Origin of the sequence: Alteromonas sp. MTD1, assembly GCF_042848195.1 — a bacterium.
In the GTDB taxonomy this organism is placed as follows: domain Bacteria; phylum Pseudomonadota; class Gammaproteobacteria; order Enterobacterales; family Alteromonadaceae; genus Alteromonas.
In genome coordinates, this window is sequence record NZ_BTGG01000008.1 from 1 (window position 1) to 115,343 (window position 115,343).

Genomic DNA, 115,343 nt, shown 5'->3' on the forward strand with positions numbered 1-115,343 from the left:
TAACGGCCCGCATAACGGGCAAAAATACGTAGGCTATAATACAGAGCGAAGCGAAGGGAGCCTACGTGTTTTTGTCCCAGCGAGCTTGCGAGCGAGTTTATGCGATTGTTAGGTGTGCTTTACCCTGCTGTAAAAAAGATAAGAGACAATAGGGAAAAACATAATTAGCAAATCTACAGCCAATTTAAAAATTGCGTGAAAATATACATTTCTTTTGTTTTGAAGCCAGTCGTGGTTGGTTGTTTGACTCACTGAGTCATATACAACCGTGTTATAAACAAACGGGCCAAATCGGTTACTCATTTTTAAGTAGCTGAGTTTATATTGTCCGTCTTTTAACTGCACCAAATCCCATAACCAAAAAAAGTGTTCGGGGCATGGTTTCCAATCACAAGCTAACAGTTTGTTAGAGGGTAATTCACCGAACTCTCTGATGTAATCATTGATTTCATTTGCTCTTATTTTCGTTCGCTGAACTTGTAATCTTGTCTCATTTGCAGTTGTCTTGGCCTCTAAAATTAAATTATTAAAGTCCAGCGATGCAAGTAGCAAACCGACAAATAGAAATGGTATTGAAACGACAATCAGCAGTACACGCTTCATTGCACACCTAACAATTTAATCGTCCCCAAAACGGGACGATTTCCCGAACCGGAACGGGGTTTTTGTCCGTTTAAGCTATGTTAAGACTAAACCATAAGTTACCGCAATTACTATTAAATTTCACGTTGGTGTTTTTTGCTCAAAGATTAAAAACACCAAATCGGTGTGCAGGTGAATTTGGGGTATTTCATGCGTTTTTATGCTTAAAAACTGGTGCTATGGTCAGTTATTTGAAAAATATTTTTTAAATAAACTGCTTCTACTTAGGAGCAGACCATGAAATCAACCTTTATCCAAACGCTTTATGATCACATGATGTTGAAGCGTTATGCTAAACGCACTATTCAAACCTACCTTAACTGGATTTCCGACTATATTCGCTTTCATGATTTTCAACATCCCAAAGACTTAGATTCTGTGCATGTTGAAGCGTATCTAACGCATTTATCTACAAAGCGAAAGAACGCACGTTCAACACAGGCTACTGCACTAAATGCTTTGGCATTTTTGTATAACAAGTACCTTGACCAACCGCTACCTGAAGATATGAATTTTGTTGGAAGTGGGCGAGAACGAAAACTGCCTGTAGTGCTTACTCAGCTTGAGATAAAAGCGCTGCTGGGTCGAATACCTACCCATCATTATTTAGCAGCAGCATTGCTATATGGCAGTGGACTTCGGTTAATGGAATGCACGCGTTTGCGAGTGGGCGATATCGACTTCGATTATAAATGCGTGCGTATCTGGTTTGGGAAAGGAGGTAAACATCGCGTGGTGACCTTATCGGAAGCGCTGCTCCCACTGCTAAAAAATCATATCAGTGAAAGTGAAAAACTCCTTGCTAGAGATTTATTGGTGCCGGAGTTTGCTGGTGCTTGGATACCCCATGCGTTAAGAAAGAAATACCAGCAACGCAATAAAACCATTGAATGGCAGTATTTATTTCCTGCAGCAAAGCTAAGTGTAGACCCTGAAAGTAAATTGCTGCGGAGGCATCATATCGACGAGAAGCAAATACAAAGGGCTGTTACGAGGGCTGCAAATGATGCGGGTATTATTAAGCATGTTACGCCACATACCCTAAGGCATTCTTTTGCAACCCATCTTTTACAGTCGGGAGCTGATATAAGAACTGTGCAAGACCAACTTGGTCATGCCGATGTGCGCACTACACAAATATATACGCATATTTTACAGCAAGGCGCGAATGGTGTGGTAAGCCCGCTGTCTAGCCTGGTTTTTTAACATAGGCAGACAACAAAAAAGGGCCCGAAGGCCCTTTTAAAAACTAAGCAGTTAAACGCTTATACACGTTCAAATACGGTAGCAATACCTTGGCCTAAACCAATACACATAGTCGCTAAGCCTAGGCTTACGTCTTGTGATTCCATTAGGTTGATAAGCGTACCCGAGATACGCGAACCAGAACAACCTAGTGGGTGACCAAGTGCAATTGCACCACCGTTAAGGTTGATCTTAGTATCTAGGTGGTCCATCCAACCTAGTTGCTTAATGCACGATAGTGCCTGAGCTGCGAACGCTTCGTTAAACTCAGCAAGCTCAATGTCGTCCATAGTAAGGCCAGCACGCTTAAGGGCTTTTTGTGTAGCTGGCACTGGGCCGTAACCCATAATTGCTGCATCACAACCTGCCACTGCCATCGAGCGAATTTTCGCACGTGGCGTTAGGCCAAGCTCTTTCGCACGGTCTGCTGACATAAGTAGCATAGCCGACGCACCGTCAGACAGCGCAGAAGACGTACCCGCAGTAACCGTACCGTTTACTGGGTCGAACACTGGGCGAAGCGCCGCCATGCTCTCAGCTGTGCTTTCTGGGCGAACTACTTCGTCGTAGTCAATAAGCTTTAATACGCCGTTTGCGTCGTGACCTTCAACAGGCACAATCTCGTTAGCCCAGCGGCCTTCAAGGTGTGCTTTGTGCGCTAGCTGGTGCGAACGTGCGCCAAATGCGTCTTGTTGCTCACGAGTAATACCGTTTTGACGGCCAAGTAGCTCGGCTGTCATACCCATCATGCCCGACGCTTTCGCCGTGTACTTAGCAAGACCAGGGTGGAAGTCGATGTTGTAATTCATCGGTACGTGGCCCATGTGCTCAACACCACCAATCATGTAAATGTCACCACGGCCGCTCATGATGCCGCTTGTTGCATCGTGAAGGGCTTGCATTGATGAACCACATAAACGGTTTACCGTTACCGCGCCAGTTGTGCGTGGAATTTGTGTTAATAGTTGCGCGTTACGTGCAACGTTGAAGCCTTGTTCTTTAGTTTGCTGAACACAGCCCCAAATGATGTCTTCAATTTCCGCTGGGTTTACGCCAGGGTTACGCTCTAGTAGCGCGGTCATTAGTGCTGCAGATAGGTCTTCTGCGCGCACATTTCTGAAAACACCGTTTTTTGAACGACCCATAGGGGTACGTACGCAATCGATTACGACCACTTCTTTCATTAGTTTTTCCTCCGGGTCTTATGCGAAATAGGATTTACCAGCAGCGGCCATTTCACGAACGCCGTCTGAGATCTGATAAATAGGACCAAGTTCAGCGTACTTGTCTGCCATCGCAACAAAGTTCGCCAAGCCAATGGTTTCAATCCAACGGAAAATACCACCGCGGAATGGAGGGAAACCTAAGCCGTAAAGTAGCGCCATATCTGCTTCAGCTGCGCTATCTACAATGCCTTCTTCTAGGCAGCGAATTGCTTCGTTCGCCATAGGGATCATAAGGCGTGCAATAATGTCGTCAGCTTCAAAGTCTGTCTTATCAGCTACGTGTGGTGCCATTAGTGCGTATGCTTCTTCAGCAGGTGTTTTAGACGGCTTACCGCGCTTATCAACACCGTAGTTGTAGAAACCTTTACCGTTCTTCTGACCTAAACGCTCTTCTTTGTAGAACAGTGTTACAGGGTCGTTGTCTAGGCGAGCCATACGCTCTGGAATACCCGCTGCCATCACGTCTGCTGCGTGATCGCCAGTGTCGATACCTACAACGTCCATTAGGTAAGCAGGGCCCATTGGCCAGCCGAAGATTTTTTCCATTACTTTGTCAACTGCAACGAAGTCTGCGCCGTCGATAAGAAGCTTACTGAAGCCCGCAAAGTATGGGAACAATACGCGGTTTACTAAGAACCCTGGGCAGTCGTTAACTACAATTGGGGTTTTGCCCATTTTAAGGGTAGCGGCTACTACTGCATTGATGGTTTCTTCTGACGTTTTTTCGCCACGAATAATTTCAACTAGCGGCATGCGGTGCACTGGGTTGAAGAAGTGCATACCACAGAAGCGCTCTGGCTTGTCTAGGCTTTCAGCTAGCTGGTTGATAGAGATAGTAGAAGTGTTTGAAGTGATGATAGCGTCGTCAGCTACATTGTCTTCTACTTCTTTAAGCACAATACCTTTTACTTTCGGGTTTTCTACAACCGCTTCAATAACCAGGTCTGCATCCTTAAGCGTGCTGTATTCAAGGGTAGGGGTGATAGCGTTAAGTGTTTGCGCCATTTTAGTCGCATCAACTTTACCGCGCTGCATGCCTTTACCAAGAATTTTGGCTGCTTCTGAAAGGCCAAGGTCTAGTGCTCCTTGGTTAATGTCTTTCATGACTACCGGTGTGCCTTTCACAGCGCTTTGGTATGCAATACCGCCACCCATGATGCCTGCACCTAGTACAGCGTTAAGTTTAGATTGCTTGGTTGCCGCTTTCGCTTGCTTCTTACCTTTGCTCTTAACTAGCTGGTCGGCAAGGAAAATACCAATTTGTGCTTTCGCAGCGTCGGTTTTCGCAAGCGCTACAAAGCCTTCGTTTTCAAGCTTAAGTGCGCCGTCACGGTCTAGACCAGCTGCTTTTTGTACTGTCTCAACCATTTTGTGCGGTGCTGGGTAATGTTTACCAGCTTGCGCAAATACCATGGCTTGAGCAGTGCTGAAGCTCATCATAGCTTCGTTTTTGTTTAGCTGTAGTGGGGCTTTCTTAACCGCACGACGAGCTTGCCAGTCAAACTTGCCTTCTGCAGCGTCTCTCACCATTGAAAGTGCGCCTTCAACAAGTGCTTCTGGTGCTACAACTGCGTCAACCGCGCCTTCAGCAAGGGCTTTCGCGCCTTTTCTGTCACGGCCAGTGGTCATCCACTCAAGCGCGTTATCTGCACCAATTAGACGAGGTAAACGAACCGTACCACCAAAACCAGGCATAAGGCCTAGCTTAACTTCTGGTAAACCAATTGAAGCGGTAGTGTCTGCAATACGCATGTCACACGCCAATGCCATTTCACAGCCGCCGCCTAGTGCGAAGCCGTTAACTGCAGCGATGGTAGGGAAAGGTAAGTCTTCGAAGCGGTCGAATACTTGTGAAGTATTGGCAACCCAGTTTAGTACTTCAGCGTCTTCCATGGCGAATAAGCCAGTGAATTCGGTGATATCAGCACCTACAATAAATGTAGATTTTGCGCTGCGTACTACTAAGCCTTTAACGTCGCCTTTGGCTACTAGGGCTTTTGTTGCTTCGTCAAGTTCGCTTACCGTTTGGCGGTCGAACTTGTTTACTGAACCTTGGGCGTCGAATACCAGCTCAGCAAAGCCGTCATCTAACAGGCTGACGGAAAGACTTTTGCCTGTGTATATCATTATCATCTCCTTCGGCATTGGCCAGGATGTTAGTGAATTAATCCAACTAATTTGTAGGGTCGTACTCAAAACACTAACGCGTTAGGGTGGCTAAATTCTTGATGAAGCCACACAGAATTTCAAAGAAAAAATTCAAACAGCTGTTTCAATTTGTCTTAAGGTAGTGGTCGGATGACTTAAATTCAAGAGCAAATAGTGAATATAAGCTTCATTTAGGTTTTGGTGATTGTATAATGAGCGTTATTGACGCAAAGCGCCAATCCAGCATAAAAATATTCAACAATCATCAAAGGCTATGTTTGTAAACCATAGCTAACGACAGCTGGCACAGCATCTTCTTTTGGCATGGAGCCAAGCCGTTAACGGGGCAAGTATTCTATTGCATTGTGCTAAACCGTTAATGAGCAAAGTGTTGCCTACGTGCATCACTAATTTAACAACTCTACTTATCATCGTAATGCCATTACGTGATGGGTTTGAGTTTTGTTCAGGGTAGGAGTTTCATTGTGTCTGGATTTATTTTTACAAAACAGCCTTGGCAGAAAATTAGGTCATGCGCTTACTCAACCACTAATGCGTTAAGAGTATTGCGTTGTGCTATAAGCACATGGCGTGGAGCGTTAAGCGCATGGCGTAGGGCGTTTGTATGCGTATCAGTTTGTCTATTTTCCTCTATTACCGCTTTTGCATCTTCGTCGTTTTCATCCCCAGCGCTTTCATTACCGGCCGACATATACAAAGAAGAGCGTGAGCGCTTTCTTGCCGTTGAGAAAAAGTTGCTTACCTACTCGAAGCGGCGTTTAGACCAGTTAGACAATGAAATTTACGCGTTGGCCGATTACCCCCTTTATCCTTATTTGCTGCGTTTGAAGCTAGATCGCACAATCTCTATTCGCAATAAGCGCGAAGTTGCTCAGTTCTTACAAGACTTCAATGGTCAACCAGTAAGTTACGGCCTGCGCTATAAATGGCTTAACTATTTGGCGTCCCGCGATTATCAAGGCACATTTCTAGACCATTACCGCGAAGGTATGGGGGCCAAGCTTACGTGTACTGCACTTAACTACCGCCTAGAACAAGGCGACAGTGAACAAGACGTGTTGGCCAGAGTAGACGGTCTTTGGCTTCACGGGGAATCACAACCCTACGAATGCGACCCGCTTTTCGCGAAATGGAAAAAAGCAGGAAAAATGACGTCTAACAATGTTATTGGTCGCATTGAAATTGCAGCTAAAGCGGGTAACAGGCGCATTATTCCGTATTTAAAACGCCAGCTACCTATCAATCAGCAATACATAGCCGATGCATGGCTTCAGGTTACAAAAGATACCAGTCGCGTTCGTCAAAGCCGTTTGTTTCCGCTTAAAAACAAGCCTTATGAAGTGAATATTCTGGTATGGTCCATTGAGAAGTTAGCATGGCGAAATCCAGATTTAGCCGCTGAAGTATTTGAAAAATACGATAGCAATGCCTTGTTTAGTAACGCCCAGCAGCACGTTATGCGCCGAGCTATTGCATTAAGCTACACCCTTGACCGACTGCCCCAAGCGCAAGAATGGCTGCAAAAAGCAGATGTTGACGGAGCTAGCGATGACATAAAACTGTGGCACGTGGCGCACTTGTTACGCGTAAAACAGTGGCAGCAAGTTGTAGATGTAATTAACAGTGCACCTTCGCACCTGCAGCAAGAAGAAAACTATCGGTATTGGAAGGCACGAGCGCTAGAAGCATTGGGCCAAACCATGCAGGCTACGGTGTTATACAGTGAACTTGCACAAGAGCGCCATTACTACGGCTTTATGGCCAGTGCACATATTGGGGCCACGCCTAATTTATCGCATGTGCCTGCCCCCAAAAACGCGCAAGCGATGCAAAGTGTTGCCAATACCCCAGCAACAAAGCGCGCTTTAGAGCTTTTCCGGCTACAGCGAAACACCGAAGCGCGCAGAGAATGGTTTTATTTATTGGCAAATTTGCCCGAGTCGAAGGTAACCGATGCAGGCATTTTGGCTTACGAGTGGGGCTTATACGATCAGGCTATTTCAAGTTTCGCCAGAAGTGGTTATTGGAATGACGTTGAGCGCCGTTTTCCACTGGCGTTTAACGATGTTTTTACTGAAAAGGCCGAGGCACACAACATTTCGATATCGCTGGCGATGGCCATTGCGCGTCGCGAGAGCTCTTTTAGAACCGATGCTATCTCATCGGTTGGTGCAACGGGCTTAATGCAGTTAATGCCGGGAACGGCCAAATATGTTGCCCAGCAAAAGGTTACGCGCAGCACGTTATTTAACGCTAACGATAACATTGAGTACGGCGTGCAGTACTTACGCTACTTAATGGATAAGCTAAATAACAACCCTGTATTGGTATCGGCGTCGTATAACGCAGGTTGGCGGAAAGTATTGGAATGGTTACCGCAAAACGAGGCGTTGCCCGTAGATATATGGATTGAAAATATTCCGTATAAGGAAACCAGAGCCTACGTAAAAGCGGTCATGGCTTATCAACATATTTACGACCAGCAGCTTGGCAGTAACGAGAATATATTTCCGCAGTTAACCCAAGACATGATCCCTTCGGCCGAGGCCGTGAGTACGCATCCGGTAACCGGCACGCTACAGCTAGCGCCTAAATAGGCAAAAGCGCTGCGTTAGCACAAAACCGAAAGTGTGGGTTATGGTAAGTGGGAGACATGAAGAGCGTGGTAAAAACGATAAGTTGACACTTTCCCACGTGCAGCTTGTGCTAGGGTGATATAACCCGTTTCATGAGCGTGTTACACTGACAAAAAAAAAACCATCTAACGACGAAAAGTTAATTAAAAAAGAAATAGAGGGGCTATGTCGCAACATCAAGCAACGTACCAACAGCACATCGATGAATTACAAGCGCGTACGCGTGAAGCTTTACAGCGCGAAGGTTTAGACGGGTTAGTAATTCACTCAGGGCAGGGGAAGCGATTATTTTTAGACGATAATCACTACCCATTTAAAGTTAACCCGCAGTTTAAAGCGTGGGTGCCTGTTATAGATAACCCGAATTGCTGGCTGGTGGTAAATGGCGTTGATAAGCCCACATTAATTTTCTATCGCCCTGAAGATTTCTGGCACAAAGTACCGCCAGAGCCAAACGACTTTTGGACCGACAGCTTCGATATAAAGCTGCTTCAGCAGGCTGATGCTGTTGAAAAACTATTGCCATACGACAAACAGCGTTTTGCCTATATTGGCGAATACATTGAGGTCGCTAAAGCGTTGGGTTTTGAAAATGTAAATCCAGACCGCGTATTGCATTACTTGCACTACCAGCGTGCGTACAAAACCGATTACGAATTAAACTGTATGCGTGAAGCAAACAAGCTTGCAGTAGCGGGTCATAAAGCCGCCGAACAAGCATTTCGCGAAGGTAAAAGTGAGTTCGATATTAACCTTGCTTACGCAACAGCATGCAGACAAGGTGATAACGACGTGCCATATACCAGCATTGTTGCACTAAACGAACATGCTGCAATTTTGCATTACATGCAGTGCGACACCGTAGCACCAAGTGAATCTCGCAGTTTCCTTATTGACGCTGGCGCGAACTACAACGGTTATGCCGCAGATATTACGCGCACATACAGTCAGAATTCAGCGCTTTTCAGCGATTTGATAACCGCAGTGGACAAGGTGACATTATCGTTAGTTGACGCGCTAAAGCCAGGTGTTGCTTACCCAGATATTCATAGACTTGCCCATGAAGGTATTGCGCAAATCCTTCACGATGCCGGTATTGTAAACCTAGCGCCTACCGACATTGTTGAAACGGGTATCACACGTACCTTCTTCCCGCATGGCATTGGCCACTTCTTAGGCTTGCAAGTACACGATGTAGGTGGCTTGGTAAATGACGACAGAGGCACACCTAAACCTGCACCAGAGGACCATCCGTTCCTGCGCTGCACACGTGTAGTTGAACCGCGCCAAGTGTTTACCATTGAGCCTGGTTTGTACTTTATTGATAGCTTACTGCGAGATTTAAAAGCAACGCCATCGTCGAAGTACATTAACTGGGATACCATTGATGCGTACAAACCATTTGGTGGTATACGTATTGAAGACAACATTATTGTGCATCGTGATAAGAACGAGAACATGACCCGTGAGTTAAAGCTTGACTAATTTTTAGGTAAGCGTGAATGATGTAAAAGAGCAGCTTAGGCTGCTCTTTTTGGTTACGCGCTTTTAAAAGGTACTGAAATTCACAATACCAATGATGCTGTGTGTAGTAGTCAATAGGAAGATGTAAAAGCAATGATTAGAAAGGAGTTGTTATGCCACAAGGTGACATTGTAGGTTTATTAATAATGGCAATGGTGGCTGGTCTTGCTATGCCCGCAGGCGCTATTTTAGCCACGTATCATGGCATTCAGCCTAAGTGGCTAGAAAAAGAGCTACGGCATGGCATCTTAGCGTTAGGAGCAGGAGCGCTAATCTCGGCGGTGGGACTTGTACTTGTACCTGAAGGCATAAAAGACGTATCGGTATTGGCGGCCATAATGTGCTTTGTTGGCGGTGCCCTAGCTTTTATGGCCCTTGATATTTATTTAGCGAAAAAGAAAACCGCGGGCAGCCAGTTAGCCGCCATGCTCAGTGATTTTGTGCCTGAGTCTATCGCCCTTGGGACTACGGCAGCATTAGGCGGTGGCACAATGTTGTTAGGCCTATTGATTGCGGTTCAAAATCTACCTGAAGGGTTTAATGCCTACAGAGAGATGTTGCCCAAAAACAAACAGCGTAGCAATAAACTCATTATTATCTTTGTTTTGATGGCGCTACTTGGCCCCTTATTCAGTTTGCTAGGCTTTTATTATCTAGCCCAATTCCCAGTAGTTATGAGCGGGATCATGTTGTTTGCAGCAGGTGGTATCCTTTATTCAGTGTTCCAGGATATTGCTCCGCAAATTCGCATGGAAAATCACTGGCTTCCTCCGCTTGGCGGTATTCTTGGCTTCTTATTAGGCCTGATCGGCTTTATGCTTGAAGGGTAGTTTTTAAAAAATGCGCTTAGCCTAAACGTTTGTTTTCATGATGAATCAGCGCAGAGAAAGTGCTCTATTGAAACGGCTTGTCAGAGCTTCTAAAACATTTTGTGTATCGACAAGTTTGAAGCCTACGTTTTAAGTGCTATGCAAGTTTTACCCACCAAAAAAGGCGTGTTGGTTGCAACACGCCTTTTCATACCATCAGTCGGTAATTAGCTCGTACGCTCAACTGAAATATGTGCCAGTGCAATAAGCGCGTCTTTGTATTCAGAGTCTTCTATAGCGTTAAGGCTATCAATGGCCATTTGCACTTCTTTTTGTGCACATTCACGTGTGTAGTCCAAAGCCCCGGTTTCTTCCATAATGCCTTGAATACGCGATAAGTGTGGGAGGCCATTACTTTGTTCAATGGCTTCTTGAATAAGCGCTTTGTCGTCGTCATTTTTTGCGTGCCACATAGCGTAAAGTAATGGCAGAGTAGGTTTACCTTCAGCTAAGTCGTCGCCAGCATTCTTGCCCATTTCTTCGCTGTCAGCCATGTAGTCAAGTATATCGTCGGCTAACTGAAAGGCCGTGCCTAAGTGCTTGCCGTATTCTTGCATAGCGCGTTCAATGTGTTCATTTTGGTCGGTCAAAACAGCGGCTAATTGTGTAGCAGCTTCAAATAAACGGGCGGTTTTACCGTAAATAACGTCAAAGTAGCGTGCCTCAGTGGTGCTAGCGTCATTACAGTTCATTAACTGTAGTACTTCACCTTCGGCAATTTGGTTAGTAGCCTCTGATAGGATTTCCATAACGCGCATGCGCTTAAGGCTTACCATCATCTGAAATGAGCGAGTGTATAGAAAATCGCCGACGAGCACTGACGCTTGATTACCGAATATAGCATTGGCCGTCTCGCGGCCTCTGCGCATGGTCGACTCGTCAACCACGTCGTCGTGAAGAAGCGTAGCGGTATGAATGAATTCTACAATGGCTGCCAAGGTATGATGATCGTTATTGTCTATGCCCATAGCACGCGCACTAAGCACGGTCAGCAATGGGCGCAAGCGCTTACCACCACTGTTTACTATGTAAAAACCAAGCTGATTAATAAGGACAACTTCAGAATCTACTTGCTGTTGAATCAGTTGGTTAACCGCCTGCATGTCATCGTTAGACAGGTCGCGGATTTGATCTATATCCATAGGCATGGCAATAAATACTTACTCGTTACGTCTTAGCAATATTGGGTGCGATTGTACCTTAATCATTCGTACTATCCACCAAATTGTCTTAAAAAATGATAGTCCAACCGCTTTACAGTATGCGGTGGCATCAACAATTATAACAACACGTACAAAAAGCAATGTTATAGCTGCTCTTTTACCATCATATTTTTATATATTCGCAAACATTATTGTAATTATAGGCACTGTTTAGTTTTTTTCTGTTTAAAGCGCCATTTGTCATAATTATTTAAAGTTACGATAGCCAACTTATTGTTAAGTATTGCTTTTGAGTACCAGAAAGCGGTAAACAAAACAAAAATAAGCTGGGTTGATAACAGCATCCGTATTGAGCGGCTTTTGTGTTTTTTATAAACCAACACGCACTCGTCAAATGGGATCTGAACGCGCCAGATCGCAGATCGCAGATGCGAAAGTGTTAGCCGATCGCAAAATTTCCCCAATTTTTTACGCTATTTATCGCTTTAAAAGCTGCATCAAATGGGCAATTCAGGCATAATTCGCCCCATGTTGGAAAAATAATCATTTTTTCTGCGAATCGGGCTTGTGATTTACGGATGTTTCACGTACAATTCGCGCCCTGTTTTTTGAATTGAAGCGTCAGTGGACGCAGAGCGGAGTTAACTATGTACGCGGTTTTCCAAAGTGGCGGTAAACAACACCGTGTGGCCGAAGGCCAAACCGTTCGTCTTGAAAAAATCGAAGTAGCCCCAGGCGAAACGGTTGAATTTGACAAAGTTTTAATGGTAAGCAACGGTGACGACGTAAAAATCGGCACACCAATCGTTGCTGGTGGTAAGGTGACTGCAGAGGTTGTTACACACGGTCGTGGCGATAAAGTAAAAATCGTTAAGTTCCGTCGTCGTAAGCATTCTCGTAAGCAAGCGGGTCACCGTCAGTGGTTCACAGAAGTGAAAATCACTGGTATCAACGCATAATAGGAGCACGAACACATGGCACACAAAAAAGCTGGTGGTAGTACCAAAAACGGTCGTGATTCAGAAAGTAAACGCCTAGGTGTTAAGCGCTTTGGTGGTGAATCTGTTCTTGCTGGTAACATCATTGTTCGTCAACGTGGTACTCGTTTCCACGCTGGTGACAACATGGGTATCGGTAAAGACCACACGTTGTTTGCACTAAAAGACGGTAAAGTTCAGTTCGACGTTAAAGGACCGAAGAACCGTAAGTTTGTAAGCATCGTAGCTGAGTAAGCGCGAAAGCTTCTCGCCGAACAGGCTTAGAAAAACCCCGCGCAAGCGGGGTTTTTTGTTTTATGAAACCTAGAAGGTGTTTTTTTAAGTCAGTCATTGTGCTTAACAAACACCGTAAAACGTTTCTTTCTTTTTGGAACTCGATGCGTGTAGTTACGCGTTTATACCCGATTTGGTGTAAACTTAGGGTTCACAGCAATAACCTAATAACCCACGGCATTTATGCCCGGAGTGATAAATGAAATTTGTAGATGAAGCTGAAATTCGCGTTGAAGCCGGTGACGGCGGCAACGGTACCATTGGCTTTAGAAGGGAAAAATACGTACCTAAAGGTGGCCCAGATGGTGGCGACGGCGGTGACGGCGGCAGTGTATTTTTACAAGCCGATGAAAACCTGAATACATTGATCGACTATCGCTTCGAACGTTTTCACCGAGCAGAGCGCGGCCAAAACGGCCAAGGCGGTAACTGTATCGGTAAAAAGGGTAAAGATCTTACTGTAATGGTGCCAGTGGGTACGCGCGCTACAGATTGCGATACCGGTGAAGTACTGGGCGACCTTACTCGTCACGGGCAAAAGCTAAAAGTGGCACAGGGTGGTTTCCACGGTCTTGGTAACGCACGTTTTAAAAGCAGTACTAACCGTGCACCACGTCAAAAAACCAATGGTACACCGGGCGAAATTCGCAACCTGAAATTAGAATTAATGCTGCTTGCTGATGTGGGTTTATTGGGTATGCCAAATGCGGGCAAATCTACCTTCATTCGCTCGGTTTCTGCGGCTAAGCCAAAAGTAGCCGACTATCCATTTACCACGCTTGTGCCAAACTTAGGCGTAGTGCGTCAAGACTCACAGCGTAGCTTTGTGGTAGCGGATATTCCAGGGCTTATTGAAGGTGCTGCCGACGGCGCTGGTTTAGGTATTCGCTTTTTGAAGCACCTTGAACGTTGTCGTATCTTGTTGCACGTTGTAGATATTTTCCCTATTGACGAAAGCGACCCAGCAGAAAATGCAAAAGCCATTGTTGAGGAACTAGAAAAGTACAGTCCTAAACTAGCGGAAAAACCACGCTGGTTAGTATTCAACAAGGTAGACCTTTTGTTAGAGGAAGAAGCAGAAGAGCGTTGCCAGCATATTATCGACGCCCTTGAATGGGACGGCCCGGTATATCAAATTTCAGCATTCCAAAAAATGAACCTAGATCCGCTTTGTAACGACATCATGGATTTCATTGAAACGTTACCTAACGATCTTGAAGCTGAAGAAGAGAAGAAAGAAGTGGAGTTCAAGTGGGATACATACCATAAGAATACCCTTGAAGCTCACGACGAGTTTGAAGACGACGATTTAGATGATGACGACTGGGACGAAGACGACTACGACGTGGAAGTTGAGTATCGTCGCTGAGAAACAGTCGTTGAGAAACAATCGCTGAGAGACAGTCGCTAAAAAATGAGTAGCGGCGAAAAAATCGAAGCAAAAATCAAACTTACAAAAAACACGACACACGTAAAACGCACTTAATGTACTCACTACGCAGTCGTGTTTTTTTATACGCGAAATGTAATACTTTTACTGTGTTTTACTGCGCTACTACTCGCATCAATTACCGTATGCGTTCTATCAACAATTGCGTTTCGGTGCTGAGGTAAACGCAAGTAATAATAGATCTCTTCCAGCATTGCACTTAAGCATTTTATTTTATGTGCCATCGCTGTATTTTCCCCACCATCTACTTCAAGCAAGATAACCGCTATATCGTAAGCGCATCCTAAATACGGAACAGCATTACTGTACTGACCGCTGTGTATCATTAAACTGCCCTGCATTTCATCTCTAGCCATAACATGCAAGGCATGTTCTGGATGGCTGTATACCCAGTCAGCGTGTTTCTCGCAAAGGAATTGAATCTGCATAATATGGTCCTCCCGTAATTACAGTAGGGGAATCTCGTTATATTTGCAAATAATAATGATTATTGTTTGTGTAAGGGTGTAGTTATACACTTCTAAAGTTGGAAGACATTTAAAAATAAAGCAGAATATTATTAGCTATCTAGGTTATACAATGGCGAGATGCGGTATGATGTATGTACAGTCTATAAGCGCGCTGGTATTCAGCACTGAGCGAAAGAAATGTTAGAAAAGGTGAGTAGTAAATGAAAGTAGCCATGATTGCCGCAATGGCGAATAACCGTATTATCGGCGCAGACAATGATATGCCTTGGCATTTACCTGCGGATTTAAAGCACTTTAAAGCTGTCACGCTCGGTAAACCTGTCATCATGGGGCGTAAAACCTATGAGTCTATTGGTAAGGCGCTACCAGGGCGTTTGAATATTGTGATAACAGGAAACAGTGAATATAGCCTTGCTGATGCTACGGTGGTGGACTCGCCTGAATCTGCATTAGAGGTGGCTAAGGCACTGGGTGAAACCGAGGAAATCATGGTAATTGGTGGTGGCACTATTTATCAATCGTTCCTTGATATGGCACACACGCTATACCTAACGTTTATCGACTTAGACGTTGAAGGCGATACGCAATTCCCTGATTACAATGCTGCCGCTAAATGGAACGAAATACAGCGCGAGGCATTTTCACCGGATGAGAAGAATAAACACGCTTATAGCTTTGTTACGCTAGGGCGAGCTTAATAAGTAGAAACGATAATAAAGGGGTTATGTGTAGTAACATCTAGTTTTCTAGCGCATGCTTTCAAGTACATAAAAAACGCCAGCAGACGCTGGCGTTTTGCATTTTTATAAGCGAAAACTACTTCATTTGTTCGAAGAGGTTTTCAAGCGAAAGGCCCTGATGACCTAACATATCACGTAATCGGCGTAGTGCTTCAACTTGAATTTGGCGAACTCGCTCTCGAGTTAAGCCAATTTCAGCACCCACGTCTTCAAGTGTTGATGGTTCGTAACCCATCAGCCCAAAGCGGCGTGCAAGCACTTCGCGTTGTTTTGGGTTCAACTCTTGAAGCCACGTTACGATATTGGATTTGATGTCAGAGTCTTGCAAGCTCTCTTCAGGGCTAAACTCTTTTTCATCAGCGATAATATCTAACAGTGCTTTATCGTTTTCACCACCAATTGGTGTGTCTACAGACGTAATGCGTTCGTTTAAGCGAAGCATTTTGGTTACATCTTCAACCGGCTTATCAAGCGCTGCAGCAATTTCTTCTGCAGTTGGTTCGTGATCAAGCTTTTGTGATAGTTCACGCGAAGCGCGTAAATACACATTCAGTTCTTTCACTACGTGAATAGGCAGGCGAATTGTGCGAGTTTGATTCATGATGGCACGTTCGATGGTTTGTCGAATCCACCATGTTGCGTAGGTTGAGAACCTGAAACCGCGTTCAGGGTCAAACTTTTCAACCGCACGAATTAAACCCAAATTTCCTTCTTCAATTAGGTCTAACAGTGCTAAACCACGATTGTTATACCGGCGTGCAATTTTCACCACTAGGCGAAGATTACTTACAATCATACGCTTTCGCGAGGCTTCACAGCCTTTCAGTGAGCGGCGTGCAAAGTACACTTCTTCTTCTGCGGTAAGCAGTGGCGAAAAGCCAATCTCACCAAGATAAAGCTGTGTTGCATCCAAATTTTTAGGTTGGTCGTCTTGACTGAAAATAGCGTCATCGCTTTCCAGTTCGGCGTCGTTTTCTAAGGTCTCGTCAGCTTTTAGTTCAGCTGGCATTTCGATGACGTCTAGTTCATCGTTTTTTGATTCCAAGGCTTTATTTGACTTACCCATGGTGAATCTCCTGCTACAAGGTTTACCTTATGACGTTTCTCCTTTATTTCTTTTATTATTATTATTTATTGTTATTGTTATTGTTTTATTTTTGGCAGATACGTCATAGGGTTTAACGACTTCCCTCTGTACCTTACTTCAAAATGAAGCTTAACCGAATCTGTTCCGCTGTTACCCATGGTCGCAATTTTCTGACCGGCCGACACCCATTCTCTTTCTTTTACTACAATGGTGTCGTTGTATGCATACGCACTTAGGAAGGTATCGGTGTGTTTTATTATGACTAAGTTACCGTAACCTCGAAGCGCATTACCTGAGTAAACCACTTTTCCGTCTGCCGCTGCTACTACATTACTGCCTCTAGCACCGGCGATATCAATTCCTTTGTTGCCCGATTCTGCCTTGCTAAACGTCCCAACTAATTTTCCGTTTGCAGGCCACACCCACTGTTTAACTTTGTCTGGGAAACTTGTCGGAGCAGTTTTTTTGACGCTAGGTGACAAGTTCTTGACAGTTGTAACTTTTTGTGGGCTAACAACTTTTTCATCTTCAACATACGCTTCTGTTTTTTTGCGGTCAACAACCTTTTTACTTTTATTTAACGTGGTCGGATCTGTTGACCGTTTGGTCTTCGACTTAGGTATAGTGCGGGTTGTAGCGGTGTTTTTAGGTGGTGTGACGCTAAGGATCTGTCCTGGAAAGATCGTATAAGGTGCTGATAATTTGTTATATTTTGCTAAATCTCGGTAGTCGTTTCCGGTATACCATGCTACCGCAAATAAGGTGTCGCCTTTTTGAACTTTGTAGGTGTCTTGTGTGAATTCTTCGCTACCATCGGTAACTTGGCTATTTAATAAGATAACGGGGGCAGGGGCTGTTCGCCCTGCACATCCGTGTAACAAGAAAAGAGAAAGAAAAACTGAGGTAATGCAAACCTTAGTCGAACACATGTTACCGCAATAGTAGATAGGCTATGAAAGCCAAAACCACGACAGACCAGCCAATGATTTCAACGTACTGCCGTAGTTTCTGCTCCATAGCAGCACCACCCCATCGCATAAGGCCTGCAACAAGAAAGAAACGTGCGCCGCGGCCAATGGCTGAAGCTAAAAGAAATGGAAGCAGGGCCATTTGTAAGAAGCCCGCACTTACGGTAAATATTTTGTATGGAATTGGAGAGAAACCGGCCAAAAACACCACCCATACGCCGTAGGTTTCAAACCACTCGATGGCTTTTGCAATTTTGTCACCATAGCCCCATTCGGCAATGATAGGAGCAAGCCATGCATCAAATGTAAAGTAACCCAAACAATACCCTGCAACACCCCCTAGTATAGAAGCCAGTGTAGTAATAAAGGCTAGTCGCCACGCCTTTTCGGGCTGAGACAGTGCCATTGGCGCAAGCATAACGTCAGGGGGTATAGGAAAGAATACAGACTCAGAAAAGCTTAGTCCGCTTAAATATTTTGTGGCGTGGCGGTGCTTCGCCCAACGAAGTGCCATGTCGTAGCATGACTCGAACAACCTCACATTATCTCTCCTGCAACAAGAGGCACAAACCTCACAGACTCAATGGTTGATGTTTTAAGTTCACCCTCTACTCTGTCTATACACAGTAAAGACTGCTGCTCGTTGCCTACGGGAATAATCAGTCGGCCGCCTTCTTTTAATTGATCGCACAAGTCTTGAGGCAGCGTGGCTGCCGCTGCAGTAACGATAATGGCGTCATACGGCCCTTTCGACTCCCAGCCTTTCCAACCATCGCCGTGTTTCATGGCAATATTGTGAAGATCTAACTGGTTCATTCGGCGCTTAGCCTGAAACTGCAGCGATTTTATGCGCTCTACGCTAAACACTTTTGAAAAGAGTTGCGCAAGAATAGCGGTTTGATAACCAGAACCCGTGCCTATCTCCAACACCTTTTCTGGTTTATTGGGGCTATCTAAAAGAAGCTCGGTCATTTTCGCCACAATATAAGGCTGCGAAATGGTTTGGCCCTGACCAATAGGCAATGCCGTATTTTGATAAGCTTTATGTTTTAACGTATCAGGTAAGAAGCCTTCTCTAGGCGTACCCGCAATGGCGTTTAAAACCGCTTGTGAACGTATTCCTTCGTCATAAAGCAGTTGTGCTAACGCGTCTCCTTTTCTAGAAGCTCTCATGATGTTGCGTACTTTCCTTTATTCTTATTTACAGCCACGCGAAAAATAAAATTGCGAGCCACGCTTTTACTAAAATTGAAGATGTATTGCCGCCGCGCATCATAGCTGCGGTCTGCAAGTATTCTGATTAATTATGATAATCAAATAATACGCAGCACTAGCTATAGCATGAAAGTGGGCGCCACAGCTAGCAACACGAAATAAAATGCCCTTATATGCCTTTCTGTATTACTTATGTAGAGCGGTTTACACTCTATTAATAGGCGATAAGGTTTCTACGCATTCACGCAATACTGACGTTGCAAAGCATCCTGTGGGCAACGCGAACGAGATAGTAAATGTATCACCCTTACTTTGCCATTCAAGCTCAGATGGCCAAATTTTTATTGCCCGACGCTCTTGCTCAAAGCCACACTGACTTAAAAAGTCGATAACTTCAGTACTGTTGGCAGCTACTTCTCGCTCTAGCGCTAAAGCGTCAGCCTGGGTAGCAAGCGTACCTTTACCCCATAGCGGTGCAGAAGGACAAACGTCTTTGTTGTCGTAGCGGTGCTGCACGTCATGCAAACTGGTACTGTCGTCATTGTTAGCTATAAAAAAGCTATTTGAGCCCGAGAGCACCATGGCGTCGCCAGACAGCACGGTATTAAACTGAGTTTTTTGCAAACGAGTAGACAACATTTCATTAAACAGCCAGCTTCGCAGCGCAGACATAGCCATAGAGCGTTTATTGCGATGTCTAATGGTTTCACCATTTACCATACGCTCGGCCATCATTAAGTTGCCGCCGCGCTGCACTTCACCCATTTCGTTAAGGCGCATTACACCGAAGCGCTGCTCACCGTAGTAGTTAGGTACACCGTGTTGCGCTATTTCTTCTAAGCGCTCTTCAATGGCTTCAGGGTGCATAACCTGACGCAGTGTAATGGTAAAGTGATTGCCTTTAAGCTGACCCGTGCGCAGTTTTTTATTGTGACGTACTTGCTTTAATACGCGTACGCCTTCTAATTCAAAGGTACTGAAATCGAAATCGGGTTTACCTGGGGCATGTATGCCAAACCACTGTTGCGTAACGGCGTACTTGTCTTTTCTACCCGCGTAGGTAACTTGTCTAAGTGGAAGTTTAACAAAACGCGCAATTTGCTCGGCAACAAATGCGGTATTGTTATTGGTTTTTTCCACAAAAATAAATTGATGCTCACCTTCACCACAAGGCTCGTAACCTAAGTCTTCCACCACTTGAAAATCGTCGGCTTGAAACTTAAAAATTCCGGTAGATACCGGCTTGGCGTAGTAATACTCCCAGTGATCAGTGTTTAATGGCTTCATAGCTTTTCCAGTAGTACAACAGCATGAGCGGCAATACCTTCTTTACGTCCGGTATAGCCCAGTTTTTCTGTGGTTGTGGCTTTTACGTTAATATCGTCCACCTCAACGTCACAGTCTTCGGCAATAATATCGCGCATGGCCTGAATATGTGCTGCCATTTTAGGGGCTTGCGCCACAATCGTCATATCAGCATTACTCAGCTTATAGCCTTTTTGCTTTACCACGTTAATAACATGGCGCAACAGTACGCGGCTATCTGCTCCCGCATAAGCATCGTCAGTGTCTGGGAAGTGCTTGCCTATATCGCCCAATGCCGCTGCACCTAATAGCGCGTCGCATAGTGCATGTAACAGAACATCGCCGTCGGAATGTGCAACCAAGCCTTGTTCGTAATCAATGCTTACGCCACCAATAACAATGGGGCCGTCGCCGCCAAACTTGTGTACGTCGAATCCATGTCCTATTCGCATTACGTGTGTGCCTTTTGTGTTTGTGCGTTTTCTAAATTGTCAGTGTTATGTGTAGTGTTTTTTGTAGCAGTAGCTAATCGTTGCTGTAAGTAAAATTCAGCAAGGGGTAGGTCGGCAGGGTGGGTTACTTTTATATTTGCCGGACTGCCGTTAATCATTGCTACGCAATGCCCTGCAAATTCCATGGCAGACGCTTCATCGGTAATGGGTAAACCCTGCTCAATACCTTGTTGTAAAGCTGCTTTAAGTAGTGTTGCTGGAAAAAGCTGTGGGGTTAGCGCGTGCCACAGGTTTTCTCTGTCTTCTGTGTGTGAAACAACGCTGTAGGCGCTGCTGCTATTCTCAATGCTATTTGCATGATTTTGGGCATGAGCACGCTTCATGGTGTCTCGAACAGGCGTGGCAAGAATACCGCCTGATACGCTGCTATCATGCATAACCTTCATCAAATTGGCAATGTCATCACTGTCTACGCAGGGTCTTGCCGCGTCATGCACTAATGCCCAATCGTCATCATTTAAGGCCATGATGCCACTTAAAACGCTATCTGCACGTTCTCTGCCGCCATTAACAACCGTTATAGGCTTTGCACGTAATCCAAGCGCGTCGAAGTAGGCGTCGCCCTCGCTTATCGCAACAATTACATCGTCAATGAGAGGGTGCTCAATGAGGGCATCAATGGTGTGTTCAAGAATGGTTTTGTTTGCAATGCTTAGATATTGCTTTGGGCGGTCTGCTTGCATGCGACTGCCCACTCCCGCTGCGGGTATTACCGCAACTACACGAGGCGTGGTCATGGTTATCACTTAGTTTCTGCAGGTAAAATACGGTAAAAAGTTTCACCCTGTTTAATTAGTCCAAGCTCGTTACGAGCTCGTTCTTCTATAGCTTCTAAACCAATTTTTAGGTCACTAATATCGGCTTGAAGTAATGCGTTACGCTGCGCGAGGTTAGCATTTTGAAGTGCTTGCGTTTGCACCTCTTGCTGACGGCTAAAATAATCAGGGATGCTATTTTTGCCGAACCATAGTCGGTACTGCAGTAGCCCTAACAGCACTAGCAATACGATGGGAAGCCATTTACCTTGCAACACAGATTCACCTGACCTTTGGTTAAGCATAAATAAAGAGGTGCAAAAACGTCATGGCCTCTGCACTTCTGTATTATGCCGCGAAGCAGCGCTGAGTCAAAGGAGCTTTACTCACCTTGACCCAATTTACTCTTTAATTTGTCGAACAGTTTGTTTTTCTGTTGTTCAACCACGTTGTTCAGTTGTGCTTCTAACAATTCTTGTAACGCTGTACTGTCACCTTGTGCAGCGCTAATCATACTGTTTACATCAACTAATTCACCAGATAGTAAAGATTGTTGATTGCCAATCATACTGTTTAATTTACTGTTCAGCTCGTCAAGCTTATCTTGTTGAGACGCAGTAAGCTGGCCTAAAGCCGCTTTTGCAAGCTTGTTGTCTAAATCCGATTTTAAATTAAAACCCGGGTTAGACAGCGTACCGTCAAGCAGCATAGTCATGTTTAAGCTGGTTAAGGTTTGTAGAGCGCTAGCGATAGCGCTGGTAATATCGCTTGTGCCGGTGGCTTCCATTACTAGCTGCTGCAAGTCTACTTCGCCTGTGCCAGACAGCATGTTGTCGGTAACCTTCATAGAACCGTTGGTTTTCATTAATGCGGTTTTAAGCACGGCGTTTAATGCTTCATTACCACTGAACGGAATGTTCTGCATGTTTACACCGGCTAACTGCCATACTTGGCTTGCGTCTACACCGTTACTGTCAATCCAAAACTCACCGCTTGAAGTAAATTCTTTAAGCATGTTACCGGCAGCTTCAATGGTGAAGGTGGTTGGATTACCAAATACCTCGTGTACATTGGTGATATTATTCCATTTGCTGGTAATCGATTCGTTCTGCCAAAGAACCGATACATTAGCCTCTTTTACCAAAATAGAAGGAATGTCTGCTGGCGCTTCACTCTTTTCCTCGCCCTGAATAAGTGGCATTACAATTTGCATCGCTGCCATAAGGTATTCGGTATATTCGGCTGCTTTATCGCCAAATACGAAATAGGTTACTTGTGATAGGGCAGCCTGGTCGCCCGCAATAACACCTTTTAATAGCGCATAATCTTCTTTAGGGGCGTTTTTAAGTGCTTGTACACTCTCGCTTAATGCTGTTTTAGCTGTCGACGCTTTTTCAGTAAAATCGTTAATCATGGCTTTGTCGGCCATCATTTCTTCTTTTAACTTGTCGAAGGCCGATTTAGCCTGAACAAGGGCTTGAGGATCTTTAAAATCGGTATTTTTTAACTGCTCAACCTGCGCTTTGTAATAGTCGATGCGAGACTTATCAGGCAGTGCTTCATAGTCTGCTTTTAAACCTTCACCGTAGGTTTCGTAAGTTGCTCGTGCTTGCTCTACGGCAGCTGTGGTTTTTAGCGGGTTACGCGCTAACAGCTCGTCTACCGAAGGTACTGCGTCTTTTGCTTTGGCCTTTATTTCATCGAATGAAAGCGAACGTTCTGGTACACGATATACTTCCCCCGGGCTCGCGCGTTCGGTGTCAAACTGCACTTCAAGCAAGTTTAAGTTGTTTACAATAACTTGGTCTTTTAAAAGCGGGGCAAGCTCAACGTCAGCATTTGCGGTTCCCACAAAAACTTGGTTGTGTGAGGGTTTAGTGGGGTTTGTTAGCGAAATACCAGTAATGGTTACGGTTGTAGGGAAGAGTGTATGGTCGAAGTCGTCTATATTTACTTCGGCGCCATAGGACTCACCAAGTTTCGATTCAAGCACCGCTTTTATGATGCTGTTTGCAAAAACGAAATACACAACAAAGAGCAGCACAAAAAAGCCTGCTACCCACTTTAATATTGACTTACCCGCTGAACCGCTACTCATGTCGCACTCCTTGTACCCATTTTTACTTAGCTGATTTGTTACTTAGCTGATTTCTACTTAGTGATAAGCGTTGAGAGATCACATGCTTATCACTGAGTATGCATTGTTTATCTGAAACTCTTAATCGCAACGTTTTACTTTTGCCAGTGTAATGCACTCAATACCAATCTTCCACGTGCAAAATCGCTAGTTTATGTAAAGAAAATAAAAAAGGGGCCACAGCCCCTTTGTTGTCGGTTGAACGCGAATAATGAATGCTAAAGCTTAAAGCGATTCGCAATATCCATGATGGCAAGACAGCTAGCACGCAGCGCTTCACTTGCCGACGCTAATTCATCGGCGGTTCGTAAGCTGTTGTCTGCGGCGCCGGATAGCGCGTTAATACGCATATTGGCCTCAGTCGCGGCCTCCGCTTGCTGCTCGGTAGCGCGAGCAATTTCACTACTTTTATTTGAAATCTCGGTCATTAATCGGTCAGCTTCTTGTAAGCTTTGATTGGCCTGAATGGCGTTGTCTACCGTTCTTGTCGATGCCGACTGACTCACTTTTACGGCATCAACCGCTGCTTTGGCGTTACTTTGTAGCTTTTCTATCATGGCTTGAATTTCGTCGGTACTTTGCCCGGTTCTGCTAGCCAGCGTTCTTACTTCATCTGCCACTACGGCAAAGCCTCTTCCTTGTTCACCGGCGCGAGCCGCTTCAATGGCTGCATTTAATGCAAGTAGGTTAGTTTGTTCTGCAATACCCCGAATAACATCTAATACTGCCCCAATGCTGTCGGTTTGTGCAGCAAGCTCGGTTACTACGGTACTTACGCTTTCAATGTCAGAGGTAAGTGAACGAATATCTGTTACCGTGCCGTCTACTACAGCCACACCGTTCTGAACGTTAGCTCTAGCACTGCCCGTACTTTTTTCCGCTGTGTCGGCATTGTTACTGACTTCATTAATTTGTGTGGTCATTTGTTCCATGGCAGCAGCCACTTGCAGCATATTCTCGTTTTGGTCCTGCGCTTGCTGGTTGCTGTTTTTGCTTGACCTTTCAACCAGCTCAGCCTGTTGATTAAGCGAGCTGATGTTCTCTCTAATGCCTAACAACGACTGACGCATTTTCTCGGTATACTGATTGAAGTAGCGTGCCAGACGCGTAATTTCGTCTTGTCCCGTTTCTGGTAATGACCGTGTCAGGTCACCCTCACCTTGCGAAATGTCTTTCATACGCTCGGTAACTTCCTGCACAGGTTTAACAATGCTACCGCCGATAACATAGATTAGTAGGACGACAAGGACGATACTCACCACGCTGAAAATCACAATTAAGTTGCGTAAGCTGGCGTATTCTTTTTCCAAATTGGTCAAATATATACCCGAACCCACCGTCCAGCCCCAAGGCTTAAACTCCTTCACGAAAGAGATTTTGTCGGTGGGGCTTGTCTCTCCAGGTAGCGGCCACACGTAGTCGACAAAGCCTTCACCGTTGGCTTTTACCTGCTGCGCCATTTCAACAAATAATGCTTTGCCATTTTCATCTTTAAACGAGCGTAGGTCTTGTCCATCTAGCGCTGGTTTGAGGGGGTGCATAACCATTGAAGGCGTTCTATCTTGGACCCAAAAATAGTTACTACCGTCGTAGCGCAGTGCTTTTACTGCGTTAAGTGCTTGTTGTTTTGCACTCTCTTCATCAATGTCACTGCGTGCAGCAAAGCTTCCAAGCATGGTATGTACAACCTCTACCAAGTGCTTGTTTTCTTCGTAAGACTTATGCTTCAGTGCTTCGAAATGCCTATTTAAAACTAGGCCTGTAAGCACCACGAATAACAGAGTGATCAGGACAATGATAATTCCTAACCTCTGGATAAGGCTGAAGTTCCGTAACCACATAAACACATACCTATTCAACATGATTCTTATTTTTCATTAAGTGTAGACGCTTTTTTTGAGTCCACACCAATTGAGAGATGAATATGTGTAAACGTGTACAACCTATCTTATGTTTTCTCTATTGTATTAAGCGGTAAGCGACTAGACGATTTCAATTCACGCAATGATATACTCGAAGAGATATCTGATATGCCGGGAAGCTTTCTCAATACGTTATCAACAAATTGGCTATAGTCATCAAGGTCTCTAGCTACCACTTGTAGAAGGAAGTCAGCATTACCGGTGGTGTTGTGACAGCTTAGTACGTTGTCACACTCTGCAATCAGCGCCTCCCATTCCTATGGACGCTGTGGTCGCACACGAATTAGAAGTGATAGGTAGCCATGGAATGCAAGCGTATCGCTACGAGGATATGTTTGCCATGATTGCGGCTAAAAAATTGAATCCTCAAGATTTAATTGGTTCAACCATTACGCTTGAAGAGGCACCACATGCGCTTGCGTCAATGAATGAACATAATCAGGCTGGTGTGACTATGGTGACGATGGATTAAGACTTGTAAGTCGCCGCTTTTTATAGGCGAAATTCACAGTCGTCAAATCACTTAGACATCGTGTAAACGTGAGTGGACTGCCTGCATAGACTTGTTTGCAAAAACTTTGCTGGTAAGAGCTTGGCAGGAGTTTTTTGTGTGCTAACATCCGCGCGAATTTGGCGTCATCGTGATCTTCATCCAAAAGTATAAAGTTAAAAAGAAGACTGATGCAAAATTACGAAGTTTCGACTTCGTTTGTTTTTTAGCCGCTTCCATGACACCGTGGCGCATCAATCACGGCGGGAACGCTTTTTTATTACAGCTATTTCTATGAAAGGGTTGCAATGCTCATTAACGACACACTTCATACAACATCATCGCTGCGTCAGCGCATTAGAGATTACTACCGCATTAGCGAGTCGGTAGCCGTTGATCAAATTTTGCCTATTGCCGAGGTAAACCCACGTGCGCGAAGTCGTGCATGGGAACGTGCGCGCAAAATGGTACTTCAGATTCGCCGCGAGCAAGAAGGACACGGTGGTGTTGATGCGTTATTAAATGAATATTCACTATCGACCGCCGAAGGTGTTGTATTGATGTGTTTGGCCGAAGCCCTGCTTCGTGTGCCAGACAGGGCAACTCAAGACGAGCTTATTCGCGACAAACTGTCGAAAGGGCAGTGGACGCCGCACTTGGGTAATTCAGACTCGCTATTCGTAAATGCGTCTGCGTGGGGCTTACTGTTTACCGGCAACATGGTGAACTATGCCGACAAGCGCAAAAAAGAACAGTTTGGCTTGTTAAAGAAAACTATTGGTCGCTTGGGTGAGCCTGTTATTCGCCGTGCAATGAACATTGCAATGCGTGTGATGGGGCGTCAGTTCGTTATGGGCGAAACCATTGAAGACGCGGTTGAACGTGCTAAAGACAAAGAGACGAAAGGTTACGTATATTCATACGATATGCTTGGCGAGGGAGCGCGTACAATGCGCGACGCCGACCGCTACTACGACTCATACGTAAAAGCCATTAAAGTTATCGGTAAAGCGGCAAATGGCCGCGGACCTAAGCGCTCACCGGGTATTTCAGTGAAGCTGTCGGCAATTCATCCGCGTTTTGAATTCTCACACCGCGAGCGCGCAATGGCAGATATTCCGCCACGTTTAAAAGCGCTATGTATGATGGCCAAAGAGTATGACATAGGCCTAACGGTTGATGCAGAAGAAGCAGATCGTTTGGAGCTATCGCTAGATATTATTGAAGCAGTATTTCGCGATGAAGACTTAAATGGCTGGACGGGATTCGGCTTGGCGGTTCAAGCCTATCAAAAACGTGCTATCCACGTTATCGAGCATCTACGTGAGCTAACACTGGAAGTAGGACGTCCTTTAATGGTGCGTTTGGTAAAAGGGGCATACTGGGATACTGAAATTAAGCTTACACAACAGGGCGGTCTTGAGGAATTCCCTGTATTTACACGTAAGTCGTCTACCGACGTATCGTACCATGCGTGTGCTAACCGCCTGCTTGAATATCGCGACACCATTTACCCGCAGTTTGCTACCCACAATGCCTACACCGCGTCGGTGATTGTTGAGCTTGCGGGTGATGACAAAGAAGGCTTTGAATTCCAGTGTTTGCATGGTATGGGCGACACGCTTTACGACCAAGTGGTATCGCAAGACAAAATTCAGTGCCGCGTATATGCGCCGGTAGGCGAGCACGAAGACTTGCTGGCCTACCTTGTGCGTCGATTACTTGAAAACGGTGCTAACTCATCGTTCGTAAACGCCATTGTTGACGATGAAAAGCCGGTTGAGTCGCTACTTGAAGATCCTGTAGAGAAAACACAGCGCTTAAAAGTGCGCTACAACAAGCAAATTAAAACGCCACGAGGGTTATATGCGCCAGAGCGTGATAATTCTCGCGGTTTAGATCTTACCGACACTAACGCGGTAACGGCGCTTAAGCATGAGCTAGAGCGTTGGCAAGACTACTACAAAGTAGCAGGCGAAGTACCAGAAGGTGCAACACCTGTGGTAAGTCCAACCAACCACAACGACATTGTTGGCTATCATCACTATGCAACACCTGAGCAGATGCGTAAGGCCCTTGATGATGTTGAAGCGGGTTTTGAAGCGTGGTCTAAGCGCGATGTACAAGAGCGCGCTGAAATATTAAATAGAACGGCTGATGCATTAGAGCGCCACATGGCTGAGCTTATTGCTATTTGTATGCGTGAGGCGGGCAAAGTAGCGCAAGACAGTATTGATGAAGTGCGTGAGGCCGTGGATTTCTGCCGTTACTATGCGGTACGTGCCGAAGAGCTAGCGGAAGATCAGCGTCTTTTACCGCGTGGTGTTGTGCTTTGTATTAGCCCGTGGAACTTCCCGCTGGCTATTTTCTTAGGCCAAGTTGCTGCTGCACTGGTAACAGGTAACACAGTGGTTGCTAAACCTGCTGAGCAAACTAGTATTATCGCGCAGCGTGCGGTAGAAATTATGCAGTCGGTAGGCTTACCTGAAGATGCACTTAAACTTATTGTATCGCCGGGTAAAGAAGTGGGTGAAACCTTGCTTCCAGATGAGCGCATAAAAGCAGTGATGTTCACAGGCTCTACGCAAACCGGCACGCTTATCTCTCAAGTATTGGCAGAGCGCGGCGGTGAACAAGTCCCACTGATTGCCGAAACCGGCGGTCAAAACTGTATGATCGTTGATTCAACGGCACTTCCAGAGCAAGTGGTTGATGATGTTATTCATTCAGGTTTCCAAAGTGCAGGTCAGCGCTGCTCGGCACTTCGCGTGCTGTTTGTTCAAGAAGAAATTGCCGACGATTTAACTGAAATGCTAATTGGTGCAATGAAAGAGCTAACGGTCGGCGACCCCACTCAGCTTGCTACCGATGTTGGCCCTGTTATTGATGAAAAGGCACTGAAAACCTTAACTGACCATCAGCAATGCATGGAAGGCAAGGCCAAGTTGCTGTATCGCAATGACGTGCCTGAAGGTTTTGAAAACGGTACATTTTTCGCGCCTACGCTGTATGAAATTGAAAACATCGACGTGCTAGAAAAAGAGGTGTTTGGCCCTGTTGTTCACATGGTGCGTTTTAAGTCGAAAGACATTGAAAATGTACTAGAGCAAATAAACGGTACAGGTTACGGCCTAACCATGGGTATTCACTCGCGCATTGAAGAGCGCGCGAACGAACTTGCTGCGAAAAGCCGCGCAGGTAACGTATACATTAACCGCAATATGATTGGTGCTATTGTTGGCGTGCAGCCGTTCGGTGGTCGTGGCCTTTCAGGTACTGGTCCTAAAGCTGGTGGCCCGAACTACTTGACGCGTCTAATGATGGAACGTGCCACGCCTAAGCCTTCGCATATCGACGACGTAGACGCTACCGACTCGGCGCTAGTAGGTGATGATAAAATTGCCGAGCGTGCTCATGTCATGATGGACAAAGCTAAAGCCGTTGAGTCGCAGTGGCGTCATACAGCGCTAAACGATCGTATTTCAATGGTACGTCAGCTGTTAGCGAAAATAGCGAAAGTGGATATTGTTGACGAGCTAGCCGATGACTTAAACCGCACTCTAGCTACTGCTAGGCAGCAGCTAACCAGCGTTGAACGCAAGCTTGCTAAGCCAATGACATTACCTGGACCAACGGGTGAATCTAACAAGCTTTACCTAGAGCCTCGCGGCATCCTGGTGTGTTTCGCCGATAAAGAAGTAACCTTTGAATACTGGTTACTGTCTATTGTAACTGCGCTATCTACAGGTAACCCTGTGGTGTCAGTGGTGTCTGAGATTTTCTACGATGAAGCAGTAGAAATTCAGAATAAGTTTGAGTCAACGGGGGCACCAAAAGGGCTGTTCCAAGTAGCGCGTCTAGCTCACTTAGATACGCTGTTAATGGACGAAGACTTATCGGGCGTGGTGGTAGACTCGAACACAGAGCGTACTGCGCGTATAACCGCTATGCTGTCTTCACGTAAAGGCGCTATTTTGCCGGTAATTACGGCTGAATATAACGACAGCCTAATTCAGCGCTTAATGACAGAGAAAACCATCAGTATCGATACTACGGCATCGGGCGGTAATACATCGCTAATGACCCTAGTAGAAGATGATGAATAAGCTTTGAAGAAAGTTTGAAAACATAAAGAAAAAGCCAGCTATATAGCTGGCTTTTTGTTATTACTGCCTTTTTGCTTTTATTGGGTGGGGTGTTTACATCCACTCGCTGTTTCTGCGTTTACGCTTAGGCATATAGGTTAGCAATACGCCCAGCAAAATGCCTGCGCCCGCTACCATACCGCCGCGTGTAAACCACATTACCAACTCGTCTTTATTGGCGCTTTCTACTTTGGCCGATAGGCGGGTAATTTGTGTGGCTTGTTCGTCGTTGGTGGTAGTCAGCGTTGAAACTTGCTGACGAGCGTCATTAAGCTGCTGACGAAGACGCGCATTTTCAGACTGCGCACTTTGCAGTGCTGTTTGGCTCTCGGCTAAGCGTTCACTAATAATAGGCAGCTGCTCGGCCTGCGACATCGTGTTTGACACAAAGCGACTTTCTACCCAGCCTGTACGACCTTCATCGTCGGTAATTTGTGTAAACTCCGCGTCGTTATCTCTGTCGATAACGGTAATAGGCGTGCCCGCTTCTATCGACCCCAAAATGCGATAGTTTCTACCAGCTCCCGCGTGCATGAATACAAACAAATCATCTCTAATATAATGAGATGAAGATGCGTCTAACTCAGCGATATCCTGTAGCGAAAATGCTTGAAAAGAGCATACAACAAGCGCTGCCGCAAACCACTTTCGAATCATATGAAGTCCAATTCCGAATGTTAAAACAAGATGATGGTATTGGTTGACCGCGATAAAGGCAAGTTTGTTCCACTTTTGTCTAATTTAGGTAAAGCACTAACATTGCGAAAACACCAAGACAAAGGTAAGGTGTCAGCATTACAAGCTGCCCAGCGCAACCATGTCAGAAATAGAACTAAAATTTGTTACCGGCGTTGATGCTCACGACGCGTTCACCCAAAGCGTGCTACCGCTTTTTGAGAAAAACAACATTCGCGTTGCCTCGCACAACACCATGCGTTTAGAAAACGATTATTACGATACCGACAAGCTCGATTTTCAACAGAGAAAAATGGGTTTTCGAGTACGCGGCAACGATGGTCGTTACGAGCAAACGCTTAAAACCAATGGCGTGGTCAGTGGCGGTCTTCACAAGCGCTCAGAGTACAATATCGATTTGAACAACTCTCAGCCCGACCTCACGCTTTTTGATGAGTCGGTTTGGCCTGAGGATTTCGATGTACAAACAAAAAATGAAGGTTTAACCAAACAGTTTAGTACGCATTTTACGCGCCATGCCTATGTAGTGGAGTGTGAAAATAGTGTGGTTGAAGTGGTATTGGACTGCGGCGAAGCAAGCACCGATAAAGCTAGTTCACCCATTAATGAAATAGAGCTTGAATTAATGAGCGGCGATATAAACAGCTTGTTTGTATTAGCCACGCTAATTAACGACCACATGCAAGTGCGCTTGAGCGATGTATCGAAAGCAGCACAGGGCTATCAACTGCTGCATGGCTTTAACGCAAAAATACGTCCACTTCCTGACTTTTTGGCCCTTGAAGATACCACCACAACCGAAGAAGCCTTTTGTCTTGCCGTACAAACTGCGCTAGCACATTGGCAATATCACGAGCATATGTTTGTAGAAAGTGGCGCTATAAAAATGCTGGGAGAAGTGGCCAAGAGTATTCGACTACTTTTGCAAAGCGTATCGTTGTATTTGCCTGTGCTACAGTGCCCAGAATTACTTGCTCTTCACAAAAAGCTGGTGGCCCATGCGCAGCAGTGGACATGGCAGGATGACTTACAAAGCCTTCGTTACTTATTGTCGAAGAAGAGCTTGTTTAATAAAACGCTCAGCAAGCATGCCGCTATCGTAAGCTATTTACAGGGCCGTCAGGCTGGGCTACTGCATGCCCATGAACCTGAAAAACTGTTTTTCGACAACCAAGCTACCGACATTAAAATTCATGCTATTCGCCTAATACAGAACAAACCGTGGCAGCAGGCAACACCAGGCTTCGACCATACCGTGTTAGATCACGCTAAAGGGTGGTTGTCGCAAGGCTGGCAAACGGTGCAACAAAGCATGCCATTAAATAAAACCATGGGGCCGGCTAATTATTCATCTGTGGAAGTCGTGCTTCGCCAGACCCTTTGGAGCGGTTTTCTATTAGGTGATTTGTTTGTAGAAGAACGCGGTAATTTTAGAGCGCCTTGGTTAGATTTACTTACGGGCATTGACGAGCTGAATGCACTACTGATGTTGAAAGAGTCTGTTGTAGATGCTGATGTGGGTTCAGATGCCGAACTACGTAAGTGGACGGCAGAGAAACTCACTACGCTTATTCGTGTTATGGAGCGCACAAGGACAGTGGCCATGCAACGCGACATTTATTGGTAGTCTTATCATTGTCAGTTTTGTTATTGCCAGTCTTGGTATTAAAGGTGTTACCGCAACCCATGGATGGAGAAAGTAAATGACGTCACCAGTTTATGGCTATTTGTTATTTACACTAGCGGCGCTTTTCGTCATTGGTTTTGTGCGCTTGTTTATTCAAAAAGTCAATTTACATAGCCTACGCTGGTTATTTGGCGCATTTGCATGTTGGCCGCTTTACATGACAGACGAATGGCTGCGGCTTACTAATGCCACGCAATGGGCGCCAATTTACGGTTTATCTGAGGTATTTGCGGTAGTGGCGATTACCTGTTGCTATCGCGCCATAAAGCCAATGCTTATTGCAACGCCCTCTGCACGAAAGCGTTTGTGGTGGCCAGTAGCAGTGACTGCCCTGTTGCAGCTTTCTATTCTTTTTATACCATCTCAAGATAAGCAAGCATGGTTTGCCGCCTCACCAGTGGGCGAACCGCTATACCTGTGGCCTGCTTATCTACCGTCTTTGCTAACCAGTTTCAGTGTATTGCTTATTGGCATTCTTATTACCGAGCATATTCAGCATTATCATCGTTACTTACCGCTACAGGCAGTGGATACGAAACCATTAAAAGTGCCACGTTTAGCGGCGGTGATGGGGAGTGTAGTTGGCATTGCGTTTGTTAGCATCTTACTGGTTACCGCAGTGATGTTTGGCTTTTTAAAAGTGCCGTTTTGGGAGAGCTTTCATCATTTAATGTTGGGGGCTTCACTGGTACTGGTGTTATTTAGCCTAACGTTTGTAAGAAGCACGTTGCCGTCGCCTATCGATTACACACAACTAGACCATGGTAAAGCATCGCCCTATGAAATTAGCAGTATGATGTCGAAAGCAGAGCGTTATGCGGTCACCTCAAACGCATTTAAAAAGCCATTTCTTACCTTGCAATCATTTTGCGAGGGCGCACATCTTGAGCCTACGCTGTTTGCTATTGCACTTCAGGTAAATGAGAGGAAAACATTCCAGCGTTTTATTTTTCACTACCGCCTTGAGTACGTTAAAAACGAGCTACTGCCAGCAGACACTTCTTTGGCATCACGCGCTAATGCAATGGGGATTGAATCGGAAAAGTTCTTAAGCGACTACTTAGGCAAATATTTCAGTAAAAAACGACCTAGCGCTTAAAAAACAAATCCTAGGCAAAGCAATACACAGCGCGTTAAAAGCACACTAAAAACTGCGCTCGCCAAACGCTTTAGCTAAACGCATTAATTAAGATGTGATGGGTAAATGTTTTTCTTAAATAGAACCCGCGGGGTCTGGTTTTAATTCGCTGGCCTTCTGGGCCCAGCGCATCAGTCAGTACCTTTCCATTTGCGGCTTTGGGGCGAATATGCAGTGCTTCGCCTTGCCTTGATGTTATCGACTCTACGTTGCCGGTGATGATTTGCTCGGTTAATTCTTCCCAGTCATTACGCAGTATCTCATCTTCATTTGGCGACGGACGCCAGAAAAAGCCAGTTGCTACATGTCGGTGAGCTAGGGGAATTTCTCGGTCGCCCTCAATAGGTAGCCATAATACTTGTTGAAGTTTGTTGCGCACATTACTGGTTTCCCAGGTGATACCCGGCTGCATAAGCAGCGGTGCAAAGCACACATAAGTGGTTTCAAGCGGTGCAAACTGTGCATCAATCGGTATGGTCTTAAGTTCTATACCGAGTTCAGGAAAATCTTGCTGCGGCTTTGAACCTGCACTCGCCCCCAGCCACTTTTCAATTAGCATACCCGGCCACCCTTTATGACGCTGTAAGTTGGCGGGAATGGCCACATTTGCCATATCAGCAAGCTCGCCTAGCGTTAATCCTGCAATGGCGTGGCAGCGTGATAATAAAGCTTCAGGTGAACAAGGAGGAGACTGCGGTGGCTGCATAAGCGTGGCTTTTTTCCTAGCTGACAATTAACAGTGAACAATAAAACTATGATTGGAGCATAGTTTGTGGAAGAATGAAAACATATAACAGTATAGTGTGCCCGGGAGTCTATGTGATAGATGCCGATGGATTCCGTGCGAATGTGGGCATAGTGATTTGCAACAAAATGGGTCAAGTATTTTGGGCAAGGCGTTATGGTCAACATTCATGGCAGTTCCCTCAAGGCGGAATTGATGAAGGGGAATCTGCCGAACAAGCTATGTACCGCGAGCTTAATGAAGAAGTGGGATTGACACCGAAAGATGTCACCATTTTAGGTGTAACTCGAAACTGGCTTAGATACAAACTACCGAAGCGACTTATTCGCCAAGGAAGTAACCCTGTCTGTATAGGGCAAAAACAAAAATGGTTCTTGTTGCAACTCGATTGTAACGAGAGGGATGTTAATGTGCTTAAAACAAGTCATCCGGAGTTTGATGACTGGCGATGGGTAAGCTATTGGTACCCTATACGAAATGTTGTGTCTTTCAAACGAGATGTATACCGCAGAGTAATGAAAGAGTTCTCGCCGGTTGTCATGGCGGCACAGCATCGAGCCCAGCAACGCCCCAACGCAGCACCACATAAACGTGGTAAAAAGCGTAGGCGGGGGTAATCACAAAGGAATAGCTGTTGAGCGCGCAAAGTAACCCCGGCACCATGCTGGCAACACTGAAACGAATAGTGCAGGAAATGAATCGCATTCCTGCGCTAGACACGGCGTTATTCCGCCTTGCCTCGCGCGTTAAGCAAACCCTAAATGTCGACTCTTGCTCTATCTACCTTGCCGACTATGAAGCTCAGCATTTCATTTTAAAAGCCACCGATGGTCTACACCCTGATGCGGTTGAGCATGTACGCATTGGTTTTTCTGAAGGCTTAATTGGTCTTGTAGGGCAGCGTGAAGAGCCGCTCAACATTGTAAATGCTCACCAACATCCTCGTTTTAAGCATTACCCCGAAGTTAAAGAAGATAACTACAACGCGTTTTTAGGTACGCCAATAATAAATCAGCGTCGTGTGTTGGGCGTAATTACCCTTCAGCAGTCGCAAATGCGCAGATTTAGTGAAGACGAAGAAGCCTTTCTTGTTACGCTTGCTGCGCAGCTAGCCCTTGAAATTACGAATGCAGATATTCGCGGAGCGCTAACTTTATCGTCGTCAAACGACACAGTAGCGCAACAAAAAAACGTACGCGGTATAGCGGGTTCTCCGGGGCTTGCTATTGGTAAAGGGGTCTCTCCCGATAAGTCAATAAACTTAAAGAACTGGGTAGTAAGACGCACTCAGTCGCCACTTGATCAAATTCAGCTATATCGCAAAGGGGTAGAAGTTACCCGCGAGCACGTAAATGACTTATCTCAACGCTTAGATGACGGCTTGCCAGAAGACGTTAAGTCTATCTTCCAGCTTTATCACCACTTACTTGATGCAAATAGCTTAGGGCGTGAAGTAGAAGAAAAAATACGGGAAGGATGGGACGCAGCGTCGTCGCTTAAAATGGTAGTAGAAAACTATGCAGCGCGCTTCCAAGCCATGGAAGACCCTTACATGCAGGAGCGCGCCATTGATATTGTAGATCTTTCAGACCGCATACTTGCCAATATATTGCATGAAGCTAACGGCCATAAAGTGGCTGAGAAAGTGGTGGTTGACGACAGTATACTCGTAGCCAACGAAGTATCTGCGCCCATGCTCGCAGAGTTTCCTCGTGACAAACTGAAAGGCATTATTTCAGTGCGAGGTTCTAACAACTCTCATGCCGCTATTCTAGCGCGAGCGATGGGGGTACCTGCTGTGATGGGCTGCCAGAGTGTGTCGCCCGCACTGCTCGAAGACAAAGAAATACTGTTAGACGGCTACTCAGGTGAAGTCATTATTTCGCCTGAGCGAAACATAAAAGCTGAATTTACTCAGCTTATTGAAGAAGAATCGGCCATCGCAGAGATGATTGACGCTGAGGCGGATAAACCTTGCGAAAGCGTAGATGGCTGTAGAATGTCTTTGTACATTAACGCCGGTTTATCAGCAGAAATAGAGCTAAATGCCGAGCAAATGGGCGCCGGTATTGGACTTTATCGTACAGAAATACCGTTTATGCTGCGCGAACGCTTCCCGTCGGAACAAGAACAGGTAATGTTGTATCGGAGAGTACTAGAAGCAGCTCCTGAACTGCCTATTACTATGCGCACCCTAGACGTGGGTGGCGATAAGCCGCTGCCGTACTTTCCGATAAACGAAGAAAACCCTTTCCTTGGTTGGCGAGGCATTCGCCTAACACTCGACCACCCAGAAATCTTTTTGGTACAAATTCGAGCTATGCTGCGTGCCAGTGTGGGCTTGAGCAACTTGCAAATTATGTTGCCCATGATTTCCACTGTGTCAGAAGTGCAAGAAGCTAAAAGGCTAATTAACCAAGCGTTTTTTGAAATTTCAGATGAGATTGCTAGTACAGAACAGTCTCTGAAAAAACCTAAGCTTGGTATTATGTTAGAGGTTCCGTCTGTACTTTATCAGCTTCCTCAACTTGCCAAACATGTCGATTTCTTTTCGGTAGGAAGCAACGATTTAACCCAATACTTGTTAGCCGTAGACCGCAATAATTCCAGAGTAGCAGGGCTTTATAATAGCTACCATCCCGCTGTGCTTGGGGCGCTGTATGATGTTGTTCAAAAAGCAAATCAGAACCAAGTGCCCGTAACAATATGCGGTGAAATAGCGGGTGAACCGGCAGGCGCGCTGTTACTGATGGGAATGGGTTACCGACGTTTAAGCATGAACGGTTTCAACGTTCGAAAAATTAACTGGTTGATTAGAAAAGTAACCCTAGATGAGTGTAAACAACTACTTGCACTAGCACTCACCGCGGCCAGTCAAGAAGAGGTGTTTGTTCATTTGAACGAATACTTAGAAACAAAAGGGCTTGGCGGTCTAATTAGAGCTGGGGCCTAATAAAGTCATAGTAAAATGGGCATATGCGATAGTGCGCTGTGTGTGATAATCTTGTGGCCGATTATAGGAAGGAATATTAAATGGACCCCTTGGTTATCGTTGTTGTGTGTTGCCTTTTTTTAGGCTCAGTAGTGGGGATCCTTGCGGGAATGTTGGGTATAGGTGGCGGGCTAATTATTGTGCCGGCGCTGTCTTATCTGCTTGTACACTTCCTAGGCATGACGACGGAAACCGTGATGCCGGTGGCCATAGCCACTTCGCTGTCTACCATTATATTTACAGGAATGTCGTCTGCCTTTGCGCATTATCGCCTTGGCAATATTCAGCCCAACATTGTGTTATACACCTCAATTGGCATTGCGGTGGGCGCTGTGCTGGGTGCGCAAGTTGCCAGCCATATCTCGGGTGAGTTGCTTAAAAATGTATTCGCGGTGCTGGTTATACTTATCGCGGCGCAAATGATTTTTGGAAAGCAGAAAGCGTCACAAACCGATGCGTCGAAACCTGCCTTAATTGGGGTTGGTAGTGGCACTGGAATTATCAGCGCCTTAATGGGCATCGGTGGCGGTGCGCTGTTGGTGCCGGCTCTGGTGTGGTTTAAAGTTAATATTCGGGCAGCCATTGGTTGTGCGGCATTTAGTGGGTTAGTGATCGCGCTCTTTGGCACGGCGAGCTTTGTTGTGGCGGGCTGGAACGCATCTGATGTACCGCCATATAGTGTTGGATACGTGTTTTTACCAGCTACTGCGGGTATCGTAACTACGTCGGTATTTACAGCGAATGCTGGTGCTAAATTAGGCCAAAAAGCCAATGTGAAAGTGTTGAAAGCCATGTTAGCGTGTTTGCTAATACTGGTAAGTATTAGAATGATTGTAGGAATTGAATAATAGAATGGAACAGAGCAGTTTTCTGGTTTTCCCTAGTATCGACCCAGTAATTTTCAGCGTAGGGCCACTTAGCGTTCGTTGGTACGGGCTTATGTATTTGGTGGGCTTTATTGCCGCTTATCTACTGGCTCAAAAGCGTTTGGCTAATACCAGTTGGAGCAAAGAACAACTAAGCGACTTACTGTTTTGGAGTTTCGTAGGGGTTATTCTTGGTGGACGCATAGGCTATGTACTGTTTTATCAGTTTGGTATGTTCCTCGACAACCCGCTTTATCTCTTTAAAATATGGGCCGGCGGAATGTCGTTCCATGGTGGCCTGCTAGGTGTGTTAGCTGCGCTGTTTTGGCAGGCGAAACGCATGAACACCACATTCTTACAATTAGGCGACTTTGTCGCACCGCTTGTACCAATAGGATTGGGTGCGGGAAGAATAGGTAACTTCTTAAACGCTGAACTGTGGGGTAGAAGCACTGACGTGCCGTGGGCCGTTATATTTCCAAACGCTGGAAATGTGCCGCGCCATCCGTCTCAGCTTTATGAGTTTGCGCTGGAAGGCGTGTTGTTGTTCATTATATTGTGGCTGTTCTCTGCGAAGAAACGTCCTGTGGGTGCCGTAAGTGGTTTGTTTTTATTAGGTTATGGCAGCTTCCGCTTTATTGTGGAGTTTTTCAGAGAGCCAGACGCACATATTGGCTTATACCAAATGGGACTAAGCCAAGGGCAACTTCTTTGTTTACCTATGATCGCTTTAGGAATAGGATTGATCGTCCGCGCTTACATGCGTGGAAAAAACCGTGTTGAATAAGAAATTATAAGAAGAAAGATGAAAGAATATCTCGCTCTAATGCGCCATGTACGTGATACGGGCGTGAAAAAGGAAGATCGAACTGGTACAGGCACGCTAAGCGTGTTCGGGTATCAAATGCGTTTTAATCTCCAGGAAGGATTCCCTTTGGTGACAACGAAAAAGTGTCACCTTAAGTCGATAATTCACGAACTACTTTGGTTTCTAAAGGGTGAAACTAATATCGCTTATTTGAAAGAAAATGGCGTTAGCATTTGGGATGAGTGGGCTACCGACGAAGGCGAGTTAGGCCCAGTTTATGGTAGTCAGTGGAGAAGCTGGGATAGAGGCGACGGCACGTCAGTCGACCAAATTGCCGATGTAGTTGAACAAATCAAAACTAATCCAGACTCTAGACGTTTAATTGTTAGTGGTTGGAATCCCGCCGTTCTACCAGATACCAACTATTCACCAAAAGAAAATGCGGCAATGGGTAAGCAAGCATTACCTCCTTGTCACACACTTTTCCAGTTTTATGTGCTTGATGGCAAGCTTAGCTGTCAGCTTTATCAACGAAGCGGCGATATTTTCTTAGGCGTACCGTTTAACATTGCCAGCTATGCACTGCTTACCATGATGATGGCGCAGGTGTGCGACCTAGAGCCAGGCGACTTCATTCATACGCTAGGTGATGCGCATCTTTACTCAAACCACTTAGAACAAGTGGAGTTGCAGTTAAGCAGAGAACCATTCGAGCGCCCAACAATGGCGATAAACCCGAATGTGAAAGATATTTTTGGTTTCAAATTCGAAGACTTTGAACTGCAAAACTATCAGTCTCACCCACACATAAAAGCGCCTGTCGCAATATAAGGAAATACAAATGAGTACTCCTATATTAATTTGCGACGATTCAGGGTTCGCAAGACGCCAAATGGCGCGCAGTTTACCCGATGAGTGGGACGTTGATATCACCTTTGCTGAAAATGGCGAACAGGCAGTTGAGTATATTCGTCAGGGCAAAGGCGACGTTGTATTTCTAGATTTGAATATGCCGATAATGGACGGCTACCAAACCATGGATGTTATTCGCCAAGAAGACTTGCCCTGTTTGGTTGTTGTGGTATCGGGTGATGTTCAGCCTCAAGCCCGTGAGCGAATGATAAATCTCGGTGCGCTTGATTTTATTCGCAAGCCAATTGATAACGAAAAGCTTACCAGCATACTAACCGCTTATGGCATTTATAGCGGCAGTTCACACAGCACCGGTTCTAACCTTCGCAAAGTAAAGGCACAGAATGAAGCGAAAGCTATCGCGCACAATACAAACAGTAGTAATAAAGCCCCTGTGCCATTAAGTTCGGTTCGCAAAAACGCGCCTGAAATAAGTTTAGAAGACAAACTGGACGCGTGCCGTGAAATGGTAAACGTTGCTATGGGGCGAGCGGGTGAAAACTTAGCGCAGTTGCTGGGTGAGTTTATTGATTTACCTATTCCCAATGTAAACCTTATTGAAAGTAACGAACTGTCGATGGCGGTGGCCGAGATAAATCGCAATGACAGCGTGTCAGCAGTCTCAAAAGGGTTTGTGAGCGAAGGTATTAGCGGAGAGGCTTTGGTTATTTTCAACGATACAAACTCACAGAATATTGTTGAGCTGTTGAAATACCCGAAAAGTCACTCGTCTGATGGTCTTGCCCTAGAAGCCTTAATGGATGTATCTAATATTTTGATTGGCGCCTGCCTTAACGGTTTGTCTGAACAGTTACAGGTAGCGTTTAGTCATACGCATCCAGTATTACTCGGTCAGCACAAAGGCTTATCCACACTGCTAAGCGACAACGTTCAGCGATGGGGCAAGCTAATGGCTATTGAAATTGGATACGCAATAAAAGCGCGAAATATCGCTTTTGATTTGCTACTTCTATTCCCGGGTGACGCTATGACACAAGTTTATGCGCGCTTACTCGATGACCATAGGGATGCGGTATGAACACATCTATGCATTCAATGTTAAATTCTACACCGTCGCAACATTCAGCGGTGCCAACAGAGCTGCTTAACTCAATTGAAGTAGGTATTGTCATTTTAGACAAAGACTTCCGTATTCAGGTGTTCAACAAGTTTATGGAAAACCACAGTGGCGACCGCGCTGAGGACGTTACGGGAAAAGTGTTGTTTTCGCATTTTACCGACATTGAAGAACAGTGGTTGCGTACTAAAGTAGATCCTGTTTTCAATCTAAAAAGCCCTGTGTTTATTATTTGGGAGCAGCGTCCCTACTTATTTAAGTTTGGCTGTAACCGCCCGGTAACGTGTGCTGCAAAGCATATGTACCAAAACGTGACTATGTTTCCGTTAGTTGGCCAAGACGGCAACGTCGATAAGTTCTGCATGCTGGTATACGATGTAACCGAGCAGGCGCTTGGTAAACTGGGTATGGAGCACCTTAACGAGGAGCTAAAAATAGCCAGCCGAGTTGATGGTTTAACCGGGCTCTATAATAGACGCTATTGGCAAGAGCGCTTCGAAGATGTGTTTAAGCTGTGTAAGCGTAGAGACAAGCCAAGCACCGCAATGATGCTTGATATCGACCACTTTAAGCGTATTAACGACACGTACGGTCACCAAGCGGGTGATAAAGTGATTAAGATGTTAGCGCAGCTTATTCAGCGTTGCGTGCGTGAAACCGATCTTGCCGGTCGTTATGGTGGCGAAGAGTTCTCAATAATCTTAACAGACTCAAAAGTTGAGAGCGCGGCAGTAGTGGCAGAACGCATCAGACAATTAGCGCAGCGCTTAGAAGTTGAACACGAAGGTCAAACCATTCAATTTACTATAAGTATTGGCTTGGCACAGTTTGAGCGTGATTTCAAAGGGTCTATGGCATGGTTAGAACTTGCCGATCAAGCGCTGTACGAAGCAAAAGAAAACGGCCGTAATCAGTACCGCGTGTTCGAGGCTATTACGCTATAGCGTTAATTTTAGCGTGTTCTTTAATTCCTGATACGTCACTGGCTTGACAAGATGGTATCGCATACCTGCAGCCAGTGACGCCACTTTATCACTGCGATGCGCATTAGCCGTTAGTGCGACAATGGGCAATGTTGGCGAGCGCTCACGAATTACTTTAGCCACTTCTAACCCGCTTATATCCGGTAAGTTAATATCAAGCAGCACGCAATCAAACTGATTGTTGCCCACGTGTTGAATTGCGTCTTCACCGGTATAACACGTGGTGACAATGTGTCCCATGGTCTCAAGCATGTATTCTACCATTTCAGCATTAATGGGTTCGTCTTCAACCAAGAGGATGTTCGCAGTGCGTTCGCTTTCAATAATTTTCTGTTTGTGCTCGGCAATAGTACGAATGGCATCGACAAAGCGCTGTTTATCAATTGGTTTCACAAAGCTTTGGTAGGTGGGTAACTTACTTTTAGCCACGATGTTGGCAATATCAGGCGTGGCCGATAGCACAATAACAGGCGGAATACGCTCACCATAAATAGCGTGAAGTGTTCTTACTAACTCTAAGCCAGACATTCCCGGCATATACAAATCTGCGATTATCGCAGTAAACTGTAATACATCATCGTGCAGGTTAATTAACTCTGCACCAGAACAGAATGTGCGTGCGCTATACCCTTCGTTAGTAATAATAGATTGCAGGTGGAGTCGGGAAATCTCAAGATCATCAACAATAGCGAAACGAGCATTAGTCGCTGTCTCTTTAGCACTTGGTAAGCTTTCGAGGGGCTTAACTGGAATATAAATTTTAAACTCAGAGCCAACGCCAACTGTACTGCTTACCTCTATTGCTCCATTAAGTTTATCTAGATTACGTTTGGCCACAGACAGACCAATACCTGCACCAGGGAATCGTTGAGAGCCAGTATGCGCGCCACGATAGAAACGGTTATACATTTTCTCACGCGTCTTATCGTCTATGCCTATGCCGGTGTCGCTTATAGTGACCGCTAAAAAAACCTTTTGGTTTTTTACTTCGGTCGTCATGGCAATATCAATAAGTCCGCTATTAGTAAATTTAACGGCATTGTCCATGACGTTCACGATAACTTTGGCAATGGCTGTGGGGTCTGATTCAATGAAATGGGGCACGCTGTGGCTGCAATGCATATTGAAATCGACTTTCTTATCTTTTATTTGTACCGAAAAAGGAGAAATACACTCGTCGAGTAAACTTATCAGATCGACCTCAGTCATTTCTAAGTCTTTACTCGAATGTTTCGTCAACACTTCGGTAAGGTTATTGGTTAAATTAAGCAACCGATAGCTAGACTGTTCAGCTTGTCGAATAAGCCTTTCACGCTGGTCTTCCAAATTAGGAATTAATTCAAGTGCGCTAATAATGGCGCTTATAGGCGCTCTAAACTCTTGACTGATAAGTTGTAAAAACTCTTTTTCTCGCAGCTCTTTTTCTTGATCGATAAGCGCTAAACGCAGATGAGAACGATGTAATGACGATGCGTTTTTGTGTGGAATAAAGTCTTTGAAGAGCCAGCTTATACCAACCAATATTGCCGCTATCGTTAGTGCTACGAGCACAAGCACAATCATTTCCTGCCGTAGCATGGCAATTTCATCAATTAGAATACGCTCTTCGGTTTGCATAGCGTTAACTAAAGGTAGCAGCGTGAAATTTGTTCCCAGCAGTATTTTGCTATCATCAACTGAGACGTTAAGTATGGTGTGCAGAAGGTGAACAGAGTCTTGTGCGATATGATAAGCCGAATCTTTACTTAACTGCCTTTGCTTCTGGCGAAACTCGTCTACCGGCAATACCTTTGGTACAAAATCGTTATCAATATCATTTACTACATATTGTTTTAGACTAGTGTAAGTTTTCCGCATATCTTCACGTAATGCGGTAACTTCATTGGGCTGCTCTAATGTATAGTAGCGATTAATGCGATGCTCCAAAGCAATTATGGTAGCTTCAAGCGCACTTTTTTCAGTAAGCGCTGTGCTTACTTTCTGCTGCTGGTATAAAGACGTAAGAAGTATCACTGCCGCGCCAAAAAAAACAATTGCCGCAAGCACCGTCATTTTAGAAAAAGTTGCCTTCTTTAAAAGTGGTGAAAGCGCATTGTCTGCGCGATCTTGTACGTGCTGACTCAAAAGTGTTCCCTTGTCGCTAACACCTCAAGCGAGGCTTATTACGCTGAAGGCTTATGGTTAATGAATACTGTATATTCTTTAACTTTAGAACAAACGTGATTGCTTTCAAGAAAATAGTTAAGATTATGAATATTCGACTTTTTTTATATTCTCTCGAATACTATAAAGAAACCCTAAACTTGGGATAACCATAAGTGCAGTAAGGATAAAAAACAGGCTCCAGTTTCCATCCATGGAGTCAACAAAAAAGCCACTGCTGCTAGCAACCAAAGTGCGTCCAGCTACACTTAGCGAGGCCATTAACGCATATTGTGTTGCACTAAATGCTCGGCTGCACAACAACGAAATAAACGCCACCATGGCCACCGTGCTCCATGCACCAGTAAAGCCATCAACAATAACGGTAATAGCAAGTAACGAGGTAGAAGGCCCTGTTTGCGCAATGACTGCAAACAGTAAGTTAGACGCTGCCATTGCGATACCCGCCACCATTAGGCCGCGATATATGCCAAAGCGAATATTTACAATTCCCCCAAGCAACGAGAAAACAATGGTTACCCACCAGTTAAGTAACTTGGAATAGGTCGCAATATCTGTGTTCGAAAAGCCAACCTCTTTATAAAACACAATGCTCATGCGGCCTAGAAACGCTTCGCCAATTTTGAATAGAAAAATGAAAAGTAAAAAAGAGGCTGCAAGCTTCACCCCGTTGCGGTTGAAAAATTCAGCGAAGGGAGTAACAACCGTACTGTAAAGCCAACTTTTCAATGAGTTATCGCTAGACGAGGCACCATGAATTTCTTGAAGCAGTGCCTTTCGGTCGATTTGCGGTTCTGAACTTAGGCATGTTGCTAGCATCAATACGCCCATAATGGCAGCTAACAGCAGGTATATCGAGGGCCATGACCATGCTGTCATGTCAGCTAAGAAGAAGGGCAGTGCACCTAATCCACCATACCCAGTCCACCAACCTGCTGTTGCCACTGATGAAGCGGCAGACATTCCGTCTTTGTCGTTAGCATCAATGGTATCAATTCTATAACCATCAATGGCAATATCTTGAGTGGCTGATGCAATGGCGATAATAAGACCAACGAGGGCTATGAAGAACAAATTGTCTTGTGTTGTGAACTGAGACATTGCTATACAGAGTGCCACAACAATGGCTTGCATAGACAAGATCCAGCCTCGCCGTTGACCTAAAAACGGGGGCCTCAATTTGTCGATTAATGGAGACCATAAAAAGTTGAATGAGTAAGCGGAAAAAATAACACCAAACAGGCCAATGGCCGAACGTGAAAGGCCATCGTCTTTAAGCCATGCAGAAAGCACGGAGCCGATCATTATCCACGGAAACCCGCTTGAAATACCGAAGAAGAAAATACTTATAAAGCGCTTATCTTTATAGGTGTTTAATGCACTGAGCAAAAGCGTTTCCCTTTACGCGAGGTCGAAACACACATTGAGCCATGCTAGACCTAATTTGGCAATGGTTAATCTGCAATAGGTGATGTAGAAAGTTGATTTGCGATGAACACTATTTTGATTAGAGAAGCGCTGTCAAAAGGCGTTTTACTAAGGTCTAACGCCAACACAGTCCAACGGGCAATGACCAGTGCCTTCAAGATATTTTACGCAGTTTTTTAATTCATCGAGTAGATATTTATCCTGCATCAGCTTCTCTTCATTCCAATAATGTACTTGGTGGAGAAGATGCCAGAATACGCGCTCTTGTTGTGTGTATGGCTGCGTTAACGTGAAACTAATTTGGCCCCACTCTTCCATTGTGTCCCAAAAGAAAAGTTCTAACTCTTCAATAGGAAGTTCGCCTTGCCAAAATGCTTCCAAATAAAAACACAGTTGCTTCGCTTTGGTATTTACAAACTCTTGAACGTTCACGAGACACCCAACCAGTATTGCGATCTATTAGAAGTATAGTTCATTGCTGCTCTCCTGCTTACAGCTCCTTGCTGCTTTTCGCATGGTTCCCTGTAGGTGCCTGTTTTTGTATTAAATTTAGCGTAAAACGGAAGGGCAGATTTTACCAGCCCAAATAGCGAGTCCAGCCGATAGTGCTATTTGCAACTGATTGAATATGTGGGTTTTTTTGATTTTTATTTATACTAAAGGTTAATAAATTTCTTGGAATTTTAACCTGTCTATAATGTAGTTTTAGTTCGTTTTTTGAGCGCTTCTTTCTCTCTGGAGCAGTGTTAAGCTCCCACTCGCTTAAACCTTCAATAGAAATATCAAGAATGGGGTAGCTGCTTTTAGCTATGTTTTTGATTATACGAGAGTTTATTAATGTTTCAGGCCAGAAAGGTGAAACAGCAATGAAGCTATCTGGCTGAAGATCAGGTTGTATTTGTATTGCTGAAAGATAACTGGCCGCCGACATACCTTGTGCAATGTACAGTCGATAACCTGGTCGTGACTGTAGGTGGTTATTTAATGCATTTAAGTGAATAGCGAGGTTGGTTGTTGCTTGTTGAAAATCGAGGTTATTAAAAAGTAAACTGCTTCTTGGATGCAGACCTTCCGTAGCCATATTACTCTCATTCATATCATCACTAGCCATTCTGTTTTTGTCTATGCTGGCTGCTGCAGTGTCGTTGCTGTTTGTGTTGCTAGATGAGCTATTGGTGCCAATTGAGGTAATAGCCATTTTTTCAATTGGCAAACTCAACGGGCTTATCAATACATTCCAGCCTTTTTCTGCCAATGCGCTACCGAGCGACTGCCCTTGTGCAAGCGTAAGACTGGAAGGATATGAACTTGTTAAGATTACAGCTACACCAAGAGGCAAAGGCGTATGTGCTTCAATTTCTATAATAGGCGCGGTGCCATCGCCTACTATAATTTCATTGACATCAGTTGGAATGTAGGCTTGGCTTACGTCATCAAAGAAATTACTGTGAACTGAAGCTGAAAATAGCAGGGTGCTTAATGTTAAAAGCAAAACAATGTATTGCTTGAACATGAATAAACACCTTCTTTGATATTAAAATTAAGACCTACTTAAAGTATCGGCGCTTTTGGCAAAAACTGAAATGGTTTTCATCCACAGTTAAATACTATTTGGCAAGCAAGATTGGTATTGAGCCTTTGTCTACAAAGGCCCGCGCGACTAATTTACAAAGGCTCAGGGCTGAACTCACTAAATGGAATAGCGCTTCGAAAGTGCTGCCAATCGTCGGTTTGCGGGTGTTTTAAACTTAAGCTTTCGGCGTGAAGCTGAAGGCGTGGTGCCATATCAAGTGCATCTGAATGGGCGTAAAGGCGGTCGCCAAGTATGGGGTGGCCAAGCTCAAGCATATGAACCCGAAGCTGATGTGAGCGCCCAGTTATAGGGTGAAGTGCAACTAGCGTAAATGGACGCTGCTTCGAATCCACCTCGCGAGACACCACCTGAAACTGAGTAATTGCACGCTTGCCTCGCTCAAAGTCTACCATTTGTTTTGGACGATTTGGCCAATCACAAATAAGAGGAAGGTTTATCTCCCCTTGATCATCGGCAATATGACCATACACGCGAGCAAAATAACGCTTTTTTGTCTGCCGCAACTCAAACTGTTTTGATATGTTGCGATGGCTGTCTTTGTTAAGCGCCAGCACCATTAACCCTGACGTAGCCATATCAAGACGATGCACAACAGTGGCCGTAGGGTAAACAACGTTCACTCGGGTGATCAGCGCATCTTTATGCTCTGCCGCTTTGCCCGGTACGCTGAGTAAACCGCTGGGCTTTTGTGCAACAACAATGTCGTTATCTTGATAAACAAAATCAAGATAAGGCGACATAGGCGGGTTGTAAACAAAATCAGGGTTTGGCATTACGGGTTATTCACCACAATGCGCAGTGCATCTAGCTGCACGTCAGCGCTTTGAATAACCGTGTCTAGCGCGTTCATCTGCGTTTCTATATATTCAATTTCAGAATCGCGTACCGCAGGGTTGCGTTTTTGTAGGTCGCGTAAACGCTGAATTTCTTCGTTTAGTGTACTGCGCATTGTTGTTAACGCGTCGTGTTGCTTTTGATTAGCTTGCTGGTGTGCCAGCTTTCTGGTTTTCTCAATAGCCAGCTCAAGTGGCTGTTGAAGCGCCTTCAAAAGCTGAGAAGAGATTTTACGTCCTACCTTACGCTTAACATCAAAACTTAATTCGCTGGCATTACCTTGTGCGTCTAAACACACGCGAATGGGTGTTTGCGGTAAAAAGCGACCAAGCTGAAGTGCCTTGGGTGCTTGTGCATGAAGCACAAACAAAGCCTCTAGCCAATAAGCGCCTTTAGGTAATGATGGTTCTGCAATAAAGCCAATGCTGCTTTTGCCGTGTACGTCGGTAAGTACAACATCAATAGCAGTGTGAACTAGCGGGTGGTCCCAGCTTAAAAACTGAACGTTCTCAAGTGTGGTTGCCACACGACGTTTATAGGTAACCGTCATGCCTTCTGGGTCTAAGCCAGGTAGCTGGCTTACCATTGATTCGGTAGGCATAAGAATAAAGCAGTCGTTGCCCTTTTCATCTTGCTGCACGCCAATAGCATCGAAAACGCGACCCATAAATCGCGACAAGTCTTGTTCGCTATCAAGCGTAATAATGTCTTCTAGTAGCTGTTCTACGCGTCCTTCACCCGATGCGTTTAGTTCTAGTAAACGGTCCCGACCTGCTTCTAGTTGCGCAATAAGCTGGCTGTTTAACGTAACGCTCATGTTTACTAGCTCGTCCCGCGCACCCATATCGTCCGGGTGTAGACAAGCGCCAATCAAAAGAGGCTTAACATCGTCGAAAACCCCCGAACCCGTAGGGCAGGTTTTCTCAAAGGCATTTAGGCCTTCGTGATACCATTCAAGTAATACGTGTTGTGCTGTTTTTGCTAAATAAGGCACGTGAATTTGAACGGTTTGCGTTTGACCAATACGGTCTAAGCGGCCGATACGTTGTTCAAGTAAATCAGGCGTAATTGGTAAGTCGAACAACACTAAGTGGTGAGCGAATTGGAAGTTACGCCCCTCACTGCCTATTTCACTGCACAGCAGTATTTGTGCACCTTCTTCTTCATCAGCAAAATAATGAGCAGCTTTGTCTCGCTCAACAATGCTCATTCCTTCATGGAACACGCTATGGCGAATACCGGTTTGTGTGCGAATAACTTCACCTAGCTCTTGCGCAGTTCGTGCACTTGCGCAAATTAGCAAGATTTTCTGTGGCTTAACGTCCTGCATAAAATCAAGTAACCAAGCTACTCGAGGGTCGTGCTTAGTCCAGCTGTTAACAACGCTTACCATGCGCTCTGGGTAAAGCGAATAGGTTAGATCGCCGCCTGTAATTGCATCGGCGTAAACGTCGGGTAGCGCCAATTCATATGCACTGAGTTTACGTTCTGGAAAACCTTCAATATTGGCGCGGCGGTTCCTGAACAACATGCGACCTGTACCGTGACAGTCAATAAGCTGATGTAACAGTGCGTGGCGGGCATCAGGTTGCGTTAAATCGCCAGCGTGTTCCATTACATCAGGCGCAAATTCAGCCAGTTTAGTGCGCTGTTTGTCGTTTGGTTCGGCATCTGAAAGTAACGGTGCTACGGCATCAGCAAGCTGGCTGTATTTCGATTCTTCGTTTAAAAACGCATCGTAGCTGTGGAAACGTGCAGGATCTAACAGTCGCAAGCGTGCGAAGTGACTCTCGTGACCTAGCTGGTCTGGCGTTGCCGTTAGCAATAGTACGCCAGGCGTGTTGTTGGCTAGCGCCTCTACGCAGTTATATTCAGCCGAGGGTGCTTCTTGTGACCAAGCAAGGTGGTGCGCTTCATCAACTACCATTAAATCCCAGCTAGCTGCCTGAATTTGTTGTTGGCGCTTTTCACTTTGGCTTAAGAAGTCGATGCTGCATAGCACAAGCTGGTCGCTTTCAAACGGGTTAACGCTGCCATCTTCCGATGTTTCGCTTTCTTCAATTGCCGCACAGCGACTTTCATCATATATCGCAAAAGGTAGGTTTACGCGACGAAGCATTTCAACCAGCCATTGGTGAACTAGTGAGTCTGGTACCAAAATAAGTACGCGTTCAGCGCGGCCCGTTTTAAGCTGCTGATGAATAATTAATGCGGCTTCAATAGTTTTACCAAGCCCCACTTCATCGGCGAGCAATACGCGAGGAGCGTGACGGCCACCCACTTCAGACGCAATGTGAAGCTGGTGTGGGATAAGTGATATACGCGCACCCGCAAGGCCAATAGTGCTTGAGCGAAGGTAGTCGTATTGATAATCGAGGGCGCGCTCGCGTAAATCAAACCATTTTGGATGATCAAGCTGCTGGCTAAACAAACGTTTTTCTGGTTGGTTTAAGCGAATATGGTGGTCCAACATGGTTTCAGGCAATCGAACTTGTGCTTTGGTATCTTCACGCAAGCCGTGATAGATATATACGCCTTGGCTTTCCTCTTTTTCAGCCACGGTCATTTCCCAACCATCTTGGCTTTTTACCGTGTCGCCAATTTCAAAAATAAGTCGCGTTAAAGGCGCTTCCTGTTTGGTGTAAATGCGCGCTTCACCTGTGGCTGGATACAGCACTTCAACCGAACGAAAATCGACCCCAATAACGGCGCCTAACCCCAATTCTGTTTCGGTATTACTTAACCAACGCTGACCTACTGAAAATTGACTATCTGAACTCATATAACACTACCTTTTTTGCGGGGGCGGTATTGTACGCATTGCGTTGTGATAAGTCATTAATACTAGACTATTGGTTGTTGTTTTGAATATTTGGATGAGGAGTTAGTGTGGTGGAGCATGGAGGCGATGACACGCATAAACACATCCGTGTGGCTCCCAAACGACATCCATGTCGTTTGAAGGTCATCGCTCCATGTTTCGCTGTACATAGTCAGTATTGTGCAACTACTGTTATATCGCAGTGCCTATTTAAGTTTACAAATTAGGTAATGAAGTTGGATAAAAATAAAAGCAGAAAAACAGTGCTAAAAGTGAAATTCTGCATTAAGGTAAAATTAAGGGTTCGATAACTTAACAAACGAACCTTCGAGGCAGAAGGTGTAGTACTGCTTCTCAGTCGACGCGAGTAGGGAGGATGTCCTGTTTCGAGCGGCATCACCCAGCAAGCGCAACTGCAGCTTGCTAGTTCACACACGTAGATATGTGTTTATTGCGACTAGCTTGGCTTTATTTACTGGAGTGAAGGATGCCAAGAAAAAATTCTACCGATACCAAGATTTACGTCCTAGATACCAATATACTGCTTCACGAACCCCACGCTTTTCTCTCATTTAAAGAACACGATGTTGTTATTCCAATGACCGTATTGGAAGAACTCGACTATATAAAGGACAGTAAAAAAGACGTTGCCAGAGACGCTCGTGTGTCTATTCGGTCGATGGAAGACCTGCTGCACGACGCCACGCCAGACGATATGTTAGCTGGTGTTTCTATGAAAGGGTTAGGCGCAGGGCAAACCGCGCCGACGGGCAGCTTGTCAATCTTTGCCGACCTCAATATGGTTGAGGCACAGCAGGTGTTTACTAGTAACGAAAACGATAACCGCATTATCAACGTGGCACTGCATCTGCAAAAAACCTTTGCGCCGCAAAAGGTGGTACTGGTAACCAAAGACCTAAACATGCGGCTTAAAGCTAAAGGGGCTGGGCTTGCACATGTTGAAGATTATCGCACTGACCAGCTGATCACCGATATCAAATATCTGTCTCGTGGTTTCCATACGTTTGAAGGAAACTTTTGGGATAAGGTGAAAAGTGTAGATAGCCGAACAGAAGGGCGAGACACCATTCATACCGTGCCCAAATCTATGCTGCCTGAAGCCTATATTAATGAATTCCTGTTAGATGAAACCAATCAATTTGCTGGGTTAATAGAGGATATATCTGAGGATACATTAGAAGTGCTCGACTTAGGGTACGAGCGCTTAATGAGCCGTCATGCATGGGGTATTACACCAAAAAATATAGGCCAAGCAATGGCGCTTCATGCACTGCTCGACCCGCACATTGATATGGTAATTCTTACTGGCCCGGCGGGGAGCGGTAAAACAGGTATTACTGCAAGCTTTTTTTCACTATTTGTGCAGACCTATCTACAGACCTTATTTTTACTGAAGAAACTGAGTATTAATAACAAGCTTAGATCTAATTTCTCTGACATGTCATTAAGCGTGACTTAAAGAATAGAACCATTAATCAATAAATATAAATAACGGATTTAACCTGCAAGAAGGCACAAACAAAAATAATAAAGCTAAGGTAAATCTAAAATGCTAATTAATGAAAATCGTTCTCAAAGGAGAACTAAAATGAATAATCCAAGTGAAAATAGAAATCCAAGAGTATTAGATACATCGGCACTAGTTCATGATCCAAAGTCATTGCTCGCTTACAGTGAAGATGTATACATCTGTCTAACAGTTTTAGAAGAATTAGATAACTTAAAAGAGAGAACTAATAAATCGGTAAGTGCTGATGCTCGTGTATGTATCCGTATGCTTGAAGACATTATAAACGGGCACAGTGCAGAAGAAATGGAAGCAGGTATTCCACTGCCTTCTACTGAAACAGCTAAAAGAGGCAAGTTGTTTATCGGGATTGACACCCAATTGGACATGGCAAAAGAGTTAAAGCACACGATTGGTAGCGATGCTGACAACAGAATAATTAACTATGCACTACATCTTCAGAAAGAGTTAGATAAAGACGTTACCATCGTTAGCCGTGACATCAATATGCGACTGAAAGCACGTACAGTTGGTGTTATGGCTGAAGATGTATCCGTTGATAATCAAATCGCAGATATAGATTTGTTATATACAGGAGTACAGGCTTTTGAAGGTGATCTTTTTGATCGAATTGAATCAGATAAAGATTTCAAAGTCTCAGGAGAGGTTTATACATTCCCAATAAGCTTGTTCAACGATGAAGTTCAGCCAAACATGTATTGGTACGATGAAGCTGGACACATTGGGCGGATTTCAGAAGTAACAAATACTGAAGTTTTCACGAAGTTATTGCCGCGTAAGCAAGAAAAAGTATGGGGGATTTTACCTAAAAACCAGCGTCAAGCGGTAGCTTTAAGCCAATTAACAGACCCTTACTATGACTTAAATATCATCCTTGGCCCTGCTGGCTCCGGAAAAACTTTTTTAGCAGTTGCTTCGGCGCTGCATCAAGTATTGGAGTTGAAAAAGTACAAAAAAATCGTTGTGGTTCGCTCAAGAGACTTTATGGATGATGACCCCGGATTCCTTCCGGGGGATTTAACAGAAAAATCGATGCCTTTGCTCGCAGGCATTACAGACGCACTTATCTCGATGCACTCGGATGATAGTCACGAAGGAAATATCCACGCTACAGTTGAACACGTGATCGAAAAAGCCAATATAGAATTTACTAGTATGGCTTACTTTCGGGGCCGTTCAATAGACGATGCTGTGTTAATCATTGATGAAGCTCAAAACATGACTAGAGCGCAAATCAAGGGTATGTTAAGTCGTGGAGGTAAAAATTGCCGGACTATTGTATTGGGTAACCTAGCCCAGATTGACGATAAGTTTGTAACACCTGCTTCGTCTGGTGCAAGTGCGGCTGTTAATGTATATAGAAATTATGAGAAAGGATCAGTTCTGATTTTTGATGAGGTAGAACGTAGTAGTTTGGCTGAGTTCACTGAAAAGAATATGTAGACATTAAACTACAATTCACATTTCCTTATAATATTGCGACAATAGCCACTGCTTTTTGCAGTGGCTTTTCAGAGAAGCCAGTTTCCACACATGCGGACGAAATGGATTTACTCTGGGTTTAAAAGATTAATCATACATTGAAGATGTAATGACTTGGGTGCTGTGGACCTTAGTTGTTATGTTTTGGTGTGCGTATGTCTTTTGAATCAGAAACGCTTATAAGCAATGTAAAGCGTCAAGCAAAGAGGTTGTCAAAAAAATTATCACTTCCCCTTGGACAGGCCCAAGAAGGGGTATCTATTTGTCTTTACGGCTGTGACAGTTACAGCGATTTACTAGTAAAAATAAAAGCTGAATCCTTTGGCAACCCATTGATAGCACTGTCTGCTCTCTCACCAAACTCGGAAATATTTTTAGTAAAAATATTAGCTAGCCACCTAGATAGCATCATTGGAAATTTTGAAAAAAAATTTCCCAGCTCCAATATAAATGAAGAAATGGTCGTATCCCTATTTGGGCTTAGCTTTTCAGAGTTCAAACTCAAAATATCTACCTAAAGTTGTACAAATACGTAAGTTGTTATTTTGTTTTTTGGCGATATTATAAGATAAAGGCTGAACGGACAGCTTACGCCTACACATGTTTTTCGCCTTGGAAAACGTGAGCAGTGAAGCGGAGCATCCGTGAAAATTTGGTGATTCAAACATTCAAGTAAACAATGTGTTCGTAGGCCATTGTTTGTTTGCAAACATTGTTTGGAGAACTAAATGATCTCACTACCTCAACTAAAGAATAAGCTTAATAACCAAGCCAAGAATTTTGCATTATTGTTAGAGTTTCCTGACCTGTATGCAGAGCGTTTATGGTCAATAGGTGTTTATAACTGTTCTGACTTTTCACAAACTCACATCCGCCTTAAGAAATATTTGACGATAATAATCTAGACTCAATTCTAAAGCATGATTCCCTGAAATACTTATTGATCAACGAATATGATGATCAAGAAATTATTGAATCGCTTCATAAAGAAATTGAGTCAATGGCAAACCGCATTGAAAGCCTGATGCTGGTAGATATCGAAACATTAGAGTTAGTTTCAGTGATATATCAAGTGTTAGGCTTGCCTGAAGATGCCAAGTTCATCGTAAATACAGGCGCAGATTTCCGTTTGGAGTGGCGTCCTTATACCGTTGAAAAATTTGATGATAATCAAATATTCATAAATGTTTACACAGCATCAATTTACTTAGTCGAAGATTTGCATTAGTATTGGAGATGTGTACTTGTAAGAGAAATTTATGTCTAAAGCATTTTCAAAAGTCTTAGTAATAACGCTTATGTTGGTTGCCTTTGTAGGGCAAGCATTTGCGTATTCTGCTATGTCTTGCGAAATGTCATCAGGTTCTCATGAGTCACACATGAACATGGATCATTCCAAAATGAGTCATCATGAAGGAATGAATCATGGTGATATGAATAATAGCAGTAATGGTCAGTCAGAAGACTGTTGCGATGTTGAATGTGTTTGTCCTGCAAATGCTTGCTCATCTACGACAGTCCTAAATTCCAGTGTTGACTCGACAGATATTCACATATTGAGTGAATCTGTAGCTGCTATGCAATCTAAACAACCCCATTCAATTTCCACTTCCCTTTATCGTCCACCAATTTTTGCCTAATACAGGATTAGTGCGTCCAAATTTCGCGCACATGTAATTAATTTCTCTGTTATTAGATTTAGCGTTGTAGCGCTATAGATATTTTCCAGCGATGTCTGGGGGCAAAAATGATCAATAAGTATTTAAAAATAGCAGTTGTAATGCTGCTTTCACCTGCGTTTGCAAACGCTAATGAACATAAACATGCACACAATAACGACGTAACACCTTTGGAGTTAATCGTTTACAAAACCCCTACTTGTGGGTGTTGTAAAAAATGGATAACTCATATTGAAGACGAGGGGATCGTTGCGCATTCCAAAGATTTCCGAAACATCGGCAATATCAAAACTAAGTATGGTATCAAGCCTAATTACCGTTCCTGCCACACGGCAGTGAGTAGAAACGGATTTGCCTTTGAAGGTCACGTACCTGCTAAATTTATTCAGCAGTTTTTATCAGAAGAACATCCCAATGCGATTGGGCTTTCAGTTCCAGCAATGCCAGTTGGCTCTCCCGGTATGGAAGTCGGTGACCGCTTTATGCCATACAACGTGTTAATTCTATTTAAAGATGGAACGAGCAAAGTCTATGCAAAAGTTAAGAGCTACGAGGAGCAATTCTAATGAAATTGAACGCTGCAAACATTGCTTCACTTTCAACTGCGTTAATGCTCAGCTTGTCAGTATTCTCTGCTCAAGCTGAAAAAGTAGTGTCGCTTGAACAAGCCATCACCTTAGCCCAGCAAAATGATCCTTGGCTTCATGGTAGTCGATTGAAACAAAGTGCGGTTGAGAATAGAAGTATCGCTTCAGGTACTTTGCCTGATCCGAAAGTATCACTAGGGATAATGAATTTACCAACAGATACTTGGGATTTAGATCAGGAAGGAATGACTCAGCTAAAGGTTGGTGTCTCTCAAATGTTTCCGAGAGGAGATAGCCTAGAGATCAAACAAGACCAGTTAAAAATTGAGTCCACGAAATTTCCATTGCTACGTGAGGATCGTAAAGCGAAGTTGAAAAGCCAAGTGTCACAGCTTTGGTTAGAAGCGTACTTAGCCCAACAAACCATTAAATTGATTGAAGCAGATTGGGCGCTTTTTGAGCAGATGGCGGAAGTGGCTAAAGCTAGCTACTCAAACGTTGTTGGTAAAACCAGACAGCAAGATGTTATTCGTGCTCAATTGGAAATCGTACAGTTAGATGACAGATTAACTTCGCAAAAGCAGAAACTCGAAACGACAATCGCTCGCCTTAATGAGTGGCTTCATATTTACGATGCTGACCGATTGAATGAATCATTCAACTTTGATGCGCAACCACTAGAGTTTAGCGTCTCAAAAGAATTGCCTTTGATTCGATTGATTAATCCAACAGTCCTAAAAGCATCTAATTACTCAAGAAATCTATTGGCTCAGGCACTTGCTAATCATCCAGCCATACTTGCAATTGATGTAAAACGCAAAGCTTCAGAAAAAGGAGTTGAGTTAGCTAAACAGCAATATGAGCCGCAATGGGGTGTTAATGCGAGCTATGCCTATCGTGACAATATGCCTTCTGGTGATAGCCGAGCTGATTTATTTTCTGTTGGGGTAACGTTTGATTTACCGTTGTTTACCGAGAACAGACAAGATAAGCAAGTTGCCGCTTCTATTGCAGATTCAGAGGCTGTTAAAACCGAGAAACTATTGCTGACAAAGCAAATGATCAGTGCGGTGGAAAAGGAGCTTAGACAGCTTAAACGTTTATCTGATAGACAATCTATCTATCAAGAACAACTCCTTAAACAAACTCATGACCAAGCGGAAGCGTCTTTGACGGCATACACCAACGATGATGGTGATTTTGCCGAAGTTGTTCGAGCAAGAATCGCAGAATTAAATGCCAGAATATCAGCCTTAAGAATTGATGTTGATGCCCTTAAAACAGTTGCTCGCATCAACTATTTCTTTGCGCATACTCAATCTAAATCAAATGCTGAACATAAGCCAATGCACACTCAGCACTTATCCAATCAGCAATTTGGAGAAAAATAATGTCAACGAATACAAAAACAGTTATTGCCATCATCATTGGGGCAGCACTAGGTGCTGGAGCATTAAGTTTATATCAAGGTACAGGTTCAAGCAGCAATGGCAATGAAGCTACATCAGCAGAGAAAAAACCGCTGTATTGGGTTGCACCGATGGATTCTAATTACCGCCGGGACAAGCCCGGTAAGTCGCCTATGGGGATGGATTTAATCCCCGTGTATGAAGAAGAATCATCTAGTGACGACTTTGGCCCCGGAGCAGTAAAAATTGCGCCTCATGTTGTGAATAACCTTGGGGTTCGCACTGCACCTGTTGAACTGAAAAATATGCATACTGAAATATCAACGGTAGGTTACGTTCAATATGATGAAGATAAGCTAATTCACATCCACCCACGTGTTGATGGTTGGATTGAAAAACTCTATGTCAAAGCCGCAGGTAATCCTGTAGAGAAAGGGCAGCCTCTGTACACACTTTATTCTCCTCAGTTAGTTAACGCGCAGGAAGAGCTGTTAATAGCGTTAAAGCGCAATAATAGTTCCTTAATTTCGGCGGCGAAAGATCGCCTTAAAGCGTTACAGCTTTCATCAGACTTCATTCAAAAGCTAGAAAAGACACGAAAGGTTCAGCAAACCATCACCTTTTATTCACCACAAGCAGGTGTTGTTGATGGCTTGAAAGTTAGAGAAGGCTTCTACGTAAAACCGGGTAATACTCTTTTAAGCATTGGTCAGCTAGATCAAGTGTGGGTTGAAGCAGAAGTATTTGAACGTGATGCAGCCTTAATTAAAAAAGGACTTCCTGTATCAATGACACTTAACTATTTACCCGGAGAGGACTGGGCTGGTGTCGTTGATTATGTTTATCCAACATTGAATAGTAAAACACGCACACTCAGAGTGAGACTGAAGTTTGACAACCCAGACTATCAATTAAAACCAAACATGTTTGCACAAGTCTCTATTCACGCTAATCAAGCTGATAGCACCATACTCGTACCTAAAGAAGCCGTCATTCGCACAGGTAAACAAGACAGAGTAGTACTTGCGTTGGGGGATGGGCAATTTAAGTCTATCGAAGTGACTATTGGCCGGGTTGATATCGATAGTATCGAAATCTTAGACGGTCTTAATGAAGATGACGTTGTGGTGACATCAGCTCAATTCTTGATTGATTCTGAGTCAAGTAAAAGCTCTGATTTCAAACGCATGACCCATGATGAAGTGCCTAACTCTGTCTGGATGCAAGGTGATGTAAATAGCGTCATGGCTGGACATCGAATGGTTAATATAACACATGGCCCTGCCGAAGCTTGGGATTGGCCTGAGATGACTATGGATTTTAATGTGGCAGAGAAAGTCGATATCGATTCATTGAAGTCTGGTCAGTCGCTGCACTTTGAGGTGAGTAAAACCGAAGGTGGTGGCTATGAAATCACTGGTATTCATATCATGAGTGAGTCTGGTGATATGAGCGAAGAAGTACCTTCGGCATCAGTATCAGGTCTAATCAATGCGATTGATATTGATACCCGTATTCTAAATATTAGCCGAGGTCCGATAGAGAAATGGGATAGACCTGCTGCGACGATGGATTTTATCGTCGCGGACAATATAGAAATAGTTGATTTCAATGCTGGTGATAACGTCACTTTCACTTTTGAGGTGAGAGAGGATTTGGTTATCACAGAAATCTCCCTTGAATCAGATGATCAACACGAGCATGAACAAAAAAGTGCTGTTGACCATTCAAACCATTAAGTAGGGAGATAAATGATGATTGAATCAATTATTAGATGGTCGATAGGCAATCGCTTCTTCGTTATCTTAGCTACCTTAATTTTGATTGGTGGTGGGCTATTTTCAATAAAGAATACGCCTGTTGATGCACTACCTGATTTATCTGACGTTCAAGTAATAATTAAAACGAATTACCCCGGTCAGGCACCGCAAGTTGTTCAAGATCAGGTAACTTACCCTTTAACAACCGCGATGTTGTCGGTTCCGGGTGCCGTTACTGTTCGTGGCTATTCATTTTTTGGTGACTCATTTGTTTACGTCATCTTTGACGAAGACACTGACTTATATTGGGCAAGGAGCAGAGTACTTGAATATTTAAGTCAAGTAGCCCCTTCGCTACCCGCTAGTGCGCGTCCACAACTAGGGCCAGATGCGACAGGTGTTGGCTGGGTTTACCTATATTCTCTTGTAGATAAAACGGGCAACTTGGATATTAGCCAATTGCGTAGTATTCAAGATTGGTTCTTAAAATATGAATTGCAAACTGTCCCCGGAGTGTCAGAGGTTGCTGCCGTTGGTGGAATGGTTAAACAATATCAAATACAAGTCGATCCCGATAAGTTAAGAGCCTACGGTATACCACTTAGTCACATTCAAATGGCCCTTAAGCGTGGTAACCAAGAAACAGGTGCCTCTGTTGTTGAAATGGCTGAAGCAGAGTACATGGTTACCGCAACTGGCTATATCAAAAGTATTTCAGATATAGAGTTGATCCCTCTCGGTGTGAACGAACAAGGAACGCCCCTAACTATTGGCGATGTGGCAGAAGTCAACTTAGGTCCACAAATGAGACGGGGCATCGCTGAACTTAATGGTGAAGGAGAAGTTGTTGGTGGTGTGGTTGTTATGCGCTTTGGTGAAAACGCACAAAAAACCATTGATGGAGTAAAAGCCAAATTAGAAGAGTTAAAAAAAGGTTTACCCGAAGGAGTTGAAATAGTTACGGTTTATGATCGCTCTGGCTTAATAGGAGAGGCGGTAGAAAACCTATGGAGTAAATTGCTCGAAGAGCTTGCTGTCGTCGCGATTGTATGTGTTGCATTTCTGTTTCATTTGCGATCTTCGATTGTTGCAGTTGTCACTCTACCTATTGGCATCTTAGCTTCATTTATCATCATGCATATGCAAGGTATCAATGCGAATATTATGTCATTAGGTGGTATCGCTATTGCAATTGGTGCGATGACAGATGGCGCAATAGTGATGATTGAAAATATGCATAAGCATATGGAGAAGACACCGCTAACAGATGAAAATCGTTGGCAAATAGTCTCAAAGGCGGCAAGTGAAGTCGGCCCTGCATTATTCTTTAGTTTGCTCATCATTACAGTCTCATTCTTGCCAGTGTTTATCTTAGAAGCGCAAGAAGGAAGGATGTTTTCACCTTTAGCTTATACAAAAACATATGCAATGGCTGCATCAGCAGGCTTAGCGATAACATTGGTGCCTGTATTAATGGGGTACTTTATTCGAGGCAAAATTGTTTCAGAAAAGAAAAATCCGTTAAACCGATTGCTAATTGCTATTTACATGCCTGTTTTAAAGCAAGTAATGAAGTTTCCAAAATCGACAATTGTAGCAGCAATATTAGTGACTATCGTCGGTTTTTGGCCTGTTGATAAGATTGGTAGCGAGTTTATTCCTCCTCTAGATGAAGGAGATTTAATGTACATGCCGACTACATATCCGGGGATCTCTATTGGTAAGGCAAGAGAGATTCTACAGCAAACCGACAAGCTAATTAAAACAGTGCCTGAAGTTGAAACTGTATTTGGTAAGGTCGGAAGAGCTGAATCTGCAACTGACCCTGCACCGTTAACTATGATTGAAACCTTCATTCAGTTGAAGCCTCAAGAAGAGTGGCGTGAGGGAGTGACAACAGAATCTTTAAAAGCTGAGTTTGATAAGTTGGTTAAGTTTCCGGGCTTAACTAACGCTTGGGTTATGCCAATCAAAACTCGTATTGACATGTTAGCAACGGGTATCAAAACGCCAGTAGGGATTAAAGTAGCAGGATCTGATTTAAATACGATTCAAGAGATTGGACAACAAATAGAGCAATTGTTACCTGAGGTGACCGGGACCGCTTCAGTTTATTCTGAACGAGTTGCAGGTGGACGATATATAAAAGTTGATATTTCTCGTGAGAAAGCAAGTCGTTTTGGATTAAACATCGATGACGTACAACAAGTAGTTTCAACTGCTATTGGTGGGATGAATGTCACTCAAACAGTAGAAGGTCAAGAGCGTTATCCTGTCAACTTGCGATACCCACAAGATTATCGTGACTCTCCAGAGCAGTTGTCGCGCTTGCCTGTTGTCACTCCAAATGGACAACGCATCGCACTAGGTGACGTAGCTGAAATAAAAGTAGAAGTAGGCCCTCCGGGGATCAAGAGTGAAAATGCACGTATTAATGGTTGGACGTTCATTGATATAGAGGGCGTTGACGTAGGTACTTATGTTGAAAGTGCAAAAGAGCATTTAGCTAAAAATCTTATATTACCAGCAGGTTATTCGATTACTTGGGCTGGTCAATACGAATATATGGAAAGAGCCAAAGCCAAGCTTACTTACGTTGTTCCATTGACGCTCGCCATTATTGTTATTTTGCTTTATTTGAACTTCAGAGCGTTTAGCGAAGTTGCGATCATCATTGTGACTTTACCGATGGCAATGATCGGTGGGTTATGGTTGATGTATTTAGAAGGGTTCAACTTCTCTGTAGCAGTTGGTGTAGGCTTTATTGCTCTGGCTGGAGTAGCTGTTGAGATTGGCGTAATAATGTTGGTATATCTCAATCAGGCGCTCGCTGAACTTAAGGAAAAAGCGAAAGAGCGAGCAGAACTCATCTCAGAAGATGAATATCAAGAAGCCTTATTGCACGGTGCTGGATTACGTGTTCGTCCTGTAATGATGACAGTAGCGACAATCATTATCGGCCTAATGCCTATTTTATATGGTACAGGAACAGGCTCTGAGGTAATGAGTCGTATTGCTGCACCAATGGTAGGTGGGATGACAAGTGCAGTCCTGCTAACTCTAATTGTTTTACCCGCGATTTATTCAATCGTTAAAAAGCCCGAAGTAAACGCCTTTAACAAGGAACTTTCTAACTCGGAGCTAAAAAACAATGCTTAGAAAAGCTAGGATGTACCACAAATGGCTAATGGCTTTTGTCGGAATACAATTTCTGTTCTGGTCTATTACTGGTGTGTATATGGTGACTATGGATATTCACTATATACACGGCGAAACCTTGGCTAAGATTGAGGAAGCCAAAATAGATTTAGCTAGTGTGGATTACTCCATTGCAAAACTAGCTGCGGATTACCCTCAAGCTAGCCAAGTCACGCTTACCCAAAGCATGGGCGACCCTTTGTATTCTTTTATTAATGGAGAACAGGGGAAAGTAGCAATTGACGCTAAAACTGGGGCTGTTCGTCCACCTGTTGATGAAGTCAAAGCTAAAGAAATCGCGCAATACCATTACGCAATGAATCATGACATCGACAGCATAAGGCTGATTAAGTCAGCAACAGATATGCCTGCTGAATTGTCTCCAAGACACTTACCCGTTTGGAAAGTAACGTTTGACCAATTCGCCACACCGACATTTTATATCAGTCAACAAACAGGCGCACTTGTTGCCAAGCGACATGATTTCTGGAGGTTGTTTGATTGGATGTGGCGTTTCCACATTATGGATTACGATGATGGTGAAAATGTATCTAACTGGTTTTTGTTCTTGGTTGCAACTTTGGGGCTAATGGCCGCTATTGCTGGTGCCGTTTTGACGTATTTTCGAGTGTTCTCTGCAAATAAAAAGGAAATCATTTGATGCGACTATTTAAGTTAAATACATCAGTACACAAATGGCTTTCTTTAGTGGTTGGTTTACAACTGCTTATTTGGTTGGGAACGGGCCTTTATTTCAACTTGATGGATCACAGTAAAGCAAGTGGTAATGAGCTTAGAGTTCATTACCATCATGAAGGTAACATTACAGACTTTATCTTTACACCTATTAAAGACATTACTAGTGAAGCACCTCAAGAAGTAAAACTTATATGGATTTTACATCAGCCTTACTATCATTTTGTGTTCGATAAGGGCCAGCATAGCTACCAAGAGCGCCGCTCAAAGCTATTTGATGCTGTAACAGCAGAGCCATTTAATCTGTCTGAAGAACAAGTACTAACTTTGGCAAAAAGCTCCTACTCAGGTGAGGGTAAGTTAACTACTCCAGTGTTATCTCAGCCTCCATTTTCTGACCACGTGAGGCAGCAAAATCCTATGTGGCAAGTTGTCGTTGAGGATGAGAATAATACAACTATTTATTTAGATAATATTACAGGCCAAGTGCTTCGCCATGCCAATGATGATTTCAGATTGAAAGATCTGATGATGAAGCTTCACTTTATGGACTATGGCAATTCTGGCGGATTTAACCATTGGTTGATCATTGCATTTGCTTTTGCAACGCTATTCCTTTCAGTTACTGGTGTTACTTGGCTGCTACAACAGTATCAAAATGGTTTTCTGAGATTAAGTTGGGGTAGTAACAGGAAAAAAGTGGTAGTGACTTTTTCCAATGAAAATACTATTACTGACATCTCAGCAGTTGGCCGCTCAACTGTATTAGAAGGGCTAGCTAGTTCACATGTATACCTTCCGTCAAGTTGCGGTGGTGGAGGTACTTGTGGCAAATGCGTGTTCTTAAGTTCAACTAAACTACCTATCACACTATCTGAGCAGGAACATTTATCAGATGAGCAGCTAAAGGAAGGCTATCGGCTTGGATGTCAGCATAGGTTCTCTGAAATTAGTTCGATTGAAGTTAATACTGATCTCAATATTGAAAATCATGAGCTAGTTGTGGTTGCGACTAATTTCATTACTCCTTTTATCAAGGAAGTGAAATTTAAAGTGAAATCAGGAAAACGATTGGCATTTAAAGCTGGTGCATATATGCAATTTGAAGTGCCAGCAGGGATGAATAGTTTACGCCCTGATGATATGCCTGAGAACTTTGAAAAATACTGGGAAAGTTATTCTCATGGAAAGTTTTCACATGACAGCGTAACTCGCCATTACTCCTTGGTTAACTTTGATCAAGAAACAAATGAGCTAACCTTCAACATCCGCTGGCAAACTGCTAAGGATGGTTATAAAGCAGGTATAGGTTCAAGCTATTTAGGGTCACTCGAAGTTGGTGAAACGATAATCGCAAAAGGTCCTTTTTCTGACTTTTATGCTACTTCAGGTAAAAAGGTTCCTCGCATTTTTATTGGCGCAGGCTCAGGACTTGCCCCACTCAGAGCTATCATTTTTGAACAGTTGAAAAAACGCCAAGATGAAGGTGACTTGACTCTCATCTATGGTGCGCGAACTGAAGATGATTTGCTGTACCGCGATGAGTTGAACTTATTGAGTGAGCAGCATAAAAACTTTTCTTATATTCCTACACTTTCTAACCCTTCAGAACAATGGCAAGGGCATTCTGGCTATGTACAGCAAGTACTTCTGCCGTATTTGAGCCAGAAAGTAAAATTCCTGTCTACAGAATTTTACTTGTGCGGCCCAGAAGCAATGATGAGTGAAGTGGAACAAATAATTACTGATGTTGGTATACCCAGTAATCAAATTTTCAAAGACAAATTTAGTCGTTAATACATGAATTAAATAGAGGTAAATATGAAAATATTAATTAAATTTTTAACCGTAATCAGCATTGTTTTTAGTAGTGCGGTGTTCGCGCACGTTCATCTTGAAAAAAGTGTGCCTGCTGATAATGCAATGTTAATGAAGACTCCAGAAGAGTTAACGTTGGCATTTAGCAAAGAGGTTCGTGTAGTCAAAATTACATTGAAAAATAAGCAAGGAAAAAAGGTTAAATTTGGCTTCAAACCTACTAAAGAAACCAATACCGAATTTACGTGGAAGCTACCGAAACTTACACCTGCTAACTATGTTGTTGATGTTACTTTCTTAGGTAAAGATGGGCACAAAATGAAAGATAGCTTTGGCTTTATGGTTCACTAATCTAATGGAGTGATTGCTATGGAAATGTATATCTGGAATACAGTCATTGTACTGTCAAAAATTGTATTTTACGTCGGTTTTTCCTGCATTGCTGGTTATACATTTTTCAAGCAAGTTTTTGAACAAAGTGAGTCTCATAATAACTTGGCAATAGCGAGCCTAAAATGGATAAGAGGTTCAATAGTCATCGCTTTGCTTGCAAATGGTCTTTGGTTCTTTGCTAGTACTGGTGCGATGGCAGAAGAAGGCATTCACGGTGCACTCGACCCTGATATGTTAGGTATTATGTGGGACTCTTCTATTGGTGATGGAACTTTGCTTAGAACCATAGGGTTAATGATAGCAATATTGGTATTAATATCACCGTTCAAACTCAAACCTGTAGTACTGAACAATTACCTAAAACAAGGCATTTTGGTATCTAGTTTATTTTTACTTGCATACACTTTTACCTTTATCGGCCATGTATCTGAGCTAGGAGTGTTCGAAAAAGTATTGCTGATGCTCCATGTGTTTGTTATGGCTTGGTGGTTTGGAGCGTTATTTCCGCTTAAACAAGCTTGCCATGAACCGGACTATGAGCAGCTCTACTCAGTGATGGACAAGTTTGGAAGGCAAGCAAGTATCGCGGTGAGTCTATTGTTAATTGCTGGCCTTTGGTTAGCTTTTCAATTGGTTGGAAATGTTGAAGAGCTGTTTAGTTCAAGCTATGGGCAAACACTGCTGCTTAAATTAGCTCTCGTCACTTCGATATTGGGCATCGCAGCTAAGCATAAATTAAAACTCGTCCCACAACTTAAAAATAACAATGGTAGAGAAGCACTATATAAATCTATCTCGATAGAAATGGTAGTCGCTTTTGCCATTTTATCTGTAACGGCTGGGCTTACTAGTGTTGTTGGCCCTGCAAATTAAAACCTAAAAGAGAGAATGAAAATGAAAACAATAAATATATTACTCGTTTTATTAATGACGTTTAGTTTCGCAGCAAACGCTCATGGTGATAAGAACAAAGATAAAGGTTTATTTAAAGGTATAGATACCCCTGCCGCAAAAGTTGTTTTGGCATTTCATCAAGCACTAGAAACGGGTAATAAGGATCTAGCAAGAGCACAGTTGGCTGATGATGTGACCATCTACGAGGGAGGTCGTGTTGAAAGAAGTGCTGATGAATACGCCCATCACCATATGCTGTCGGATATGAAATATCTTGCTTCTATGAAGAGCGAAACACTTGAACATCAAGTAACGATTCTTGGAAGTACCGCTATATCTGCTTCACGCAGTCATACTAAAGGTGCTTACAAAGGTAAAGAGCGCGATTATCAAGGCATGGAAACGATGGTGCTGGAAAAACAAAACGGTAAATGGAAGATCAAGCACATTCATTGGTCACACTAGCTCAAAAATTATTATATCAGGCTTGACCTGTGTCTAACACACAGGTCTAAACTTAACTCAGTTAACCTATTTATTAAGTCAGGATAGCTTATGAAAGTTACTGAATTGGCCAAAGAGTTTGGTACAACACCCGATACTGTCAGGTACTACACTCGATTAAAATTACTCAATCCAACTAAGTCTGAAAACGGATATAAGTACTACCCCCCAACAGAAATCTCTAGACTGAAGTTTATTTTAAGTGCAAGACAACTGGGGTTTTCAGTATCAGATATACAACACATTGTTGATGAGGCGAGTCTCGGAAAAGCTGCATGCCCTCTAGTTAGGTCTTTAATTAAGGAAAGGCTAGCTGAGACTGAAAAACAATTTCAGGCAATGTTAGCTTTGCGTAAAAACATGAAAGATGCGCTAGCACAATGGGAAGTCAAGGAAGATAAAGCACCAACCTCCACTATGGTATGTCACCTCATAGACAGCTTTGAACCTACAGAAAACAATGGAGGCTCCCATGAATAATATTAAACCTGATCATCAGCTCATTATAGAAGGTGCTGGCTGTGCAAGTTGCGTCGGTAAAATTGAGGGGGCGCTGAAAGGAACCAATGGTGTAGTTAGTGCTGAAATGAATTTTGCTGATAGGACTGTTCAAATCACAGGAACCGTGAAAACGGAAGAGCTGATTAAAGCTGTTGAGTCTATCGGTTATAACGCTAAGTCAATCGATGATAGTTCAGAAATTGATACGCTTGACGAGAAAGAGGCAGCAGACTGGAAGTATTACAAAAAGCTAATACGAGATACTTTTATTGCTCTTTCACTCGGCGTTCCTCTAATGATCTACGGCATTGTTGTTGGAGAAATGACAGTTGAAACAAACCTTGAACGCATGTCTTGGTTGGTTGTAGGCATTTTAACTTTTGGTGTTATGTATTTTTCAGGCAAGCATTTCTATGTCGGAGCATGGAAGAGCTTCAAAAATCATTCAGCCAATATGGACACCTTAATTGCTTTAGGAACAGGTACGGCATGGATTTACTCAATAGCTGTTGTATTGGCTCCAGACGCAGTGCCATTGATGGCGAGACATGTTTATTTTGAAGCTACAGCCATGATCATTGGATTGATTAATTTAGGTTTGGCACTAGAACTAAAAGCCAGAGGTAAAACCTCTGAAGCCATCAAACGTCTTATCGGGTTACAAACCAAAACAGCTACAGTAGTTCGTGATAGCAAAGAGGTTCAGATAGGTATCGAGCAGGTTTTACTTAATGATGTGGTGAAGGTAAAACCGGGGGGGAAAATTCCTGTAGATGGTATTGTATTAGAAGGCCACACATCTATTGACGAATCAATGCTTACGGGCGAACCCATGCCTGTTGAAAAAGCCAAAGAAGATGAAGTTGTTGCAGGAACGTTAAACAAGTCAGGCATGATTTTGTTTAGAGCGACACGCGTAGGCAAAGACACGGCGCTTGCGCAAATCATCAATATGGTGAAACGAGCGCAAAACTCTAAGCCACCTATTGGCCGCTTGGCCGATGTAATTTCCGCTTATTTTGTTCCTGTTGTCATGATCATATCTATATTAAGCGCTCTAGCATGGCTTAACTTTGGACCAGAGCCAGCAATTGCTTTTGCCATCGTATCAGCAACTACCGTACTCATTATTGCCTGCCCGTGTGCTTTGGGCTTGGCAACGCCTATGTCGGTGATGGTTGGTGTCGGAAAGGCCGCAGAAGCCGGAGTGCTTATTCGAAACGGTGAAGCGTTACAAACCGCCTCTAAGATCACTTCCATGATTTTAGATAAAACGGGCACTATTACCGAAGGGACACCAAAGGTAACTAATATTGTTTTAGCAAAAGCGACTGATGAGAAAGAAGTGTTACAGCTTGCGGCAAGTTTAGAAAGTGGCTCCGAGCACCCTTTGGCACAAGCGATTGTTGAAAGTGCGTTAGATCAGGATATTGAGTTACTAAAAATAGAATCGTTTAACGCCATTACGGGTTTTGGTGTAGAAGCAAGCTGCAACAACAAAACCTTACTTTTTGGTAACGATAAACTAATGAAAATTAAAGGCATTGATCTTACAGGTTTCGTTGGAAAAGCCCAGTCTTTAGCAAAAGAAGCTAAAACACCAATGTATTTTGCTGTTAATGGCGAGCTGGCAGCAATTATTGCTGTTGCAGATCCAATCAAGTCTGACTCAATATCCGCGATTAAACGGCTTCAGACCAATGGGATTCGCGTCATCATGTTAACAGGCGATAATAAGGAAACAGCCGCCGCTGTTGCCAAAAAAGCGGGTATTAGTGAGTTTCTTGCTGAAGTGCTGCCAGAAGACAAAGCCAACAAAGTTAAAGAGCTACAAGATAGCGGCGAAACTGTTGGTATGACAGGTGATGGTATTAACGATGCCCCCGCACTTGCGTTAGCCGATGTTGGTTTCGCCATAGGCACAGGGACTGATGTAGCAATCGAAAGTGCTGACATTACCCTGATGCGTGGCTCACTTCACGGCCTTGCTGATGCCATAGCGGTAAGCAAAGCCACTTTACGAAATATCAAACAAAACTTGTTTGGCGCGTTTGTCTATAACGTAGCTGGGATTCCTTTTGCTGCGGGGATTCTATACCCCTTCTTTGGCATTCTGCTTAGCCCTGTAATTGCAGGTGCTGCAATGGCGTTTTCGTCATTGACCGTAGTGTCAAATGCAAATCGACTTCGCTTTTTTAAAGCAAAAGAGCATTAAGGAGAAGCACAATGACGTTAATTAACTTATTAGGCTTAGTGTTGATCGCGCTGATTGTTTGGTGGTTTTGGCTGTACAAACCTAACAAAACAATTGTGCAAAACAGTGAAGTGTTAATTGAAGTGAAAGATGGCGTGTATTCCCCATCTTCAATTCAGGTGTCTGCTAACCAACCTGTCACCTTGAAGTTTATGCGCAATGATCAAACCCCCTGCGCTGAAACAATCCATATTCCTTCATTGGATATAAGCGAGCAGCTTAAATTGAATGAGATTACTCAAATTACCTTATTGAACTTGTCACCGGGAGAGCATGAGTTTCATTGTCAGATGCAAATGTATCGCGGCGTCTTAAAAGTAATTTAGTTTTAAATAGATCTTTTTACACATCTGAGTGCTGAGTGGGCGAAAGTTACCAGTTCATTTCGTTCATGAACGAAACTTTAATTATAGACTTTCGTTCACTTAATTGGTAAGGTGTACGAAAGTTACAGGTTTCGTACATATGAAAGTTGGTTTTGCAAGAGTCTCAACTAGAGAACAAGATTTGAATGTTCAACTGTCCAAGTTGGACGCTCTTGGCTGTGAAAAAATATTTCAAGGCAAACAGTCTGGTGCTTCAGTTAGAAATGAAGAAAAGCTAAAGGAACTCATCGATTTTATCAGGGAAGGTGATGAAGTTATTGTTACCCGCCTTGATCGGCTGGGCCGATCATTAAAGTCTATTCTTGAGGCTATTGAAAGTATCCACAAAAAAGGTGCTTGTTTAAATATTATTGACGGTTCTCTCAATACCAAAAATGATAATCCGTTTGCCACCGCCATGATTAACCTATGTGGAGTATTCGCTCAACTTGAGCGGGATCTTATAAAAGCCAGAACCGCAGAAGGTCGTGAAGAGGCTAAAGCTAAAGGCAAACACATGGGCAGATTGCCTGCTTTATCAGACAAACAAGCGAAAGAATTATATAAAGATAAATTAAATGGTGAATCGATCTCTGCATTAGCGAAGAAATATTCTGTTAGCCGCCCTACGGTTCATCGAACTATTGAAAGAATGGAACAAAAGAAATAATAAATAAAAGGAAGTGTTATGTGGTCTGATAAAGAATCAAAAATTGACTTCTTAAATTTCAATGAAACGGCTGAGTCGATTAAAGATCTTATCACTGAAAAGGAATTAATGCCTATTAGCATAGGTGTCTTTGGTGATTGGGGCGCTGGAAAATCTACCATTCTTGAACTTACTAAAGCTTCTCTGGAAAGTGATGATCAAGAATATATCCAAGTGCATTTCGATGCATGGACTTTCCAAGGGTACGACGATGCTAAAGCAGCGCTATTAGAAACAATCGCATCGACTTTAGTTAAAAAAGCAGCAGACGATGAAAACCTAAGTGCAAAAGCGAAAGAGTTTGCTGGAAGAATAGATAAGATCAGACTGATGGGACTACTAATGGATGGTGGTGCGGCATTAGCTGGTATACCAACTATGGGTGGAATACAAAAGATCATGGGACTATTCAGTGGTGGTGACGATGGTGAACTGGATGTTGATGATGTAAAAGGTGCTGTCGATGGCGCTAAGGATGTAGCGAAGAAAAACAAAGGTTTGATCAAAGATAAGAAATCATTCTCACCTCCTAAAGAAATTAAAGAGTTCCGAAAAGCATATTCTGATCTGTTAGATGAGTTTGATAAGCCACTTATTGTCTATGTCGATAACTTAGATCGCTGTTCTCCATTTAATGCCATTTCAACACTTGAGGCGATCAGGTTATTTCTATTTTTACCAAATACCGCATTTGTCATTGCTGCCGATGAAGACATGATCCGCTTGGCAGTACCTGAATATCACAAAGGTGCATCTCAACGACATCAAACTGATTATTTAGACAAGCTTATTCAAATTCCTGTGCATGTACCAAGACCCGGAGTTCTTGAGATAAGGGCATACTTAATGATGCTTACCGCCCAATATCACGGCGTTACCGATGCTCAGTTAGAAACGATAAGATGTGCCCTTGAAGAATCATTAAGGCTGTCGTGGAAACAACCACAAACTACCGTTGACGAGCTACTTCAAGATCACACGATTGAAAAGCATTCCGAACTCAGAAGCAAATTTGTAGTTGCTGAACAGTTAGCTCCACTATTAGCTGAGTCCACAAACATTAACGGCAACCCTCGCATAGTTAAGAGATTACTCAACCAAGTTAAGATGAGAAAGAAAACCGCTCACCGTCGAGGAATGCAGCTTGATGAAAAAACTATCACTAAGCTGGTCATTTTTGAGAGGTGCTTAGGTACTCAGGCTACCAATAAGCTTTATGAATTAATTGATAATACCTAAAGACCTTGCTTGCACTGGCTGCTGCACTTGAGATGGTTGTAGAGCGCAACATGTACGATAAAATTATTGTTACGCGAAGCACACCAGAAATTGCTGAATCAATTGGTTTCTTGCCCGGAACTGAAGAAGAAAAAATGCTGCCATGGCTAGCGGCAATCACTGACTCTTTAGAAGTGCTACATAAGCATGATGAAAACACCAAAGGCTCTATGAACTACATCATGGAAAAAGCCAATATTCAGTACAAGTCGGTTAACTTTATGCGCGGTCGAAGCATACAGAACGCCATTGTCATTTTAGATGAGTCGCAAAACTTAACGGCGTCACAGCTTAAAACTATTATCACCCGGTGTGGTGAGGGCACTAAGCTTATTCTAGGCGGCAATTTGGCGCAGATAGATAGTAATTACTTAAGCGCCGTAACGTCAGGTTTGACGTATTTGGTCGAGAAGTTTAAAGACTTTTCTGGAAGCGCCACGGTTAATTTAGATGGTGTAGTACGCAGTCGACTAGCCAGTTTTGCTGAAGAAAACCTGTAGCAGTACTACTCTACTTGTTCAACTTGATAGCGCCCCGTAATAAGGTGGCGCTCTGTGTCTTCGGATACCTGCCCAAATGGAATTAGCGCAGGACCCGTTGGGTCGTAGAGCACGTAGGTTTCGCCATCGTGCTCTATGGTTCTGTCGTCATCGTTTGGTGTAAGTGCAACCCCAAGTAGTGCGTGATTAGGTAAAAATACAATGATCATTTTGGTTGAAGGCAGAAATGCTCGTACCATGGACGATGCTAATACCGCTTTACTGTCACAGTCGCCTAAGTTTTGCGTTAGCAGTGTAACTGGAGGGGCGAAACCGGAACCATTGCTTACTACTCTATCCTCTAGTGTGTCGTAAGGAATGCTTTGTATCCAGCTAAGTATTAATGAAAAATATGCTCGGGAATTTGACGTCGACTGTACTTTCTCATAAAAAGCTTGCGACGCGCTAATGAGTGGTTTCACCGACTCTGCTACATACCTTACATGGTCGGGTTTTACGGCTTTTTGATTAAACAGCGTTGTAAAGCGGGTAAAGTAGTGGTCTTGCAAATAGTTGGTATACTCTTGTTGCTCAATGGCTTTTAGGTTCTCCAAAACCTCACTTACTATTTCCTCATTTGGCCCAGCAACACTTATATCGATAGTGCCTTCTCTTGGCGTTATCTCTACCTTTGCCTCTTTAGGGTCGACACGTTGAGCTTCTCTAGTAAGCGCAACAGTAATATAGCGTTGTGCAATGTGCGGTTTATAGTTAGCTTGACGCGATGGCGCCTCTTTCATAGCCTCTTGGGGTAAGGTAAATGAAATTGACTGGCGCGTGTTTTCGGCATCAAGCCAAACATAGCTTAGCGTTACACCATCGTCGCTTTTGGTTTTTTTGAAGCTTAGCTGTTCGCCGTATGACGGCGATGGTGTTAAAAAAAGAGAAGTCACAGCGAGTAAAGACAGTACGAATGATGCAGCGCGCGTAGCGCTTCTATTCAGTGGCGCGTTCAAAAAACGCGTTATAACGGTGTTATTACGAAAAGCCTTTTTAGAAAACAAGCGTGCACCATACGTAATTCATTAATACTGAACTGAGTATGCACGCCTGATTTCAAAAAACAAACTCAAGATTATTGCTGAAACCAGTTCAGTTCGTCATGAAGGCTTACTACGCTTCCCACTATGATAAGTGTAGGCGGTTTAAGGTTTGCTTTTTCTTGCTTTGCCACAATGTTTTCAAGCGTGCCGGTAAGTACAGCTTGCTTTTCGGTTGTCGCAGACTGAACCAACGCAATAGGTGTTGATGGTTCAAGCCCATGCTCAATCATTTTTTCGCAAATAATAGGCAACCCGGTAAGCCCCATATAAAACACAGCAGTTTGATTCTTTTGTGCAAGCGCGGGCCAATTCAGATCTATTGAGCCATTTTTTAAATGCCCTGTGGCAAATACAACAGACTGTGCGTGGTCGCGGTGAGTTAACGGGATGCCTGCATAGCTAGATGCACCACTGGCGGCAGTAATACCCGGTACAACTTGAAAGTCTATGCCATGCTGAATTAGTGTTTGTATTTCTTCACCACCACGTCCAAAAATAAACGGATCGCCGCCTTTTAAGCGCACCACACGGTTACCTTTTTTAGCCTCATCAACCATAAGTTGGTTAATGTTGTCCTGAGGGAGCGTGTGATTGCTCATGGCCTTGCCAACATAAATCTTTTCAGCATCGCGACGTACAAGCTCAAGTATTTGTGGTGATACTAAGCGGTCGTAAACTACTACGTCGGCTTTTTGCATAAGGCGAAGCGCACGGAAGGTAAGTAGATCTGGGTCGCCCGGGCCTGCACCAACCAAATAAACCTGACCTTCCACTTTTTTGTCCTTTGCAGCCGCTTGCAGTGCGAGTTCAAAGGCTTCGTCGGCTTTTTGGTCTTGGCCTTTTTCTACCATTTCAGCAATATCGCCATCGAGAACATCTTCCCAAAAATAGCGTCTTGCGGTAACACCGTTTAAAGCCTGCTTAACTTTATCGCGGAATTTTTCAGAAAACGCGCCCAGTCGGCTTAGGTTCGCGGGCAGTACGGTTTCTAATTTCTGACGTAAATAGCGCAGCAACACCGGTGCTACGCCACCGCTGCTCATAGCAATAACAATAGGTGAGCGGTCAACAATAGAAGGCGTAATAAATTGGCAAAGCGGTGTGTTGTCTACCACATTCACCAATACTTTGTTTGCACGCGCTAAATCGTGAATATGCTGGTTTACATCGGGCTTATCGGTAGCGATAAACACCATGTCTTTATGGGTAAGGTCACTGTTCTCAAACTCACGTTCAATAAGCGTTACTTTTTCGTTTTGCGCAAGCTGCTTAACGGTATCGCATACCCAAGGCGCCACCACGGTAATCGTGGCAGGAGTCTTCATTATCAGCTCTAGCTTACGCGCAGCCACTTCACCGGCACCCACAATAAGTACGTGCAGTTTTCTGGCATCTAGAAATAACGGAAAGTAATCCATAAAGGTTTTCTTAGCTTTAAATACAAAAAAAGAACTGACACTATTTTGCGCCAATTCTTTTTAATTAGAAAACAACGAAAACAGCCTTTATATTTCTATTGGTTATATAAAGGCCGAATGTGTTGCTATTTAGTTCTTACGCTTACGGTTTTCGCGATCACCACGGTTACCACGATCTTCACGGTTACCGCGGTTGCCACGGTCTTCGCGGTTTCCACGAGGCGCTCTGTCGCCACGGTTCCCGCGGTCGCCACGACCTTTTGCTGGTGGCGTATCTGACCACTCGCGAATGTTCAAACGCTGGCCGGCAACACGGGTACCCTGAAGCGTGTCGCGTGTTTCCTTCGGCATGCCATCAGGAAGATCAACGGTACTGAAGTTGTCATAAATCTCTATAGCGCCAATGTGCTTAGAGTTAATGTTTGCTTCGTTAGCAATAGCACCAACAATGTTGCCAGGTTTTGCACCGTGTACATGACCCACTTCAATACGGAAACGCTGCATGCCTTCTTCTGGCTTGCGGTTACCGCGTGGAACTTTAGCCTTTCTTTCGCGACCATCACGAGAGTTTCTATCACGGCTATCGCGCTGTGGCTTGCTGTGAAGATCTGGTCGGTCAGACTCTTTAAGAATTAGCGGCTCATCGCCTTGCGCAATCTTAAGTAGTGCAGCCATTAATACTTCAGGAGACGCTTCGTTCTCTTCTTTAATCATCTCAACGATTGGCATTAGTGTTTCAATGCTATCGTCTTGTGCAGCTTCAGTAACCGATTGCTTAAAGCGGCTTAGGCGCGTTTCATTAATTTCGCTAATTGAAGGAATTGGCATTGCTTCAATTGGCTGTTTAGTGGTTTTCTCGATAGAGAATAACAAGCGCTTTTCACGGTGAGAGATAAATAGAATTGCATCACCTTGACGACCCGCACGACCTGTACGGCCGATACGGTGTACGTACGACTCGCTATCGTATGGAATATCGAAGTTAATAACGTGGCTAACACGCTCAACGTCGAGTCCACGGGCTACTACGTCAGTAGCAACAAGAATGTCTATTTGACCTTGTTTAAGCTTTTCAACGGTACGCTCACGAGCGGCCTGAGGAATATCACCGTTTAACGGCTCAACGTCGTAACCACGAGCAGATAGCTTGTCAGCTAGCTCAACGGTTGCCGTTTTAGTACGTACGAAAATGATCATGCCGTCGAATGCTTCCACTTCCATAATACGCGTAAGCGCTTCAAGCTTATGGTGTGGTGCAATTTGACAGTAACGCTGACGAATAGTGCTAGCGGTGCTTACCTTAGACGCAATTTTTACGTGCTTAGGATCTTTTAAGTAGCGCTGCGTAATCTTCTTGATAGGGCCAGGCATTGTTGCCGAGAACAGCGCAGTTTGGCGTTCTTCTGGCGCGTGGCTAAGAATAAGCTCTACGTCATCAATAAAGCCCATGCGAAGCATTTCATCGGCTTCGTCTAGCACTAGGAACTTAAGCTCGCTCAAGTCTAGCGTTTTACGTTTTATATGGTCGATGATACGGCCTGGCGTACCTACAACAACCTGTACGCCACGCTTAAGCTGGCGAATTTGGTTGTCATACGACTGACCGCCGTATACTGGAAGTACTTTAATTTTTTGACTAAAGCTCGCATAAACCTGAAACGCCTCTGCAACCTGAATAGCTAATTCACGGGTTGGGGCCAATACCAGTAATTGCGGCTTACGTTGCTCAGGATCGATGTTTGCCAACATAGGCAGGGCAAACGCAGCGGTTTTTCCTGTCCCTGTCTGTGCCTGACCGAGTAAATCGTGCCCTTCAAGCAACAGAGGAATACTCTCTGCTTGAATTGGAGACGGCTTCTCGTAGCCAACTTTTTCAAGGGCTTGTAAGATAGGTTCTGGTAAATTGAGGTCTTTAAATGTCATGTCGACAGTTGTGGTCATTAAGGATCCTGGTGCATTAAGTAAGGAGGGTGCGGCATACGATTAAACCGTACTTTTTCGGTTTAGTATCGCAAGACGCTATACAGCGATGAACTGGCCTTTCGGGCAAGTTTTAAGAGCTTATTTCTAGCGTATTTCGCGATATGCTTGCCAGCAATGTTGCAAAAAAACGTATTATATTCGAATAATGTTTAGGTTGCCACGAAATTGCACAATTTTGATGAAATAATAAACAGGATATTCTGCTAAGGGTGTGTGACTTGCTTGTAGATATGCAGGCACTTGAGCAGGCATATTCGCGAACAAGAATTACAATTACTATAAAGCGTCGATGAAAACTTGAGGTAGGGCAAGGAATTACTATGAAAATTAACAATACCAAAGCGCTGCTAAAGCGCACCTCGATAGCCATGCTACTGACAACAACTTTGGTTGCCGGTTGTAGTGAGAAGTCGATGGAAGAGCACCTTGCCTCGGCACGTACCTATGTAACGCAGCAGAAGCTTGATGCTGCGGTTGTTGAGTATAAAAACGCAATCCAAAAAGCGCCTAGTGCCGCAGAGCCGCGCTTTGAGTTAGGCAAAGTCTATCTTCAGAATAAGAATTTTGCAGCGGCCGAGAAAGAGCTAAATAAAGCCATGGAGCTGGGGTATTCAGCAGGTAAAGTGATCCCTCTACTTTCGGCTGCCTATCAGCAATCAGGCGCACAAAACGCGCTAGCGGATGTGGATTATCGTGCCGATGGCATGACCGCAGTAGAGATGGCCGAAGTGGGCTTTTACAAGCTGCAGGCGTTAATGCAGCTTGATCAGCAGGAAGACGCAAAAGCGCTTATTGCAGAACTAGCCAGCCTAGATACAAGCTCGGTTTATAAAGGCCTTATTGAAACCTATGTGTTTGTTATTAAAAATGACGCGGAGCAGGCGCTCGTTGCAACCGAAGCGCTGCGCAAGCAAGCGCCTTCCAACAAAGACGTACTGCAACAGCTAGCCAAGCTATACTTGCAAACCAATCAGCCTGCCAGTGCTGCCGATGTTTACCGCGAATATGTCCCCCTTTACCCAGAAGATTTGGCTACTCGCTTTGCCTATGCGGCACTACTAGTAGAGCTTCGTGAGCTTGATAGTGCAGAACCCGTGGTTGATGACCTATTAGCCATCAACGAGACGCATCCATTGCTTAATGCGTTCAAGGGCATTATAGAGTCTGCACAGAACAACTATGCTCAGGCACTATCACATTTAGAAATTGCGGTACAAAACGGTGCGTCAGACAGCGTTGTAAGAATGGTTGCCGGGTTTAGTGCGTACCAAATTCAAGATTTTGAAGCAGCACAACGCCATCTCACTATGATTGCCTCAGATTTACCAGACAATCATCCAGGGCTTCGCATGCTTGCTGACAGTATGCTGCAGTTAGGTGAAAACGATGAAGCGCTTGCGGTATTGAACCGTGTTGAAGGCGAGCAAACCACTGATGCTGCACTTTTCTCTAAAGCCAGCTATCAGCTGCTTAAAGAAGGCAATGTGGTGGGTGCAAAGCAAATGGTTGAAAAGTCTGAAGCGGTAAGCACTACGGCCGATGATTTGTCACGTCTAGGTGCACTGCAGCTATCTATGAACGACTTAGATGGTTTGGTGAATCTTGAAGACGCGGTAAAAAAAGCGCCTCAATCTGCATCGTCACAAAACACTCTAGTGCGCGCATATGTTTCAACTAATCAGTTGGATAAAGCAAAAGAAGCGGCGCTTGAGTGGCATAAACAATCACCCAACACAGGTTTGCCATTGGTGTATCTAGGTAGCATAGCGACCAGTGAAAAAGCATTTAATGAGGCAGCTAAGTATTTCGATGAAGCCGCTATCAAAGGTGATGTGGGTAATGAAGTGACCTACGCAAGAACAAATTTGCTCATAGCGCAGGATAAAAAAGACAATGCCACAGCGTTTATTCGTGCATTTGTTGATAAGAACCCCGCTGATGTTCAGGCGCTAACCATGTGGTTTGCCTTGGCAGCTGAAAGCGGCAGTGCGCAACAGGTCATAACACATACGAAAGCGCAGCTTGATGCAGACGAAGATAATATAAATTTGCGCCTTATTTTGGCGCGGATGTTTACCCTTGCAGGCAATGGGACAAGCAAGGATAAAGAAAATGGTGTTGCTAGCGCATTAGCCTTGCTGTCAGAAGTAAAAGGGGATGCTGATACACCATTGGCGTTTTGGAATTTGAAAGGGCAGGTGCTCATTACAAGTAACAAGGCTAATGAGGCCGAAGCGTTCTTCGACCGCTGGCTGTCATTTTATCCACACGATAAAAGTGCGGTGCTGGGCAAGCTACTTATTCTTGATGCACAAAAGCAGTTTGCAAAAGGGTTAACCCTAACCAATGCAATATTAGAAAAGCGCAATGATGCGCAACTTACCCTGCTTAAAGCGTATTTTCATAGCCGTGTAGGGCAAACCAAACCCGCTTGGGAAATTCTAAATGCCACGTCGCCCGAAGTACGCGCATTGCCATTCGTTAGAGGCATTCTTGCTAGGCTTTATTTAAGCGAGCGAAATGCGAAAGAAGCGCTTCCTCATGCGCAAGCTGCGTATGACGCGACACCAAATTCCGATAATGCGTTACTTGTTGTGGCTGCGAATGAAATGCAGGGAAACAGCGATGGGTCTTTTGCGTTTTTAAAAGCGCATGTTGCAAACAAACCAAACGATATTCAAAGCAATATGCTATTAGCAGAGCGTCAAATTCAACAAGATAGAAGCGCTGCTATTGCCACTTACGAGCGCGTTTTAAAAGCAACGCCAGATAACTTTGTTGTGCTTAATAACTTGGCATATCTTGCCTTTGAAGATAAAAACTTCAGCCGCGCTGAAGAGCTTGCCCAGCGGGCAGTAGAGCTTCAAAGCGATAACGCTGATGCTGCAGACACACTAGCCCAAATTTACATCGCACAAGGCAAACAAGAGCGTGCATTAGCGCTTTACGAAAAGGTATCAGCGCAACCAATAGCTAACGACGAAGTCTATCTAAATCATGTGGCACTGCTATTGTCGATGGAAAAGACTGCACTAGCAAAGCGCAAACTTGAAAGCAGAACGTTTACTAGAGAGGCGTCGAAAAGCAGGGTAGCAGATCTGAAAAAGCAGTATGGCATTTAATGGCGAAACGCGCTTAAGCTAAAAAAACGCTTGGCTTAAAAAGGGCGCAGCTAAATGTTGATACTCGCAAAAAAGATAAAAATGCCACGTTGAAACGTGGCATTTTTGTTTTTAGCTGTTGAGCTAACGGTATCACTTGTGTTTGTCGGCAAGTGCCGCTTTTATCGCTTTTAGTTCATCCATCACTTCTGAAAGCGTTGGCTCGGCGGTACCCTTTGCAATTTGCTCTGCTTTAAGTTCCGCTGCCTTTTCTTCGCGGGCCTTTTCGTTTTCACGTTCCATAACGTTTACCACTATACCAATCACCATGTTCAAAAAGGCAAATGCGGTAAAGAAAATAAACGTTAAATAGAATATCCAGCTTAACGAATACACCTCTTGGGTTTCGTACATCACATCTGTCCAATCTTCAAACGTCATTATTCTAAATAGCGTTAGCATGGAAATAGTAATGTCGCCCCAAAGCACAGGGTTAATGGCTTCAAATAGCGTGCTGCCCACCGCGGCGTAAATATAGAAAATAATAAACATTAGCAGCATTACATAGCCAAGTTGCGGCAACGCCTTTACTAAAGATACAAGTAGAATACGAAGCTCGGGTATGATGGAAATCATACGAAGAACTCTGAATACGCGCACAAGGCGTGCTATTAGTGCCAGTTCAGTGTCGTCTGCTGGAATTAAGCTGATAACAACAATGAGTGTGTCGAACCAATTCCAAAAACTTTTAAAGAAGTAGCGCTTTCTCTTTTCTGCTAAGAAGCGAATGGTAATTTCGGTAAGAAAAAACGCGCTGATAAACCAGTCGAGAAAAACGGTAAGAGATGACACAGCTGCCGGCAATTCGTAAGTCTTTGCACCCACCAGAAGAGCCGAAATGACGATAACGCTGATAACAAAGGCTTCAAACCATTTGTTAGCGCGAATTTTTTCAAATTTATTTTGTAGTTCAGAGGCTTGCATTTTTGAGTATCGCTTAATGAAATATTTGGTAGCGCAAAGGGCTTGAGGTAAGCACCAATAGCGTTATACTAATTTTCGTATTCACTGCATGGCAGAAAAATTAGGGGCATTATCATGGATGATGAGATACGTTCGTTGCAAGAAAAATTGCACGCTGTATCAGCGAGGCTGAGCGACCTTTCATTAAATAAGCAAACCGCGGAAGCTTTAGTGGCTGAATATCGCCAGCTCTTGAAGGCTCTTGATAAGTTCACCCCCGCTAACTAGGGATAAAGCTAATAGTGATGCCTTTACATTAGCTATAAACGCAGACCCACTTTTCTTCTACAAACTCGTCATCTCTTATCGCTAATATTTCGCGTTGATTTTCTTTGCTTGCTGGGCGATAAGCCGCCTTGAGCGAAAAAAAACGTGAGCGATCCAAAAAAAGGGCGACTCAGTCACCCTTTTTATCGAAGTAAAAACTGTTACACAGGCGTTAGCCGTTATCTTTTGACATCGCTGGTTTAAGACCACGGTTAATCATTGCTACGTCTTCACCCGTTAGTGTGCCTGCTGCTTGTTTCAGCGTAATAACCGACTGAATAAAGTCGTAGCGTGCACCGGCTAAGTTACGTCTAGCATCGAAAAGATTACGTGTACTGTCTAGTACGTCAACGATGGTACGTGTGCCTACATCGAAGCCTGCTTCCGTTGCTTTTAGTGCGCTGTCAGCAGAAACGACTGATTGCTCTAAAGCGCGAATAGTAGAGATAGACGCCTTAACATTATTAAACGAGCTACGAACCGACTGAACGGTTTGGCGGTATGTTTGCTCAGCTACCTGGCTTGCTGCTACGTAGTTAAATTTCGCTTGGTCAGTTTGTGATGTTACGCGAGAGCCTTGGTAAATAGGCACGTCTAACGTTACACCAATAGACTCGCTATTTAGATACGGTGTTTCAAACTGGAGAAATGGGTTAGAAATATCGTCTTTACTGCGCGTTACATTGGCCGTTAAGCCTAACGTTGGTAAGTGACCAGAACGTGCGATAGCAATATCTTCTTTTGCAATATCCATAGCAAGACGGTCAGCCAATAATGCTAAGTTTTTGTCTTGCGCTGTTTCTAGCCAATTATCAACTGTGGCTGGCATTGGCATAGTTGCAGAGAAGTTTTCTGTATTTAGGCCGTGAAGACGGTCGTGGTATTTACCGGTAATAACGCGTAGTGCTTCAAGTGCAAACTCAAGCTGATTCTTCGCTTGGATTTCTTGTGCTACGGTGCTGTCGTAGTTTGCCTGAGCTTCGTGAACATCAGTAATAGCCGTTAAGCCTACTTCAAAGCGCTGACGTGTTTGTTCAAGCTGGCGTTCAATAGCACGTTTCTCTGAGCCTACGAACTCTACGTTGTCGCGAGCACGAAGAACGTCGAAGTACGCGGTAACGGTACGAACAATTACGTCTTGCATGCTTGCTGCAAGCTGTGCGTCACTTTGCTCAGCAACTTTTTCAGAACGGTCTAAACCAAGCCAGTTTGCATGGTCGTAAAGCGACATCTGAAGCTGTAGGCCGTAGTTAATGTTGTCTACATCTGTTTCAAAAACTACAATTTGCAGGTCATCGGCATTCGCACCTAAGGTTTGGGCGCGTTCTGCGGTTGACATGGTGTAGCCTACCGAGCCAGATAATTGAGGTAAAAGGTTTGCGCGGCTAATACTGATACCTTCAAACGCAGCGTCACGTTGCGCTTTCGCTTGGTTTACCAATGGGTCGTTAGCCAGTGCTTGTTGATACACCTGCATAAGGTCGTCTGCTAGCGCACCCGTTGTCATCGATACTCCGATAACCAGCGATAGAAGTGTTCGTTTCATGCTTACGTCTTCCTGTTGTGTTCAAGTTGTGTCATCCAATTCACGTTTGGTGACAAAGTAAAGCTAGTGTATGAAAAATCAATCACAAACCGTAAGTTCAAACTCGTAACAGTATTGGTTTAACTGTAACAGAATATGTGATCTACCCGCGCAATTTTATTAGTATTAAACGACTTACAAATTGAATTTTCTGTTTTTGCCACATCCATTAAGCAGTGCAATTCATCACGTGTACACTGCATTTATGTAACTGTACTATATATGATAAATCTATTTGAACCATAAGTGTCTGCAGATGAGCAAGGAATTCCCTTCATTTAACTCAAATGACGTCGAAATTACCGACGTAAAGCCAGTTTTTCGTGGTTTCTTTACCATGAATGAGTATCAATTTAGACATAAGTGCTTCAACGGTGAATGGAGTGGTATTGTAAAACGTGAAATCTTTGAGCGTGGTCACGCTGTTGCCGTTTTACCTTATGATCCTACCACTGAAGAGTTCGTCCTAATCGAGCAGATAAGAATTGGGGCAATGGCTACGTCTTCAAGCCCTTGGCTAATAGAAATTATCGCAGGTATGATTGACGAAGGTGAGACCGAAGAAACGGTGTGCCACCGAGAGTCGATGGAAGAAGCCGGCATTGAGCTTGCCCATTTAACGAAAGCGCTAAGCTACCTGTCTAGCCCCGGTGGGACAACCGAAAGATTACATATTTTTATGGCAAAAACCGATGCAACCAAAGCGCACGGTGTACACGGCCTTGAAACCGAGTCTGAAGATATAAAAGTGCATCGAGTAAAAGAGAGTACCGCACTTGAGTGGCTCGAAAATGGCCACATTGACAACGCTGCGGCGGTAATTGCGCTACAATGGTTCTTTATGCACAAAACTCAACTTCTGGAACAATGGCAAGCATCGTGACTCATCGCACAAAACGAAAATATGTTCCCCATCTACCGTCTATGCAGGCGTTATGCGAGCTAAATTACTCGCACGTATTGCGCATACTGCCAGACTGCGACACAGAAGATCTGCGCTATACATTTTCTGTAGGTAAAGGATTGTCATACGAAATTTGTATTGTTGAGTCGGCTCGCTACACCAGCACTTTAAGTATCAAGCAAACCACCAAAGATTTGCCGGCCTTTCTAACACCGTCAATGACAGTGCGCCTTTACCATGACGCACGCATGGCAGAGGTGATTAACAGTCAAAATACGGGAGCGCTGGAGCCGTCTTACGACTACCCCAATTTGAAAATGCGCCAACGCAATGAAAAACATATGGTGAATATATTTTTAGCCGAGTGGCTACACTTCTGCCTTCAGCACGCATCAAATGTCACTTCAGAAGTTTAATTGTTGAAGCATTGTTTAAAAACGTGATCACCATTATTCAAATTACCGACTGCCATTTATTCAAGCGTGAAGATAAACAAGGCTATTCGGGTATCGCGCCTTTTCACTCTCTTAAACGCGTTCTTCAGCATGCAGTGTCTTGGGCAAGCGCTCAGAACACAATGGCTTCAGTTTTGCTATTAATAACCGGCGATATAAGCGGTGATGACTCATTAGAAAGCTACACGCTTTTCTTATCACTAATGCAAGAATACGCCGATGCCAATGGCATTGCGTGGGCGGTGATCCCAGGTAATCACGATAACAATATACATTTCGACAACGTGTTGGCAGCGAAGCACCTAAAAAGCCACACGCCGTTAACGTTAGGAAAGTGGCTAATTCACGGCACAGACTCTCGCAGCACAAGCAGCACCAAAAGTGCTAAAGGCAACGTTCGAGAAAATGATATAGCGTCGATAGCGTCGCATATTGCAGCTAAACCACATTTGAATCATGCGTTGGCAGTACATCACCATGTAAAAGCATCGAATAGTTGGATGGATAATCATTCACTGAGTGATGCTGGTTTAATTGAGCAGCTGGCAAGTAAATATAATGCGCTTAAGGTGATAGTTCACGGGCATGTTCATGCACCGCTTCGTTACACACTAGGTGATTTCAATACGCCCGTTTACGGTTGTCCTTCTTCATGCTGGCAGTGGGCAATGCAGTCAGATTTCGGCGTAACTAACGAGGCGCCTGGCTACCAGCTAATTCAGTTAAGCGATGACGGCAGCGTAGGCGTAAAAGTGGTTTGTATAAGCGATTAAAGCAATAGCCCAGTTAGGTCAGTTAACAGGCTCAAACGAATATAAGAAACAAAAAACGAGAATTAACATGCAACACATTTTGTACCTTCATGGCTTTTTAAGCTCACCAAAGTCGGTGAAAGCCCAAGCCACAAAAGCGTATTTCAAGCAGCATCATCCAGACGTCACGTTACACATTCCTGAACTATCTAACTACCCAAGTAAAGTTGAGGCGCAGTTACTCAGCCTTATTGAAGCAACGCCGGCACTACAAAACGGTGATCTTCGTTTAATTGGAAGCTCAATGGGCGGTTATCTGTCTACCTTTTTGCTAGAAAAGTTTGGTGGAAAGGCTGTATTAATTAATCCAGCGGTGCGCCCTTACGAGTTATTGCAAAGCTTTATTGGTTCACACCAAAACCCATACAGTGGCGAGCAATTCGATATTGTCGATAGCGATATGGATGTGATTAAAGCACTAGAGGCTGCTTCTATTAAAGATGCTTCAAAATATAGAGTCATGCTGCAAACCAATGATGAAACGTTAGATTACCGACTAGCCGAAGAAAAATATGTGAACAGTCATCTGGTTATTGAGCAAGGGGGCGATCACAGCTTTGTGGGGTATGAAGATCACCTACCGGCTATTGCCGAGTTTCTGTTGAAATAAGCACATTGCCAGTATCTACAAGCCCTGATACCATCAATTCATTAGGTTTGTTGTACTTGCTTACCAATGGTAACTAATTACAACAAGCGCCGTTTTTGTTGCTGGCTTAAATAACAACCATAACTATGTCAAATCAATACAATTCAGATGCAATCGAGGTTTTAAATGGCCTTGAACCCGTAAAACGCCGTCCAGGCATGTATACCGATACCATGCGCCCGAATCACTTGGGGCAAGAGGTCATCGATAACAGTGTGGATGAAGCACTAGCCGGTCATGCGTCAAACATCAAAGTCATTCTGCATGAAGACCAATCGCTAGAAGTTATTGATGACGGTCGTGGGATGCCGGTAGATATTCACCCTGAAGAGGGCGTGTCGGGCGTAGAGCTTATTTTGTGTAAGCTGCATGCTGGTGGTAAATTTTCAAACAAAAACTACGCCTTTTCTGGCGGTTTGCACGGCGTTGGTATTTCAGTAGTTAACGCGCTTTCTACCCGTGTTGAAATTACTATTCGCCGCGACAGCAACGTGTATCAAATTGCCTTTGAAAACGGCGACAAAGTAGAAGATTTACAAATAATCGATACATGCGGTAAACGCAACACGGGCACAAGAGTGCATTTCTGGCCTGATCCACAGTATTTTGATTCAGCAAAGTTCTCGGTAAGCCGCTTAATACACAACTTGCGTGCAAAAGCGGTGTTAAGTCCTGGGCTTCGCATTCGTTTCGACAACAAAATAACCAAAGAAAGCCAAGAGTGGTATTACGAAGACGGTTTAAAAGACTACCTTTACCAAGCCGTTGAAGAGTTTGAAACGCTTCCAGCGGACACACCGTTTGTTGGCAGTTTTAGTGGCAACACCGAAGCGGCCGATTGGGCGGTAATGTGGCTACCAGACGGCGGTGATTTGGTTACCGAAAGCTATGTAAACCTTATCCCCACTGCGCAAGGTGGTACGCACGTAAATGGCTTGCGCCAAGGCCTACTTGAAAGTATGCGTGAATTCTGTGAATTCAGAAACTTAATGCCACGTGGTGTAAAACTGTCGCCTGATGATATTTGGGATCGCTGCGCTTATATTTTGTCAACCAAGATGCAAGACCCGCAGTTTGCAGGGCAAACGAAAGAGCGTTTATCGTCGCGTCAGGCCAGTGCATTTGTATCGGGCATTGTAAAGGATGCGTTTAGCTTGTGGCTAAACCAGCATACTGAAATTGCCGAAGCATTAGCTGAAATGTGTATCAGTAATGCTCAGCGCCGCTTGCGTCAAACGAAAAAGGTAGCACGTAAAAAGGTAACGCAGGGGCCAGCGCTTCCCGGCAAACTTACCGATTGTTCATCGCAAGACATTTCATACTCAGAACTTTTCTTAGTAGAGGGTGACTCTGCGGGTGGTTCTGCAAAGCAAGCCCGCGACAGAGAGTTCCAAGCTATTATGCCGCTGCGCGGTAAAATACTAAATAGCTGGGAAGTAGACTCTTCACAAGTATTGGCGTCACAAGAGATACACGACATTTCGGTAGCGCTTGGTATCGACCCAGACTCAACGGATTTGTCGGGCTTGCGCTATGGTAAAATTTGTATTCTCGCTGATGCCGACTCTGACGGACTTCACATAGCAACACTGCTTTGTGCGCTTTTTGTAAGGCACTTTAGAACCCTTGTAGAGCAAGGCCATGTTTACGTGGCTATGCCACCGCTATTTAGAATTGATGTGGGTAAAGAGGTGTTTTATGCGCTAGATGAGGGCGAGAAACAGGGTATTCTTGATCGCATTGAAGCAGAAAAGAAACGCGGCAAAGTAAATGTTCAGCGCTTTAAAGGGTTGGGTGAGATGAACCCAATGCAATTGCGCGAAACGACCATGGATCCAAACACGCGTCGCTTGGTGCAGCTTACCATTGAAGACGCAGAAGAAATGATGGAACTTATGGATATGCTGCTTGCTAAAAAGCGTTCAGGCGACAGAAAAACGTGGCTAGAGAGCAAAGGCAATATGGCAGAGGTTGCGCTGTAGATTTAGCTAGCTTAAATTAGTCATCGCTTGCTGTAGCATTAGTTGCTTATATCAACAACGCCGTGTTCTTCACGGCGTTTTAGTCTCAAAATCTCAACAAGCACTGCCCCACGCATTATCACGCTAGTACCGTTTAAAACGAGCAAGGGCCAACTTTGGCTTAACGGCATTGTAAGGCCAAATAGTAGCGTACTCACATCTTTTATTAATATGTTTTTGAATAACGTGGCCGACAACGAACCTACTTTTTGTCTTCGTTTTAGCACCAAAAGTTGATGAAGTGTGCCCTGAAACAAAATAACCGTAACGCCAAGCATTAGGGTGGCGGTACCAAGCTGAGCAATGGCTGGAAAGGGGCGAAAAAACATTGAAGCAATGCCCGCTAAAAATACGAGAGTGGCCATTGAGGTAACGATGGTCGTTACTGGTCCTCGACGCTGTTGCCAAATTTTCATAATAATAACAAGCGTGAGTAGTAGAGCGCCAAAGCGCGTCCACACTAAATAATGGTTAAAGGGCTCTACGGATATACCAAACAGAAAAAGAGAGAAAAACGCAAAGTAGCTTGAGCCAAACTGATTAAGCGACAAGCTATTGTTCGCATCTCGGCAAAGATATTGGTATTTGTTCATCGACTTAATTTGCGACCACAAACCAAACCAAGTCAGTAGAAAAAGGGCTGAACTTGCCAAGCCCATGATATGATACAACACGCGAAATGCTCTTTATTATTTGATGTTGTTAGTTTATCACATGCTGCATTTATTCGCGTTTATGCGTGCGCTTTCCATTGTGCTTTGCACTGGTTTAATTAGTACTGTGCCCGTGTTTAATACCAGCTTTGCATTGTTTTTACTGGGCTTCAGCTTTCTTCAACAAGCATAGAGATCGGTTTGAAAGAAAGCATACCGCTGGTGACTAGCAATAACTTAACGTAGTATATGGCAGCAAGAAACATAGGCGTAGCTTACAGAAAACATTGATTTTATTTTACGTGTGGGGCGGAACTTCCTCCTATTTGCTACCCTCATACATACGCGATAAACAGTTAACAGGCGCCCCGCAAACAAAAAGATATGATTGTACGCAGTATTAAATGGCTACTTATTAGCATTTCACTTATCGCTCTTTTCTTAATGGCCGCAGGGGCAACCGTTGCGGTTATGGCAGTTCAAGAACAGCCTTTAGTGGCGTCGACAGCACCGACACAGTTAGACGGCGCTGATAGCGTTAATACATTACTTGCACAGCTTCAGCGCGCTTTTTCTCGTCGCGAAGAAGGTCATCAAATTACGCTTACCGAAACGCAGGTGGAAAGCCTTGTAGGCGTGTTACAGCGAGCCCTTCCGGAATTCAAAGGGCGCGTGAATATATCGCCCATTGGCGGCACCGTAAGTATTACCTATGCAATTAAAGATTCGGGTTACTATGTTAATGCGTCTGCCCTAGTGTTGCCCGGCAACAGCTTACAGGTACAGCAGCTACAGGTGGGCAATTTAGCCATTCCTGGCCGCTTTCTATTATCCTTTCTTGAATATGTCGTAAACACTTACACCAAGTCTGAAATAGCCACCATTGCGCTGTCTCGTGTCGAGGAAGTCACCATGCGCGATGGCGAACTGTCGCTTAACGTAGGGCGATTAGATACCTTTCTGGCCGAGCTCAATGTAGCGGCGTCTAACTTATCGCAAAGTGAAGCAAGCGAGCTGGAAGTGTTAACCGCGTATTACTTACGCTACATCTCTGGCAGAGAAATTGCGCTGTCTTTAACACCGGTTTCGTTAACTGAATACTTACGCGAGGGTATGGCGCGTGCAAGAGAACAAAGCCATTCGAAAAGCGAAGCTGCGCTTCATAATAAGGCAGTCATTTTAGCCCTTGCTGTTTATGTAGGGCATCATCGCGTAGGAAACTTGGTTGGCGATATTCAACCCTATGCTGATAAAGCGCTTAAGCCTAAAGTGGGTGCAGTATTGCACAATCGCAATGATTTGGCGCGTCACTTCATTATTTCAGCTGCGTTAGAACTGCTTGCCGAGCAGGGAATGTCATTAGCCATAGGTGAATTTAAAGAACTTATGGACCGAGGGCAGGGCGGTTCAGGATACAGTTTTGTAGACCTAGCAGCTGATATGTCGGGCGCTAAATTTGGTAGCGTTGCAATTAATCCCGAAAAAGCCGTTGAAGTACAAAATGCGATTGCGCGTATTCAAAATGAATTAGAAATAATTACCCCTATCAACAATTTACCTGAAGGGTTGAGCAAGCAGACATTTACACAAGTTTACGGCGGAGTAGACAGCCAAGCGTATTTAGATGAAGTAAAAGAAATACAGCGCAGGCTCGATGAGATTGCGCTGTATAGTTTGTAAGTGCTTATATATAGGTGTTTATTTCTTGCTTAAGCTCTGTTGAAACTGGGCTAAAGTAACTAAAGCTAATTCAATTTTTTTCACCAGCGGCGCCAGCGCCTGTTTTGCAGCGTCACCTTCAAGTTCTTTCATGGCTTGCCAATCGTTGGCAATTTCTTCCACATACGGGCCAAAACGCTTTGCCGATGTAGTAAAGCCGCTGTCTTGTGCAAATACAGCAGCAAACTTTCCTTTTTGGTCACGCTGTAAACTGTCTAACATTTGGTCGGCATCTACCGCCTTGCGATAAAGGGTTTGCATGGTCTCTTGAAGTTGTTGATGAATAGCCTGCATTTCTTGCTTTTCCTGCATAAGAGCGCCTTTTGTTTCGATGCTGAATTTTTGAAAATTGTGGTTAAAGATTCGTCGTTACCGGCCGATAACCTACCGAGTACTACTTTTTGGGCAACTAAAAGGTAGCACACTATAAAGGGGGGCAATTCTGCCCACTTTTTTACTTTGCTACAAGCAACAAAGGAAAATGGTATGGATCTACAAGGTGCTAATGCCTCTGGAACGTCCGGTGCGTCACTTGAGTTGGCCTCTCTTAAACTGGCGAAAAGTCAGCAAGAACAAGAGGGACAAGCGTCGCTTCAGTTGCTGGAATCAGCTTCTGACGTACCAAAATCGTCATCTTCAAACCCCGCGTTAGGCGCCAACATTGATACCTACGCGTAAGTTACGGATGCAAATGTAAGTCGATAGGCGTTTTGCCAGGTTGACCGCCAATTTCTCTAACCAGTTTTGGCACTAAGAACCCTGGCAGGCGCTTTATCGCTTCTTCCATGATGCCTCTTGCATCATCATCACTAACATAAAAATGGCTTGCGCCCTGCACTTTATCAAGCACATGTAGGTAATAGGGCAGTACCCCGGCATCAAACAACGCATCACTTAAATCACTTATTGCCTTGCCCGAGTCATTGATGCCTTTTAGTAACACGGACTGATTTAGCAGCGTTATGCCTTTGCTTTGAAGTTCACGCAATCGTACGGCCAAGACCGGCGACACTTCATTAGCGTGATTCGCATGCAGTACTAGCACCCTTTGCAAAGGTAGATCTCCAAACCACTCCATAAACTTATTATCAATACGTTCAGGTAGTACCACCGGCAATCGAGTGTGAATACGCAAGCGTTTTACGTGTTCGATTTGGGCAATTTCCTGAGCCAGCCACGCTAAGTGATCGTCTTTTGCCATAAGCGGGTCGCCGCCAGAAAAAATAACCTCATTTATGCTGGGATTCATGCGTATGTAGCTAAGTACTTCTTCCCATTGATGTTTACTCACGGCATTGTCAGCGTAAGGGAAGTGACGGCGAAAACAATACCTGCAGTTCACTGCACAGCCCGTTCGCACCATTAAAAGTACTCGCGAGTCGTATTTGTGCAAAATGCCTTTTCCCGCTGTGTCGTGCTCTTCTAGTGGGTCTTCGGTATAACCCGGTGTGCTAAGAAATTCGTCACTTAATGGCATAACCTGCATAAACAATGGGTCGTTAGGGTTTCCTTTTTCCATTAAGTTAACGAAATGACGCGGTACACGCATAGGAAAAAGCCGTCTTGCTTTTATGTGTTGTGCATACTTTTTCTCGTCTAAACCCATGTGCTGCAACAGTTTTGATGGGTCTGTAAAACTCAATGCCAATTCTTTTTGCCAGTTATGCTCTACAGAAATTGGTTTTTTAGGTATTATTTGGTCCACGAAACTTTTTTGTACCTTATGTTTAGACAGAGGAATTATGGCTAATTACAGCACTAACGAGTTCAAAGGCGGCCTGAAAATCATGCTGGACGGCGAACCATGCAACATTCTAGAAAACGAATACGTAAAGCCGGGTAAGGGCCAAGCATTTAACCGCGTTAAAATTCGTAAACTAATTTCAGGTAAAGTTTTAGAAAAAACTTTCCGCTCGGGTGAGTCAGTAGAAGGCGCTGATGTAATGGATACAGAGCTTGCCTACCTGTACACCGACGGTGAATTCTACCACTTTATGAATAACGATACATTCGAACAAATCGCTGCAGACGAAAAAGCGGTAGGCGAAAATACGAAGTGGTTGGTAGAAAACGATATTTGTACCATTACATTGTGGAACGGTTCACCCATTACGGTAACACCGCCAAACTTTGTTGAGCTTGAAATTACCGAAACTGATCCAGGCCTTAAAGGCGATACTGCTGGCACAGGTGGTAAACCTGCAACACTAAGCACTGGTGCAGTAGTACGTGTACCTCTGTTTGTACAAACGGGTGAAGTTATTCGTGTAGATACGCGTTCTGGCGAATACGTTTCTCGCGCGCAAAAATAAATCTACCGTACACAGCACGCTAAGCGCACTACATGCATAGCATGTTGTTATAAAATTAAACCGGTGTTTCTCGTTAAGGGGCACGCCGGTTTTTTTATAGTGAGTACACCGGTTTTTTTATAGTGGCACACCGGTTCGTTATAAGAAATACGCCGGTTTTTTATTTACGCTGTGTTCTGTAGCAGTTCTATCAACGTCAGTTAAATAAAATTTGTTTACGAGTAATGCTATGCCGTCATGGAAACCTACAACAACGCATCAGGCAAGAATAGCGCGGGCTGAGCTTCTGCGTTTAATTCGAGAGTTTTTCTACAAGCGCGATGTGTTAGAAGTAGACACGCCATTATTATCTAACGGCACCGTAACTGACGAGCACCTAGATGCGTTCGAAACGCCGTTTCATTTTAGCGCTACGGGAAAAACAACCAGCTTGTTCCTGCAAACCTCTCCTGAATACGCCATGAAACGTTTGTTGTGTGCACAAAGCGGCTCTATTTATCAAATAGGCAAAGCATTTCGCCATGAAGGTGAGGGGCGTTGGCATAACCCCGAATTCACTATGTTGGAATGGTATCGCGTTGGATTTAACCATTTCGATTTAATGGACGAAGTTGATGCGCTGCTTATGGAAGTACTGGCAACGCAACCTAGCGATAGATTTACTTACCAACAGGCATTCAAAAAACATGTGGGTCTTGATCCGCTTGATACAACCGACACCGCTTTGTTAAACGCAATGCGTGACAACAATATTGATATTCATGAGCCGGAAACGCTGAGTATTGATAGCAAATTACAATTGTTGTTCAGCTATTGTGTAGAGCCGAGAATTGGCCAAGAAAAGCCCTGTTTTATTTATGATTTCCCCGCATCGCAGGCAGCCTTAGCAAAAATAAATCCAGATGATGCACGTGTCGCGCAGCGCTTTGAAGTGTATTTCCAAGGTGCAGAGTTGGCGAACGGGTTTAACGAATTAAGCGCGCCACAAGAGCAGCGCGCCCGATTTGAAGAAGATAACGCTAAACGTCAGGCTAGTGGCTTACCCGTAAAGCCCATAGACGAGCTGTTTCTTGAAGCACTAGACGCTGGGTTGCCTGAATGTGCAGGCGTTGCTTTAGGCGTTGACAGGTTATTAATGCTTAAAATGGGAGCCACTCATATTCAACAGGTTATTAACTTCCCTGTTAGTAGGGCATAGCGTTTTGCCCTCTAACTATTTTTACATTCATAGCTAAAGAACATTAAATATCGTTCAATGTGCTAAGCAGTGCGCTTGCTCGCAATTGACATCGCCGGTTAGATCCTGAAAAATGTTATATCATAACTAATGTAATAATATAACATCCTCAGAGGGTCCTCATGAAAATGCGTTCACTGCTAAGTATTACCATAGCAGGGCTGTTAAGTGCGCCTGTTTACGCCACTACCGTAACTGGAAAAGTAACCGATACGGCTGGCAATCCAGTGGCAGGTGCAGAAGTTAAAATTGAAGGAACACGCCGTGTTGCGTTCACCGATAAAAACGGTGTGTACCGCTTTAACGACGTAAAGCAGCCACATATTCATTTACATGTTTATTCATCTGACTACATTCACGGCGATAACGATTTGGGCGATGTATCTACCGATCAGAACGTAGATTTTGTACTAAAGCCTGCTTCAGTTGAGAACATTGTAGTAACCGCAAATGCACTTGAAACGTCAGTGCTTGAGTCGGTAACACCCGTTACGGTCATTAGCGCTGAAAAACTACGCAAAATTGAAGCCCCAACGCTAGGTGAAACACTTAAAAATACACCTGGGGTGCACAGCACTTATTTTGGTCCAGTATCAAGTAGCCCTATTATTCGCGGTAACGATGGCCCTCGAGTACGCATTGTACAAAACGGTCTAGACGTTTCGGACGTATCGCGCGTTGGTCCTGACCACAACGTAGCTTCAACCCTAAGCAGCGCAACACAAGTTGAAGTATTACGCGGACCTGCAACCTTACAATACGGCAGCGGCGCTATCGGCGGTGTAGTTAACGTGGTAGACAAGCGTATTCCTCAGTACCAAGTTGACGGTGTAGAAGGCGAAGCTGAAGTAAGTTACAGCACAGTGAACGAAGGCACGTTTACGCGCGGTGATGTTACTGGCGGCAGCGGCAATTGGGTATGGCACGTAGACGGTTTCTATCGTGACACCGAAAACGCAGATATTCCTGGCTTTGCGTCGGTAGACCCTGACGAAGACGAGCCAAACGGTGTACTAGAAAGCAGTGCAATTGAAACCACAAACGTTGTTGCTGGCTTATCTTACGTTGCCGAGGAAGGCTATTTTGGTTTTGCCGTTGAGAAGCTAGATAATGAATACGGTGTACCTGGGCACAGCCATGGGCACGGTGAAGAGCATGACGAAAATTATGAAGAGCACGAAGATGACATCATGGGTGATCATGACGCCCACGATCATGAAGAACACGGTGAAGAAGGCGTACTGCTAGACGTTGATATGACGCGCTATCAAGCAGCAGGTGAGTGGCACTCACCGGTACGCGGGCTAACTAACTTAAAGTTTGCAGCATCGTATACCGACTATGAACACGCAGAAATTGAAGACGGCGAGCCTGGTACCGTATTTTCAAACGAAGCAAGCGACATTCGTTTATCTGCTTACCATGAAGAAGTTAACGGTTGGCATGGCGTATTCGGCCTACAGTTCAACCATAGCGACTACAATGCGGTTGGCGAAGAGGCATTTACGCCTGCAAATACCACATCAAGCTTTGCACTATACCTCGTTGAACAAAAGCAAGTAGGCAATGTAACGTTTGAACTTGGTGGTCGTCTAGAGCGCACCAGCATTGATGCAGATGACAGTGACATTGAGCTAGACATTGCTCATGAAGAACACGATGAGCATGAAGGCGAAGAACACGAAGGTGAAGAGCACGAAGAACACGAGCTAGCGTTTAGCTTCCCTGAGTACGACTTTACTAGCCTTTCGTTATCAGCAGGTGCGAATTGGGAATACGTTGAAGGTCACTCAATTGCCGTAACGTTGTCACGTAGCGAACGCGCACCAAGCCAACAGGAGCTATTCTCAGCAGGTCAGCATTTGGCAACGCAAAACTACGAAGTAGGTTTAGTATTCGACATGGATGAAGAAGGCCATATTGAAGAGACACTAAACAGCGTAGAGGAAGAAGTTAGCACTAACCTTGATATTACATTCCGTAAATTTACGGGTGACTGGGGTTACAGTGTGTCGTTCTTCTATAATCAGGCTGACGACTACATTTTCCAAACTAATACAGGACTGATTGCCCTAAGCGAGCACGAAGAGCACGATGAAGGTATGGAAGAAGAGCACATGGGCGAAGAGCATGAGAGTGATCATGACGAGCACGGCGATGAAGAAGGTCTGCCAGTATTCTACTTCCAGCAAGCCGACGCAGATATTTGGGGCTTTGAAGCTGAAACCTTCTTCGACTTAAGCGATACGTTACGTCTTACTGTATTTGGTGATTACATTCGCGCTGAAATTGAAGACGATAACCTTCCGCGCACGCCGCCAATGCGTTTTGGTAGTGAACTTAGCTACGTAAACGATGGTTTAAGTGCTGATGTTGGTTTCACATGGTACGACGAGCAAACACAAGTTGCCTCATTTGAAACATCAACTGACGGTTACACCCTTGTGAATGCGAGTGTGCAATATGAGTTCGGTGGTCAAGGCGTTGACTGGGTAGTGTTTGCGCGCGGTGAAAACCTTACCGACGAAGAAGCTCGTGTACACACGTCATTCCTAAAAGACCAGGCTCCACTGCCGGGCAGAAATGTAACTGTTGGTGTACGTGCCTTGTTCTAAGCACTAAAACAGGTTAATTTCCGTATGAAAAGGCGATGTAGTGTACATCGCCTTTTTTGTTTTACGCGTTTAAGTGAGATGGTGTCAGTTAACCCAGTTTACGTGTTAAATCACTAAGAGAAATTAATAAGACCGCGCATTAATGAGACACCGCATAAATAAGGTAATGAGTTAAAGAGATATAACATTGAAGAAGCATACTATTGAAGAGATTACGCAATGGTTATCGGCTCTAGACGAACGCCATATTGTGCTTGGCTATGGTAGTTTATTTAGCAAAGATAGCCGCGAACGTTTCTCTAACATTTTTACCAAAGGAGTGCCGGTAACGGTAAACGGGTTCGAGCGCGCATGGGTAACGCGTAGTGAGCAAGAAAAGCAAACTTATGTCGGTGCGGTAGCTTCGTCGTCGAAGCAGCTTAATGCACAGCTTATTCCCGCTCAGTTAAGCCCAGCACTTCAACAGCGAGAGCGCGACTACAGGTTTGTTGAGGTTAATCACGATAGCGTACTGCTTAATGAAAGCGGTATTAGTAATTACAATAGCGCTGAGATAGCCACCTTCAAGAAAGCGCTTGCCCCTTTTAATTTGTGGATTTGTGAAACCCTTGAATGTGCTCCAGCATCACAAGCTTACCCCGTTAATCAAACCTATATTGACACCTGTATGGCCGGTTGTTTGGAACATGGCGGTGTAGAGGAAGCAAAAGCGTTTATCACCATGACCCAGGCGTGGGACCACCCAAGAGTAAACGACAGGGCGTCACCTCAATACCCAAGGGCTGCTAATGTAAGCCAAGAAGTTAAAGAGATAATTGATGACCTACTGCAACCGCTTTAGCACTCAGAGACTCATTATGCGCCCACTGGCCCTTGCCGATAAGCACTGGGTACTGTCGCTACAGCAAGATGCACAGTGGAAAAGGTTTATAGGCAGTCGTGGCGTAAATAATGTAGATGACGCGTGTGACTACATTGAGAGCACCAACGCGCAGCGAAAAGAGTGGGGATACGGGTTACTTGCACTAGAAGATAAACAAACAGGCCTGCCGCTTGGTGTATGTGGGCTATTTAATCGTTTCGCATTTACTTGCCCAGACTTAGGGTTTGCCATGCTACCTCAAGCGAGAGGCAACGGCTTATGTGTGGAAGCGTGTAATGCGGTGATTGATTGGAGCAAGTCACAGGGCTATGGCTTTCTTACTGCCATGACGCATCCTGAAAATGCGGCTTCACAGCGTGTGCTGGAAAAAGTCGGGTTTAAACGTCACGGCATTTACTTCGACAAAACCTTTCCTGCACAAACGCTGTATTGGCGAGATTTATAATTGCTGTTTAAACAATACATCAGGTGGCTGTCGCGCTTTATATGTAAAAACTTGTACGAACAACCACCCATATGATGCTGCTACAGCTAACGTCCCTATAATTTACGTCGCTTTATTAGAGGTTACAGTGGCGGTAACACGGTCACTTTCTTGATAACAATGGGTTCAATAGGCACATTGTTCGCGTTTAAGCGAATTGAATACTCAGTTTCTACTTCTGACATCGCATCAACTACATCCTCACCTTCCACGATAACGCCAAATACTGCATAGCCCCAATCTCTTCCCGGGTTTAAGCTGCTGTTGTCGTTAACGTTAAAGAAAAATTGACGATTGGCTGTGTGTGGATCGCTCTGACGTGCCATCGCAATAGTATGTAAGTCGTTGGTCAACCCGTTCCCAGACTCATTAAAAATTTCAGGGAAGTTAGATTTACCTTCAAAATCGGCAGTATATCCGCCGCCCTGTACAACAAATCCAGGCACTATGCGATGAAAGATGGTGTCTTCATAAGCGCGTTTATCAACGTAGCGAAGAAAGTTGTTCACGGTAATTGGCGCCCGTCTTCTGTCTAATTCAACCACTATGTCACCCATTGTCGTTTCAATTTTTACACGTGGGTAGTAATTGTCGGGCTGTATTTGCGAGCCGTCGTCTTTCTTTGCCGCCGCTGCAGCAAAACTCACCATCATGGTAAGTGCGCAGCATGCTGCCAATACGGATTTAAAAGAATACTTCATGAAATAGTCCTCTAGTTTCATTCGCTTAAGTATTTACTAGCGTTTTGCTGTGCCTAAGATAACGAACTTTTTGTCACTGGCAAGCACCTTCGCGCCACCAAACAGTTTTTTAAGTTTAATGTGATAATCTAAGTGACGATTTCCCACCACAACAAGATGCCCGCTCTTTACAAGCAGTGCTCGCGAGTCTGTGAACATCTGCCACGCAATATGGTCGGTAATTGCGTTTTGCTGATGAAAAGGTGGGTTACACAATATTTTTGTCACAGCAGGTGTGTTGGTTCGATTAAGTAAGCTTTCAAGGCAATTACTGGCAACGAACTCGCACTGGTCAATTTTGTCTGGAAAGTTGTTAAGCACGTTCAGTCTTGCACTTTCCAGCGCCATGTAAGACTCATCGATAAAAATGACTTTGCAGTCTGGCGCGAGCGATAGTGCATTTACACCCAGTACGCCGTTACCACAGCCTAAGTCTACCACGACATCATTTGCGCTCACGGTCATGTGCTCAAGCATAATGCGAGCACCAATATCTAATGATTGACGAGAAAACGTATTAGCTAAATTATCTAAGGTTAATGAAACGCCTGTCGTTCCCTTACACTGCCAGCGCGTAGGGTAGGGCGACGTTGCCTTTTGCTTCTTTTCATCGGGTGACGCAAAAATAAGGCGTGACTTTTTCTTAGCTAGCGACGTTGTAGTAGGGCCAATATATTTCTCAAACAATCCCAGCACAGATTTGGTGATGGTTTTCACTTTGCCTGTAGCAATGACTTTTGTGTTTGGCGTTATATATTGTTGAATATCGATAAGCTGCTGCTCAAGCAGGGCCAATGCACGAGGTACTTTTATTACAACCAGGCTTGGCGCATTTTTTGGGGTAAACGTTAAACTGTCTACACTCGTTAAGGGTGTAATAGGCGCGGTATTGCTTTCATCATCCCCACTTAACAATTTATTTGATGCAAGGTTCTCCTGCAATGAACGAAGCGCAATATAAGAGTCTGAAACCCATAGCGGAGCTAGATGTGAAAACCAGCAACCAAGCGCACCGAATTCATCATTAAACAACATCATTGGCGAGTCGTTATTAATCATTGCTTCGTTTTCGCTAAGCAGTGCTTCTATATGCTCTATAACCAGTTCATCTGCACTATCCCATGCCTGCAGGCTGACATGCTGGTGTTTTTCTGGGTAGCGAACGAGTGTAAAGTGACGGTCGGCCAATATAAATTCTGTATTCATTAACGTGTACGTAATCTGCTGGTGGAATTCAATTCGTTGGTGAATGCGTGCTAGGCACCCGCATACATAAGATCATTAGAATAGCATTTTAACGCTTCAAGCGCAGCGCGCAGGGGCAAGTGGTTTAACTAAAAATGTGTTAGTACGCCACGTTGTAAAGATTGATTAAAATGTAAACGTTTACTTTGTAATTAAAATGTGAAAATATTGTTAAGTTAGCTTGTCTGACCACTAACAACAAATCGCTTAAATAAAAACTAAAAACAAAAAAGAACGAATAAAACCATGAAAAAACAACTCACCCTACTTTGGACCGTGCTCGCCATAGCTTTTTCTATGTCGGCCAATGCAGAAATTACCTTTCCAAACTCCGTGTATAGCAGCTTAGATTACGGCTTATACTGGTTTGATTATAACGATGCCAAAAAAGCCAATAAGGGTGAGCCTAACCCTTACTACAGCAGCAATAAAAAAACCGTTATTTACATTCACGGGTGGCAAAACGGCTCGGTAACTAGCCGTAATCGCGAAACGCTAAACAGAAATCGCTCTGGCGGCCCTAATCAAGATTTAGCATGGTATTGGTTAGATCGCGGCTACAACGTAGGTATTTTGTATTGGAACCAGTTTGCTGATGAAAGCGAAGTAAAAGACGCTGAAGCCAAAATTCACTCGGCTAACGGTCCAAGGAACATGCGCTGGAAGTCAAGCAACGGCAGCTACAGCAGCGGCCCTAATAAATCCGTTACTGACTTGCTTTACACAGCCCTTGTTGATGGCATGCCAAGCTTTTCTGGTTCAGAGCTTCGCGTAACGGGGCATTCGTTAGGTAATCAGTTGGCCCTTACTATTTCAAACAAATTAAACACTGCTGTGAACCAGGGCAGTTTATCAGGCGCATATCGCCCCGACCGAATTGCACTGCTTGATCCGTTTTATTCAATTGGCGAGAAATCGTACTTGAACAACCAGTGGACTGGTGAGCGTAGTAAAGACATTGTTGACACCTTAAAGGCTAAAGGTATAGCCATTGAGGCGTATAGAAGTTCGCCTGTCACCAGCACGTTTTTAGCGGGCGACAACAATGCCAGTCTTATGAATAGCATTGCCTTTTCGGAATTAAAACCATGGAATTTCCAGTTTTGGCAAATTGCTGAGAAACACGGCGCAGCCGTAACACACTATTTCTGGTCACGTGCATTCAGCCCGTTAACCTTGGATAGAAGTTCAACACAGGTTCCAAGTGCGTCTTCAAGTGCTAGCGTTATTAAAACATGGATGAACAAAAACAAGGGCGTTATTCAAGACAGTGGGGCATGGAGCGCAACGCCAGGCGATGACGATTTCAAGGAAAAGTCACGCCTATAACGACACTTCTCTACCACAGGCGTGAGTAAAAACTCACGCCTTGTTCGTCGCTTTACCCTTTACTACCCGCCTCTTAAGTACATCATTTAACACAGCAGCAATACGACATCTAACACCGCAGTAAGCTTCTCCTATCCTTGCAGTGTATAGCGCATGAACATATTGCATAAGTTTTGCGTACAATAGGGTTAAGTGTAAGAGTCAAAACAAAAGGTGCGTTAACTTACAATGCAATTTTCTTTATTTGACGAGGAAAATGGTCGGCGTGAAAAAGCGTGCGTACAGTTGCCGCTACTAGAAGCCGATGTTAAATATTATCCCAATGCGCTTTCATCAAGCGACGCTAATCGCTGTTATGAAGCACTTAAAACCGAGCTGCCGTGGCGCCAAGATGCAATTCGTTTGTTTGGAAAATCGGTAAATATTCCTCGCCTGCAAAGCTGGCATGGCGACCCACACTGCACCTATACCTACTCAAATTTAACCATGGCACCTAACCCTTGGTCGAAAACGCTTAGCGAGCTACGCAAAACTTGTGAGCAAATTACTGGCACTGAATTTAATAGTGTACTGGCTAACTGGTATCGAGATGGTCAAGACAGCATGAGTCTTCATGCCGACGATGAGCCCGAACTAGGCATTAATCCAACCATTGCTTCATTAACCCTTGGCGAAGCGCGGCCTTTTGTTTTGCGACATAAGGAAACCAAAGCGCGCTTTACTCAAGTGCTTGAGCACGGCAGTGTGCTTATTATGGCCGGGACTACGCAAAGTCATTATGTGCACGGTATAGCCAAGACGGCCAAGCCTATCGGTGGTAGAATAAATCTAACATTTCGACATCTAATTTCGCCAGCAGGGTAGTGAATATGCAAGTTAAAGCGTTTCTTGAATCAGCCATCACAGAGGCACTCGCGCCGCAGTATTTAGAGGTTGTTGATGAGAGTTTTATGCACAATGTGCCAGATGGTGCGCAAAGCCATTTCAAAGTGACGGTGGTAAGCGACACGTTTGACGGTAAGCGCCTTATTGCAAGACACCGCGAAATAAATGCACTCGCTGATGAAGCATTACAAGGCCCAGTTCACGCACTTGCACTTCATACCTATACGCCTTCTGAGTGGGAAGCGCGAGGTGGTGAAGCACTGAGTTCACCTAAGTGCTTAGGCGGCAGCAAATGAGGGGCAGCATTTAAGCCCAGTGATTAAACAGCAGATAATGACTAAAAGCGAGGAAAGCTATAAGGCCTGTGTTTCGCGTTTAATGCAGGTCGACAGTCTGCGGATGGCTTGTCTTAAAGCTGTCCGCGCTCTTGAGCTTCCTCAAGGTTATATTGGCGCAGGTTTTCTGCGAAATGCGATATGGGACCATCTACACAATAAACCCTCGCCAACCCCTCTTAACGATATTGACGTTATCTATTTTTCGAAAGCAACGCCTAAACAAGAAGATAAAACTCTGCAAGCACGGTTAAGTAATGCGGTGCCAGATGTAAATTGGCAAGTCAAAAACCAAGCGCATATGCACACCAAGCACAGTCATGAACCTTACAGCAGCTGCGAACATGCTATTTCATACTGGGTTGAGCGGGAAACCTGTGTAGCGGTGCGATTAACCGATAATGACCAAATAGATGTGCTTGCCCCGTTTGGACTAAACGCAAATTTCGCAGAAACCATCAGTTTAAGCCCTTTGTTTAAACGGCCAGATGTTATGCACAAACGTGTTGAAGAAAAGGGCTGGCTTACATTATGGCCTAAGCTACAGCTTATTGTTAACTCTCCTTAACTATACTACAACGAAATACCGGTAAAACAGAAAGCACTAAGGAAGAGGCACATGTATGGTGTCACTTATTGCGAACCACCTTTAAAAACCACCCTACAAACAGTGAAATTAAAAAGCCAAAGAACGCAACAAGTGTAGTAATGGTAAGCATTTGTCCAGAAAAGTCTGCGGTTTCACCCGTTTGATCGCTTACCAACATGCCAGATGCTTGGAAAATAAAAAGAGCTGCAACACACAAAAGTAGAATAACTGCCGTAGACATTATTGTGGCTTTCCAATACGTCTTAGGCGCAAGCCAATGAATAGCGCCGGCAACAAGTACACACAAAATGGTTAAAATGTAAGGGACCACGAAAACTCCTAAAACACGCTTTTTTCACTGTGGGTAAACCACAACACTAAAATTTCAAAGCGCTAACCTTGCCATGATCACCTTCATTTGTCAGCACAACGCGCTAAATAAACCAATAAATGTGATAACAATCTATTAAAAGATTTTAAGTGTTAATGGTGATAGAATCGCCAACAAATTTTTGAAGCTCAACAGGTGCGTCTGTATTACAGAACGCGTCGCGTTGGGCTTTTGCGTTTCACTTTTAAGTTACTGAGAGAACATGTTCGATTTAATTACCAGTAAAGACAGCAATGTAAAAAACGATGTGTTGTCGGGGATCACGGTGGCGTTAGCACTGGTGCCTGAAGCCGTTGCATTTGCATTCGTAGCCGGTGTCGAGCCAATGATTGGTTTGTATGCGGCATTCATGATGGGGCTTATTACGTCTGCAATTGGCGGTCGTCCCGGTATGATCTCTGGCGCAACCGGTGCCATGGCCGTGGTAATGGTGGCGCTCGTTGCTCAGCACGGTGTGCAGTATCTCTTTGCCGCAGTTATTCTTGCCGGATTACTGCAAATTCTCTGCGGTATATTCAGGCTTGGTAAATTTATTAGGCTGGTGCCTTACCCAGTAATGCTGGGTTTTGTTAACGGTCTTGCCATTGTTATTTTCTTGGCCCAGCTAGGCCAGTTTAAAGTTATTAATGCCGCGGGCGAACTTCAGTGGATGGAAGGTACATTACTGTACTGGATGCTAGGCTTAGTGGCGCTAACTATGGCTATCATCTATTTACTTCCAAAGCTTACTACCGCAGTTCCTGCGTCGCTAGTGGCTATTGTTTCTGTAACGGCGCTTGTACATGGTTTAGATTTAGAAGCGCGTACTGTAATTGATTTCGTTCGTGATCTTCTGCCACAAGACCAGCGCGACAGTGCAACATTGGCCGGAGAACTACCAAGCTTTGCTATTCCTATGGTGCCGTTCACCTGGGAAACCTTCATGATTATTCTTCCTACTTCAATCATTTTGTGTCTGGTAGGTCTTATTGAATCACTACTTACTTTGTCACTTATTGACGAGATGACAGACACACGTGGTCGCGGCAACAAGGAATGCGTGGGTCAAGGCGTAGCAAACACGGTTAACGGTTTCTTTGGCGGTATGGGCGGTTGTGCCATGATTGGTCAAAGTATGATTAACATTAACTCTGGTGGCCGTGGTCGATTGTCAGGAATTACCGCTGCAGTGGTATTGCTTGGCTTTATTTTGTTTGCCGCCCCACTAATTGAAATGATCCCACTTGCGGCATTGGTTGGTGTAATGTTCGTTGTTGTTATTGCAACGTTTGAGTGGGCTTCATTCAGAATTATTCGTGGCGTAAATAAAGAAGATGCCTTTGTGCTTTTCTTGGTTACTGGCGTTACCGTTATCGCCGACCTTGCTATTGCAGTAGTGGTGGGTGTAATCGTGTCTGCTCTTGTATTTGCTTGGAAGCATGCAAGACACATTGAAGCTAAGTCGCATATTGATAACGATGGCTGGAAAGTATACGAACTAGACGGTCCGCTATTCTTTGGCTCGGTATCGCACTTTAAAGATTTGTTTGATATTGCTAACGACCCAGAAGACGTTGTTATTGATTTCAAAGAATCACGTATTTGGGATTCATCAGGTATCGATGCACTAGATACGCTAGCAGACAAATACGAACAGCAAGGTAAGAAACTGCATATTCGCCACATAAGCGATGAGTGCCGCTGCTTACTGCGCAAAGCCGACAAGTTTGTTGAAATTAACGTAGTTGAAGACCCGCGTTACCGCGTAGCTACTGACAAGCTAGCATAAGTTATTCGTCTTATTAGCAAACGACTTTCGATAAAAAGCCCGCGTCAACAAGGTTTGGCGCGGGCTTCATTGGTTACCGGTTCAACGTTACTTATTTTTGGAAAGGTGGTAGAGTCGAAGCAACACGTCAATACGCTGCTACTGCACTCATATAAACATGCAACAACCGTTTAGCGAATACATCAAAATTATTGGGAAGGGCCAAAAAGGTGCTCGAAGCCTAACACGTGAAGAAGCTTATTATGCCATGAAAATGGTGTTAGCAAATGAAGTGACTGGCGATCAGCGAGGCGCATTTTTAATGTTGCTTCGAACCCGTGAAGAAACTCCTGAAGAGGTTATTGGCTTTGTTGACGCCTGTCGCGAGCTTATTGTTCCCGATGTTAAGCGGTTAAAACCTTCACTAGATGTGGGCTGCTACGCCGGAAAGCGACGACAGTTGCCGTGGTATTTGTTATCTGTAGCACTGCTGGTAAAACAAGGTGAAAATGTATTACTCCATGGCGCCCATGAGCCTGGCTCAGGGCGTTTATATGCAAGCGTCGCATTGCCCACGTTAGGCTTGCCTGAAGTAAGCAGCGTAGCAGAAGCTGAATTACAACTTTCCCAACTTGGGGTAACCTACCTCGACCTGTCACATTTACTCCCTGCACTCGATACCATTATCAAACTTAGAGAAGTGTTTAGCTTACGCTCATGTGCTAACACCCTTGCTCGCCTGCTCAATCCCACCGAGGCCAAATATGCGATACAAGGAGTTTATCATATGCACCTTGATCACAAGCATTGTAGGGTAAACGAGAATTACCCCTCTATAAATGCGTTATGTTTTCGCGGTGATGGGGGCGACCCCGAGGTGAACGGCGAACGTGAAACCGAGCTATTCATTACGCGCAATGGCGAAACCAAACGTATTGATTTACCTGTGGTGGCAGACAAATGGGCGCTTAAAGATAAGCGCATGGATGTTCAAGTCATGGTGGATGTGTGGCAGGGCAAACAGAGGCATGTCTATGGTGAGCAATCAGTCGTCGCCACCTTAGCAAGCTACCTTGTGCTTCTTAAAAATGCAGAAGCGGGTGATGCACTTGCCGAGGCTCAACATCTATGGAAGCATCGTAAAGGCGAATTTTTGCCTTTTCATCAATAATATACGTTAAGCTTTTTTGTTAGATATAAGTTTATAACAAGTCCCAGCAACTTGACTTATTCGGTTATATAATTGTTAATGGTGTTAACAATTTGCGTTTTTGTGGTGCTATGGGAAATAAACTTCTGTTTGTGTTGGTGATATTAATGTCGTGGGCGTGCAACGCCAGCGATGAGCATTCCCCTGTCACGCTTATTTTCGCAGCTGATATGCCTAATATCAGCGACGAGCGCACTGGTCGATACGCTGAACTAAAAACCTTAGTCGATGAATATCGCAATACCAGCGATAGTGTGTTTTTTGTGTTCGGTGGGGGCTCAATTGGACCTAGCGCGCTATCTTCTTTTGATAGAGGCTCGCACATTATAGACCTGTTAAACTCCCTAGAGCCTGACGTGATGGGCGTTACAAAACGAGAGTTTAGCTTTTACGAAGATGAGCTTTCGTTGCGTTCTTATGAAGCTGCATTCCCAATAGTTACCAGTAATGTGAAAGACAGTAGAGTAGAGCAGACACCGGAAGGCCTGCTTTCATCGGCGTTAATTAGAAAAGAAAATGTTTCCTTAGGCGTCATCTCTATCTTGCACGAGCGCGTTATAAGCGAGTACCAGCTATTTGATGTTGTGGTGGAGCCTCCACAAAAAGCGGTACTTGAAGCATCGCAAGTCCTTAAAGAGCGTGGGGCGGATATTGTGTTACTTAATTATTCTTACCCCTTTCCCTTCGTAAGCAACTTTCTTGAAAAAGGCATCGTTGATATCGCTTTTATTTCTGACAGCCGTCTAAACGACAGGCCGTACGACGACAGTATCGATCATCCTAATATTTTGAAACTAGCTACGCCTGCAACCGCTATTGTGGCGACTATTAATAAAAAATCGCAATGGGCTGTAAGTAGCGTTGACTATACCGCGCTTGCAGACATGCAGCCTCATCCGATGGTTAAAAAACAGGTGCTCGGTTACGAGTCTCGGTTAAAGCGACTTTTAAACATTCAAATTGGAGAATGGCAAACCGCTTTTTCTACCGAGCGTAAGCTTGTTAGAGGCGGTGAGAACGCGTTTGTAAACTTCGTAGCAGACACCATAAGGAAACATGCTGGTGCTGACATAGGCTTGGTCAATGGCGGGAGCATACGGGGCAATGATTCTTATGGCGTGTCCGAACCTATTACGCGACAGGATATAGTATCCGAGTTACCGTTTAGGGCACATGTTGTTACCCTTATTCTAACTGGCGAACAAATAGTTCAGGCCTTGGAAGAGGGGCTGTCACAATATGAGAATAGTCGGGGAGGATTCCCACATGTGTCGGGTATGGCTTATACCTTTGACAGTAATGCCAAGCCGTTTGGACGAATACAGCAAGTCACCGTGAACGGTAAACCGTTAGTAAACGAGAAGTATTACACGCTAGCTACCAGCGATTTTATTGCTAATGGTGGCGATGGCTATGAGTCGTTAAGTAGTGCACGCCGAAAAGACAATGCTTCTGCAAGGCCGCCTCAGATATCTGACCTTGTAGTGCAGGCTATTGTTGATAAATTTGAAGTTAAGTTAACGCTTGAAGAGCGCATTCGAAATCTCGCGGAGGGTGGTGATTGATATGCGCTACAACAAGGCAACGTTACAGATATTCATTATTGCCCAAGGTAGTATCATAGGCCTAATTTTGCTTATTTTGATGCTGTCTTTTGCTAGGCTCAATGATGTGCGTTCAGTGTTATCGACAGTGACAAGTAACGCGGTTCCAGCGCTTACTCAAGCTACTGCGCTCACTCGGGAAGTGCAGCATCTCATTTCACTTACTGCCAGGCTAACCTCGTCTGAAAATCAGTCTGCTCGCCGCATTGTTAAAACCCAGGTAGATGAAACATTAAGTCGCCTTCAATCGCCTTCGTTAATTAATCAAGATAGCGAGCGTTATCTAAGCACTCAGCTTAACGTTCTAGCGCAGGAAATTGACGAGTTAAACGGTTTAGTTCGCAGGCGAATATCGGTAGAGCAAGAGGCTCATGCAGAACGAGAAGCATTATTTTTGTTTCTAAATAGATTAGTTGATAAATCGTCTGCTGATTATTTATCCGAAGAAAGTGCTGATGTACTAGTATCGTTGATTCTTCAAATTGCACAAATAAATCAGCAATTTCAGCTACATGAATTACGCTTACTTGAAACACAAATTGAAAACGCCATAGAAGCGCTTGCCGAGCTTTCCAGCGGAGCGCGCCACAATGAGCTTGTTAGTTCATTATCATCCTCGGTCCTTGGTGATGAGGGGATGGTAGACAAACAAGCTAATATTCTACGCATACGCGGTCGCTCTCGTGGGCGAGGTAGTTTTGTTGAACATCTTGCAGAAGAAGTGGCAACTAACATTGAGTTCAAGGCCGCCAATATTACTCAAGAAACCTCAGCTAAAGGTCAAAAGGCCATTGCCGGTGTCTCAAAACAAATAACACAATCGCTGGTGTTATCGGGCGTGGTAATGCTGATTTGCTGCATTATTATTGTATACATTTATAAGCGCATCATATTGCGACTTATCGATTTGACGAAGTTAGTAGAAAAAGGAAGTACAGAGGTAGAAAACTTCCAGGGCAGCGATGAAATAGCGCGGCTCGCAAAAAGCTTTGCTTCTTACTTTGAGCGTGTACGATCGCAGGAAGATGAGCTTATTCGACTGAGTTTAAGCGATGCATTAACCAAAATTCCTAACCGTCGTGCCTTCGAAATTGAAATTGAAAAGTCGATAGCACTTGCTAAGCGTCACAGCTGGCCGCTAACTTTAATACTGCTCGACGTGGACAGTTTTAAAGGCTACAACGACTACTACGGCCATACCCAAGGTGATGAATGTTTGAAAGCCGTTGCCGCAGGGTTAAACAGCGCTATTACGCGCACTACTGATTTCTGCGCGCGCTACGGCGGAGAAGAGTTTGTTGTTATTTTGCCTTGTACCGACGAGTCTGGTGCGCGCATCAAGGCTGAAGAGATTCGCGCTTGCATTGAATCATTGCAATTAGAGCATAAAAAAAGCGCAATTTCGGATTGCGTGACCATGAGTCTAGGGGTAGCTACATTTAACTATAGCGGTACAAAAGAGTGGTCATTAAATACAATGCTCAATGAAGCTGATGCTGCTTTATATGAAGCTAAGGCATCGGGACGAAACTGTTGTAAATTTGCATCCCATATCTAAGCTTAGTGCTTGTATGGTACTTCAAGGTAGTAAACCTTATCTGTTATTTTTCAAATGTTTTTTGAAAACATCTAAAAAAATCAAAATGCTCTGCTATTTTTAATCAAACGCCGAAAAAATAACGGCCCCTTTTACGCGGTATAACTAAAATAGTTGCAGGTGTTTTGGTGGTATCCAGAGATTAACTCATCCTACGTGTGAACCTGCAGAGTTAGGGTGGAGATAGGAGTAGTGGATGTTTTTCAAGAGTAAACAGCTGTTAGAAGAAAACGCACGCTTAAAAAAGGAACTTGAAGCATATAAAACCGTGCAGGAAGAGCTTCGAGAGGAAATGCTATTTATTGAGCTTTCTCACGATGGACGAATTCAGGGAGGCAATGCGCTGTGCCTCGAGGCAACGGGGTATCAACTCGATGATATCAGTGGTAAAACCTTAGAAAGTCTAATTCCTCAAAAGTCGCTTAAAAAGCAAGATACACAAAACATGCTTAAAGCCGTAAAAAACCACCGGCATTGGCATGGGGCAATAAATTTCTTAAATGCTAAGGGCGATGAAATGTGGGTGCGTGGCATAGTGCAACCTGTTGACGATGCAAATGGGAACATTGCCTATATCGCTTTTTATATGGCAGAGCAAACGCGTAACATTACGTTGGGCAATGAACTTATGGATATGATAAGTGCGCTGCACCGATCATCTGCTGTAATAGAGTTTAAACTTGATGGCACCATCATTACCGCAAACGATAACTTTCTTGCGGGTATGGGCTATTCACTAGACCAGATAGTTGGTAAACATCATCGTATTTTTTGTACCGAAAAAGAAGCGGCGTCAGCGGAGTATAAACAATTTTGGCAAGACCTTGCGGCTGGCAAGCTAGCGTCTGGTCGATTCCAGCGCGTTGATAGTCAGGGTAATTCAGTGTGGTTAGAGGCATCTTACAATCCAATTCGCGACGATGAAGGAACGGTATACAAGGTTGCCAAGTTCGCAACGGTTATTACGGAACAAATGGAGCGAGAGTTCGCCATTTCAGAGGCTGCCAATGTGGCGTTTAATATTTCTGAAAATACGGGTGAACAAGCTAAAAAAGGCAGCGAGATTCTAGACTCCACAGAGCGCACAATGAATGAGCTTGTTCAGCGTATGGGGGAAGCAAGCTCAGGTATAAAAGATTTGGATGAACAGTCGCAGAAAGTGGCAGACCTGGTAAAAAGTATTAGTGGCATAGCCGACCAAACCAACTTGTTAGCGCTTAACGCTGCTATCGAAGCTGCTAGAGCAGGTGATCAAGGACGTGGATTTGCGGTTGTTGCCGATGAAGTTCGCCAGTTAGCATCAAATACCAGCAGTGCAACGGAAGAAATAGTAAACGTGGTAAATGAAAACCGAAAGTTAACTGAAAACGCAGTACAGTTAATAGAAGCAGGTCAAGAGAAAGCTAGAGAAGCACTCGATTACTCCACTGAATCTGGTAAAGCGATGAACGAAATTCAAAAGGGAGCAAATGAAGTCGTTAATGCAATTGGTCAGTTTACTAAACGTTTGTAGTTACAACTTAGCCCCTTAAAACTTTGCGCTGATTTACACGCTAATTAAAACAGCTCTGGCGCACCAAGGTAGAACATCATTTTCTGTTTTGGTGCGCTTATACTACGGCGAGCTAAACGTGCTTACGCTCAACACTTTATTAGTCACTACCTAAACAACCAGCCTTTATCAACGGCGCTATCAAGTTCAGTCATTAGATATTGCCAAAGCTGCGGTGCACAGGTTTTAAGGTGTTGATTTCGCTTTTCAATTTTCTCGCGAGCAATGCCGTGTTTTTTCCAGCTCCCGCCTTCATTGTTCATGTTTTGAAAAACGGGCAATACTCGGTCCATCGCTTTGGCGAATTCGGCGTCATCTGTCTTAGCATCTTCAAATTCAAGCCATAATGACAGCATGTTGTTATTTAGCGGCGCAGGTAATAAACCGAAAATACGCTTTGCAGCAGCCAGCTCTTTTTCTGCCTGTGCATCGTGGTCTTGCTGTTCGTTAAACGCGAACATATCGCCGGCATCAATTTCCACGATATCGTGAATTAGGATCATTTGGATAACGCGCTGCGTGTTAATAGGTTTAGCGGCATACTGACAAAGCATGGTTGCCATAAGCGCTACGTGCCAACTATGTTCGGCCGAGTTTTCCTTACGGTCGCCGTCAGCAGGTAACGTAATTTGTCTTTTTACCGCTTTTAACTTATCAAGTTCACAAATAAAAGCGGCAAAGTTTTCCACTGGCGCTACGGTGTTTTGTTCCAAAGACATACCTCTAATATAATTTGTTGAAAAGATAGAAACGAAAAAGGGCGCAAAGCGCCCATTTTCTGAAATAGCCTGCCCCGCTAACGCGGAGGCAATAAAAACTACTTTTGCTCAGATAGCCATACAATTAAGTCAGCAATATCGTCAAACGTCATATCAGCAGTAAACGTAGGCTGATATTTACCATTGATAATAAAGCTTGGTACACCTGTTAGGTATTCACGGTAATCATCAATTTGTTGCTGGTTTTTACGCAGCATGCTGTTTACGCCAAAGCTCTTAGCCATTTTATCAAACTCGGCGCCATCTGCACCGTTTACAACAAAGATGTTGCGTAAGTCTTTAAGGCCCGTGATAGAAGCGCGCTGTTTGTGAATGTAGTTAAAGATAGCACCGTTCATTGCTTCTTCTTGCTTCATAGCACGCGCGATAAGCATAGCTTTTGTTGCATCATCTTGTACGTCTGGGCCAGTGAAGCGCATAAAGTTTACGTGTACTTTGTTGAATTTAGTGCCTTTGCTCTTCTTCGCTTTAATTTGCGCTACGATAGGTTCAAACTGGAAACAGTGTGGGCACCAAAATGAGAAGTACTCAGTAATAACAGGCTTATCAGTGGCTTCTCTGTCGAGTACTTTATAGTGCGTGCCTTCTTTCCATTTAGAACCTGCTTCTTGCGCACAGGCTGTTAATGGCAAAAGCATTGCCATGACAAACATTACTGCAAACTTTTTCATTAAATTGTTTCCTATAATTATAATTCAAAAAACACGTTGAGATTATCACAGGCATTTAAGGTTAACTAGAACCTGTCGGTTATCAAGCGTTAATACGCGGTGTGGTGGCGATAAAATGCAAGTTTTGCGCTAACCATATGGCTTTATGTTACTGATGAAAACCTGAATGCTGAATGAACGACTAAAGGGAAAAGCAAATGCCGCCGTTAGGCGGCATGTTAAGTGCAATGATAACGGTGCTATCGGTTTTAATTACATGCTGTAAGTTACCGACAATAATGTACGTCTTTCTTGCCCTGCAAAGCCAACAATATCTTCGTAATCGGTATCGAATACGTTGTTAACTTTGAGCGCAAGCTGCCATTTTTCATCAATTCGATAACCCAGGTTAACCGTAGCTAACGTGTATGCTGAAAGCGCTAGCGTTTCAGCTGACGCTGGGAACGGTGGGAAGAACGTATCGAAACGCGTGCCGGTGTAAGCTAGCTTTGCGTAAAGGCTAAAGCGTTCTGTGCCTAAGTTCGACGTGTAAGTTAATGCACCTTGATGACGAGCGCGCCTTAGCTCGGTGCTCGCCATGCCCGCGTTATCTTGCTCAGCATCTAAATAACTATAGCTTGCACCTAGGTTTCCGTAATCGGTCGACCATGTAAGCTCTACGTCAACACCTTCACGATTACTGTCGCCAGCAACGTTATCAGCACTAAAGGTGCCAAGATCTGGAATAAACACAAAGCCATTTATTTCATCTTCAAGGTCGGTGTGATAATAGCTAATTTGACCGCTAATATTGGCCCAGTTCGCTTTAACACCTACTTCCCATTCTTCACTGGTTTCAGGTTGAAGGTTAGGGTTGCCAATGAAGCTTGCCGGGAAAAAGCCAAAGCGTTCGGTAAAGGTGGGTGTTTTTACTGCACGGCCCAGACTAGCAAATGCCGCATAGTGTTTATCAAATTGCCATGTTAAACCGCCACGGTAGCTTATTGCATTGTCGAACTCGCTATTGCTGTCATGACGAATGCTCAACGTAGTAAACACGTTTTCGCTAAGTTCACCATTGGCTTCGGCAAATACGCTGTATGTGTTGTCGTGTTGCTTCTGATTGGGGTCGCCAAAACTAATTGGACCTCGCTGAGCAAACAAGCGCTGTAAATATTCTACGCCGCCGGCGACTTGCCAATTTTCGAAACTGTAAAAGCTTGTCCAGTTAAGCTCTACGCGTTCGCCTGTTGTGCCGCCTGCATCAAGCCCAGATGTTGTGTTGTCGTTTTCATCTTTACGATATTGAAGGCTTAGTGCGCTGCGATAAGCAGTGGCATTTGGTGCAAATTCCCAGCGCAACTTGGCGCTTAGTTGCGTGCCATCGGTAACATTATCTGAATCAGCGGGCAGGCCTGTGGTAACAAAATCAGTACCATCGTACTGGTTTTCATAGTTAACCGTGCGAAGGTTACCCATAAAGGTGTGCTCATCGTTAAATGCGTAGTTAGCATTAACGCCCGCCGTCACATTCTGGTAGCCATCGTCTTCACTTCCCATGCGAGAAACATTATCGCCATCGGTATTGAAGTAATTCGCGTAAGCGGTAACGCCTAATTTTTTGATTTGCGACGTTGCATTTACGCTACCAGTATAGGTGCCTTGGTTACCCGCGCCCGCGGTTAACGTTACACCCGATGATGCATTATCAAACTGCCCGGCTTTGGTGGTAATACTCAATACTCCACCAATAGCACCGCTTCCCCAACGCGCGCTTTGCGGGCCACGCAGTAGCTCTATTCGCACAACGTTGGCGCTATTTAAATGTGCAAGGTCAACCAAACTGCCTTGACCTACGTCGTTAGCAACAACGCCGTCAATAAGCACCAGTAAATGGTTGGTTTCGCTGCCGCGAACGCGAACCTCGGTAAGTCCGCCCGGGCTGCCCGATTGTGAAAGACTTACGCCTGGTAAACCGCGAATAAGGTCGGTAAGTTGAATAGCGCCCGACGCATTAATATCGGACTCGGTGAGCACCGACACTGAGCCTGGAAGCTTAGTAAGTTGAATAGGTAAACGAGAGCCAGTAACGGTTAGCGTTTCTATTTCAGAGTCTGTGGTTTGAGAAAATGATGGTGTGCTTAGGCACGACAAAACCGCTGTAGCAACAGCAGCACGAGTTAGTTGTGTACGCATGATTTTTTAGTGTTTTATCAAATGTGCTCCACCCGAGCACATGTTATTGTGGACGCTCAATACGGTCATGAGTGAAATAATTGTATGAGCCATGAGGCACAGGCCGGTATCCGGGCTTACTCGCTGAAAATGTCTTTCAGATCTTTTACCTTCCCATCGACAAAAGCAGGTATTGCTTAAAAGACAGTGGTGTATGAAAAGAGCATGTTGAACAACAACATGGAGCTTACCGTTGCGGGGGCAGCACCAGTTTTTCACTGGTTTCCCGTTTAACGCCAATCACAGTAGAACAAAGATAGTTATTGGCGCACCTACGCATGGCGAGAGTATATAGAATACACGGTTTGATTAAAACCCAAGCTTAAGTGGTGGCTCGTTAAGCGCTGAAAGCTGTTCCTTAAGGGCTAATATCTGACCTTCCCAGTACTTATCTTCGGCAAACCATGGGAACGCTCTTGGGAACGCAGGATCTTTCCAACGACGTGATAGCCACGCCATATAGTGCACCATCCGCATCGCGCGAAGCGGCTCAATCAATGAAAGCTGGCTATTATCAAAGGTGTGAAACTCTTCGTAGGCTTCAACTAGGGTGTCGAGCTGCAGCAGCTGTTGCTGCCTGTCGCCGCTTAACATCATCCATAAATCTTGAATGGCTGGACCCATACGGCAGTCGTCTAAATCAACGAAGGTAGGACCGTCGCGCCACAGTATATTGCCCGGGTGGCAGTCGCCATGTAAGCGAATAAGCGAACTTGCGCTATACGCGCTTCGCGTAGTTTCGATAACCGGGTTTAAAATAGCGAAGAACGCGGTTTTTAGGTGCTCTGGCAGCAACGAGCTATTCTCAAGCACGTGCTTTGGCTCTTCTAAATAACTGTGAATATCAATGGTAGGGCGCTCTTTAAACGGTGTTGCTTGCGCCACCTGATGAATACGGCCAATGAATCTACCCATCCATTCAAGCTGATCTAAATTGTCGTTTTCAAACTGTCGACCGCCCACCGATGGAAATAGCGTAAAACGATAGTC

The 115,343-nt window shown here is 44.2% G+C and carries 99 protein-coding genes, 3 pseudogenes and 1 riboswitch (1 of these 103 running past the window's edge); of the genes and pseudogenes, 63 read left to right on the forward strand and 39 right to left on the reverse strand.

Annotated elements, in window-relative coordinates; translation table 11 throughout:
* Positions 1-108 precede the first annotated feature (108 nt).
* The gene (locus ACGHAV_RS11640) at positions 109-603 is read right to left on the reverse strand and encodes a hypothetical protein (RefSeq protein ID WP_390380689.1); all 495 of its coding nucleotides are present in this window, start codon (positions 601-603) and stop codon (positions 109-111) included.
* A 276-nt stretch (positions 604-879) separates the two neighbouring features.
* On the opposite strand from ACGHAV_RS11640, the gene ACGHAV_RS11645 reads away from it, so the two are divergent.
* A complete protein-coding gene (locus ACGHAV_RS11645) occupies positions 880-1,848 on the forward strand; it encodes an integron integrase (RefSeq protein WP_390380692.1) in 969 nt (322 codons plus the stop codon).
* A 59-nt stretch (positions 1,849-1,907) separates the two neighbouring features.
* Here ACGHAV_RS11645 and fadA read toward each other — a convergent pair whose 3' ends face one another.
* Complete coding sequence (fadA, locus tag ACGHAV_RS11650) at positions 1,908-3,071, reverse strand: acetyl-CoA C-acyltransferase FadA (protein ID WP_071816941.1); 1,164 nt, start codon at positions 3,069-3,071, stop codon at positions 1,908-1,910.
* Positions 3,072-3,089: 18 nt separating this feature from the next.
* Complete coding sequence (gene fadB, locus ACGHAV_RS11655) at positions 3,090-5,240, reverse strand: fatty acid oxidation complex subunit alpha FadB (protein ID WP_390380696.1); 2,151 nt, start codon at positions 5,238-5,240, stop codon at positions 3,090-3,092.
* Between the two features lie 506 nt (positions 5,241-5,746).
* Between fadB and ACGHAV_RS11660 the strand changes: the two genes are divergently transcribed.
* The 3 genes from ACGHAV_RS11660 to ACGHAV_RS11670 all read left to right on the forward strand — a co-directional run bounded on the left by ACGHAV_RS11660 (position 5,747) and on the right by ACGHAV_RS11670 (position 10,272).
* A complete protein-coding gene (locus ACGHAV_RS11660) occupies positions 5,747-7,879 on the forward strand; it encodes a transglycosylase SLT domain-containing protein (protein WP_390380699.1) in 2,133 nt (710 codons plus the stop codon).
* A 204-nt stretch (positions 7,880-8,083) separates the two neighbouring features.
* Positions 8,084-9,403 carry a Xaa-Pro dipeptidase gene (gene pepQ / locus ACGHAV_RS11665; protein WP_390380702.1) on the forward strand — a complete coding sequence of 440 codons (1,320 nt, stop codon included), beginning with the start codon at positions 8,084-8,086 and terminating at the stop codon, positions 9,401-9,403.
* Positions 9,404-9,555: 152 nt separating this feature from the next.
* On the forward strand, positions 9,556-10,272 hold the full coding sequence (locus ACGHAV_RS11670; protein ID WP_390380705.1) for a ZIP family metal transporter: 717 nt from the start codon (positions 9,556-9,558) through the stop codon (positions 10,270-10,272).
* Positions 10,273-10,478: 206 nt separating this feature from the next.
* On the opposite strand, the gene ispB is transcribed toward ACGHAV_RS11670, so the two are convergent.
* Positions 10,479-11,453 carry an octaprenyl diphosphate synthase gene (ispB, locus tag ACGHAV_RS11675; protein ID WP_390380708.1) on the reverse strand — a complete coding sequence of 325 codons (975 nt, stop codon included), beginning with the start codon at positions 11,451-11,453 and terminating at the stop codon, positions 10,479-10,481.
* Between the two features lie 668 nt (positions 11,454-12,121).
* Here ispB and rplU point away from each other — a divergent pair.
* From rplU to cgtA, 3 genes are all read left to right on the forward strand, one after another.
* On the forward strand, positions 12,122-12,433 hold the full coding sequence (rplU, locus tag ACGHAV_RS11680) for a 50S ribosomal protein L21 (RefSeq protein WP_012517169.1): 312 nt from the start codon (positions 12,122-12,124) through the stop codon (positions 12,431-12,433).
* 15 nt (positions 12,434-12,448) lie between these two features.
* Entirely contained in the window at positions 12,449-12,706 is a 258-nt protein-coding gene (gene rpmA, locus ACGHAV_RS11685; RefSeq protein WP_012517170.1) for a 50S ribosomal protein L27, read from the forward strand.
* 238 nt (positions 12,707-12,944) lie between these two features.
* On the forward strand, positions 12,945-14,114 hold the full coding sequence (gene cgtA, locus ACGHAV_RS11690) for an Obg family GTPase CgtA (RefSeq protein WP_390380713.1): 1,170 nt from the start codon (positions 12,945-12,947) through the stop codon (positions 14,112-14,114).
* Positions 14,115-14,257: 143 nt separating this feature from the next.
* Here cgtA and ACGHAV_RS11695 read toward each other — a convergent pair whose 3' ends face one another.
* Positions 14,258-14,623: a hypothetical protein gene (locus tag ACGHAV_RS11695; RefSeq protein WP_390380716.1), complete on the reverse strand. Its 366-nt coding sequence runs from the start codon at positions 14,621-14,623 to the stop codon at positions 14,258-14,260.
* A 242-nt stretch (positions 14,624-14,865) separates the two neighbouring features.
* Between ACGHAV_RS11695 and folA the strand changes: the two genes are divergently transcribed.
* Positions 14,866-15,363, forward strand: a complete 498-nt coding sequence (gene folA / locus ACGHAV_RS11700) for a type 3 dihydrofolate reductase (RefSeq protein WP_390380719.1) — start codon at positions 14,866-14,868, stop codon at positions 15,361-15,363.
* Positions 15,364-15,481: 118 nt separating this feature from the next.
* Here folA and rpoS read toward each other — a convergent pair whose 3' ends face one another.
* The 11 genes from rpoS to ACGHAV_RS11755 form a co-directional block, all read right to left on the reverse strand.
* On the reverse strand, positions 15,482-16,471 hold the full coding sequence (rpoS, locus tag ACGHAV_RS11705; RefSeq protein ID WP_390380722.1) for an RNA polymerase sigma factor RpoS: 990 nt from the start codon (positions 16,469-16,471) through the stop codon (positions 15,482-15,484).
* A 77-nt stretch (positions 16,472-16,548) separates the two neighbouring features.
* Positions 16,549-17,421 carry a peptidoglycan DD-metalloendopeptidase family protein gene (locus ACGHAV_RS11710; protein WP_390380725.1) on the reverse strand — a complete coding sequence of 291 codons (873 nt, stop codon included), beginning with the start codon at positions 17,419-17,421 and terminating at the stop codon, positions 16,549-16,551.
* Position 17,422: 1 nt separating this feature from the next.
* On the reverse strand, positions 17,423-18,001 hold the full coding sequence (locus tag ACGHAV_RS11715) for a YqaA family protein (protein WP_390380728.1): 579 nt from the start codon (positions 17,999-18,001) through the stop codon (positions 17,423-17,425).
* The gene (locus ACGHAV_RS11720; protein WP_334015289.1) at positions 17,998-18,633 is read right to left on the reverse strand and encodes a protein-L-isoaspartate(D-aspartate) O-methyltransferase; all 636 of its coding nucleotides are present in this window, start codon (positions 18,631-18,633) and stop codon (positions 17,998-18,000) included. The genes ACGHAV_RS11715 and ACGHAV_RS11720 overlap by 4 nt, the downstream gene beginning before the upstream one ends.
* 246 nt (positions 18,634-18,879) lie before the next feature.
* Positions 18,880-19,962 (reverse strand): tRNA pseudouridine(13) synthase TruD, encoded by a 1,083-nt coding sequence (gene truD, locus ACGHAV_RS11725; RefSeq protein WP_390380731.1) that lies wholly within the window; start codon positions 19,960-19,962, stop codon positions 18,880-18,882.
* Positions 19,959-20,432, reverse strand: coding sequence for a 2-C-methyl-D-erythritol 2,4-cyclodiphosphate synthase (gene ispF, locus ACGHAV_RS11730; RefSeq protein ID WP_390380734.1), 474 nt, complete (start codon positions 20,430-20,432; stop codon positions 19,959-19,961). The genes truD and ispF overlap by 4 nt, the downstream gene beginning before the upstream one ends.
* Positions 20,432-21,229 (reverse strand): 2-C-methyl-D-erythritol 4-phosphate cytidylyltransferase, encoded by a 798-nt coding sequence (ispD, locus tag ACGHAV_RS11735; protein ID WP_390380737.1) that lies wholly within the window; start codon positions 21,227-21,229, stop codon positions 20,432-20,434. The genes ispF and ispD overlap by 1 nt, the downstream gene beginning before the upstream one ends.
* A gap of 5 nt (positions 21,230-21,234) precedes the next feature.
* The gene (ftsB, locus tag ACGHAV_RS11740; protein WP_390380740.1) at positions 21,235-21,525 is read right to left on the reverse strand and encodes a cell division protein FtsB; all 291 of its coding nucleotides are present in this window, start codon (positions 21,523-21,525) and stop codon (positions 21,235-21,237) included.
* Positions 21,526-21,629: 104 nt separating this feature from the next.
* Complete coding sequence (locus tag ACGHAV_RS11745; protein ID WP_390380743.1) at positions 21,630-23,345, reverse strand: TIGR03545 family protein; 1,716 nt, start codon at positions 23,343-23,345, stop codon at positions 21,630-21,632.
* A 257-nt stretch (positions 23,346-23,602) separates the two neighbouring features.
* Entirely contained in the window at positions 23,603-25,225 is a 1,623-nt protein-coding gene (locus ACGHAV_RS11750; RefSeq protein ID WP_390380746.1) for a methyl-accepting chemotaxis protein, read from the reverse strand.
* 107 nt (positions 25,226-25,332) lie between these two features.
* A complete protein-coding gene (locus tag ACGHAV_RS11755; protein WP_390381263.1) occupies positions 25,333-25,551 on the reverse strand; it encodes an Lrp/AsnC ligand binding domain-containing protein in 219 nt (72 codons plus the stop codon).
* A 14-nt stretch (positions 25,552-25,565) separates the two neighbouring features.
* On the opposite strand from ACGHAV_RS11755, the gene ACGHAV_RS11760 reads away from it, so the two are divergent.
* Positions 25,566-25,778, forward strand: a complete 213-nt coding sequence (locus ACGHAV_RS11760; RefSeq protein ID WP_390380749.1) for a hypothetical protein — start codon at positions 25,566-25,568, stop codon at positions 25,776-25,778.
* Between the two features lie 326 nt (positions 25,779-26,104).
* Complete coding sequence (putA, locus tag ACGHAV_RS11765) at positions 26,105-29,902, forward strand: bifunctional proline dehydrogenase/L-glutamate gamma-semialdehyde dehydrogenase PutA (RefSeq protein ID WP_390380751.1); 3,798 nt, start codon at positions 26,105-26,107, stop codon at positions 29,900-29,902.
* Positions 29,903-29,995: 93 nt separating this feature from the next.
* Here the strand turns inward: putA and ACGHAV_RS11770 are convergent, their stop codons facing one another.
* Positions 29,996-30,598, reverse strand: coding sequence for a TIGR04211 family SH3 domain-containing protein (locus ACGHAV_RS11770; RefSeq protein WP_390380754.1), 603 nt, complete (start codon positions 30,596-30,598; stop codon positions 29,996-29,998).
* 160 nt (positions 30,599-30,758) lie between these two features.
* Here ACGHAV_RS11770 and ACGHAV_RS11775 point away from each other — a divergent pair, with 160 nt between their 5' ends.
* Together ACGHAV_RS11775 and ACGHAV_RS11780 are read left to right on the forward strand one after the other, a co-directional pair.
* Positions 30,759-32,264, forward strand: coding sequence for an inorganic triphosphatase (locus ACGHAV_RS11775; protein WP_390380757.1), 1,506 nt, complete (start codon positions 30,759-30,761; stop codon positions 32,262-32,264).
* 76 nt (positions 32,265-32,340) lie between these two features.
* Positions 32,341-33,423: a DNA mismatch repair protein gene (locus ACGHAV_RS11780; RefSeq protein ID WP_390380760.1), complete on the forward strand. Its 1,083-nt coding sequence runs from the start codon at positions 32,341-32,343 to the stop codon at positions 33,421-33,423.
* 70 nt (positions 33,424-33,493) lie between these two features.
* Here ACGHAV_RS11780 and mutH read toward each other — a convergent pair whose 3' ends face one another.
* On the reverse strand, positions 33,494-34,168 hold the full coding sequence (gene mutH, locus ACGHAV_RS11785; protein WP_390380763.1) for a DNA mismatch repair endonuclease MutH: 675 nt from the start codon (positions 34,166-34,168) through the stop codon (positions 33,494-33,496).
* Positions 34,169-34,281: 113 nt separating this feature from the next.
* On the opposite strand from mutH, the gene rppH reads away from it, so the two are divergent.
* The 7 genes from rppH to ACGHAV_RS11820 all read left to right on the forward strand — a co-directional run bounded on the left by rppH (position 34,282) and on the right by ACGHAV_RS11820 (position 41,807).
* Positions 34,282-34,824: an RNA pyrophosphohydrolase gene (rppH, locus tag ACGHAV_RS11790; RefSeq protein WP_334015304.1), complete on the forward strand. Its 543-nt coding sequence runs from the start codon at positions 34,282-34,284 to the stop codon at positions 34,822-34,824.
* A 44-nt stretch (positions 34,825-34,868) separates the two neighbouring features.
* A complete protein-coding gene (gene ptsP, locus ACGHAV_RS11795; RefSeq protein ID WP_390381265.1) occupies positions 34,869-37,160 on the forward strand; it encodes a phosphoenolpyruvate--protein phosphotransferase in 2,292 nt (763 codons plus the stop codon).
* 80 nt (positions 37,161-37,240) lie between these two features.
* Complete coding sequence (locus ACGHAV_RS11800) at positions 37,241-38,047, forward strand: sulfite exporter TauE/SafE family protein (protein WP_390380767.1); 807 nt, start codon at positions 37,241-37,243, stop codon at positions 38,045-38,047.
* Between the two features lie 4 nt (positions 38,048-38,051).
* Positions 38,052-38,852 carry a prolipoprotein diacylglyceryl transferase gene (lgt, locus tag ACGHAV_RS11805; RefSeq protein ID WP_334015306.1) on the forward strand — a complete coding sequence of 267 codons (801 nt, stop codon included), beginning with the start codon at positions 38,052-38,054 and terminating at the stop codon, positions 38,850-38,852.
* 18 nt (positions 38,853-38,870) lie between these two features.
* The gene (locus tag ACGHAV_RS11810) at positions 38,871-39,704 is read left to right on the forward strand and encodes a thymidylate synthase (protein ID WP_334015307.1); all 834 of its coding nucleotides are present in this window, start codon (positions 38,871-38,873) and stop codon (positions 39,702-39,704) included.
* Between the two features lie 10 nt (positions 39,705-39,714).
* Entirely contained in the window at positions 39,715-40,824 is a 1,110-nt protein-coding gene (locus ACGHAV_RS11815; protein ID WP_390380771.1) for a response regulator, read from the forward strand.
* Positions 40,825-40,841: 17 nt separating this feature from the next.
* A complete protein-coding gene (locus ACGHAV_RS11820) occupies positions 40,842-41,807 on the forward strand; it encodes a diguanylate cyclase (RefSeq protein WP_390381268.1) in 966 nt (321 codons plus the stop codon).
* On the opposite strand, the gene ACGHAV_RS11825 is transcribed toward ACGHAV_RS11820, so the two are convergent.
* From ACGHAV_RS11825 to rapA, 6 genes are all read right to left on the reverse strand, one after another.
* Positions 41,802-43,970 (reverse strand): response regulator, encoded by a 2,169-nt coding sequence (locus ACGHAV_RS11825; protein ID WP_390380774.1) that lies wholly within the window; start codon positions 43,968-43,970, stop codon positions 41,802-41,804. The genes ACGHAV_RS11820 and ACGHAV_RS11825 overlap by 6 nt on opposite strands.
* 123 nt (positions 43,971-44,093) lie before the next feature.
* Positions 44,094-45,398: an AmpG family muropeptide MFS transporter gene (locus ACGHAV_RS11830; protein WP_390380777.1), complete on the reverse strand. Its 1,305-nt coding sequence runs from the start codon at positions 45,396-45,398 to the stop codon at positions 44,094-44,096.
* Positions 45,399-45,545: 147 nt separating this feature from the next.
* Complete coding sequence (locus ACGHAV_RS11835; protein ID WP_390380780.1) at positions 45,546-45,869, reverse strand: hypothetical protein; 324 nt, start codon at positions 45,867-45,869, stop codon at positions 45,546-45,548.
* 142 nt (positions 45,870-46,011) lie between these two features.
* Positions 46,012-46,950 (reverse strand): DUF3530 family protein, encoded by a 939-nt coding sequence (locus ACGHAV_RS11840; RefSeq protein ID WP_390380783.1) that lies wholly within the window; start codon positions 46,948-46,950, stop codon positions 46,012-46,014.
* A 152-nt stretch (positions 46,951-47,102) separates the two neighbouring features.
* The gene (gene rluA / locus ACGHAV_RS11845) at positions 47,103-47,804 is read right to left on the reverse strand and encodes a bifunctional tRNA pseudouridine(32) synthase/23S rRNA pseudouridine(746) synthase RluA (RefSeq protein WP_390380785.1); all 702 of its coding nucleotides are present in this window, start codon (positions 47,802-47,804) and stop codon (positions 47,103-47,105) included.
* Positions 47,804-50,647, reverse strand: a complete 2,844-nt coding sequence (rapA, locus tag ACGHAV_RS11850; protein ID WP_390380788.1) for an RNA polymerase-associated protein RapA — start codon at positions 50,645-50,647, stop codon at positions 47,804-47,806. Before rapA ends, rluA begins: the two co-directional genes overlap by 1 nt.
* A 526-nt stretch (positions 50,648-51,173) precedes the next feature.
* Between rapA and ACGHAV_RS11855 the strand changes: the two are divergent.
* The 20 genes and pseudogenes from ACGHAV_RS11855 to ACGHAV_RS11950 form a co-directional block, all read left to right on the forward strand.
* Positions 51,174-52,037, forward strand: a pseudogene (locus ACGHAV_RS11855) (PIN domain-containing protein); the annotation flags it as partial.
* A gap of 258 nt (positions 52,038-52,295) precedes the next feature.
* Positions 52,296-53,678, forward strand: coding sequence for a PhoH family protein (locus ACGHAV_RS11860; RefSeq protein ID WP_390380791.1), 1,383 nt, complete (start codon positions 52,296-52,298; stop codon positions 53,676-53,678).
* A 194-nt stretch (positions 53,679-53,872) separates the two neighbouring features.
* Positions 53,873-54,235: a hypothetical protein gene (locus tag ACGHAV_RS11865; RefSeq protein WP_390380794.1), complete on the forward strand. Its 363-nt coding sequence runs from the start codon at positions 53,873-53,875 to the stop codon at positions 54,233-54,235.
* Positions 54,236-54,657: 422 nt separating this feature from the next.
* Positions 54,658-54,945, forward strand: a complete 288-nt coding sequence (locus ACGHAV_RS11870; protein ID WP_390380796.1) for a hypothetical protein — start codon at positions 54,658-54,660, stop codon at positions 54,943-54,945.
* Between the two features lie 31 nt (positions 54,946-54,976).
* The gene (locus ACGHAV_RS11875; RefSeq protein ID WP_390380799.1) at positions 54,977-55,357 is read left to right on the forward strand and encodes a hypothetical protein; all 381 of its coding nucleotides are present in this window, start codon (positions 54,977-54,979) and stop codon (positions 55,355-55,357) included.
* 107 nt (positions 55,358-55,464) lie between these two features.
* A complete protein-coding gene (locus ACGHAV_RS11880; RefSeq protein ID WP_390380802.1) occupies positions 55,465-55,962 on the forward strand; it encodes a DUF411 domain-containing protein in 498 nt (165 codons plus the stop codon).
* Positions 55,962-57,374: a TolC family protein gene (locus tag ACGHAV_RS11885; protein WP_390380805.1), complete on the forward strand. Its 1,413-nt coding sequence runs from the start codon at positions 55,962-55,964 to the stop codon at positions 57,372-57,374. Before ACGHAV_RS11880 ends, ACGHAV_RS11885 begins: the two co-directional genes overlap by 1 nt.
* Entirely contained in the window at positions 57,374-59,131 is a 1,758-nt protein-coding gene (locus tag ACGHAV_RS11890) for an efflux RND transporter periplasmic adaptor subunit (protein ID WP_390380808.1), read from the forward strand. The genes ACGHAV_RS11885 and ACGHAV_RS11890 overlap by 1 nt, the downstream gene beginning before the upstream one ends.
* Positions 59,132-59,146: 15 nt before the next feature.
* On the forward strand, positions 59,147-62,311 hold the full coding sequence (locus tag ACGHAV_RS11895; RefSeq protein ID WP_390381271.1) for an efflux RND transporter permease subunit: 3,165 nt from the start codon (positions 59,147-59,149) through the stop codon (positions 62,309-62,311).
* 88 nt (positions 62,312-62,399) lie between these two features.
* On the forward strand, positions 62,400-63,011 hold the full coding sequence (locus tag ACGHAV_RS11900; protein ID WP_390380811.1) for a PepSY domain-containing protein: 612 nt from the start codon (positions 62,400-62,402) through the stop codon (positions 63,009-63,011).
* Complete coding sequence (locus ACGHAV_RS11905) at positions 63,011-64,843, forward strand: 2Fe-2S iron-sulfur cluster-binding protein (protein ID WP_390380813.1); 1,833 nt, start codon at positions 63,011-63,013, stop codon at positions 64,841-64,843. The genes ACGHAV_RS11900 and ACGHAV_RS11905 overlap by 1 nt, the downstream gene beginning before the upstream one ends.
* A 24-nt stretch (positions 64,844-64,867) precedes the next feature.
* A complete protein-coding gene (locus ACGHAV_RS11910; protein ID WP_116001648.1) occupies positions 64,868-65,215 on the forward strand; it encodes a copper resistance CopC family protein in 348 nt (115 codons plus the stop codon).
* An 18-nt stretch (positions 65,216-65,233) separates the two neighbouring features.
* Positions 65,234-66,130 (forward strand): copper resistance D family protein, encoded by an 897-nt coding sequence (locus ACGHAV_RS11915; protein ID WP_390380817.1) that lies wholly within the window; start codon positions 65,234-65,236, stop codon positions 66,128-66,130.
* A gap of 15 nt (positions 66,131-66,145) precedes the next feature.
* Positions 66,146-66,616 (forward strand): YybH family protein, encoded by a 471-nt coding sequence (locus tag ACGHAV_RS11920; RefSeq protein ID WP_390380820.1) that lies wholly within the window; start codon positions 66,146-66,148, stop codon positions 66,614-66,616.
* A 90-nt stretch (positions 66,617-66,706) separates the two neighbouring features.
* Positions 66,707-67,135, forward strand: coding sequence for a MerR family transcriptional regulator (locus ACGHAV_RS11925; RefSeq protein ID WP_204999611.1), 429 nt, complete (start codon positions 66,707-66,709; stop codon positions 67,133-67,135).
* Positions 67,128-69,371 carry a heavy metal translocating P-type ATPase gene (locus ACGHAV_RS11930; protein WP_390380823.1) on the forward strand — a complete coding sequence of 748 codons (2,244 nt, stop codon included), beginning with the start codon at positions 67,128-67,130 and terminating at the stop codon, positions 69,369-69,371. Before ACGHAV_RS11925 ends, ACGHAV_RS11930 begins: the two co-directional genes overlap by 8 nt.
* A gap of 11 nt (positions 69,372-69,382) precedes the next feature.
* Positions 69,383-69,736 (forward strand): cupredoxin domain-containing protein, encoded by a 354-nt coding sequence (locus tag ACGHAV_RS11935; protein ID WP_390380826.1) that lies wholly within the window; start codon positions 69,383-69,385, stop codon positions 69,734-69,736.
* 139 nt (positions 69,737-69,875) lie between these two features.
* The gene (locus ACGHAV_RS11940; protein ID WP_390380829.1) at positions 69,876-70,445 is read left to right on the forward strand and encodes a recombinase family protein; all 570 of its coding nucleotides are present in this window, start codon (positions 69,876-69,878) and stop codon (positions 70,443-70,445) included.
* A gap of 18 nt (positions 70,446-70,463) precedes the next feature.
* Positions 70,464-71,723: a P-loop NTPase fold protein gene (locus tag ACGHAV_RS11945; RefSeq protein ID WP_390380832.1), complete on the forward strand. Its 1,260-nt coding sequence runs from the start codon at positions 70,464-70,466 to the stop codon at positions 71,721-71,723.
* Positions 71,723-72,262, forward strand: a pseudogene (locus tag ACGHAV_RS11950) (PhoH family protein); the annotation flags it as partial. The gene ACGHAV_RS11945 and the pseudogene ACGHAV_RS11950, both read left to right, overlap by 1 nt.
* Positions 72,263-72,267: 5 nt before the next feature.
* Here the strand turns inward: ACGHAV_RS11950 and ACGHAV_RS11955 are convergent.
* From ACGHAV_RS11955 to ACGHAV_RS11965, 3 genes are all read right to left on the reverse strand, one after another.
* The gene (locus ACGHAV_RS11955) at positions 72,268-73,305 is read right to left on the reverse strand and encodes a hypothetical protein (protein WP_390380835.1); all 1,038 of its coding nucleotides are present in this window, start codon (positions 73,303-73,305) and stop codon (positions 72,268-72,270) included.
* Between the two features lie 71 nt (positions 73,306-73,376).
* Positions 73,377-74,762 carry a siroheme synthase CysG gene (gene cysG, locus ACGHAV_RS11960; RefSeq protein ID WP_390380838.1) on the reverse strand — a complete coding sequence of 462 codons (1,386 nt, stop codon included), beginning with the start codon at positions 74,760-74,762 and terminating at the stop codon, positions 73,377-73,379.
* A 129-nt stretch (positions 74,763-74,891) separates the two neighbouring features.
* Positions 74,892-76,703 (reverse strand): DEAD/DEAH box helicase, encoded by a 1,812-nt coding sequence (locus ACGHAV_RS11965; protein ID WP_390380841.1) that lies wholly within the window; start codon positions 76,701-76,703, stop codon positions 74,892-74,894.
* Positions 76,704-77,065: 362 nt separating this feature from the next.
* Between ACGHAV_RS11965 and prsT the strand changes: the two genes are divergently transcribed.
* Complete coding sequence (gene prsT, locus ACGHAV_RS11970) at positions 77,066-79,867, forward strand: XrtA/PEP-CTERM system TPR-repeat protein PrsT (protein ID WP_390380844.1); 2,802 nt, start codon at positions 77,066-77,068, stop codon at positions 79,865-79,867.
* Between the two features lie 132 nt (positions 79,868-79,999).
* Here the strand turns inward: prsT and ACGHAV_RS11975 are convergent, their stop codons facing one another.
* Positions 80,000-80,830: an ion transporter gene (locus tag ACGHAV_RS11975; protein ID WP_390380847.1), complete on the reverse strand. Its 831-nt coding sequence runs from the start codon at positions 80,828-80,830 to the stop codon at positions 80,000-80,002.
* 114 nt (positions 80,831-80,944) lie between these two features.
* Here ACGHAV_RS11975 and ACGHAV_RS11980 point away from each other — a divergent pair, with 114 nt between their 5' ends.
* The gene (locus ACGHAV_RS11980) at positions 80,945-81,097 is read left to right on the forward strand and encodes a hypothetical protein (protein WP_390380850.1); all 153 of its coding nucleotides are present in this window, start codon (positions 80,945-80,947) and stop codon (positions 81,095-81,097) included.
* A gap of 211 nt (positions 81,098-81,308) precedes the next feature.
* Here the strand turns inward: ACGHAV_RS11980 and tolC are convergent, their stop codons facing one another.
* Positions 81,309-82,682, reverse strand: a complete 1,374-nt coding sequence (gene tolC / locus ACGHAV_RS11985; protein WP_334015325.1) for an outer membrane channel protein TolC — start codon at positions 82,680-82,682, stop codon at positions 81,309-81,311.
* A 295-nt stretch (positions 82,683-82,977) separates the two neighbouring features.
* Here tolC and nudF point away from each other — a divergent pair, with 295 nt between their 5' ends.
* From nudF to parE, 5 genes are all read left to right on the forward strand, one after another.
* Positions 82,978-83,604, forward strand: coding sequence for an ADP-ribose diphosphatase (gene nudF / locus ACGHAV_RS11990; RefSeq protein WP_390380853.1), 627 nt, complete (start codon positions 82,978-82,980; stop codon positions 83,602-83,604).
* A gap of 41 nt (positions 83,605-83,645) precedes the next feature.
* Positions 83,646-84,041 carry a DUF1249 domain-containing protein gene (locus tag ACGHAV_RS11995; protein ID WP_334015502.1) on the forward strand — a complete coding sequence of 132 codons (396 nt, stop codon included), beginning with the start codon at positions 83,646-83,648 and terminating at the stop codon, positions 84,039-84,041.
* A 23-nt stretch (positions 84,042-84,064) separates the two neighbouring features.
* On the forward strand, positions 84,065-84,853 hold the full coding sequence (locus tag ACGHAV_RS12000) for a metallophosphoesterase family protein (RefSeq protein ID WP_390380856.1): 789 nt from the start codon (positions 84,065-84,067) through the stop codon (positions 84,851-84,853).
* A gap of 67 nt (positions 84,854-84,920) precedes the next feature.
* Positions 84,921-85,502: a YqiA/YcfP family alpha/beta fold hydrolase gene (locus ACGHAV_RS12005; protein WP_390380859.1), complete on the forward strand. Its 582-nt coding sequence runs from the start codon at positions 84,921-84,923 to the stop codon at positions 85,500-85,502.
* Between the two features lie 125 nt (positions 85,503-85,627).
* Positions 85,628-87,523 (forward strand): DNA topoisomerase IV subunit B, encoded by a 1,896-nt coding sequence (gene parE, locus ACGHAV_RS12010; protein WP_334015331.1) that lies wholly within the window; start codon positions 85,628-85,630, stop codon positions 87,521-87,523.
* Positions 87,524-87,561: 38 nt separating this feature from the next.
* Here the strand turns inward: parE and ACGHAV_RS12015 are convergent, their stop codons facing one another.
* Complete coding sequence (locus tag ACGHAV_RS12015; protein ID WP_390380862.1) at positions 87,562-88,236, reverse strand: hypothetical protein; 675 nt, start codon at positions 88,234-88,236, stop codon at positions 87,562-87,564.
* Positions 88,237-88,599: 363 nt separating this feature from the next.
* On the opposite strand from ACGHAV_RS12015, the gene ACGHAV_RS12020 reads away from it, so the two are divergent.
* A complete protein-coding gene (locus ACGHAV_RS12020; protein ID WP_390380865.1) occupies positions 88,600-89,895 on the forward strand; it encodes a hypothetical protein in 1,296 nt (431 codons plus the stop codon).
* 18 nt (positions 89,896-89,913) lie between these two features.
* Here the strand turns inward: ACGHAV_RS12020 and ACGHAV_RS12025 are convergent, their stop codons facing one another.
* Positions 89,914-90,246 carry a hypothetical protein gene (locus tag ACGHAV_RS12025; protein ID WP_334015335.1) on the reverse strand — a complete coding sequence of 111 codons (333 nt, stop codon included), beginning with the start codon at positions 90,244-90,246 and terminating at the stop codon, positions 89,914-89,916.
* A 174-nt stretch (positions 90,247-90,420) separates the two neighbouring features.
* Between ACGHAV_RS12025 and ACGHAV_RS12030 the strand changes: the two genes are divergently transcribed.
* Complete coding sequence (locus ACGHAV_RS12030; protein WP_334015337.1) at positions 90,421-90,612, forward strand: hypothetical protein; 192 nt, start codon at positions 90,421-90,423, stop codon at positions 90,610-90,612.
* A gap of 1 nt (position 90,613) precedes the next feature.
* On the opposite strand, the gene epmB is transcribed toward ACGHAV_RS12030, so the two are convergent.
* Positions 90,614-91,639 (reverse strand): EF-P beta-lysylation protein EpmB, encoded by a 1,026-nt coding sequence (gene epmB / locus ACGHAV_RS12035; protein WP_390380869.1) that lies wholly within the window; start codon positions 91,637-91,639, stop codon positions 90,614-90,616.
* Between the two features lie 37 nt (positions 91,640-91,676).
* On the opposite strand from epmB, the gene efp reads away from it, so the two are divergent.
* From efp to ACGHAV_RS12060, 5 genes are all read left to right on the forward strand, one after another.
* Positions 91,677-92,246 carry an elongation factor P gene (efp, locus tag ACGHAV_RS12040; protein ID WP_390380872.1) on the forward strand — a complete coding sequence of 190 codons (570 nt, stop codon included), beginning with the start codon at positions 91,677-91,679 and terminating at the stop codon, positions 92,244-92,246.
* Between the two features lie 229 nt (positions 92,247-92,475).
* A complete protein-coding gene (gene epmA, locus ACGHAV_RS12045; RefSeq protein ID WP_390380875.1) occupies positions 92,476-93,444 on the forward strand; it encodes an elongation factor P--(R)-beta-lysine ligase in 969 nt (322 codons plus the stop codon).
* 161 nt (positions 93,445-93,605) lie between these two features.
* Positions 93,606-96,098, forward strand: a complete 2,493-nt coding sequence (locus ACGHAV_RS12050; protein ID WP_390380878.1) for a TonB-dependent receptor — start codon at positions 93,606-93,608, stop codon at positions 96,096-96,098.
* A 202-nt stretch (positions 96,099-96,300) separates the two neighbouring features.
* On the forward strand, positions 96,301-96,939 hold the full coding sequence (locus tag ACGHAV_RS12055) for a gamma-glutamylcyclotransferase (RefSeq protein ID WP_390381274.1): 639 nt from the start codon (positions 96,301-96,303) through the stop codon (positions 96,937-96,939).
* Complete coding sequence (locus tag ACGHAV_RS12060; protein WP_390380881.1) at positions 96,917-97,426, forward strand: GNAT family N-acetyltransferase; 510 nt, start codon at positions 96,917-96,919, stop codon at positions 97,424-97,426. The genes ACGHAV_RS12055 and ACGHAV_RS12060 overlap by 23 nt, the downstream gene beginning before the upstream one ends.
* A gap of 122 nt (positions 97,427-97,548) precedes the next feature.
* On the opposite strand, the gene ACGHAV_RS12065 is transcribed toward ACGHAV_RS12060, so the two are convergent.
* Together ACGHAV_RS12065 and ACGHAV_RS12070 are read right to left on the reverse strand one after the other, a co-directional pair.
* A complete protein-coding gene (locus ACGHAV_RS12065) occupies positions 97,549-98,118 on the reverse strand; it encodes a peptidylprolyl isomerase (protein ID WP_390381277.1) in 570 nt (189 codons plus the stop codon).
* Positions 98,119-98,202: 84 nt separating this feature from the next.
* Positions 98,203-99,411 (reverse strand): methyltransferase, encoded by a 1,209-nt coding sequence (locus ACGHAV_RS12070; RefSeq protein ID WP_390380884.1) that lies wholly within the window; start codon positions 99,409-99,411, stop codon positions 98,203-98,205.
* A gap of 285 nt (positions 99,412-99,696) precedes the next feature.
* Here ACGHAV_RS12070 and ACGHAV_RS12075 point away from each other — a divergent pair, with 285 nt between their 5' ends.
* From ACGHAV_RS12075 to ACGHAV_RS12090, 4 genes are all read left to right on the forward strand, one after another.
* Positions 99,697-100,779, forward strand: a complete 1,083-nt coding sequence (locus ACGHAV_RS12075; protein WP_390380887.1) for a hypothetical protein — start codon at positions 99,697-99,699, stop codon at positions 100,777-100,779.
* A 228-nt stretch (positions 100,780-101,007) separates the two neighbouring features.
* Positions 101,008-101,643, forward strand: a complete 636-nt coding sequence (locus ACGHAV_RS12080) for an alpha-ketoglutarate-dependent dioxygenase AlkB family protein (RefSeq protein WP_390380890.1) — start codon at positions 101,008-101,010, stop codon at positions 101,641-101,643.
* A 5-nt stretch (positions 101,644-101,648) separates the two neighbouring features.
* The gene (locus ACGHAV_RS12085; RefSeq protein ID WP_390380893.1) at positions 101,649-101,960 is read left to right on the forward strand and encodes a BolA family protein; all 312 of its coding nucleotides are present in this window, start codon (positions 101,649-101,651) and stop codon (positions 101,958-101,960) included.
* Positions 101,961-101,997: 37 nt separating this feature from the next.
* The gene (locus ACGHAV_RS12090; RefSeq protein WP_390380896.1) at positions 101,998-102,567 is read left to right on the forward strand and encodes a nucleotidyltransferase family protein; all 570 of its coding nucleotides are present in this window, start codon (positions 101,998-102,000) and stop codon (positions 102,565-102,567) included.
* A gap of 61 nt (positions 102,568-102,628) precedes the next feature.
* Here ACGHAV_RS12090 and ACGHAV_RS12095 read toward each other — a convergent pair whose 3' ends face one another.
* Positions 102,629-102,919 (reverse strand): hypothetical protein, encoded by a 291-nt coding sequence (locus tag ACGHAV_RS12095; RefSeq protein WP_390380899.1) that lies wholly within the window; start codon positions 102,917-102,919, stop codon positions 102,629-102,631.
* A gap of 262 nt (positions 102,920-103,181) precedes the next feature.
* Between ACGHAV_RS12095 and ACGHAV_RS12100 the strand changes: the two genes are divergently transcribed.
* The 6 genes and pseudogenes from ACGHAV_RS12100 (at position 103,182) to ACGHAV_RS12125 (ending at position 110,650) form a co-directional block, all read left to right on the forward strand.
* Complete coding sequence (locus ACGHAV_RS12100; RefSeq protein WP_334015353.1) at positions 103,182-104,747, forward strand: SulP family inorganic anion transporter; 1,566 nt, start codon at positions 103,182-103,184, stop codon at positions 104,745-104,747.
* Positions 104,748-104,904: 157 nt separating this feature from the next.
* Positions 104,905-105,897 (forward strand): glycosyl transferase family protein, encoded by a 993-nt coding sequence (locus tag ACGHAV_RS12105; RefSeq protein ID WP_390380902.1) that lies wholly within the window; start codon positions 104,905-104,907, stop codon positions 105,895-105,897.
* A gap of 146 nt (positions 105,898-106,043) precedes the next feature.
* Positions 106,044-107,501, forward strand: a complete 1,458-nt coding sequence (locus tag ACGHAV_RS12110) for a bifunctional metallophosphatase/5'-nucleotidase (RefSeq protein ID WP_390380905.1) — start codon at positions 106,044-106,046, stop codon at positions 107,499-107,501.
* Between the two features lies 1 nt (position 107,502).
* The gene (locus ACGHAV_RS12115) at positions 107,503-109,098 is read left to right on the forward strand and encodes a diguanylate cyclase (protein ID WP_390380908.1); all 1,596 of its coding nucleotides are present in this window, start codon (positions 107,503-107,505) and stop codon (positions 109,096-109,098) included.
* A gap of 235 nt (positions 109,099-109,333) precedes the next feature.
* Positions 109,334-110,110, forward strand: a pseudogene (locus tag ACGHAV_RS12120) (PAS domain-containing protein); the annotation flags it as partial.
* A gap of 135 nt (positions 110,111-110,245) precedes the next feature.
* Entirely contained in the window at positions 110,246-110,650 is a 405-nt protein-coding gene (locus ACGHAV_RS12125; protein ID WP_390381280.1) for a methyl-accepting chemotaxis protein, read from the forward strand.
* A 146-nt stretch (positions 110,651-110,796) separates the two neighbouring features.
* Here the strand turns inward: ACGHAV_RS12125 and ACGHAV_RS12130 are convergent, their stop codons facing one another.
* The 4 genes from ACGHAV_RS12130 to ACGHAV_RS12145 all read right to left on the reverse strand — a co-directional run.
* On the reverse strand, positions 110,797-111,402 hold the full coding sequence (locus tag ACGHAV_RS12130) for an HD family hydrolase (RefSeq protein WP_390380911.1): 606 nt from the start codon (positions 111,400-111,402) through the stop codon (positions 110,797-110,799).
* A gap of 104 nt (positions 111,403-111,506) precedes the next feature.
* Positions 111,507-112,139, reverse strand: coding sequence for a thiol:disulfide interchange protein DsbA/DsbL (locus ACGHAV_RS12135; protein WP_390380914.1), 633 nt, complete (start codon positions 112,137-112,139; stop codon positions 111,507-111,509).
* Between the two features lie 252 nt (positions 112,140-112,391).
* Entirely contained in the window at positions 112,392-114,314 is a 1,923-nt protein-coding gene (locus tag ACGHAV_RS12140; RefSeq protein WP_390380917.1) for a TonB-dependent receptor plug domain-containing protein, read from the reverse strand.
* Between the two features lie 83 nt (positions 114,315-114,397).
* Positions 114,398-114,644: riboswitch (cobalamin riboswitch) on the reverse strand.
* An 18-nt stretch (positions 114,645-114,662) separates the two neighbouring features.
* Positions 114,663-115,343 carry the 3' portion of a serine/threonine protein kinase gene (locus ACGHAV_RS12145; protein WP_390380920.1) on the reverse strand. It continues 303 nt past the right edge of the window, so the window shows 681 of its 984 coding nt (coding positions 304-984); its start codon lies off the right edge, out of view; the stop codon is at positions 114,663-114,665.

Coding starts and splice junctions, on each gene's coding strand:
- ACGHAV_RS11810 (WP_334015307.1), top strand. CDS start 38,871: ATGAAAGAATATCTCGCTCTAATGCGCCATGTACGTGATACGGGCGTG.
- putA (WP_390380751.1), top strand. CDS start 26,105: ATGCTCATTAACGACACACTTCATACAACATCATCGCTGCGTCAGCGC.
- truD (WP_390380731.1), bottom strand. CDS start 19,962: ATGAAGCCATTAAACACTGATCACTGGGAGTATTACTACGCCAAGCCG.
- ACGHAV_RS11695 (WP_390380716.1), bottom strand. CDS start 14,623: ATGCAGATTCAATTCCTTTGCGAGAAACACGCTGACTGGGTATACAGC.
- ACGHAV_RS11760 (WP_390380749.1), top strand. CDS start 25,566: ATGGACGCTGTGGTCGCACACGAATTAGAAGTGATAGGTAGCCATGGA.
- rplU (WP_012517169.1), top strand. CDS start 12,122: ATGTACGCGGTTTTCCAAAGTGGCGGTAAACAACACCGTGTGGCCGAA.
- ACGHAV_RS12075 (WP_390380887.1), top strand. CDS start 99,697: ATGAAAAAACAACTCACCCTACTTTGGACCGTGCTCGCCATAGCTTTT.
- pepQ (WP_390380702.1), top strand. CDS start 8,084: ATGTCGCAACATCAAGCAACGTACCAACAGCACATCGATGAATTACAA.
- ACGHAV_RS11920 (WP_390380820.1), top strand. CDS start 66,146: ATGAAAATGAAAACAATAAATATATTACTCGTTTTATTAATGACGTTT.
- fadB (WP_390380696.1), bottom strand. CDS start 5,240: ATGATATACACAGGCAAAAGTCTTTCCGTCAGCCTGTTAGATGACGGC.
- ACGHAV_RS11930 (WP_390380823.1), top strand. CDS start 67,128: ATGAATAATATTAAACCTGATCATCAGCTCATTATAGAAGGTGCTGGC.
- ACGHAV_RS12005 (WP_390380859.1), top strand. CDS start 84,921: ATGCAACACATTTTGTACCTTCATGGCTTTTTAAGCTCACCAAAGTCG.
- ACGHAV_RS11720 (WP_334015289.1), bottom strand. CDS start 18,633: ATGAGAGCTTCTAGAAAAGGAGACGCGTTAGCACAACTGCTTTATGAC.
- ACGHAV_RS11910 (WP_116001648.1), top strand. CDS start 64,868: ATGAAAATATTAATTAAATTTTTAACCGTAATCAGCATTGTTTTTAGT.
- ACGHAV_RS11775 (WP_390380757.1), top strand. CDS start 30,759: ATGTCAGAAATAGAACTAAAATTTGTTACCGGCGTTGATGCTCACGAC.
- parE (WP_334015331.1), top strand. CDS start 85,628: ATGTCAAATCAATACAATTCAGATGCAATCGAGGTTTTAAATGGCCTT.
- ACGHAV_RS11670 (WP_390380705.1), top strand. CDS start 9,556: ATGCCACAAGGTGACATTGTAGGTTTATTAATAATGGCAATGGTGGCT.
- ACGHAV_RS11745 (WP_390380743.1), bottom strand. CDS start 23,345: ATGAGTAGCGGTTCAGCGGGTAAGTCAATATTAAAGTGGGTAGCAGGC.
- ACGHAV_RS11710 (WP_390380725.1), bottom strand. CDS start 17,421: ATGTGTTCGACTAAGGTTTGCATTACCTCAGTTTTTCTTTCTCTTTTC.
- ispD (WP_390380737.1), bottom strand. CDS start 21,229: ATGACCACGCCTCGTGTAGTTGCGGTAATACCCGCAGCGGGAGTGGGC.
- ACGHAV_RS11900 (WP_390380811.1), top strand. CDS start 62,400: ATGGATATTCACTATATACACGGCGAAACCTTGGCTAAGATTGAGGAA.
- nudF (WP_390380853.1), top strand. CDS start 82,978: ATGAGCAAGGAATTCCCTTCATTTAACTCAAATGACGTCGAAATTACC.
- ACGHAV_RS11965 (WP_390380841.1), bottom strand. CDS start 76,703: ATGACCACAACTGTCGACATGACATTTAAAGACCTCAATTTACCAGAA.
- folA (WP_390380719.1), top strand. CDS start 14,866: ATGAAAGTAGCCATGATTGCCGCAATGGCGAATAACCGTATTATCGGC.
- ACGHAV_RS12135 (WP_390380914.1), bottom strand. CDS start 112,139: ATGAAAAAGTTTGCAGTAATGTTTGTCATGGCAATGCTTTTGCCATTA.
- ACGHAV_RS12125 (WP_390381280.1), top strand. CDS start 110,246: ATGGGGGAAGCAAGCTCAGGTATAAAAGATTTGGATGAACAGTCGCAG.
- ACGHAV_RS11770 (WP_390380754.1), bottom strand. CDS start 30,598: ATGATTCGAAAGTGGTTTGCGGCAGCGCTTGTTGTATGCTCTTTTCAA.
- cgtA (WP_390380713.1), top strand. CDS start 12,945: ATGAAATTTGTAGATGAAGCTGAAATTCGCGTTGAAGCCGGTGACGGC.
- prsT (WP_390380844.1), top strand. CDS start 77,066: ATGAAAATTAACAATACCAAAGCGCTGCTAAAGCGCACCTCGATAGCC.
- ACGHAV_RS11980 (WP_390380850.1), top strand. CDS start 80,945: ATGGATGATGAGATACGTTCGTTGCAAGAAAAATTGCACGCTGTATCA.
- ACGHAV_RS11750 (WP_390380746.1), bottom strand. CDS start 25,225: ATGTGGTTACGGAACTTCAGCCTTATCCAGAGGTTAGGAATTATCATT.
- fadA (WP_071816941.1), bottom strand. CDS start 3,071: ATGAAAGAAGTGGTCGTAATCGATTGCGTACGTACCCCTATGGGTCGT.
- ACGHAV_RS11905 (WP_390380813.1), top strand. CDS start 63,011: ATGCGACTATTTAAGTTAAATACATCAGTACACAAATGGCTTTCTTTA.
- ACGHAV_RS11815 (WP_390380771.1), top strand. CDS start 39,715: ATGAGTACTCCTATATTAATTTGCGACGATTCAGGGTTCGCAAGACGC.
- ACGHAV_RS12085 (WP_390380893.1), top strand. CDS start 101,649: ATGCAAGTTAAAGCGTTTCTTGAATCAGCCATCACAGAGGCACTCGCG.
- ACGHAV_RS12070 (WP_390380884.1), bottom strand. CDS start 99,411: ATGAATACAGAATTTATATTGGCCGACCGTCACTTTACACTCGTTCGC.
- ACGHAV_RS11890 (WP_390380808.1), top strand. CDS start 57,374: ATGTCAACGAATACAAAAACAGTTATTGCCATCATCATTGGGGCAGCA.
- ACGHAV_RS11645 (WP_390380692.1), top strand. CDS start 880: ATGAAATCAACCTTTATCCAAACGCTTTATGATCACATGATGTTGAAG.
- cysG (WP_390380838.1), bottom strand. CDS start 74,762: ATGGATTACTTTCCGTTATTTCTAGATGCCAGAAAACTGCACGTACTT.
- ACGHAV_RS12110 (WP_390380905.1), top strand. CDS start 106,044: ATGTCGTGGGCGTGCAACGCCAGCGATGAGCATTCCCCTGTCACGCTT.
- ptsP (WP_390381265.1), top strand. CDS start 34,869: ATGCTGGCAACACTGAAACGAATAGTGCAGGAAATGAATCGCATTCCT.
- ACGHAV_RS11935 (WP_390380826.1), top strand. CDS start 69,383: ATGACGTTAATTAACTTATTAGGCTTAGTGTTGATCGCGCTGATTGTT.
- ACGHAV_RS12140 (WP_390380917.1), bottom strand. CDS start 114,314: ATGCGTACACAACTAACTCGTGCTGCTGTTGCTACAGCGGTTTTGTCG.
- ACGHAV_RS11780 (WP_390380760.1), top strand. CDS start 32,341: ATGACGTCACCAGTTTATGGCTATTTGTTATTTACACTAGCGGCGCTT.
- epmA (WP_390380875.1), top strand. CDS start 92,476: ATGCCGTCATGGAAACCTACAACAACGCATCAGGCAAGAATAGCGCGG.
- ispB (WP_390380708.1), bottom strand. CDS start 11,453: ATGGATATAGATCAAATCCGCGACCTGTCTAACGATGACATGCAGGCG.
- ACGHAV_RS11885 (WP_390380805.1), top strand. CDS start 55,962: ATGAAATTGAACGCTGCAAACATTGCTTCACTTTCAACTGCGTTAATG.
- ACGHAV_RS11880 (WP_390380802.1), top strand. CDS start 55,465: ATGATCAATAAGTATTTAAAAATAGCAGTTGTAATGCTGCTTTCACCT.
- ACGHAV_RS12030 (WP_334015337.1), top strand. CDS start 90,421: ATGGATCTACAAGGTGCTAATGCCTCTGGAACGTCCGGTGCGTCACTT.
- ACGHAV_RS11865 (WP_390380794.1), top strand. CDS start 53,873: ATGTCTTTTGAATCAGAAACGCTTATAAGCAATGTAAAGCGTCAAGCA.
- ACGHAV_RS11895 (WP_390381271.1), top strand. CDS start 59,147: ATGATTGAATCAATTATTAGATGGTCGATAGGCAATCGCTTCTTCGTT.
- rluA (WP_390380785.1), bottom strand. CDS start 47,804: ATGCCAAACCCTGATTTTGTTTACAACCCGCCTATGTCGCCTTATCTT.
- ACGHAV_RS11640 (WP_390380689.1), bottom strand. CDS start 603: ATGAAGCGTGTACTGCTGATTGTCGTTTCAATACCATTTCTATTTGTC.
- ACGHAV_RS12050 (WP_390380878.1), top strand. CDS start 93,606: ATGAAAATGCGTTCACTGCTAAGTATTACCATAGCAGGGCTGTTAAGT.
- rpmA (WP_012517170.1), top strand. CDS start 12,449: ATGGCACACAAAAAAGCTGGTGGTAGTACCAAAAACGGTCGTGATTCA.
- ACGHAV_RS11975 (WP_390380847.1), bottom strand. CDS start 80,830: ATGCAAGCCTCTGAACTACAAAATAAATTTGAAAAAATTCGCGCTAAC.
- ACGHAV_RS12100 (WP_334015353.1), top strand. CDS start 103,182: ATGTTCGATTTAATTACCAGTAAAGACAGCAATGTAAAAAACGATGTG.
- ACGHAV_RS12025 (WP_334015335.1), bottom strand. CDS start 90,246: ATGCAGGAAAAGCAAGAAATGCAGGCTATTCATCAACAACTTCAAGAG.
- rapA (WP_390380788.1), bottom strand. CDS start 50,647: ATGAGTTCAGATAGTCAATTTTCAGTAGGTCAGCGTTGGTTAAGTAAT.
- ACGHAV_RS11820 (WP_390381268.1), top strand. CDS start 40,842: ATGTTAAATTCTACACCGTCGCAACATTCAGCGGTGCCAACAGAGCTG.
- ACGHAV_RS11860 (WP_390380791.1), top strand. CDS start 52,296: ATGAATAATCCAAGTGAAAATAGAAATCCAAGAGTATTAGATACATCG.
- mutH (WP_390380763.1), bottom strand. CDS start 34,168: ATGCAGCCACCGCAGTCTCCTCCTTGTTCACCTGAAGCTTTATTATCA.
- ACGHAV_RS12080 (WP_390380890.1), top strand. CDS start 101,008: ATGCAATTTTCTTTATTTGACGAGGAAAATGGTCGGCGTGAAAAAGCG.
- ACGHAV_RS11915 (WP_390380817.1), top strand. CDS start 65,234: ATGGAAATGTATATCTGGAATACAGTCATTGTACTGTCAAAAATTGTA.
- ACGHAV_RS12105 (WP_390380902.1), top strand. CDS start 104,905: ATGCAACAACCGTTTAGCGAATACATCAAAATTATTGGGAAGGGCCAA.
- ispF (WP_390380734.1), bottom strand. CDS start 20,432: ATGCGAATAGGACATGGATTCGACGTACACAAGTTTGGCGGCGACGGC.
- ACGHAV_RS11875 (WP_390380799.1), top strand. CDS start 54,977: ATGTCTAAAGCATTTTCAAAAGTCTTAGTAATAACGCTTATGTTGGTT.
- ACGHAV_RS11840 (WP_390380783.1), bottom strand. CDS start 46,950: ATGTTCAAGCAATACATTGTTTTGCTTTTAACATTAAGCACCCTGCTA.
- tolC (WP_334015325.1), bottom strand. CDS start 82,682: ATGAAACGAACACTTCTATCGCTGGTTATCGGAGTATCGATGACAACG.
- ACGHAV_RS12090 (WP_390380896.1), top strand. CDS start 101,998: ATGACTAAAAGCGAGGAAAGCTATAAGGCCTGTGTTTCGCGTTTAATG.
- ACGHAV_RS11940 (WP_390380829.1), top strand. CDS start 69,876: ATGAAAGTTGGTTTTGCAAGAGTCTCAACTAGAGAACAAGATTTGAAT.
- ACGHAV_RS11945 (WP_390380832.1), top strand. CDS start 70,464: ATGTGGTCTGATAAAGAATCAAAAATTGACTTCTTAAATTTCAATGAA.
- rpoS (WP_390380722.1), bottom strand. CDS start 16,471: ATGGGTAAGTCAAATAAAGCCTTGGAATCAAAAAACGATGAACTAGAC.
- ACGHAV_RS11995 (WP_334015502.1), top strand. CDS start 83,646: ATGCAGGCGTTATGCGAGCTAAATTACTCGCACGTATTGCGCATACTG.
- ACGHAV_RS12115 (WP_390380908.1), top strand. CDS start 107,503: ATGCGCTACAACAAGGCAACGTTACAGATATTCATTATTGCCCAAGGT.
- ACGHAV_RS11925 (WP_204999611.1), top strand. CDS start 66,707: ATGAAAGTTACTGAATTGGCCAAAGAGTTTGGTACAACACCCGATACT.
- efp (WP_390380872.1), top strand. CDS start 91,677: ATGGCTAATTACAGCACTAACGAGTTCAAAGGCGGCCTGAAAATCATG.
- ACGHAV_RS12020 (WP_390380865.1), top strand. CDS start 88,600: ATGATTGTACGCAGTATTAAATGGCTACTTATTAGCATTTCACTTATC.
- ACGHAV_RS11800 (WP_390380767.1), top strand. CDS start 37,241: ATGGACCCCTTGGTTATCGTTGTTGTGTGTTGCCTTTTTTTAGGCTCA.
- ACGHAV_RS12065 (WP_390381277.1), bottom strand. CDS start 98,118: ATGATGGTGAGTTTTGCTGCAGCGGCGGCAAAGAAAGACGACGGCTCG.
- ACGHAV_RS12060 (WP_390380881.1), top strand. CDS start 96,917: ATGACCTACTGCAACCGCTTTAGCACTCAGAGACTCATTATGCGCCCA.
- lgt (WP_334015306.1), top strand. CDS start 38,052: ATGGAACAGAGCAGTTTTCTGGTTTTCCCTAGTATCGACCCAGTAATT.